The following is a 113,799-nucleotide window of genomic DNA, read 5'->3' as shown; positions in this document are numbered from 1 at the left end:
CCTCGGAGATGCCCCCGGCGTGCGACAGGTCCGGCTGGATCACCGCCACGCCCGTCGGGAGCACGTCGCGGAAGTCCCAGCGGGAGAACAGGCGCTCGCCGGTCGCGATGGGAATCGTTGTGGACTCCACCACTCGTCGCAGGTCGCGGGAGAACTCGGGAAGCACCGGTTCTTCGGCGAACAAGGGGGACAGCGGCTCAAGCAGCGGCAGCACCTTGCGCGCGGCCGCCGACGTGAAGCGGCCGTGCAGGTCGACGGCCAGGTCGACGCCGTCGCCCACCGCGTCGCGCACCGCCGCGAAGCGGGCCGCGATCCGGCTGGTGAGGGCCGGTGACGGGATCGGCGGCATCCGGCCCTCCCAGGCGGCGAACTTCAGCGTGTCGAAGCCCGCCTCCACCCGGGCCACGGCGTTCTCGGCCAGTTCCGCGTCCGTGTCGCCGTGCGCCCACGTGTAGACCTTGGCCTGATCGCGCACCGGGCCGCCGAGCAGGTCGTAGACCGGCACGCCGAGAGCCTTGCCCTTGATGTCCCACAACGCCTGGTCGATCCCGGCGACCGCGCTGGACAGCATCGGGCCGCCCCGGTAGAAACCGCCCTTCGACATCACCTGCCAGTGGTCCTCGATGCGGCCGGGGTCGGCGCCGACCAGCGCCTCCATCAGCGTGTTCACGCAGGCGGCGACCGTCTCGGCGCGGCCCTCGACGATGGGCTCGCCCCAGCCGCTGACGCCCTCGTCGGTGTCGACGCGCAGGAACATCCAGCGCGGGGTGACGGTGAAGAGCTCGAAGCCGATGATCTTCACTGGAACACCTCGGGGTTGTCGCCGTGCAGGTTCCGGTGGAACGGGTCGCCCGGACCGATCTCGCCGGAGCGCACCGGCTGCCCGGTGAGCGCCGCCTTGTACATCGCCGTGATCAGTTCCAGCGCCCTGCGGCCGTCCTGGCCGCTGCCGCGGGGCCTCCGCCCGGCCCGCAGGTCGGAGACCAGGCCCCGGAGCTGGGCCAGGTGGGAGCTGGGCACGTCGTCGGGCGGCGGCCAGTCGAGACCGGTCACGCCGGGGGCGGGGGTGATCGTCCAGTTCTCGTTGGCGTAGCCGTACAGGTGGGTGAGCTCCAGGGTGGCGGCGGCGAGGTCGACGCGCAGGTGGCTGACCTGGCGCGGCGCCAGCGACGTGCTGACGAGCGTGGCCAGCGCGCCGGAGTCGAAGCGGACCAGCGCGGTCGTCACGTCGTCGGTCCGCACGTCGCGGGCGAGCCTGGCGGCCATGCCGCGCACCTCGCTCCAGTCGCCGAGCAGTTCGAGCATGAGGTCGATCTGGTGGATGCCGAGACCCATGGCGGGGCCGCCGCCCTCGGTCTCCCACCGGCCGCGCCACGGGACCGCGTAGTAGCCGGGGTCGCGGAACCAGGTGGTCTGGCAGTGCGCGACGTACGGCCGGCCGAGTGCGCCGGCGGAGATCAGCGCGCGGGCGTGCTGCGCGGCCGAGCCGAAACGCTGTTGGTAGATGACCGCGGCGTACGGGCCGCCGTCCCGTTCGGCCGCGGTGATCTCGTCGTACTCCGCCAGCGACAGGCACGGCGGCTTCTCGCACCACGCCCACGCGCCCGCGCGCAGCGCGGCGACCACCTGGTCGCGGTGGAGCGCGGGCGGGCTGGCGATGTCGACGAGGTCGGGGCGCAGGTCCCGCAGCGTCGCGGCGAGGTCGTCCGAGGCGTGCGGCACGGCCCACCGGTCGGCGAACGACCTGGCCGCCTCGACGGTGGCGTCGACGACCGCCACAACCTCGATATCGGCCGACATTTCGCGAAAAGCCGGCATGTGGGTGGAGTCGGCGATCTGACCGCCGCCCACCAGGACGACGCGAAGAGGGGAAGGCATGGGGGGTACCTCGGGAGGTTCAGGCGGTTTGGGCGGAGACCACGCGCAGATAGGCGGAAGCCGACTCGCGGGTGCGGATCTCGATCGGCAGCACCACGTGCTCGACCTCCGACGCCGTCTCGGGATGGTCGATGCGCTCGGCCAGCAGCCGCATCGCCCGCTCGCCCATCTCCCGCGACGGCAGGCGGGCGGCGGCGACCGTCAGCGGCAGCAGGTCGAACGGCCCCGCGTCGTCCATGCCGGCCAGCTCGACCTGGCCGGGCACCTCGACGCCCATCGCGGTGAGGTCGGAGGCCGCGTGCGCCAGCACGAACCCGTTGGCGCACAGCAGCACCGTCGGCGGCTCGCGCCGGTCGAGCAGCCCGGCCAGCATCTCCCGCCGCCGGTCCTCCGGCAGCCGCAGGTAGGTCTTGAGCGCGGTCAGCTCCGGTGAGACCGGCAGCCCGTGCTCGCGCAACGACTGCACGTGCCCGGTGAGGCGCTCCTGCACCGAGGTGCACTCGGTGGCGTCCCACAACGCGGTGATGCGCCGGTGCCCCTGCCCGATGAGGTACTCGGTCAGCCGGTAGCCGATGGCGAAGTTGTCGAAGAGCACCGCGTCGGTCGGGGACTCGGGGTGGTAGCGGTCGACCATGACCAGCGGGACGCGCCGCCGTCTCAGCTCGGCCAGGGCGGGGGAGTCGTGGTGGGCGTCGACCGAGTACAGCGCGACGCCGCTGGCCTGGGTGTCGAGCGCCTGACGCAGCGCCTTCTCCTGGGCGGCCGGTGAGCCCTTGGTGTTGGACAGGAACATCCGGTAGCCGAGTTCGGCGCAGACCGACTCGATGCCGTCGATCACGTCGGAGTTGTGCGGCCCGTGCCCGTGCATGATGTAGGCGATGGAGCGCTCCCGCGTCGACTCGGCCGGGACGGGCCGGTCGGCCACGAACGTGCCGCGTCCGCGCCGGCGTACCAGGTAGCCCTCGGTGACCAGCTCGTTGAGCGCGCGCACCGCGGTGGTGGTGCTCACTCCGAACCGTTCGCAGACCTCGCGCTGGCTGATGAACGGCTCGTCCTGCACGTACTCACCGCGCGAGATCGCCGCGACCAGATCCCGCTTGACCTGCTGGTAGAGCGGCTCCTGGCTGTCGGACGATTCGTTCATCCTGCCCCCATCCGTCCCATTCGTGATCGTTGACACGTTAACACGCTAAGACTAACGTCGGGCCGCATTCGGCGAAAGGACACCCAGCGGTGACACCCGAGGAGTTCCTGAAGGTTCAGGACGAGCGCTACGACCCCGAACACCGGCTGCCGTGGCAGCTGTCACGCAGCAACGGATACCACACCACGATCCCGGCCGGCACCCGCGTGCACGACACCCGCGCCTCCACCGACTACGCGATCGCGTTGCTGCAGGCAGGCCGCCTCGACCGGGCCAAGGAGGTGCTCGGCGCGATCGTCGACCTGCAGGAGCGCGACCCGCTCGACGACCACTACGGCATCTGGGGCTACTTCATGGAGGAGCCGCCCCAGGCCATGGCGCCGGCCGACTGGAACTGGGCCGACTTCATCGGCATACGGCTGGCCCAGGTGCTGGCCGCGCACGGGGACGTCCTCGACGGCCGGATCGCCGAGGCGCTGCGCCACGCGGCCCTGTCCATCTTCCGGCGCAACGTCGGCCCGCGCTACACGAACATCGCCCTGCTCGGCTCCGTCACCTGCGCGAGCGCCGGCGAGCTGCTCGGCACGCCCGAGTTCCTCGCCTACGGCAGGCGCAAGCTCACCGCGATGCTGGAATGCGACGCCTTCGCCGAGTACAACTCGCCCGCCTACAGCCCGTTCCTGCTGGAGATCTGCGAACGCGCCCACGTGGTGGTCCGCGACCAGGGTTTCCTGGAGCAGATCGAGGTCATGCGGGAACGCGTGTGGGCGGCGCTCGCCGAGCGCTTCCACCCGGGCACCGGGCAGCTCGCCGGACCGCACGCCCGCGCGTACACCGACTGGCTCAGCGAGGAGTTGACATGTTATCTCGCCGCCCAGACGGGGGCGCCGATCGAGGCGCGCCCCGGCGTCGGGATCCGTGACGACACCCCGCGCATGGTGCCCACGCTGCCCTGCCCGCCGCGTCTGGCCGGGCGCTTCGCCCGGCTGCCCGAGCCCGAGGTGCAGGTCAGGACCGTCTTCGACGGCCAGACCACCGGCACCACCTGGCTCGGCGAGGACGCCACGCTGGGCACGGTCAACGAGGAGTTCGCCTGGGTGCAGCGCAGGCCGCTGCTCGGCTACTGGCGCACGCCCGAGGACCCGGCCGTGGTGCTGCGCGCCCGGATCATGCACAACGGCCACGACCTGACCGCCGCGTGGTGCCGTCAGGCGCAGGACGGGCCCAGGGCGCTGGCCGGATGGTGGCTCACCTACGACTCCGGCGACTTCCATCCGAACCTGGACAAGCCAGAAGGCAGCGTCTTCGACGTGGGCGACCTGCGGCTGCGCGTCACGCTGCGCGGCCGGGGCGTGCACGGCCGCGAGCTGGGCGACGGCGTCTTCGAGCTCGCCGCCGGAACGCGCCGGGCGGTCGTGCACACGGGCGCGGCCGCCTTCCTCGGCGAGCCCGCCACCTGGGCCGTGACGACCGGCGAGGACGAGGTCGCCGTCGAGGCGGTGCTGTACAGCGGGCCGCGCCGGCCGGTCGACTTCCACCACGCGATCCTGCGCGCCGGGTTCGCCGTGGAACTGCTCGCGGAAGGCGCGGAACCCACCGCGCAGGCGCTGCTCAGCGCCGTGGGGGAGGAGGAGGTCCGCTGGTCGTGGGGCGGCCTGGAGGTCGCCGTGCCCGCCCGTCCCACCCGCTTCTGAAAGGCGCGTCCCCGCATGCAGGAAACCCAGGCCCCCTGGCCGCCCAGGGACGGGCTGACGATCACGCGGGTGCGTGCCGTCGTCACGGCACCCGAGGGCATCCCGCTGGTCGTGGTGCGGATCGACACCTCCGACGACGGCCTGTACGGCCTCGGCTGCGCCACCTTCACCCAGCGCTTCCACGCCGTCGCCGCGGCCGTGGACGAGCACGTGGGCCCGATGCTGATCGGCCGCCATCCGGCCGACATCGAGGACATCACCCGCATGATCCACCTGTCGTCCTACTGGCGCGGCGGACCGGTGCTGAACAACGCGCTGTCCGGCGTCGACATGGCGCTGTGGGACATCGCGGGCAAGCGCGCCGGCATGCCCGTGTACGAGCTGCTCGGCGGCCGGATGCGCGCGGCGGCGCCCGTCTACCTGCACGCCGAGGGCGCCACCGTCGAGGGCACGCTGGAGCACGCCCAGCGGCTCATGGCCGCCGGATATCGCCACGTCAGGCTGCAGACCGGGCAACCGGGGCTGGGCGGCTACGGCGCGCCCGGCAGGGCCAACGCCTACCCGGACGCGCCGCATCCCGACGGCTGGGACGTCAGGCACTACCTGCGCACCACCCCCGCCCTGTTCGACCGGGCCCGCGAGGTCCTGGGCGAGGACGTCGAGCTGCTGCACGACGTGCACAGCCGGCTCACGCCGAAGGAGGCGATCCTGCTGGCCAGGTCGCTGGAGCCGTACCGGCTGTTCTTCCTGGAGGACGTGGTCGCGCCCGAGCACTACGACCGGCTGCCCGAGGTACGGGCGGCCTCGCCCGTGCCCATCGCGGTCGGCGAGCTGCTCGTCTCGGTGCCCGACGCGGCCAGACTGATCCTGGGCGGCGGCGTCGACCTGCTGCGCTGCCACGTCTCGGCCGTCGGCGGGCTGACCCCGGCGCGCAAGCTGGCCGCGCTCTGCGAGCTGACCGGGGTGCGCACGGCCTGGCACTCCCCGGGCGACGTCTCGCCCGTCGGCGTGGCGGCGAACCTGGCGCTGGACGTCACCACGCCCGCGTTCGGCATCCAGGAGGGGCACGTCTACCCCGACAGCGTGTGCGAGGTGTTCCCCGGCACGCTCAATCCCGTCCGAGGTCACCTGCGTCCCGCGGACCTGCCCGGCTGGGGCATCGAGCTGGACGAGAAGCTGGCCGCCGCGTACCCGCCGGTCACGCACCTGCACGAGCGGTGGGCCGCGCGGGTCCGCCGCCCCGACGGCGGCATAGAGCCACCATAGTTGACGCGTTAACCCGTTGCATTTCGTGCGCGTTACCATCCCGTGCTTTACACGTTAACGCGTCATATATAGCGTTCGACTCGACTCGCCCCCCGGCATGAACTTGGAGTCCCGATGAACACGTACATGGCTAGAGGAGCCGCGGGTCTGCTGCTCCTGGCCGCGGTCGCGGCGTGCGGCGGCGGGCAGGACGGCACGTCCGGCGGCAAGACCGAGATCACCGTCTCCGGCATGCCGCCCAGCACCCAGCCGGAGAGCCAGAAGAACTTCCTGGCCCAGGTCGCCGAGTTCGAGAAGGCCAACCCGACCATCAAGGTCAAGCCGACCGAGACGCAGTACGACGTCAAGACGTTCGCGGCGCGCCTGGCCGCGGGCCGGCTGGAGACGGTCTTCCGCGTCCCGCTGACCGACCCGCAGGCCATGATCAGGCGCGGCCAGGTCGCCGACCTCACCGCGGACCTGAAGCTGCTCGCCAAGTCCGACTTCGACAAGCGCATCCTGGCCCCGAGCAGCACCCCGGACGGCAAGATCTACGGCCTGCCCACCGAGGCGTACGCCGCCGGCCTCGTCTACAACCGTGAACTGTTCACCAAGGCCGGGCTCGATCCCGACAAGCCCCCCACCACCTGGGACGAGGTGCGGGCCGCCGCCAAGACGATCAGCGACAGGACCGGGGTGCCCGGCTTCGGCATGCACGCCACCGCCAACACCGGCGGCTGGATGCTCACGACCATGACCTACTCCTACGGCGGCCGGATGGAGAAGGAGGAGGGCGGCAAGGTCGTCCCCGCCTTCGACGACGCCCCCACCAGGCAGGCCCTCGGCCTGCTCAAGGCGATGCGCTGGGACGACCGCTCGATGGGCACCCAGCACCTGCGCAACCAGGACGACCTGCTGCGTGACTTCGCCGCCGGCAAGGTCGCGATGATGATGGGCGCGCCCAACCTCTACGGCAGTTACGTCGCCAAGTTCAACGGCAAGCCCGAGGTGTACGGCCAGACCACGCTGCCGTCCGGGTCGGGCAACGGCACGCTGCTGGGCGGCACGGTCGCCGTCGTCAGCCCGAAGGCCACGCCCGAGCAGCGCCAGGCGGCGGTCAAGTGGATCGACGCCGTCTACCTACGGCCCAAGTACGACCCGGCCCTGGCCACCGAGCGGGCCGAGAAGAAGAAGGCCGACGGTCTCGTGGCCGCCGTGCCGCAGCTGCCGTTCTTCGCCCCCGCGGTCTCCGACCCGGTGATGGCCGCGGAGAAGGCCGTCTCCAACGTCGACTGGGAGCACTTCGCCACCTACAACGAGGGCGTGAAGGCGCAGGAGTTCATCTCCGAGCCGCCCGTCGCCGGCCAGGAGCTCTACGCCGCGCTCGACACGGTCGTCCAGGCGGTGCTGACCCGCCAGGACGCCGACCCGGCGGCCGAGATCACCAAGGCCGTCGAGAAGGTGAAGCCGATCCTGGACAGGTCGCAGCAGTGACGGCGCTGGCCGAGCAGGCGGACGCGGCGGTCACCACGCCGCGGCCGCCCCGGCGGCGCCGGGCCCGGCACCCCTACGCGGTGGCCTCGGTGTTGTTCCTCGCGCCGCTGGTGCTCGTGTTCGCGGTGTTCTCCTGGTGGCCGATCCTGCAGAGCGCCATGCTCGCCTTCCAGCGCACCAACCTGGTCGAGGCGGCGAGCTGGGTCGGCTGGCAGAACTTCGCCAACCTGTTCGCCGATCCGCTGCTCGGCAAGGCCGCGCTGAACACGCTCTGGTTCACCGTCCTCGCCCTGATCCTCGGCTTCCCCGTGCCGGTCCTCCTCGCGGTGGTCATGTCGGAGCTGCGCAAGGGCGGCGGCCTGTTCCGCGTGCTGGTCTACCTGCCGGTGGCGGTGCCGCCGGTCGTGGCGATCATGATGTGGAAGTTCTTCTACAACAGCGACTACGGCCTGCTCAACGGCCTGCTCGGGCTCGTCGGCCTGGGCCCGTTCCCGTGGCTGCAGGACACGCAGTGGGCGATGCCCTCGCTGGTGCTGGAGGCCACCTGGGCGGGCGCGGGCGGCACCGTGCTGATCTACATCGCGGCGCTGACCAGCGTCCCCAGGGAGCTGTACGAGGCGGCCGAGAGTGACGGCGCGTCGATCCGGCGGCGCGTGTGGCACATCACGCTGCCCCAGCTCCGCGGCGTGCTGCTGCTCATGCTGCTGCTGCAGGTCATCGGCACCTTCCAGGTCTTCACCGAGCCGTTCGTCATGACCGACGGCGGCCCCGAGGACGCGACGGTGACCGTCCTGCTGCTCATCTACCGGTACGCCTTCGTCTACGGCGACTACGGCATGGCCGGCGCGCTGTCGGTGCTGCTGGCGGTCGTGCTCGGCCTGCTGTCGGCGGTGTACCTGCGCATGACGAAGGCTTGGAGCACAACATGAGCGGACTCATCTCCGATTCCGACCGCAAGAAGCGCGGCGTACGCGCGGTGCTCGGCTCGACCCAGTTCGCCGTCTTCCTCGGCGTGCTCGTCGCCGGGCTCGGCCCGATCCTGTGGACGGTCAAGGGGGCGATCTCCCCGACGCGGGAACTGCTCACCGACCCACTGCGCCTCTACCCGGCCGCCCCCGACTGGTCGCTGCTCGCCGAAGCCTGGAGCAGGCTGCGCATCGGCCACTTCATGCTCAACACGGTCGTCCTGGCCGGAGGGTCGTGGCTGGCGCAGATCGTCGTGTCGGTCATGGGCGCGTACGCGCTGTCGGTACTCCGCCCGCGCTACGGCAAGTACGTCTACGGCGCGATCCTGGCGACGCTGTTCCTGCCGGGCAGCGTGTCGCTCGTCGCGCTCTACCTGACGGTGCTCGACGTGGGCATCGCCGACACCACGTGGGCGGTGTGGCTGCCGCACGCCGCGCACGCCTTCACCGTCCTGCTGATGAAACGTTTCTTCGACGGGATCCCGCGCGAGCTGTTCGGCGCGGCCCAGGTCGACGGCGCCGGACCGTGGCGGATGTTCTGGTACATCGTGCTGCCCATGTCGAAGCCCATCCTGGCCGTGACGTCCCTGCTGACGATCATGGGCGCCTGGAAGGACTTCCTGTGGCCCATGGTGGCCATCTCCGACGGCGAGCTGCACCCGATCTCGGTGGCGCTGCCCAGGCTGGCGGAGTTCGCCGAGGAGAACATGGTCATCGCCGGCATGTTCATGGCGTTGATGCCGCCCGTGCTCGTCTTCATCGTCTTCCAGAAGTACATCGTGCGCGGCGTGGGGTTCACGGGGGTCAAGGGTTGATGCTCAGCAGAGTGCTCGTCACCGGCGCCGCCGGGCTGATCGGCCGGGCCGTCCTCGCGCGCTGCGCGGCCGAGGACGTGCCGGTGACCGCGCTGGTCCTGGAGGATCCGGGCGACCTCAAGGCCGACCGCGTCGTCGTGGGCGACGCGGGTGACCCCGAGGTCGTACGGCGGGCGCTGGAAGGCGTCGACGCCGTGATCCACCTGGCGGCCATCCCCAGCCCCAACGACAACCCCCCGCAGGAGGTCTACCTCAACAACACCGGCGCCACGTTCGCGGTGCTCGACGAGGCGGGCCGGGCCGGGGTGCGCCGGGCGGTCATCGCCAGCAGCCTCAGCGTGCTCGGCATGCCGTTCTCCCCGCACCGCCTGGAACCGGCCTACCTGCCCGTCGACGAGGCGCACCCGCTGCTGGCCGCCGACCCGTACGCGCTGTCGAAGGAGGCCGACGAGTCCACCGCGCGCATGATCCACCGGCTGCACGGCATGACGGTGGTGGCGCTACGCTTCCCGTTCGTCGGCGGCCCCGAGGACCGGCTGCCCGAGCGGGCCGCCGAGTTCGCCGCCGAGCCGGCCAGGGGAGTCGCCGACCTGTGGGCCTACCTCGACTCCCGGGACGCGGCCACCGCCTGCTGGCTCGGCGTCACCCGGCCGATCGACGGCTCCCACGTGCTGTTCGTGGCCGCCCCCGACACCATCGTCCCGCTGCCCACCGCGGAACTCGTCCGCCACTTCCTGCCCCGTTCCCCGCTGCGCGCCGCCCTGCCCGGCCGGGCCGTGCCGATCGACGTGACCCGGGCCCGCCGGGTTCTCGGCTTCGAGGCGGAGCACCTGTACCAGCTCTGACAACGGAGAGGATCCACCCCCCATGAGATCCCGCATCCATCTCTGGTTACGAACCGTCATCATCTCCCTGCTGTCCGTCCCGTTCCTGGCCGTGCCCTCCCACGCGACCACCGACATCGACCAGGTCGTCGGCGACTTCGAGTACGGCACGCAGGGCTGGACCCTGGGGCTCGGCCCGGAGTTCCCCGGCGCCAAGGGCACCCTCACCAGCGACGCGGCCGACGCGAGGACCGGAGCGCGCTCGGCCCTGCTGACCGCCGACCTCACCGCCGGCGGCAGGTACGTCGAGGCCGGGTACGCCACGGCCGCCGACCTCAAGGCGCTGTCGCTCTGGGCGCGCTCGCCCGCACTGCCCACGGTGACGCTCCGGCTGGTGGACAGCACCGGGCAGACCCACCAGCAGCGGCTGCCGCTGGCCGCGGGCGGGGACTGGCAACGGCTCACCGTCACCTCCTTCACCGCCGGGCAGTCCTACCAGCACTTCGGCGGGGCCGGCGACGGCGTCTGGCACGGGCCGGCCAAGCGGGTGGCGTTCCTCGTCGAGCGCACCGGGCAGCTCCGGCTCGACGGGGTCACGATCACCGCGCCCGCCCCCGACCTCGCCCTGGGGCAGCGGGCCGTGGGCAACGTGTTCGTGCAGCCCGCCCAGCCCTCGTTCGACGTGACGAGCCGGGGCGACGCGCTGACCTGGACCGTACGCGACCTGTCCGGCGTCCAGGTGGCCGCGGGCGGCGGAACTCCCGGGACGCTGGCCGTACCGGTCGCCAAGCCGGGGCACTACCGGCTCAGCGTGACCGCGACCTCGGCCGGGACGGCGATCGCCACCAAGGAGACCACGTTCGCCGTGCTCACGCCCTTCACCGCGACGGGTGACTCCCCGTTCGGCGTGGCCGGTCACTTCACCCGGGCCGACTGGGGCGCTCCCGGCGGCGACCTTCTCGAACTGGCCGCCAAGGCCGGGGTGCGCACCGTGCGCGACGACGCGTTCTGGGAGTCGATCGAGAAGACCGAGGGCGTCTACGAGTACGGGCGCTACGACCCGCTGCACGCCACGCTCGACGCCAAGGGCATGCGCTGGCTGCCGATCGCCGCCTACACCAACCCCCACCACGACGGGAACGCCACGCCGTACACCGACGCGGGCCGCGCCGCCTACGCCGCCTACGCCTCGGCGTTGGTCGGCACGTACGACCTGCCGTGGATCGAGGTCTACAACGAGTTCAACATCGGCTTCGGCGACCGCGGCAACGGCCCGGCCGACTCGCGCGCCGACTACTACTTCCCGCTGCTGAAGGCCACCTACGAGAAGGTCAAGGCCGACCACCCGCAGGTCACGGTCGTCGGCCCGGCCTCCGCCGGCGTGCCGCTCGCCTGGCTGGAGGAGCTGTTCAAGCTCGGCGCCCTGAAGTACCTCGACGCCGTCTCCATCCACCCCTACGTCTATCCGGGCACCCCCGAGTCGGCCGCCAAGAGCATCGACGACCTCGACGCGCTGGTCAGGAAGTACAACAACGGCCGGTCCAAGCCCATCTGGATCACCGAGCAGGGCTGGCCCACCCACACCGACGCGCGCGGCGTCACCGAGGCCGTCCAGGCCGCCTACGTGGTCCGCGCCCACGTGACGGCGCTGGCCAAGGGCGTGCAGCGGTTCTTCTGGTACGACTTCATGAACGACGGCACCGACCCGGCGCTCAACGAGGACAACTTCGGCCTGGTGCGCAACACCGCCGACGCCTCCGGCCGGTGGACGCCCAAGCCCGGCTACGTCGCCTACGCCGCCATGACCAGGCAGCTCACCGGGGCCGCCTACGTCAGGCAGGAGGCCGAGGGCCGTCAGCTCTTCCGCAAGGACGGCCACGACCTGCGCGTCCTGTGGTCGGCCCGGCCCGCGACCGTCTCGCTGCGCACCGACGCCCCGCTCACCGTCACCGATCTGACCGGCGCGAGCGAGGTGCTGCGCCCGCTCGGCGGCCGCGTCACGCTCTCGCTGTCCGGCGACCCGATCTACGTGCGCGGTGACGCCGTGCTGGCGGACGCCGCCCGCTACACGATCACCGGCGGCGGCGCCGTCGTCGGCGAGGGGATCGAGCTGAAGCTGGCCGTTGACGCCACGCGCGGCCCCGCCGTACGCGGCAGCTTCGCCGTCGGCGACGTCGACGTGCCGGTGTCGGTGCGCGGCGGGCGCAGGGCCGAGATCCCGGTGTCGCTGCCCGCCGTGACCCGCACCGGCCCGCTCGACCTCGTCGGCCGCCTGAAGATCCACGGGAGGCCGGTCGCCAGGCTCGGCTCGCGGGTCGAGGTGACGCAGCCGTTCGCGGTCACCGCCAGGCACGTGCTGCCCGACGACCTGGCGATCACCGTGCGCAACCTGTCGGCCAGGGAACTCGCCCCCGGCGACCTCGGCTGGACCTTCGGCGCTCGCACCGGCACGCTGCCGATCGCCGGGACCGTGCCCGCGGGCGGCTCGCGCACCGAGCGCCTTCCGCTGGCGGACCTGCCCGCCGGGCCGTACGAGCTGCGGCTGGACGCCGTCGCGGGCGTCGGCGTCACCGGCCGGGTGGCCCGCGTCGCCGACGGCGCGCTCAACCGGGCCGGCCGCGCCACGATCACCGTCGACGGCGTACCCGACGACCTGACCGGCCGCCCGGCCGTCGACCTCGCCGACGGCACCGTCAAGATCCCCTTGTACGGCGGGCCGGGCGACCTCAGCGGCACCCTCCACGTCACCTGGGACGCCGACCGCTTCTACCTCAGCGCCAGGATCCACGACGACGTCCACGCCCAGACCAGCACCGGAGCCGACATCTGGCAGGGCGACTCCCTGCAGTTCGCCGTCGCCGCCGGACTGCCCGGCGAGACGCGCACCTGGTCCGAGCTCGGCCTCGCGCTGACCGCCCAGGGCCCGCAGTTCCACCGCTGGCTCGGCGACGGACCGGAACCTGACGCCAAGGTCGCCGTCACCCGGGACGAGACAGCCGAGGAGACCGTCTACGAGCTGTCGCTGCCCTGGGCGGCACTGGCCCCGCTCACCCCGCAGGACGGCCTGTTCAGCCTGTCCGTCGTCGCCAACGACAACGACGGGACCGGCCGCGAGGGCTGGATCGAATGGGGTTCCGGCATCGCCGGGACGAAGAACCCCGCCCTCTTCCGCCCCGCCCGCTTCATCGGGCAGTAGACGAAACCCCCTGCCCCCACCTCACCCTGCCCGCCGGGACCCGCACCGGTCTCGCGCGGGGCCCGATCACGAGCGTCACCTAGGAGTGGCATGCATCGGCTGAAACGCTGGAACACCCCCACCGTCTACAACGGCTGGGAACAGATCACCCAGCGCGACATCGCCTTCCACCAGGAGGAATCGCGCGACTTCATGCCCCAGATGGGCCCCATGGTCGGCCGGGCGGTCACCGTCGTCATCGAGCCGGGCAACCCGGAGCACCCCGCTGACGTGTGGGACGACTACCGGCGCTACGTGGCCTCGGTCGACGGGCCGAAGATCGTCGTTGTGCAGGACCTCGACAAGCCCAGGACCGTCGGCTCGTTCTGGGGCGAGGTCAACAGCGGCGCGCACCGCGCGCTGGGCTGCGTCGGCACCATCACCGACGGCGCGATCCGTGACCTGGACGAGATGACCGGCGCCGGGTTCAAAGCCCTCGCCAGGCGGCTGTGCGTGGGGCACGCCCATGTCCGCCCGGTGCGCTGGGGCGTACCGGTCGAGGTGTTCGGGCAGGTCGTCGAGCCGGGGCAGCTCGTGCACGCCGACCAGCACGGGTTCCTGGCGATCCCGGCCGAGGACGAGGACGGGCTGCTGGAAGCGGCGGCCTTCATGGACGCCAACGAGTGCGGCACCGTCATCCCCGCCGCGCAGGCGGCGGGCCGCTCCCATGAGCAGGTGATCGCCGACCTCGGCGCGGCGGGCGAGGACTTCGCCCGCGCGGCCGCAGAGCGCTACGGACGGCAAGGAGAATCCCGCTGATGAAGATCATCTCAAGGAGGGCGGGCGCCGCCTGCGCGGCCATCCTGGCGGCCGGGCTGCTGACGGCCCTGCTGACGGCCCTGCCCGCGCAGAGCGCGAGTGCCGCGGCGGCGGCCACGGCCGTGCTCGGCGCCGACCCCGTCTACACCGGCGTCGTCAAGGCGTGGCCGGGCGACGGCGACAAGGACCCGGCCCACGCCGTCAGCGAGCGCGGCGGCGAGTCGTGCTGGCAGATGTCCGGCACGCCGTACAACCGCTACGTCTACGTGGACGTGGCCGACGCCGCGATCCCGGCCGGGGCGACCCGCGCCTGGGTCGTGGTCCGCTACTTCGACGCGGGACCGGTCGGTCTCGACGTGCACTACGACGGCAAGGCCGGCGCCTTCACCGGCAGCGCCAACGTGGCGCTGACCGGCACCGGCACGTGGAAGAGCTCGGTCATCGGGCTCAGCGACATCAACTTCAAGAACCGGGTCAACGGCGCCGACTTCCGGCTCAACGTCAAGGCCGACGCCGCCTCGATCCCCGCCGTGTGCTTCAGCAGGGTCGAGGTGCACTTCACCGACCCGTCGCAGCTCACGATCACCAACCCGTCGCTGGTCTTCACCCAGGGGACGAACACGATCGACGTCGCCGCGGCGGCCGACCAGGTGGAGTGGACGATCGGCGACCCGAACGGGGTCCCGCTGCGGTCGGGCACGCGGGCGGTGGCCGGCGGCACCACGAAGATCGACATCTCCGATCTCGGCCCGGGTTACTACCGGCTGACCGTCTCGACCGGGCTCACCACCCGCTCCACCTCGTTCGGGGTCGTCACCCCGCTCGCCACGAGGGATCCGTACTTCGCCGCCGCCATCCACTACGGCTGGCAGCCGGGCATCGAGGCACAGCTGCTCAGGACGGCCGCGCAGGTCGGATGGACCGAGGTGCGCTCCGACGCCAACTGGTCGGGCATCGAGAGGCAGGCGGGCGTCTACGACTTCACCGGCGCCCTCGACACCGGCCTGCGCAAGGCGCATGAGAACGGCATCACCACGATGCCCATCCTCGGCTACCGCAACCCGCTGTACGACGGCGGCAAGACGCCCAGCACCCCCGCCGGCCTGGCCGCGTTCGCCCGCTTCGGCGCGGCCGTGGCGGCCAATTACGCCTCCTTCACCAAGGACGTCTCGGTCTACAACGAGTACAACTCCACCGGCTTCAACGACGGCGCCTGCGGCATCACTCCGCAGTGCTACCTCGACGTCGTCAAGGCCCTCTACCCGGCCATCCACCAGGCCGTGCCCGCGGCCAACGTGGTCGGCCCGACCTCGGCCGGCACCCAGCTCGCCTGGCACGACCAGTTCTTCGCCCTCGGCGGCCTGGACTACCTCGACACGCTGAGCGTCAACTTCTACGGCTACGCCGACGCCGGGGCCGGCACGCCGCCCGAGCGGACCGTGATGACGACCGAGTTCCCGCAGCTCGTGGCGAAGGTCAAGGCCAGGAAGGACATGCCGATCTGGATCAGCGAGAACGGCTGGCCCACCCACACCGCCGGCTCCACCGAGGCCCAGCAGGCCGACTACCTGATCAGGGCGCAGACGCTGGCCAGGAGCGCGGGCGCGGACAAGTACTTCTGGTACGACCTCATCGACGACGGCGACAACGCCGGCGAGCGCGAGCACCGCTTCGGCCTGTTCCGCCGCCCGGCCTCCGGCGTCGCCGCCCCCTCGCCCAAGCCGGCCGCGATCTCCCAGGCCGTGCTGATCCGCAAGCTCGCCGGCCGCACGCTCGGCGCCCGCCAGGACACCGGCGACGCCGACGTCCACTCCTACCCGATCAGCGGCGGCACCCGGCTGCTGTGGGCCGTCCAGCCCCGCTCGGTCACGCTCAGCGCGCTCGGCGACGTCACGCTGACCGACCAGTTCGGCGCGGTCAGCACGCTCAGGCCGCAGGCCGGCAAGGTGCGGCTCGACCTGGACGGCAGCCCCGTCTTCGTCTCCGGCCCCGTCTCCTCGGTCAAGGCCGGCGCCTCGCCGCTGTCGGTCAGCGCCCCCGAGCAGTCGGTCACCGGCGAGAACCTGGCCGTGACCGTCACGGCCGACCGCACCGGCGGCGCGAAGCTGCCCGGCAGGCTGGCCGTGGCCGCCGGCGGCGTCAAGGCCGACCTGGTGACCCGCAAGGGCAGGAAGACGTCGGTCACGCTGGAGCTGCCCGCCACTCCGGTGACCGGCCGCAGGCCGGTCACCGCGACGGCCGCCGACGACCGCGGCCCCATCGCCCGGCTGCGCTCGGGAACCCAGGTGGTCAGGCCGTACACGGTCAACGGGCGGCCGGTCGTCGACGGGAGGAAGCTCCGGGTCACCGTGACCAACAACAGCCCGTCCACGCCGGTCAAGCTGAGCTCCGTCGGCTGGCAGGTGGGCTCGTGGCGCGGGGTGGTCGCCGATCCGGCCGAGGTGCCCGCGCTGGGCTCGGCCTCGGTGGAGGTGCCGGTGCCGGACGCCCTGCCGTACGTGAACTACAGCTACGCGGTCACGGCCGGGAACGCGAGCGACACCGGGTCGCTCAGCTTCAGCCCGATCGAGAAGGCCGGGGCGACCACCCTGGACCCGATCGACCTGGACGGCCTGGGCCGCTGGGTGGGCCTGCGCGGCGGCACGCGGACCGGCCCCGGCGACCTGTCCGGGATTATCCGGTTCACGCACAGCCCGGACGCGCTGATCCTGGACGCGGTCATCAAGGACGACGTGCACAACGCCGCCCGCACCGACCCGTCGCAGACCTGGCAGGTCGACTCCGTGCAGTTCAGCCTGTACTCGGCCTTCCCGGGCGAGCTCACCGGCGAACGCGTCGAGATCGGCGCGGCCCTGCTGCCGTCGGGGCCCGCCGCCTACACCTGGACCGGCACGGCCGGGCCGACCCCGGGCGCCGACGTCGCCATCACCAGGGACGAGACGGCCAAGACCACCACGTACCGGCTGGCCGTGCCGTGGGCGTCGCTCGGCTACGACAAGCCGCCGACCGGCGTGATCGGGATCTCGTTCCTCGTCAACGACGCCGACGGCGGAACGGGCGGCGACGCCCGCGACGGCTACCTTGAATGGGGGAGCGGCGTCGGCAGCGCGCCCAAGAACCCGGCGCTGTTCCGCTCCGCCCAGCTCGTCTGAGCGGTCCGGTCCAGGTCGTCGAAGCCCAGGACGGCGAGTCCGAGCTCGGCGGCCTGGGCCAGCACCGTCTCCAGCCGCGCCGGTGACACGTGGTTGCACTCGTGGGAGTCGGCGACCGCGTGCGCGTAGAACGTCACCGCCTCCTGCCGCCCGGCCGCGCGCACCAGGGCCGAACGCACCGAGGCGTCGTCGACCCCGGCGGGCTTGAACAGCTTGCCCGTGTCGATCCCGGCCCCGATCAGCACGCGGCGCCCGGCGAGCTCGGCGACCGGGGTGAAGATCTCGTCCACGGTGTCCAGGCCGCCCTCGGCCGGGTGTCGCGCGCCGCCGCGCAACCGGTGGAACACCCCGCCCAGCACCGCGTCCGACCGTTCGTCGCGGCGGCTCACGGGATAGGCGAAGCAGGCGGCCTCGAACCCGTGCGCGCGCAGCGCCGCCAGGCACGGGGTGACGTCCTCGGCCAGGTAGCCGTCGCCGCCGAGGGCCGCGATCCGGTCGGGCGCCCACAGGTGCCGGTAGCCGTGCGCCCCCACGGTGTGCCCGTCGTCCGCCAGCTCGCGCAGCCGTTTCCAGCCGTCGTCGTCGATCCTGTACGGCTCGCTGACGAAGAACGTCACCCGCGCGCCGTACTCCCTGAACAGGCCGCGCATCGCGCGCCACTCGGGGACGAAGAAGTCGTCGAAGGTCATCAGCAGGATGCCGCTCATGGCGGTGATCATAACGTGTTAACGCGTCAACTTGAAGGTGTATCCGTCGCTCGTCCGCGTCCGTTGACGGGAGGTGGTCCGGATCTCTAGTCTCCACTTAATCCGGGGGATGGATTTAGTCGCCGTTCGCGAAGGAGGACCCGTGACCGCAGCCGATCCGCCCGACGTTCCTCGTGCCCTCTCCCGCCGTGCCGTCCTCGCGGGCGCGGGTCTCGGCACGGCCGCCGCCGTACTCGGGCTCCCCGGGCGGGCGAACGCCGCCGCGACGCCCGTGCCGCTGGGGGCGCTGCTCGGCACCAACCACGCCGCCGGGGCCGGTCCCGGGATCGGCGCCCTGGCCGGGATGTCGTGGGATCGCGCCGACGTCCTCTGGGCCGCCGTCGAGCCGGCCCAGGGGACGTACGACGACACCGCCGTCCACGCCTTCGGCGCCCGGTTCGCCGCCGCCGCGCTGAACGGCGTGACCCTGCTCCCGGTCCTGGCCTACTCCGCCCCGTGGGCCGCCCGGACGACGGCGTACGGCTGGACGCACTGGGACGTGCGGTACGAGGTCGGCGCCGCCCAGGCGAACGCCGGCTCGGGCTGGTCACGCCAAGTGACCAGGACCCGGATCAGCACCGGCGAAATCCTCCAGGACGAGGTCGTCGTGCTGCCCAAGGACAGGACGCCGCCGGCGGACCCGGCGAGGTGGAGCGCGTTCGTCGACCACGTCGTGGGGATCCTGCGCGGCACCTACGGGGTCGAGTACTTCCAGGTGTGGAACGAGGCGTACTGGTCGGCGGGATTCTGGTACGGCAGCCCGTACGAGTACGTGGACCAGGTGCACAAGCCCGCGTCGGCGGTGATCCGCGGCCACGGCGGCAAGGTCGTCTACGGCGGCTGGCCCTCGGTGGCGGCGATCGCCCGCTTCACCGCCCTGCTGACCGAGACAGGCGCCTGGTCCAGCATCGACGTGCTCGACGTGCACTACTACAAGCCGTCCGACCTGGAGTCGCTGCGGGTCGCGTGCGTCGCCGCGCTGGGGACGTCGCTGCCGATCTGGCAGACCGAGATCGGCTACTCGACCAGCCCCGCGGCGGCCGCCCTGGTGTACCCGGGACTGCTGCACTGGGCGATCACGCGCGGCCTCGCGCAGCGGCCGGACGGCTTCAAGCTGCTCTGGTACGCCTGGCAGGCGCCCGCCTCGGCGTCCGCGGCCGACGCCGGCCGCTACCTGCGCAAAGCCGACGGGACGCCGACCTCCCACGGCGTCTGCCTCAGCACCGTCGCCGACCTCTTCGACGGCGTGGTGCCCGAGACCTACGACACCCACACCAACGACGCCGGGCTCACGACGGCCCGGGACTGGGCCTCCGGTTCCGTCGAAGGGTTCCTGGTCGGCGGCAGCAGGATCGTCATCGCCGTCCACACCCCGGCCGGCTGGGCGGGCACGCACGTGACCTTCACCCTGGCCTCGCCGCCGCCCACGGCCGTCGCGGCCCGCGTGGACGTGACCGGACAGCGCACGCCGCTGACCCTCACCGGCGACACGGTCACCGTGCCGCTGGCCGACGCGCCGGGGTCGGCCGCCGCCTCCTGCAACGCCGCTTCCAGCATCCGCACCTGCTATCTCGAGGTCTCCTTGTGACAATCTCCCGCCGTACCTTCCTGCGCGGCGTCGGCGTCTCCGCCACCGCCGCCGTGCTCCCCGCCGTCACCGCCCAGTGGGCGGCCGCCGACCCGCGCTCCGCCCTGCTGACCCGCGAACAGCTGACAGCGCTGCTCGGACGGGGCGCGCACCTCCCGCTCGTGAGACTCGCCGGGGCCGGGGACCTCGGCGGCACGTTCGGCGCCCGCCTGCCGAGCCGCGACGACCAGGTGTCCATCACGGGGTGGGCCGGCGCGGACGACCTGTCGGCCGACCTCGCGCTCGGCTACGACGCCGAACGGCTGTACGTCGCCGCGACGGTGACCGACGACGCCCACCGCCCGATCGGCGGCACCAACCAGTGGCAGGGCGACGGGCTCCAGATCGCCTTCGGCGACAGCGGCGGCGGATACGGCCCGGAGTACGGCCTCGCGCTGCTCGACGGCGGCCCCGAGGTCTACCGGTTCAGCGACGGCCCGGTCACCTCGCCGGTCGGCGACGTCACCCTGACCGCCCGGCGCGAGGGGACGAAGACGCACTACCTGGCGGCGTTCCCGTGGGCCTCGACCGGCGTCGACGCGCCGGCTCCCGGCGGCTCGGTGCTGTTCAACGCGATCGTCAACGACAACGACGGCGCGAACCGGCGGGGCTGGATCCAGTGGCGTCCCGGCATCGCCACCGGCAAGTCCGCGCAGGAGTTCGTACGGCTGGCGGCCCTGCCCGAGTCGGGCGCGTGCCAGGCCTGGATCACCCTCGACGAGGACGAGGTCGAGGCGGGGTCCACGATCGAGGCGGCGATCTACGTCCTGAACTGGGACGACGCCGAGCGCCGCGTCGAGGTGACCGGCCCGGACGGCGCCGCGACCACCGCGACGATCCCGGCTCGCACCACCCTGCGGCTCACGATCCCGATCACCGCGACGACCGCGGGCGAGCTCGCGATCACCGCCTCGGTGCAGGACCTGACCGGCGGCGCGACCACCGACCTGGCGGCGACCGGCCGGGTGACGATGTCGGCGGAGGCGATCGCGCGGGACCTCGCCGGGATCGCCGCATCCGTCAGGACGGCCGGGGACCTGCTGGCACAGTGCGAGGAGCGGGGGATCCCCACCCCCTACGAACGCGTCGACGCGACCACCTTGGAGAAGTTCACCGGCTACACCCGTGACGACGTCACGGCAGGTCAGAGGTGGCGCGCCACCTACAACACGGTCACCATGACGGCGATGGCCGACCACCTCCTCACCCGCCTGCGATCCCTGGCCGCCGGGAAGGCGCAGGGGACGCGGGTGCCGCGCTACGTCACCGGGCCGATCGGCCGCGACGACTGGATGTTCACCGGCACGGTCTCCGACGGCACGACGACCACGAAGGGCCGCCCGGTCGTGTTCAGCGGCCCGATGGGATGGGCCGAGGTGGTCGCCGACATCCCCAGGCTGGCCGATCTCGGCTTCAACGCCTGCGCCCTGGAGATGGGGCCGCAGAGCGCGATCGTCCCGCCGGACGCGATCCCGGGCTGGGGCACGACGGGCGTCGGCGACGCGGCGGTGACCTTCGCCCGCGACGCGTCGGTCGCGCACGGCTCCGCCGCGTCCCTGCGCGTGTCGTTCGCCGGTCCGAGGAGGCCGAACAACTACCGCCAGTTCTCCCAGCCGCTGACCGTGGAGCCGGGGGCCGCCTACCGGGTCCGCGCGTGGATCAAGGGGCAGGACGTCACCCTTCGCGCGGTGTCGATCCCCACCGCCACCTGGGCCACCCGCTACTACCCGCCGGAGGGCACCTACGACTGGCAGCAGGTCGAGTTCACCCTCAACCCCGGCAACGTGTCCTCCTACCGCTTCTCGATCATCTGCGAGGGCCAGGTCGGGGCGCTGTGGATCGACGACCTGACCATCACGCGCGCCGACGGGACGGGTCCGGAGAACATCGCGGGCAACGGCGGGTTCGACGAAGCGGTGACGGTCGCGGCGAGCGGCGAGTACGCGGTGTCGCCGTACGAGATCGACCGGGGCCCGGTCCGCTGGCTCGCGGCGGCGGCCGAGGCGAACGTCGCCCTGAGCCTGCTGCTGGCGCCGCAGTACTTCCCGGCCTTCCTGACGGCCAGGCACCCCGAGCTCAAGCTGGCCGAGGGGTACGACGTCCACCACCCGCTGGCGCGGGAGGTGATCGAGGCGTTCCTGCGTGCGATCATCCCCAGGATCGCGAAGTCGCCGGCGCTGCACAGCCTGATCCTCAGCAACGAGCCCCGCTACGTCGACACGGCGAGCCCGTCGACCAGGCGCGGCTGGGCGCGCTTCCTCGCCGCGGAGTACCGCGACATCGCCGAGCTCAACAAGGTGTACGGCACCGCGCACCGGACCTTCGACGAGGTGCCCGCCCCCGGCGTGCGGGCGGTCGAGCCGACCGTGCGGTGTCACGACTGGATCACCTTCAACACCAGGGCGTTCGCCGCGTGGCACGCGTGGATGGCCGAGGTGGTCCACGACATCGCCCCGGACGTCCCGGTGCACTCCAAGATGGTGGGCAGCACCCTGAAGGACCGCAACTACCTGCTGTGGGGCCCCGATCCCGAGCAGTGGGCCACCTTCTCCCAGCTGTCGGGCAACGACGCGTCCAACTACCCGGGACAGGGCGTCGACGGCTTCCTGGGCAAGTTCGCGTTCTACGACCTCCAGGCCGGCATCGCGCGGACCCCGGTGTTCGACTCCGAGGACCACGTGATCCCCGACCGGAGCACGTCGTACTCGAAGGTGGAGGCGGCCCACGTGGGGGCGGACCTGTGGCAGGGCGCCCTGCACGGCCGTTCCGCCACCGCCTTCTGGGTGTGGGCGCGGACCACCGAGGCGGCGTCCACGCTGGCGGGCAGCATGCTGCACCGGCCGGACGTGGTCGCCGCGGCCGGCCGGACCAGCCTGGACCTGAACCGGTTCGCCGCCGAGGTGGCCCTGCTGCAGGGCGCCGGGGCCGGCGTCGGAATCCTGTACTCGCGTACCTCGTCGGTGTACTCCGCGCAGCACCTGGCCGCGGTGCGCGAAGTGTACAAGGCCCTGACCATGAACGGCGTCCCCGTGCACTTCGTCACCGAGTCCGGCCTGTCCGGGCGGCAGGCCACCGAAGGGGTGAAGATGGTGATCGCACCAGGGGTGACGCATCTGCCGTTCGCCTGCCTGCGTGGGCTGCGCGACCTGGCCCGCGAGGTCCGGCTCGTCGTCGCGGGCGCCGACCCCCTGACGTCCGACGAGCGGAACCAGGCCCTTCCGGCCGGAGAGCGCACGGAGGTGCTCAGGAAGGCGACCGTCCTGCCGGCCGACGGTCCGGCCGGCATCGGGGCCGCCGTGCTCGGCCTGGCGCGGCGGAGCAGGCTCGACGCGGTGACGCTGGAGCGTACGTCCGGTGGCCCGCCCGCGGCCGTCGAGTGGCGGCCGGTGCACGACGGCAGGCGCTGGCTGGTCGGCGTGACGAACTACGGGACGCGGACGGAAGTGGTGACGATCAGGCTCCACGGCCGCGCGCCGCGCGAACTCCAGGACCTGCTCACCGGGGAACGACTCGACCGGTCGAGGGCGCAGCTGGCCCCGCTGACGCCACGCCTCCTGACCCTCCGGTAAGACCGTTTTTAATCCGCCCATCGGACTAAAGGAACCCAAACGTGTTGTGGACCGTGAAGTCGCCCGAGGGCGCGGTCGAGCTCGACGTCTCGCTGGACGACCGGGGCCGGCTCTTCTACGACGTACGGCGGCGTGGCGTCGTCCTCCTCCAGCGGTCCAGGCTCGGCGTCGAGCGGCAGGACGCGTCGTTCCACGACGGGCTCACGCTGGTGGCCGAACCCGTGGCCGAGGCGCGGGACGAGAGTCACGCCGCGGCGCACGGCAAGCGCGCCGTGCTGCGCGAGCGGTCCACGGCGGCGACGCTGTCGGTGCGCGGACGCAACGGCGCGCGCCTCGACCTCGACCTCCGCGTCCTGGACGACGCCGTCGCCTTCCGCTACCGCTTCCCCGAGGGCCCCGGCACTGCCACGGTCACCAGGGAGCTGACGACCTTCGCCTTCGCGGCGGAAGGGCGTGCCTGGGCGCAGCCGACCTCGCCCTCCGACGGCGGCGGCCCCGCGCACGAGAACCTCTACACCAACGGCGTGCCCATCGGCACCCCGACCGGCGCGCGCTCCTACGACCTGCCCGCGACGTTCGAGGTGAACGGGCAGTGGCTGCTCGTCTCCGAGGCCGGGCTGGACGAGACCTTCCACGGCACCCGGCTGGCCCCCGTGCCGGCCGGCCGGGAGTACGGCGTGCTGGGCCCCGATCCGGACGAGGGACTCGGGCACGGCGACGCCCTGGCCACCTCGACGTTGCCGTGGACGCTCCCGTGGCGGTTCGTCGCGATCGCGGACACCGCGGCCGGGCTGATCGGGTCCACGACCGTGTGGCACCTGGCCGAGCCCGCCGCGATCATCGACACCTCGTGGATCAGGCCGGGACGCGTGTCGTGGAGCTGGTGGTCGGAGAACGCCAGCCCGCGCGACCTGGCCGCGCTGCGGCGCTTCGTGGACCTGGCGGGCGAGATGGGCTGGGAGTACTCGCTCGTCGACGCGAACTGGACGGTCCACACCGAGCAGGAGATCCGCGATCTGGTCCGCTACGCCGCGGAACGGGACGTGCGCCTGTTCCTCTGGTACAACTCCGCCGGGCCGAACAACGACTCGACCGAGGGGCCGCGCGACCTCATGCACCTGCCCGAGACGCGGCGGGCGGAGCTGGCCAGGATCGCGGGCTGGGGGATCGCCGGGATCAAGGTCGACTTCTTCCACTCCGACAAGCAGGCCGGGATCGCGCACTACCTCGGCATCCTGCGGGACGCGGCCGAGGCCGGGCTGATGGTCAACTTCCACGGGAGCACCATCCCGCGCGGCTGGGAGCGGACGTGGCCCCACCTGATGACGCTGGAGGCCGTACGCGGGGCCGAGTGGTACCTGTTCGGGCCGGCTTTCGCGGAGGAGGCCGTGTGGCACAACACCGTGCTCCCGTTCACCCGCAACGTGATCGGCCCGATGGACTACACGCCGGTGACCTTCGGCGACGCGCTGCGGCCCCGAAGGACCACGGCGGCCCACGAGCTGGCGCTCGCGGTGGTCTACGAGTCGGGGCTGCTGCACTTCGCGGACTCGCCCGAGTCCTACCGGGCGCAGCCGGCGGAGGTGCGCGAGGTGCTGCGGGCCGTGCCGGCCGCCTGGGACGACACGGTCGGGCTGGCGGGGGAGCCGGGCGACCACGTCGTGCTGGCCCGCCGTACGGGAGGGACCTGGTGGCTGGCGGGCATCAACGGCCCGGTCGCGCGCCCGGCGGCCACCCTCGGCCTCGGGCGCCTCGGGCCGCTGGGCGGCACCTGGCGCCTGGTCGGCGACGGCGCGGACCGCGACGCGGTGGCGGTCTCCGACGTCGCGGCGGGCGAGGCGTTCCGGCTGCCCGCCATGCCCCCGGGCGGCGGCTTCGTCGCCCGCCTGCTCCCGCAGTAAGGGCCAGGGCGGCCGAGAAGCGCCCGCCTGCTCCCCGGGCGGAGCTAGGGGCGGGCCGAGAAGCGCCCGCCTGCTCCCCGGGCGGAGCTAGGGGCGGGCCGAGAAGCGTTCGTCGAGGATCAGGCAGGCGGCGCCGATCGCGGCCACGTCGGCGCCCAGCGCGGTCCCCATGACGCCGAGGTCGTGGATCTCCCGCATCACGAACCGCTCGGCCACCGCCGACCTGAGCAGCGGCAGGTAGTGGTGTGCGGCCGGCGCCCACGCGGGCCCGCCGCACACCACGAGCTCGGTGTCGAGCAGGTTGCCGATGGTGAGGATCGCGCGGGCGAGCCGCCGCCCGGACCGGCGCAGGATCTCCACCGCCCGCGCGTCGCCGTCGTCGGCCGCCCGGCACAGCGCGCCGAGCCGCCGGACCGCCTGGACGAGCTGACCGTCCTCCGGCGTGGCGGGCAGGACGCCCGCCGCGACGGCCTCCTGGATGAGGAACAGCGGCGAGCAGGCGGTGCCCAGGCAGCCGCGCTGCCCGCACTCGCAGGGCGGCCCGTCGGCGTCGACGATCAGGTGCCCGATGTCGCCGGCGTTGCTGGACCGGCCGCGTACGACGATGTCGCCGCTGACCAGCCCCACCCCGACGCCGGTGCCCAGGTAGAGGAAGACGAAGTCGCTGTTGCCCGTCGCGCCGCCGGCCCAGCGCTCGGCCACCGCGGCGGCGGTGACGTCCTTGTCGAGCACGATGGGCAGCCCGGTCGCCCGGTGCAGCCGGTCGACGAGCTCGACGCGGTGCCAGCCGGGCAGGTGCGGCGGGTCGACCATGGCCCCGCCCGCGATGTCGAGGGGGCCGGGCGCCGCGATGCCGAGGCCGAGCACCCGGGCGCGCTCGACGCCGGATCCGGCGAGCAGGACGTCGAGGGCCGCGGCCATGCCGGTCATGATGGCGTCGGCGTCCTGGGGGCTGGCGGTCTGCCTGCTGAAGTGGGCCACGAGGTTGCCGCCGAGGTCGAGCAGCACGTACGTGATCGTGGCCGGGTCGATGTGCACGCCGAGCGCGTAGCGGCTGGCAGGGACCAGCTCAAGGGTGCGGCGCGGCCGGCCGAACCCGGTCGTGGACGTGCCGGTCTCCGCGATGAGCCCCTGGTCGAGCAGCCGCTGGCAGACGTCCGACACGGTCTGCGCGGCGAGGCCCGTCTCGACGACCAGCTCCGCGCGCGAGCTCCCGGTCCGCGCCCGCCTGATCGCGTCGAGGACGACCGAGTCGTTGAAGTCCGCGACGTGTTCGAGATTGGAGCCGCGCCGGAGCCCGGAGGATCGGGCCGGCGGCCCGCCCTCGCGCCTGGCTGCCTTCCCGGCCGTGGTCGACTCCCGCCTGGCTGCTGCCACTGCTCCCCGTTCCCCTCGCCGTCGTCGCGCTCTGCGCCTACCTTAGCCAACCCGTCGTTGACTTATTCAAGACGTCGGAAATATTGTAGATCCGCGTTGCTCAATTCGACCAAGAAAGTCGGCAATCATGATGCAGATCGCACACACCGCCGATGTCACCGTGGTCGGCGGCGGCCTCGCCGGTGTCACGGCCGCCGTGAGCGCCGCCCGCAACGGCGCGAGAGTGGCCCTGATCAACAACAGGGGAGTGCTGGGCGGCAACTCCAGCAGCGAGATCCGGGTGTGGGTGGTGGGCGCCACCGCGCACGGCGCGCAGAAGTTCGCCCGCGAGACCGGCCTGATGGGCGAGCTGTTCGCGGAGAACCAGTGGCGCAACCCGGAGGGCAACCCGATCCTGTGGGACCACGTCGTGCTCGACCTGGTACGCGCCGAGCCCAACATCACCCTCTTTCTCAACACCGAGGTCCGCGAGGTCGAGGCGGGCGGCGAGGAGGAGGACCGGGTGATCCGCTCGGTCACCGGCTGGCAGTCCGGCTCGGAGAAGCTGATCACGTTCGAGTCGCCGATCTTCCTCGACTGCACGGGGGACGGCCTGGTCGGCCTGCTCGCCGGCGCCAGGTTCGCCACCGGCCGGGAGGACCGCAGCGTGTACGGCGAGGATTGGGCCCCCGACGTCGCCGACGACAACATGCTCGGCAGCACGATCCTCTTCTACACCAAGGACACCGGCCGCCCGGTCCGTTTCGTCCCGCCGGGCATCACCAAGGACGTCGAGGCGTTCGACCTGCCGCTGCGCCGCCACATCGACCCCGGCATGAACGGCTGCGACTACTGGTGGATCGAGTGGGGCGGCGAGCTCGACGCGGTCGCCGACAACGAGCGCATCCGCGACGAGCTGTGGGGCATCGTCTTCGGCATCTGGCACCACATCAAGAACTCCGGCCGCTTCGACGCCGACAACCTGACGCTGGAGTGGGTGGGCAGCCTGCCGGGCAAGCGCGAGTACCGCCGCTTCCTCGGTGACCACGTCCTGACCCAGCAGGACATCGTCGGCCAGACCCGCTTCCCCGACTCGGTCGCCTTCGGCGGCTGGTCCATCGACCTGCACCCGCCGGGCGGCATCTACGCCGCCGACAGCCCCTCCAAGCACCTGTTCGGCCCCGGCCTGTACGACATCCCGTTCCGCTGCCTGTACTCCGCCAACGTCCGCAACCTGATGCTGGCGGGCCGCGACATCTCGGCCAGCCACGTCGCCTTCGGCAGCACCCGCGTGATGGCCACCTGCGCCGTCGTGGGGGAGGCCGCGGGCGCGGGGGCCGCGCTCGCCGTGCGCAGGGGCGTGACGCCGCGCGAGATCGCGACCTCGCACCTGGGCGAGCTGCAGTCGATGCTCCTGCGGCAGGACGCCTCCCTGCTGGGCGTGCCCTGGCAGGACCCGTCCGACCTGGCGCTCAAGGCCGCGGTGACGGCGTCGTCCACGCTCACCCGCCTGGCGGGCGACGGAGGCGGCGAGCCGGAACCGCTCCCGATCGGCGAGGCCGACTTCGGGCTGCTGCTGCCCGCCGACCCGCGGATCGACGTCGTGCGGATCGGCGTCGACGCCGCCCGCGCCACCACCGCGACGGTCGAGCTGTGGGGCACGGGCGGCGGGCTGAACCACATCCCCGTGGAACCGCTCGCCCGGCGCGAGGTCCGGGTGGAGGCCGGGCGCGGCCGGCTGGAGGCCCGCTTCGACGACGTGCCCTTCGACGGGGGCGAGGTGGTCGTGGTCGTCCGGCGGAACGCCGACCTCGCCGTCCTGGTCGGCGTGGGCCGCCCGCCGTACGGCGTCCTCGGGCTGCTCAGCAGGGAACCGGCGCTCGACACCGGCAAGCCGCAGAGCAACGCGTGGTCGGCCTTCGAGCTGCGCAGGCGCACGCCGCGGTTCGAGGTCGAGCCCGCGACCGCGGCCTACCGGCCTGAGCAGGTCGCGGGCGGGCTCGCCAGGCCCTACGACGGGCCGAACCTATGGGTCTCCGAAGGCGGCGGCGAGCAGCACGTCGAGCTGCGCTGGAGCGAGGAGCGGGCGATCGGCCGGGTGGAGCTGATCTTCAACGACGACGTCGACGAGGACCTGGTCAACCTGCATCACCATCGCACGCCGTACCTCGTCATGCCGGAACTGGTGAAGGACTACCGGATCGAGGTGGCGCGTACGGGCGGCTGGGAGACGGCCGCGTCCGTCACCGGCAACCGCATGCGCCGCCGGGTCCATGTGCTTGACCCCGCCACGCGGGCGGGCGCCCTGCGGGTCGTCGTCACGGCGACCAACGGCGACGAGCGAGCCATGATCGTCGCCGTGCGGGTCTTCGAAACCTGACTTTGGAGAGAGTGCATCGTGCATGACAACCGTTCGATCGTCGAGGGACGGCTGGCGCGTTTCGTCCAGCAGTTCCTGCCCGGCGCCCTCTACCGGGAACGACGGCCCCTCACCGTGGAGGCGTGGAACGTGCCGGGCGAGCCGGTGCCCGCGCAGGCGGCGTTCGCGGCCGGCTACCAGCCGGTCACGCTGCCGCACCGGTGGGGCGACCCGTGGGGCACGACCTGGTTCCACGTGACCGGCCGGACGCCGGAGGAGATTCCCCCGGGCACCCGGCTGGAGATCGTCGTCGACCTGGGCTTCTCCGGGCCGCGTCCCGGGTTCCAGGCCGAAGGGCTCGGCTACCTGCCCGACGGCACGCTCATCAAAGCCGTGGCGCCGCGCAGCTCCCACCTGCCGTGGGACCCGGCCGAGCCGTACGTCGACCTGTACGTCGAGGCGGCGGCGAACCCGGAACTCGCCGGCGAGAACACCTACGAGCCGACGACGCTGGGCGACCGGGCGACGGCGGGCGGCGGGCCGCTGTACACCGCCAGAGCGTTCGACGTGGCGCTGCTGGACATCGGGGTGTGGGAACTGGCGCAGGACATCTGGACGCTGGACGGGCTGATGCGCGAGCTGAGCCCCGACTCGGCGCGCCGGTGGGAGATCCTGCGGGCGCTGGAGCGGATGCTCGACGCCGTCGACCCCGCCGCCGTGTCGGCGACCGCGGCGGCGGGACGCGCGGCGCTGGCCGGCGTGCTCGCCAGCCCGGCCGCGGCCAGCAGCCACCGGATCGTCGCCGTCGGGCACGCCCACATCGACACGGCCTGGCTGTGGCCGGTGCGCGAGACGATCCGCAAGTGCGCGCGCACGTTCGCCAGCGCGGTGACGCTCATGGACGAGCACCCCGAGTACCGCTTCGCCTGCTCCTCCGCCCAGCAGCTGGCCTGGGTGAAGCAGCACTACCCGGCGCTGTTCGAGCGCATCAGGAAGAAGGTGGCCGCCGGGCAGTTCATCCCGGTCGGCGGCATGTGGGTCGAACCCGACATCAACATGCCCGGCGGCGAGTCGCTGGCCCGCCAGTTCCTGTACGGCAAGCAGTTCTTCCTGCAGGAGTTCGGCGTGGACACGCTGGAGGCCTGGGTGCCGGACACCTTCGGCTACTCGGCCGCGCTGCCGCAGATCATCGCCGCCTCGGGCAGCCGCTGGTTCCTCACCCAGAAGATCTCCTGGAACCAGGTCAACCAGATCCCGCACAGCACCTTCCTGTGGGAGGGCATCGACGGCACCCGGATCTTCACCCACTTCCCGCCCGCCGACACCTACATCTCCGAGCTGTCCGGCGCCGAGCTCGCCCACGCCGCGCGCAGCTACAAGGAGAAGGGCGTGGCCGGGACCTCGCTCGTGCCGTTCGGCTGGGGCGACGGCGGCGGCGGCCCGACCCGCGAGATGCTCGCCGCCGCCGAGCGGCTCAGGTCACTGGAAGGCTCGCCGGCGGTGACGATCGACTCGCCCCAGGCCTTCTTCGAACGCGCCGAGGCCGAGTACGAGAACCCGCCGGTGTGGTCGGGCGAGCTCTATCTCGAACTGCACCGCGGGACCCTGACCAGCCAGCACCTGACCAAGCAGGGCAACCGACGCAACGAGCACCTGCTGCGCGAGGCCGAGCTGTGGGCCGCGACCGCCGCGGTCCGGGAGGGCGCCGCCTACCCCTACGCCGAGCTGACAGACAGCTGGCACACCGTGCTGCTGCAGCAGTTCCACGACGTGCTGCCGGGCACCTCGATCGCCTGGGTGCACGACGAGGTCGAGCAGAACAACGCCGACCTGCTGGAGCGGCTGGACCGGGTGATCGACGAGAGCGTACGCGTCCTCGTCGGCGACGGCGACCTGGAGCTCGCCACGGACGGGCTCGGCATCCGCGAGCGCGCCCCGCACCCGGCGGGCGTCTCCCTCACCGCGGAGGACGCCGGGTTCGTGCTCGACAACGGGCTCGTCCGGGCCGTGATCGACCGCCGGGGCCACCTGGTGTCGCTGCGCGACGCCGGGACCGGCCGCGAGGCGATCGCGCCGGGCGCGGCGGGCCACCGCTTGGTGCTGCACCGCGACATCCCCAACGAGTGGGACGCCTGGGACATCGACGAGCACTACCGGCGCGTCGCCCGCGACGTCGACGAGGTCGAGAGCCTGGAGACCGGCGACGGGGAGGTCGTCGTGACCCGCCGCTTCGGCGACTCGACGATCAGGCAGACGCTGCGGCTGCGCCCGGGATCGGCCGCGCTCGACCTGGTCGCCGAGGTCGACTGGCACGAGCGCCACGCCCTGCTCAAGCTCGTCTTCCCGCTGGACGTGCACGCCGACAGGTTCGCCGCCGAGACCCAGTTCGGCCACGTGTACCGGCCCACGCACACCAACACCTCCTGGGACGCCGCCCGCTTCGAGGTGTGCGCGCACCGCTGGATCCACGTCGGCGAACCCGGGTACGGCGTGGCCATCGCCAACGAGTCGACGTACGGGCACGACGTGGTGCGCGACACCCGCCAGGACGGCGGCACGACCACGACCGTCGGCCTGTCCATGCTGCGGGGCCCGATGTTCCCCGATCCCGGCTCCGACCTGGGCAGGCACACGATCGCCTACTCGATCAGGCCGAACGCCGGCATCCGCGAGGCCGTCGCCGAGGGGTACCGCGCGAACGTGCCGGCGCGTGCCGTGCGCGGCGGGCGGGAGGTCGAGCCGCTGGTGCGGGTCTCGCACCCGGCCGTGATCGTGGAGGCGGTCAAGCTCGCCGAGGACCGCAGCGGCGACGTGATCGTGCGCCTGTACGAGTCGGAGGGGACCAGGGCGGCCGTGCGCGTCGAGGGGGTCGGGGACGCCCGCTTCGTGGACCTGGTCGAACGCGACGTCGAGCCGCCCGCGGGCGCGGAGTTCGAGCCGGGGGCCGTGTCGCTGACGCTGCGCCCGTTCCAGCTGGTCACGCTGCGCTTCACAGCAGCTGGTCGATGAACTCCAGCAGGGTGGCGAGGTCGCCGGCGGCCTGACCGCCCGCGGTGGTGCGGCCGACGACGAGCTTCGGCGCGAAGTCGGCCGCCGTGCCCGGCGCGATGAGGTGCCGCGCCGCCGCGTCGCCGAGCGCGGGCAGGTTGGGGTCGATGGTCGTCAGGAACCCCGACCTGCGCTGCGGCGGGTCCATCGAGAAGTGGTCGTGGCCGACCAGCGCCACGTCCTCCGGGATCCGCAGGCCGTGGGCGCGCAGGCCGACGTAGGCGCCGTAGGCGATGAAGTCGTTGGCGCAGAAGATGGCGTCGACCTCGGTGCCCGCCTCGATCAGCCGGTTGACGGCCCGCAGGCCCCACGCCTTGGACCAGTCGCCGACGATGGGCTCCACCGCGTGCCCGGCGGCCGCCAGGGTCTCCACGAACCCGCGCGTGCGCAGTTCGGCGCCCCGCTCGCTGCCCTCGCCGATGTGCGCGATCTTCGTCCTGCCGAGCGACAGCAGGTGCTCGGCGGCGATCCGCCCCGCGCCGTGGTCGTCGGGCAGGAACGAGACGTCGGCCGGGTTGTCGGACTCGCAGAAGGCGTAGGCGACGGGGCACGACAGCCGGTCGGAGACGGACGGGTAGAGGCCCGACGGCCCCGACCCGATGACCAGCACGGCGTCGACGTGACGGGCTTCGAGCGCCCGGACGAACTGGGCACGCCGCTGGTCGCTCTCGGCGGCGTCGCACACGAGCGTGGCCAGCCCGGCCGCGGCCAGCCTGCGTTCCGCGCCGCGCAGCACCATGCTGCTGAAGATCTCCGAGGCGTCCTCGATGATGATCCCGACCAGCTCGCTCCGCCCTCTGGCGAAGGACTTGGCCAGAGCGTTGGGCCGGAAGTCGAGGCGTTCCACGGCCTCGTGGATGCGCCTGCGGGTCTCCTCGGAGGCGCGTCCGGTGTTGTTGAGCACCTTCGACACCAGCGACACCGAGACGCCGGCGGCCGCGGCGACGTCCGCGAGGGTAGCGGCCTTGCGCGCCATCAGTTCCTGTCCTCCCGGTGACAACAGGTGACGTCCACGTTTCTCCGGACTCTTGACAAAGTACCAGGGTCAGCACGACCATGGCGATGGTCAACCGGTTGACCATCGCCACGAAATCCGCCGGCACGCCACTGCTGCCCGCGTGAGCCCCCAGCGGTCACGACACCGCCCGAGCTCGATCGCCACCATGCCCGCAAAGAGGGATTCGTCATGCTTTATCACAAAAACTGGCGGCTCGCCGGTATCGCGATGACCGGAATCATAGCTCTCACCGCGTGTTCGTCCGGACGTCCCGAGGCCGGGACGGACCCGGACGCCAAGGTGACGATCCACGTCGGCAACATGCCCACCAAGGACAACGCCGACAATCTCGCTCTGTTCAACAAGCAGGTCACGGCCTTCCAGAAGCTCCACCCGAACGTCACCGTGGTGGGCGAGGAGACCAAGTTCGACCCGCAGACGTTCGCCGCCCTCGTCGCCGGCGGCTCGATGCCCACCACGATGCAGGTGCCGTACACCAACATCCAGCAGCTCGCCCTCAACGGCCAGGTACGCGACATCACCGACCTGGTCAAGGGCGACGCGGTGCTCTCCAAGCTCAACCCGGCCGTCGCCAAGCAGACGCAGAACGCGGAGGGCCACACCTTCGGCGTCGTCTCGGCCGCGTACACGATGGCCTTCATCTACAACAGGGCGCTGTACGAGAAGGCGGGCCTCGACCCCGACACCCCGCCGAAGACCTGGGACGAGGTGCGCGCCAACGCCAAGGCGATCAGCAGGTCGAGCGACGCGGCCGGCTTCACGATCGCGACGACGACCAACTCCGGCGGCTGGATCCTCACCACGATGGCCTACGCCAACGGCAGCACGATCCAGCAGCGCCAGGGCGACACCGTCACGTCCACGATCGACGCGGCCGGCGTGAAGGACGCGCTGACGCTGCTGCACGACGTCCGGTGGACCGACCAGGCCGCGGGCAAGAACTTCCTGCTGAGCCAGGACGACATGCGCAACTCCATCGCCGCCGGGCGGATCGGGCAGACCGTCCTCGGCGCCGACCTCTACCGCGACCTCGTCGGAAACCGCGACATGCCCGGCGACGACCTGGGCATCGCGCCGCTCCCGCAGTCGGCCGCCGGCATCGGCACGCTGGGCGGCGGCGACATCGCCGTCGTCAGCCCCAAGGCCGCCCCGAGCGAGGCGGCCGCCGCGCTGGAGTGGGTGAAGTTCCGGTACCTGAACCGCTTCCTCGACCAGCAGGCCGCCGTCGAGTGGGCCGAGACGTCCAAGGCGGGCGGCCTGCCCGTGGGCGCGCCCGAGGTGCCGCTGTTCTCACCGGAGATCTACGACCGCTACCTGACCTGGGTCTCCGGCTACGTCAACGTCAAGCGGGACAACTACCGGGCCTACTTCGACAGCCTGGGCAGACTGCCCATCCTCGGCGAGCCGCCCGTGGCCGCGCAGGAGACCTACGCGCTCCTCGACGCCGTCACCCAGCAGGTCCTCACCAAGCAGGACGCCGACATCCCGGCGGCGCTCACCCAGGCCCGGACGGACGCGCAGGCGCTGATCGATGCCGCCGCTCAGTAGGTGGACCCAGCGCGGCGGCCTCGGGAAACTCCTGTTCACCGCGCCCATGCTCATCGTGTTCGGGCTGTTCTCGTGGTGGCCGATCCTGCGCAGCCTGGTCCTCAGCTTCCAGCGCACCAACCTGGTCACCGACCCCACCTGGGTCGGGCTGCGCAACTTCAGCAGGGTGCTCGCCGACCCGCTGCTCGCCACCGCCGCCTGGAACACCGTCTGGTTCACCGCGCTGGCCCTGGTCGTCGGCTTTCCCGTGCCGGTGCTGCTCGCCGTGTTCATCGGGGAGCTGCGCCGTACGCGGACGATCGCCAGCGTGCTCGTCTACGTGCCGATCATCATCCCGCCGGTCGTGGCGGTGCTGCTGTGGAAGCAGCTGTACGACCCGAGCGAGCACGGCCTGCTCAACACTGTGGCCGGCTGGGCCGGTGTGGGACCGTTCCCCTGGCTGCAGAGCGCCGAGACGGCGATGCCCAGCATCGTCGTCCAGGCGACCTGGGCGGGCTTCGGCACGACGACGATCATCTACGTCGCCGCGCTGATGTCGGTGCCGCCCGAGCTCTACGAGGCGGCCGAGCTCGACGGCGCGGGGGTGCTGCGCCGGGTGTGGCACATCACGCTGCCCCAGCTGCGCCCGGTCATCCTGCTCATGCTGATCCTCCAGGTGATCGGCACGTTCCAGGTGTTCACCGAGCCCTACGTCATGACCGGCGGCGGGCCGGACAACAGCACGGTCACGCTGCTCATGCTGATCTTCAAGTACGCCTTCGTCGCCGGCGACTTCGGCAAGGCGACGGCCCTGAGTCTGATGCTCGCCGTCTTCCTCACCGCCCTGTCCGCGGTGTACCTGCGCGCGACCAGGGGGTGGAAGCACTCATGAACGAGCGCGGCATCCTGTCCAGCGGCGAGCGGCGCAGGCCGGCGACCCGCGTGGTGTTCACCGGGCTGATCGTGGCCGTGCTCGCCTGCCTCGCGATCGTCGCGGCCGGGCCGATCCTCTGGCTGGCCAAGTCGGCGGTGTCGACCTCGCAGGACATCCTGCGCGACCCGTTCGGCTGGTGGCCGAGCGGCATCCGGTGGGACAACCTGGCCAGGGCGTGGAACGGCATGGACATCGGCCGGGCCCTGGCCAACACGGTCTGGATCGCGGCCGGCAACTGGTTCTTCGGCCTGCTGGTCGCCCTGACCGGCGGCTACTCCCTCGCCATCCTGCGGCCGCGGTACGCCGGGGTCGTCTCGGCCGCGGTGATGGCCACCCTGTTCATCCCGGGGGTCGTCTCCCTGGTGTCGCTGTACCTGACCGTGATCGACGTGCCGGGCGTCGGGGCCAACCTGATCGACAGCTACTGGGCCGTGTGGCTGCCCGCCGCCGCGCACGCCTTCAACGTGCTGCTGGTGAAGAACTTCTTCGCCGAGCTGCCGAAGGAGGTCTTCGAGGCGGCCAAGGTCGACGGCGCCAACTCCTTCGAGGTGTTCCGGCGCATCGTGCTGCCGATGTCGCGGCCGATCATCGCCGTCGTCTCCCTGCTCACGCTGGTGTCGGCCTGGAAGGAGTTCCTGTGGCCGCTCCTTGTGCTGCCCTCGCCCGACCTGCAGCCGCTGTCCGTCGTCCTCTACAAGATCTCGGCCACCGCGGAGACCAGCACGCTCATCGCCGCCATGTTCATCGCCGTGATCCTGCCGCTGGTCTTCTTCCTGCTGTTCCAGAAGCAGTTCCTACGAAGCGCCGGCCGCGCCGGCGCCGTCAAGGGGTGACCCGATGAAAACACTGTCAGCGCTCCTCCTCGTCACCACCGCGTTAGCCGCCCCGAAACTCCCGTACTCCAACACCTTCGAGCCGTGGGCCATCAGCAGGAGCGGCTCGGCCGAGGTCGCCTTCACCGCCACCGCGCAGGGCCACACCGGGTCGGCGGTGCGCATCGTCAACCAGACGCCGAGCAGCCCGAACACCTACGGGCAGCTCGCCCAGACCGTGCCGGTCAAGCCCGGCACGCTCTACCGGTTCACCGCCTGGGTGGCCTCGGAAGGGCTGTCGAAGGCGGCCGCGCTGCAGGCGGTGCTGAGCCCGGACAGCACCCAGCGCTTCAACTTCCCGATGGGCGCCTACGACTGGCGCCAGGTCTCCTGGACCTACACCACCCCGGCCACCCAGACCAGCTTCTCCCTGCGCATCGTCTCCCAGGACGTGACCCCCGGCGTACGGCTGGACGACCTGACCATGACCGAGGACGGCAGCGGCCGGAACCTGCTGGCCAACCCGGGCTTCGAGGAACACTCCACCTACTTCGGGGTCATGAACGACTCCCTGCTCTTCGACCCCGGCAAGGCCGCCCTGGAACTGTTCACCGACGCCCAGAACCCGGCCCCCGCCCCCTGGGCCGTACAGGACGCCCGGGGGACGCAGGTCGCGAGCGGCACGGCCGCCTTCACCGGCGGGAACAGCGTCGTGAACCTGGCCTCGCTGCCCAACGGCTTCTACACCTTCACCTCCGGGACGCTGAGCACGAGCTTCGGCATCGTGCCGCCGATGCCCGCCGAAGCGGCCGGCTCGCCGTTCGGCGTCGGCCTGCACGGGTACGAGCAGGAGCTCATCGACGGCATCGCGCGCATCGGCTACACCCACTCACGCAACGACGTGGGCTGGTCGGCGGTCGAGAAGCAGGCGGGTGTCTACACCTTCGACCGCTACGACGCCGGATTCGCCGCCCTGCACGCCGCCGGGATCGAGCCGCTGCCGATCTCGGCCTACCGCAACCCGCTCTACGACGGCAACCGCACGCCCAGCTCGCCCGAGGGCCTGGCCGCCTACGGACGCTTCACCGCCGCCGTCAACCAGCACTTCGCGAGCTACACCCGGTCGACCGAGGTCTACAACGAGTTCAACATCAACTTCAACGACGGCCTGTGCGGCCGGACCCCCGCCTGCTACGCGCAGCTCCTCCAGGCCGCCGCCGACGCCAAGCCGCAAGGAGCCCGGCTCGTGGGCCCGGCGATCTCCGGCGCCTCGGCCGACTACGTGCGCCAGGTGCTCGAACAGGGCGGTGCGCAGGCGCTAGACGCGGTGTCCGTCCACCCCTACCGCCACCCCACGCCGCCCGAAGGCATGGACACGCAGATGGCGTCGCTGAGCCAGACCATCGACGCCGCCGCCGGCCGCCCGCTCCCGCTGTGGCTGACCGAGTACGGCTGGCCGACCCACACCGCGGGCAGCACGACCGACGCCATGCAGGCCGACTACCTGGTCCGCTCGGCGGTGCTCTCCCTGGCCGGCGGCGCCGACCGCCTCTACTGGTACGACGCCCGCGACGACGGCACCGATCCGAACAACCAGGAGCACAACTTCGGAGTCTTCGAGGTCCGGCGCGCGACGGCCCGCTACGCCGCCGAGCCCAAGCCGGCCGCGGTCGCGCAGGCGGTGATGGCGGCCGAACTCGCCGGACGCACGATCACCCAGCGGGACACACTGGACGCGACGACGTACTCCTTCCCCTTCAGGAGCGCCGCGGGCGACCTCGTCCGCGTCATGTGGGCGTCGGACGGCACGAGGACCGTGACGCTGCGCACCGGCCAGCCGCTCACCCTCACCGACCAGTACGGCGTGCCCGCCACGCTGAGCCCGCACGCCGGGGCGGTCCAGGTGACCCTGACCGAGCACCCGGTCTACGTCAGGGGCCAGGTCGACTCCCTCGTCCTCGACCCCGCGCCCGCGATCACGCTGAAGACGTCGCCGACCGTCGCCGACGGCGAGGGCATCGAGGTGCGCGCGGTCGTCGACCGCACCGGCCGCAACTGCCGCGCCGTCCCCGCCAAGGTGACGGTCACCCTGGACGGGCGGCGCCACGACGTCAAGGTCAAGGGCTGCGGCACCGCCGAGACCGTCTTCGACCTCCCCGCCCCCGCGGGCGGCAAGGCGAGCTGGGTCACCGGCTGGGCCGCGAACGGGAACGAGAAGGTGGCACGGCTGGCGACGCCGACGATCAGGGTCACCACCCCCGTGGTCGCCGCCGTGGGGGTCGACCTCGTCCGCGACGGCGGCTACCGGGCGCAGGCGTCCGTCTCCCTGTCCAACACCTCCCGCAAGACCCCCGTGACGCTCGACGGCATCACCTGGACGCTCGGCAAGGAGTCGGGCACGATCGCCGACACCACCACGCTGCAGCCCGGCAAGCAGGTCTCCCACGCCGTCCCCCTCCCGTCGCTGCGCGTGTGGGAGCAGGGCTACCTCGACGTGTCCGTCAGGCTGCGCGGCCGTCCCGCGCTCCAGCTGCGGCAGTCCGTCGGCGCGGGCCCCGTCGAGCCCGACACGGCCACCACGGTCGCGCCGATCGACCTGGCGGCCGACGCGACCTGGTTCCGCTACACCGCCGACTGGGGCGGTGCCGCCGACCTCGGCGGTCCCGTCCGGATCACGCAGACGGCGACGGGGCTGCGCCTCCAGGCCACGGTCCAGGACGACGTGTTCACCCAGAAGAACCCGGCGGGCAACCTGTACAACGGCGACTCCATCCAGCTCTCCCTGTCGCCCGCGCTCCCCGGCGCCTCCACCGAACGCACCGAGATCGGCCTGGCGCTGACGCCCGACGGGCCGGCCGCCTACACCTTCGCCGCCTTCGGCATCGCGATCACTGGCCCGACCCCGACGGAACGGCTCGCGGTGACCAGGACCGGCGCCACCACCGCCTACGACGTCGTCCTGCCCTGGCAGAGCCTGGGGCTCAACGGACCGCCGGCCGGGGTGTTCGCGCTGTCCCTGCTGGTCAACGACGACGACGGCCCCGGCAGGAAGGGCTATCTGGAGTGGTCGTCCGGCATCGGCCACAGCAAGGACACCGGCCGGCACTTCCCCGTACGACTCACCAGCGGGCTCCAGGGGCCGTCCGGCTCCTGAGGGCTCCACGAAGGCCGGGGGCGACGGCGAGGTGATCGATCACTTCGTCGTCGTGCGGCGCGCGGGCGACCGGCTAGGCTGTGACGCGCAGCGCGAGGAGAGGGGGCCCTTGGACGAGGCTGAGACGCCGCGCCTCACGATCCACGAGGTGGCCCGGCGCGCGGGCGTGTCGCACCAGACGGTCTCCCGGTACTTCAGGAAGAACGAGACCCTGAGACCGGCGACCCGCGCCAAGATCGACCTGGTCGTCCAGGAGCTCAACTACCGGCCGAACCTCGTCGCGCGTTCCATGCGCACGCGGCACACGAACCGGCTGGCGGTCACCCTGCCCGCCTCCGACTACCTGTGGCCGGCGCGCATGCTCCGCGCCGCCGCGGCCGCGGCGCACGCCGAGGGCTTCCAGCTGGAGGTGCTCAGTGTCGAGGGAGATCCGCGGGCCAGGGCGGAGCGGGTGCTGGAGCTGGCCGGTTCCGGGCAGGTCGAGGGCGTTCTGTCGCTGACGCCTCTGGAGACCGATCCCGCCGCCTCGCCGGTGCCCATCGTCGTCACGGGCGACTACGACGACCGACTGCGCGGGACGAACGAGCTGGCGGACGCCTCCCCGGTCGAGGAGATCATCGACTATCTCGCCTCGCTCGGCCACCGGGTCTTCTTCCACATCGCGGGCGCGCAGAGCTGGGCCTCGGCCCGCAACCGCAGGCTCGTCTTCGAGCAGACGATCGCGCGCCGCGGGCTCATCTCGTACGGCGTCGCGCTCGGCGACTGGAGCTCCCGGTCCGGCTACGACGCCGTTCGCGGTCTGCCCGACGGCTGTGACGTGACCGCCATCGTGGCCGTGAACGACCACGTGGCGATGGGGGCCGTACGCGCGGCCCTGTCACGGGGCTGGCGGATCCCGGGCGACGTCAGCGTGTTCGGCTGGGACGACGAGGAACTGGGACGGTTCGCCACCCCCTCACTGTCCACCGTGGCGGTGGACCGGGAGGTGCAGGGGCGGGAGGCGATGGCCCGGCTCATCGCGGCGGTGCGCGGCGAGCCCGCGCCGCCGCCGTCCGACCGGTCGATCAACCGGGTCATCGTCCGCGAGACGGCCGGTCCGGCGCCCGCCTGAGGACCGGCCCGCACGCCGGCGCCGATCCAGCCACAGGACCCGCCGGCGGCTCGATCGGGGGCGCGGCACCCACGTACGCAGCCGGCCGCCCGATCAGTGGCGTGGCGCCCACGTGCGCAGCCGGCCGCACATGCCGAAGGCGCGAGGGCCCGGCCCGGGAGTGGTCCGCACCACGGCGGCCTGCCCGAGATGGGCGGGATCACCACCCGCGATCGCGTCGAGCTGTGACCCCGTGCGCTCGGTCTCGGCGGCGACGGTCTCGTCCCACAACTCCTGCCAGGACGCCACCCGGGGACGCACGATCGCCGCCGCCAGCCGATGGAAGTCCGCCAGCGCCTGCCCGCCGCGCTCCTGGGCGTCCGCCACCAGCCGCCGGAACCCGGCGACCGCCAGGTCCCTGCGAGCCCGCGCGGCCGCCGCCCGTTCATCCTCCGAACCCCCCACCGGCAGCGTCGCCGCGGCGAGATAGGCGTCGCGGTCGCGCAGGACGTCGGCGGGGAAGGTGAGCACGGCGTCCCCGGCCTCGGGCAGGCCCGCGTTCTGCATGATCACCAGCAGCCGGAGCCCGTCCTCGTTGACCAGGCGGTGAACCGTCCCGGGCGAGAACCACAGGACCGTGCCCGCTTCGAGCCGGTCGCGGGCGAAGCCGGCGGCGCTGAGGGTGTGCACCTCCCCGCGGCCCGCGGTCACGACGTACGCCTCGGTCGAGACCGTGTGCAGGTGCGGCGTGCCGCCGTGCACACCGTCGGCGCACTCCCAGTCGTAGACCGCCAGATCGCTGACCGAGGTGCCGCCGGGGAACAGCGGGGTCACAGCGCGAACTCCGGGCCGAGTTCGTCGAGCTCGGCCCGGTCGCACATGTGGTCGATGAAGACGTAACGGTGCGCGAGTTCGAGGGTGTCGCCGTCGGCCAGAGCGATCTCCTCGTCGAAGGAGGGGGAGGGGCTGATCACGGCGAACGCCTCGTTGCGGACGAACCACTTGATCGGCGCCGGCGCGCTGGAGTGCCCGGCGACGGCCAGCACGGTTCCGCCGCCGTCGATCCCGTCGTGCTGCCCGACCACGGCCAGCCACGGCGCCTCGACGCCCATCATCTCCTCGCCGCCCAGACCGCCGGCGCCGATGATCGTGCCACCGGTCCAGGACCTGGGGCCGCGCCAGAAGTAGCCCGCGTACCCGGCCATCGGCCGGCCGTGCGTGGTGGGGCTGCCGAAGTCGAGCGTGGCGCCGCGGACGTTGTGCAGCGACGTGGTGAAGTCCAGGGCCCAGATGCCGCGCGCGCGGTCCACGCCGTGGAAGACCTGGCGGCGCTGCTCGGTGATCCAGTGCTCGCCCCGGGCCGAGAGCCAGTGCAGGCTCTCCTCGACCACGACCCGCTTGCCGTCGGAGGTGACGTCGGTGAAGGCGAGGTGGTTGATGTGGCCGTGGTTGTCCTCCCAGTGGTAGTCCCGCTCCGCCGAGAAGGTCGGGCCGCCCCAGAAGTTCTGCCCCGACAGGTGCGCCCAGGTCATCTGCAGGCCCTTGTGCCAGCGGTGGTCGTGCGGCCGGTAGACCGACATGGGCGCGCCGGACAGGCTGCGGATGGGGTGGAGGTAGGGCTTGGGTGACTCGGCGTCGGGAGCGTCCGGCTGGTGGACGTACCGGGCGATCCGCACGTCGCCGGCGATGATGGCCAGGGCGTCGTCCTCTTCGCGGACGGCGAGCGTGGTGTCAGGCATGGTGTCGGGGGCGGTGTCGAGGGTGGTGTCGGGCATGGTGCGGGTCCTTCTGCTGGGAACGGGGGGGGCGGCGGCAGCTGGCGCGTGGCCGCCGCCGGGGAGTGCATGGCCGGTGGGCGGCCGGACCGCCGCTCCCGGTCTCCCGCCGGACGCGCCACGACGTCTCGCGGGGAGGAGCCAAGAGTGATCGATCACTTTTGCTTGATCAAGCTATGCCGACCACCTCTCGGCGGTCAACCCCGTGCCCAGGGCTCATGGCGCCGGGTTCCGGCCGGCGGAAGCGCCGGCTCGGACGTCACGAGATCAGGGCAGGAACTAGCGGGCGATCACCTGCACCTCGGGGAACCGTGAGGACGGCTTGCCGAGCAGGGTGCCTTCGCGTCGTAGCTGCAGATCGAAGAAGGCCCTGGTGTAGGCGCGGGTGACGGCCACGGAACGCGCCGCCGACAGCGTCCCGTTCACCGCCCGCAACTGCTCCTTCGACAGGCCCATCACCGCGGCCGCCTGCTCGTACACCACCGGCAGGTCGGTATAGGAATTGTGCTTGGCGCCGTTGGTCCGCACGTGCAGCCGCCAGCCCTTCAGCCGGGACCAGAAGGCTTTCTGCCCCCGGATGGGCTTGTCGAAGATCTCGGCCTCCATGAGCATGTACGGCTTGGTCAACCCCTTGGCGGCCACCTTGCCGAGGGCGGGTCCGTCCAGGTTCAGCACCGCCTTGATCCGCCGGTCCGCCAGCATCGTCGCGGCGGCCGTCGCTCCTCCGGCGGAATGGCCGAACATCCCGATCCTGCCCAGGTCGAACGCGCCACGCAGCCCCTCCGGCAGCGTCCGGCGTTCGGCGTCGGGGTTCTGCCCCTTGTTCAGCTCCTTGAGCCGGTCCAGCACGAAGCGCGCGTCGGCCACCCGCACCTTGATCTCTTCGGCCTTCTCCGCCAGCCGGCTCACCGGGACCGGCTTCAGCACGCGGCCGGTGACCGTGCCGTCGGGGAACTCCACCTCGCCGGCGTCGCCCGGATGGTCGATGGTGACCACCATGTAGCCCCAGCTGGCCAGTTCCTCGACCGTGGTGGTGTTCATGGAACGGTCGGCGCCGTTGCCGGGCGAGAACAGGACGACGGGCAGCCCCCGGCCGGCTACGCGGGCCCCTTCGCGGCCATGGGTCAGGGGCAGGCCGACGGCCGCGGGTGACAGGCCGTTGCTGCGGTAGAAGGCCTCGGCGGCGCGAGGCGGCAGCCAGGGCGCGGCGGGGTGGCCGTCCGGACGGCGCGTGGGGTACCACAGGCTGACCATCAGCTCACGCCGGTCGTGCGCCTTGATCCACGGGTCGGCCCTGGAGCCGTCACGCAGGTGCAGTGTGACAGTGCCGATCTCGCGTGGGCCCGTCGGCTGCGGCAGGGTCACGGTGACGGGCTTCGACCTGGCCTGTACGGCGGGTCCGGTGAGCAGGAGGCCGACCGTCACCGCGGCGGCCAGACCTCGTCGGAGGAGTGCGCGATTCATGACCGCCACGCTAGGGAGGCGCAGCCTGCAAAAACTCCGTACCGGAGATGATTTCGGCACTCATGCGCATGAACGAAGCCGCCGTCCACCTGGAGGGGAGGTCACGGCCGGCTGGGTCTGGACACCGCGTGCACTTCCTGCTAGCGACGGCGAATGTCGTCGAACAGGTGGTGGGGCAGCACCCGGTCGTCGGCGGCCGTCGATGACGACCGGCGGCCGCGCGACGGTCAGACGGCCTCGGAAGGCTCGGCGGGCTCGTCCGGCTCGCCGGGCCGGGCGTCCCGGAGCGCCTCCACCGCGGTGACGGCCTGGGAGACGCGGTCGTGGATCGTCACGAGCTCGACGGTGCCGGTGATCTCCAGCAGCCGGGCCACCGTGGGCTGGAGACCGGCCAGGTGCACGTCGACGCCGTGCGCGCGGGCCAGCGTGGCGGCGGCGAGCAGGACGGACAGGCCGGAGCTGTCGAGGAACGTCAGCCGGTGCGCGTCGATGATCAGGTGCTCGTCCAGGCTGCGGCGCACCTGGTCGAGGTAGGTCTCCAGGTGGCCGGAGGCGGTGGCGTCGACCTCGCCGGCCACCGTGATCACGGTGATCCCCGGCAGGTAGCTGCTGGCCAGGTGCATCACAACCGCTCCACGTCATCCGGCAGCCGATCGAGCAGGGCGTCCGCGGCCGCGCCGACGGCCTCCTCCACGCAGGCGTGGATGTGCAGCGTGTCCCACACCCCGGTGATCTGCAGGATGCGGGCCGGGATGTCCCGCACGGCGGCCAGGCGCAGGCTCCCGCCCGCGTCGTGGACGTCGTCGTGCGCCCGCAGCAGCACGTGCAGACCGCTGCTGTCCATGAAGGTCAGCTCGCCCAGGTCGAGGATCAGGGACCGGCCGGGGCGATGGGCGTCGCGGATGGCGGACTCCAGGCGATCGGCGTTGGTGGCGTCGAGCTCACCGGAAACCGTGACCAGCGCGCCGGCCGGAACCGGCCGGCAGCTCATGCTGAGCACGGACATGGCGGCCTGGTGGCGGCGCTCGGCGCGACGGCAAGGTACGTCTGGGATACGGACATCTTTTGTTCCCCAAGTGGGCCTGGCCGGTAGGGGCGACGTCGGGGCCGCCCCACGACCCAAGGCTAGGGGCGAAGAGGGTTGCAGGAAAGAGCTTTCGTCATAAGATCTTCAGGTAAGCATTTTCGTCCGCCCCGCGGATCCGGGACGTCCAGGTAGAAAGCGTCAGAGGCTGTGCCCGACCCTGAAGACCATCCGGCGACGTGGACGTTCCTGACCCATCACGCCCGCGTGCTGGTGGAGATCGCCCGCGACCCCGACGTGCGGCTGCGCGACATCGCCGCCCGCATCGGCGTCACCGAACGCACCGTGCAGAACATCGTCTCTGACCTCTTCCAGGCCGGCTACCTGACCCGCGAGCGGATCGGCCGCCGCAACCGCTACAGCCTCGACCTCGACCGGCAGTTCCGCTACCCGACCGAGGCGGGGCTGCCCGTTCGCCTGCTGATCGACATGTTCACCGCCCACGACCTGCCCGCCGGGGACGGCGGACCCGCCGCCGCCGGGCCGGGCGCACCCGTCCAGGGCCGCTAAGCTGCGCGTATGGCGCGGATTCTCCTCCTGCACTCGATGTACGGCCTGCGGCCCGCCGTCCACCAGGCCGCCGACAGGCTCCGGGGGGCGGGGCACGAGGTGCACGTCCCCGACCTCTACGACGGCCGCGTCGTCGACACGCCCGAGGAGGGCATCGCGATCAAGGAGGAGATCGGCAGCGAGGAACTGCTGAAGCGGGCCATCACGGCGGCGGCCCCGCTGTCCGGCGACGGCCTGGTCTACGCCGGCTTCTCCCTCGGCGCGGCCATCGCCCAGAACCTCGCGCTGGGCGACGAGCGTTCCCAGGGGCTGCTGCTCATGCACGGCACCTCCGACATGGCCGAGGGCGCCGTCGCCGACGACCTGCCGGTGCAGCTGCACGTCGCCGACCCCGACTTCTACGAGCCGGTCGACTGGCTCAACGCCTGGTACCTGCGGATGCGCCGGGCGCGGGCCGACGTCGAGGTCTTCCGCTATCCGGGGGTCGGCCACCTGTTCACCGACCCCGGCCTGCCCGACTACGACGCTCCGGCCGCCGAACGCGCCTGGGCGGTCGCCCTCGACTTCGTCGCCGGGCTCTGACCTCCGCCCCGGCCCGGGTACGACCCCGGCCGCCCCGGGTAGGGGCCGGGGATGAGGTTCGGGAACTGCAACGTGCGACCGCTGGGCGGCTGGCCGGGCTGCCTGGCGATGATCCTCGTCTCGCTGCTGCTGTCGGCCGTGCTCACGGTCGTCGTCAACTGGCTGCTGCGCTGATCGCCCCGCGTTCGGACGTCAGGCCAGCGGGGTGACGTCGAGCCGTCCGCCGTCGCACACCTGGCCGGCGTCGAAGGGCACGTCCAGGTACGAGCGCTCGTCCGGCGGGATGACCAGCAGGCGGGCAGGGCTCGGGCAGGAGGTCTCGTCGCCGGTCTCGATGACCGTCCAGTGCAGTGTGGTGCGGGCGCTGCCGCCCGGTTTGACCGTCACCCGGTGCTTGGGGCCGGCGGTGCGGCGGACGCGGGTGCGCAGGGTGTCGCCCTGCTTGTCGATCATGATCAGGCCGGGGTGGCCGTACAGGGTGCAGGCGGTTCGTGAGCTGTTGGTGAACACCAGCGGCGCGTTCCTGTTGCCCGCGCCGGCGTCGATCGGGCCCAGGCGCGCCTGGAGCTGGGCGGCCGAGCAGCGGCGGACGGGGGCGGACTCGCCGGCCAGCGCCGGCGCCGCCCCGCCCGCCAGGAGCAGCCCGGCCACGAGGGTGGCGGTGGTGAAGCGTCTCATGTGGTGTTTGACGCAGGGAACGCGGTGAAAGTTATGGCCGGACGTCAACTCGTCCGGGAAGCAGCGTCAGGACGACGGCGGAGACGAGGAGGGCGGCGCCGAACCACAGCCCGTGCCGGAGCGTCCGGAAACCAGAGCGGAGGGGGTCCGGTGGGACCCCCTCCGCTCCGGCCCTCAGTCACCCCCCGGGTACGTGGGGCACCGGGCGGACCGTCATCCGATCCGCTGCCACAGAGCCGGTACGACGTCGGGCGTCCAGTCCGGCTGCGAGGTGTGGGCGATCACGCAGCGGTAGCGGACACCCTGGTAGTTGACCTCGTCGCCGGCGTTGTAGGCGTGCCATTCCTGCCAGGTGTCACCGGTGCCGCCACCGTTCACCGTCAGCGAGAACGACGTGCCGTGGCTGGCCGAGCCGTTCGCGTTGAGGGTGATCGTGTACGTCTGCGCCGGCGTGCTCGACGACGTGGTCACCGTCACCGTGGACGACTCGCCCGAGTTGATGGACGACGGGCTGAAGGTCACGGTCGCGCCCGGCGGCACGCCGTCGGCCGCCAGCGTGAGCGGGATCGGCCGGCCGGTGGTGACCTGCGTGCTCAGCGTGGTGGTCGCCGTCGCGCCCGCCGTGACGGTGGCCGACGACGGGTCGGCGGCGACGGTGAAGTCGCCCGCCGGCGTGCCGCCGGTGACCGTGAGCGCGTAGCTCGCCGTCTGCGTCTGGGCCGTGCCGGTGGCCGTCACCGTGATCGGGTACGTGCCGTTCTTCGCCGTCGCGGCCACCGTGAAGGTCAGCCTGGACGACTGGCCCGACTGGATCGTGGCCGGGTCGAAGGCCACGGTGACGCCGTTCGGCAGCTTGGCCGCCGACAGCGTGACCTGCTGGGGCTGTCCGCCGGTCGTCGCCGTGTTCACCGTGGTGGCCACGGTGCCGCCGGCCGTCGCGGTGCCCGCCTCCGGGTCGAGCCGGACGGAGAAAGCGTCCGGGTCACCGGGCCGGGAGACGGTCAGGGTGTAGTTCTGCGTCTGCGTCTGGGCCGTGCCCTGGGCGATCACCTGGACGGTGTACGTCCCGGCCGGCACGGAGGACGCCGTCGCGAGCGTCAGCGCCGACGACTGGCCCGACTGGATGGTGGCCGGGTTGAACTGGGCGGTCACGCCCGCCGGGAGCGTGCCCGTCCTGAGCTGGATCTGCTGGGCGTTGCCGCTCGTGGTCGTGGTGGTCAGCGTCGAGGCGGTGCTGCCGCCCGCGTCCACGGACCCCGACGTGGGGCTCAGCGCCAGCGAGAACTGGTCGGGGATCGGCCGGTTGACGGCCAGGGTGTAGTTCTGCGTCTGCGTCTGGGCCGTGCCCTGCGCGGTCACCTGGACGGTGTACGTCCCGGGGGCCGCGTTCGCCGCCACGTTGAGGGTCAGCGTGGACGACTGGCCCGACTGGATGGTGGCCGGGTTGAACTGGGCGGTCACGCCCGCCGGCAGGGTGCCCGTCCTGAGCTGGATCTGCTGGGCGTTGCCGCCGGTCGTCACCGTGCTCAGGGTCGTGGCGGCCGAGCCCCCCGGGTCGGCCGCGCCGGAGCCGGGGCTGACCTGCAGCGAGAAGGTGTCCGGGTTGGCCACGCAGGTCGGGTCGCTGGTGCCCCGGACGCTCACGGCGTCCCAGGCCGACTTGACCGCGTTGAACTCCACGCAGCTGTTCGGGAACAGCGCCTTGGCGGCGTTGAGCGAGGCCACCCGCGCCTTGGCGTGGGTCCACGGCTGCGTCTTGGCCTGCAGCGTGCCCATGAAGATCTTGCCGGCCTTCTGGATGCCGATGCCGGTCACCGAGGACGGTCCGCCGGAGCAGATCGGGCTGGAGGGCTTGCCGCCGCCGGGGTTGTTGCCCTCGGCCAGCAGGTAGAACCAGTGGTTCTGGGGCCCGGCCGCCGCGTGCACCTCGGTGGTGGGGATCGCGGTGCTGTAGCAGTTGGGGTCGCCGACCTGGGACGGGTTGTACATGTACCGGATCGGGCCGTTCCCGACGAGGTTGACCTCTTCGCCCACCTGGTAGTCCGGCGGGTCGTTCGGGTTGTTGGCGTAGGCCTCGGTCAGCGCGCCGAAGATGTCGCCCGTGGACTCGTTCAGGCCGCCGACCTCGTTGTTGCCGTTGTCGCCGCCGGGGGTGTTGGTGAAGACGGAGTGGCCGAACTCGTGGCCGACGACGTCCATCGGGGTGGCCTGCTGGTTGCCGGCCTGGTTGTGGCCGAAGGTGGTGTACGAGCCGTTCCAGAACGCGTTGACGTCGTTCAGCCCGACCCGGATGGGGAACGAGCGGCCCGTCCCGCTGTGGCCGTTGCGGCCCAGCCAGTCGCGCAGCATGTTCCATTCCATCTGGGCGGCGTACAGCGCGTCCACGCAGGCCGTCTCCAGGTCGGTGCCCGAGCCGTTGCCCCACGAGTCGCTGCTCTTGGTGTAGGCCGACCCGTTCTGGCCGCCGCACTGGAGGCCCGGCCTGGTGGTGTCCACCATCCGGTACGAGCCGGCGGAGCCGCTGGTGTCGATCGTCACCGTGCCGTCGTAGAAGCCGCGGCCGGTGCCCTCGTGCACCTTGTCGAACTTGTCGATCAGCGAGCCGGAGCGCGCGTCCACGAACACGTCGAGGATGCTGGGCCTGCCGGTGGACGTCCACCCGGTGACCTGGACCCGCCAGGCCAGCTTGGGGGTGGCGCCGGTGGCGTGCACGACCAGCTTCGCCGTGGTCACCTCGTCCACCTGCGGCAGGAGGTCTCTGGCGGTGGCCGCCGCCTGCCTGGCCGGGACCGAGGGCTCGGTGCCGACCTTGATCTTCGCGGTCTGGCCGGTGACCACCTGCTGGATCACCTGGCCGGCCCGGTCGGTGCCCACGACGACCTCGCCGCCGTAGACGGGCAGGCCCTTGTACGTGCGTTCGTAGGTCAGATATTGCAGGCCGTAGGTTCCGGCGACGTTGGACGAGAGAGTGAAGGCGTCGCCGGAGCCCTTGTGCAGGCGTTCGGCTCCGGCGGCGAGTGCCGCGTCGGCGTTCACTTTCGCGCGGTCGCGCGATTCGGCGTCCGCCGGCGCGAACGCCGGAGGGTCGGTCCTGGCGACGGTGGTCGCCGCGGTGGATAAGTGCGCCTTCGAGGTGGCGCCGGCGGCGCCTGTCATCGAGGCGGTAAGGGCCGCCGCCGCCAATACGGCGATCGTGCCCGACTTGAACGTGCTGTTCACTCTGGGTGACTCCTCTCACATGTCCCCGGGGGTGTGGGGATCGAAGGAGCCCTTTGGCTGGGGCTTGATTAAAGTTGTCACCCAGGGTGGTCAGGCGAACAGCTCACAAATTTCCATAACGCCACGGTATGCCGGGGGCACCGGCAGATCCGGCTCCGCAAATCCTTGATCTTCAGCAAATGGACGCTGATATCCTCCGAAAAAGGGCGGGCTCGAAGGGCGGGGACCACACGTGCGGCACGCACCGGAGCAGGCAGACCGGATCCGCGCCTGGGAGCGCGTCGTGCTCGACGCGCCCGACCTGGAGACCGAGCCACCGCGCCCGGGGCCCGAGCCGACACCCGGCGCGGGCGTGCGGTCGCGCCCGGGGTTGCGGACGGCGCGGTCGCGCCCGGGGTCCGAGCCGGCCCTGTGGCCGAGGGACGCGGCCCGATGAGCGACTCGGGCCTCGGCGACGCGGGCACCGGCCCGACGAGCGGCCCCGCGAGCGGCACCGACCGGGCGGACCTCGTCCTCGGACGGCGTCTCGGGCAGGGCGGCCGGGGCACGGTCCACGAGGTGCCCGGCCGCCGGATCAACGGCCAGTTCGAGGTCGTCTACAAGGAGTACGACCCCGCCGTCCTGCCGGGCCTCGACTCGGGCGTCCTCACCGAGATGGCCGGGCTGATCGGTCGGCTACCCGGATGGGACGCGGCCTGGTTGTGCGACAAGGCCGCCTGGCCCGCCGAGATCGTCATGTCCGGCGGCGCGGTCCGTGGCTTCCTCATGCGGTCGGCGCCCCACCGGTTCTCCTTCGACCTGCGAACGCCGTCAGGAACCGAGCGCCGCCCGGCCACGATGGAGCTCCTGCTCGACGACGACGCCCACGACCCTGCCCATGACCCTGCCCACGTCGGCACCGACGACCCCGCCCACGCCGGCGCCCATGGCGGTGCTCACGGCGGTGCCCGTGGCGGCGGCATCGGTCGGCGGGTCGGCGATCGCGACCGTCTGCTGCTGCTGGCCGACCTGGCCGACACGCTCGCTCGCCTGCACGCGATGGACATCGTCGTCGGCGGCCTGTCGCCCGAGCACCTGCTGTTCGCCACGGAGGGCTCCCCGGAGTGCTTCCTGATCGGCTGCGACGCGATGCGGCTCGCCGGGGCGGCGGCGTTACCCCAGGTGGAGACGTCGGGGTGGGAGATCCCCGCCGACGAGCCCGAGGGCACGCCGCAGAGCGACGCCTACAGGTTCGCGCTGCTGGCCGTACGGCTCCTGGCCCGCGACCGGACCCCCACGGATCCCGGACGGCTGGCCGCGGTCGCCCCCGCGGCGGCCGACCTCGCGGCGGCGGCGCTCCACGGGCCTGCGGACGAGCGGCCGCGTCCGGAGTGGTGGGCGCAGGAACTGCGGCAGGCCGCCTCGTCGGCCACGCCCGCACCCACCCACGCACCGCCCCCACCACCCCAGCTCCTGCCACCACCTCCGCCGTCACCTTCGCTGGCGTCATCGCCATCACCCCCGCCGCCGTCACCTTCCCTGCTGTCACCGGCACCGCCGCAGGGGCCCCCGCTCCTGCCGCTGCCGTCACCCTCACTCCTGTCACCGCCGCCACCGCAGGGGCCGCCGCCACCGCAGGGGCCGCCGCTGCAGGGGCCGCCCTCACCACCGGCATCCTCTGTGCAGCCACCGGCACCTTCACTGCAGCCACCGGCACCATCGCAGGGGCCGCCGCTGCTGCCGCCGTCACCTTCGCTGCCGCCGCAGGGGCCTTCGGGGCCGCCATTTCCCGGGGCCGGGGGGCCGCCGCCGTCCGGCGGCGGGCTCAGTACGGGGATGAAGGTCGGTCTGGGGGCCGGTGTCGGAGTGGTCGGTGTGGTGCTCGCCGTGGCGGCCGCGGTGTTCGTGGTCTCGGTGGTGAAGGATCTCGGCCCCGAGCGCGGGGACAGCAGGCTGACCGCGGCGTCCTCCGGCTCGCCGGACGCGGTCGTCCCCACACCGTCGCCGTCCTCGGCCACCCCGTGGCCCAGCGAACAGCCCACCGAGACGCCTACTGAGACGCCCACCGAGACGCCCACGCTCGAACCGCCCACCGAGGAGCCGTTCGACCCGGGTGACCTCGACCGCCAGGACACCGACCCGATCCCGCTCACGCCGAGCGCCCTGCTTCCCAGCTCCTTCACTACGGCCAAGGGCGTGCGCTACACCCTCCGGTCGAGCGGCGTGGACAAGTGCCCGGACGCCTACCACGCGGCCAACGTCCGCTCGGTCCTGCGCAAGGCGCGCTGCTCCAAGATGGTCAAGGGCTCGTACGTGAACCCGGGAGCCCCCGGGAACAAGCGCATCATGGTCTCGGTGTGGGTCGTGCCGCTGAAGAACGACGGGCGGGCCGACACCGCGTACGCGCGCCTCGACGACGCCTACGCCGACGCCTGGGGGATCGTCTGCCCCAGGAAGGGCCCCGGCTCCGGGCTGTGCCACTCGACGAGCTGGAGCAGGGCCCAGACCTGGGGATGGGTCGGGTACAGCCACCGCTACCTGCTGCACACCATGGCCCTCTACACCAACCGCGCCAACTCCACCAGCACCCGGCCGTGGCTCAAGGACGCCTCCAAGGCCGCGTACAAGGCGATCGGCCCCAAGGTCTACCAGGACACGAACTGACCCCGCCGCCGGACGTCAGTCGCGGCGGTTCAGCGCCGAGTGGCGGCGCCCGTAGGCGAAGTAGATCACCAGCCCGATCAGGAACCACACGACGAACCTGAGCCAGGTCAGCGGCTCCAGGAACGTGATCAGCCAGAGGGAGAAGAGCACCCCGATCGCCGGCACCACCGGCATGCCCGGCATGCGGAAGCCGCGCGGCAGGTCGGGACGCCGGTAGCGGAGCACGATCACCGCCGCGCAGACCACCACGAAGGCCAGCAGGATGCCGATGTTGGTCAGCTCCGCCGCCTCCCTGATCGGCAGGAACCCGGCGATGAGCGCGGAGCCGGCGCCGACGATCCAGGTCACCCTGGACGGCACGTGCCGTACGGGGTGGAGCTTGGCGAACCAGGAGGGCAGCAGCCCGTCCCGGCTCATCGCGAACCAGACGCGGGTGACGCCCAGCATGAACGTGAACATGACGGTCAGGATGCCGACGATGGCGCCGACCGCGATGACGCTGGCCAGCCCGGACAGCCCCACGGAGGCGAACGCCGAGGAGAAGCCGCTCTCGGGGTCGATGTCCTGGTAGTTCTGCATGCCGGTGAGCACGAGGCAGGCCAGCACGTACAGGACCATCGAGATGGCCAGGGAGTAGAGGATGGCCTTGGGCATGTGCCGCTGGGCGTCCTTCGACTCCTCGGCCGCCGTGCTCATGGCGTCGTAGCCGAAGACCGCGAAGAACACGGTGGCCGCGCCGGTCACCGCCCCGCCGAACCCGAAGGGGAAGAACGGCGTGTAGTTGGCGGTCTCGATGTAGAAGAAGCCGACCACGATCACCAGCAGCACCACCGCGACCTTGATCGCGACGACGAACGTCTCGAACCGGGCGGCCGACCGCATCCCGAGGTTGAGCAGGAACGCGATGAACAGGCACAGGATCGCCGCGAACAGGTCCACGACGTGTCCGGGCCCGGTGCCCGGCGCGCCGAGCATCCAGGCGGGCAGGTCGATGCCGAACTGGCCGAGGAGGAAGCCGAAGTAGCCGGAGATGCCGATCGCCACGACCGCGACGATGGCGGTGTACTCCAGCAGCAGGTCCCAGCCGATGAACCAGCCGACGATCTCGCCGAGCACCGCGTAGCCGTACGTGTACGCCGATCCGGCCTTCGGGATCATGCCGGTGAACTCCGCGTAGGAGAACGCGGCGGCGGCGCTGGCGATGCCGGCGATCAGGAAGGAGATCACGACGGCGGGCCCGGCGGTCTGGTTGGCGACGGCGCCGGCCAGCGCGAAGATGCCGGCGCCGATGATGCCGCCCACCCCGATCGCGGTGAGCTGCCAGAGCCCGAGCACGCGGTTGAGCTCGCCCTCGTGCTCGGTGGCGATCTGTTCTACCGGTTTGCGGCGGAATATCCCGGACCCGCCGCCGAAGCCTCGCGCAGACGTCATGGCGGGGTCCTGCCCTGACAGGAAGCCCGCCATGCGCATGACGGCGGAAGTCGGACGAACCGGCTCGAAGGAGCCGGTCCGTCCGCTTTTCCTAGCCGGCGCGTCCCACCGTGACCTGGGCGCGGGCCTCGGTGGCGTTGCCCGCGCGGTCCACCGCCCGGTACGTGATCGTGTAGACCCGGTCCTGGCTGCCGTCCCGCTCGGCACGCAGGGCGAAGGACGTGTCGGCGGTGCCGGTGGCGGCCTCGCGCACGTCGTCCCGGGCATTGCCCTGGGAACTGGTGATCGAGACCAGGGTGACGGTGACGGGCCCGGCGTCGGACGCCTTCAGCGCCACCTCCACCGGCACCAGCCTGCGGTTCGGCGGCCACAGCCGGGCGGGGTCCGGCGTGACGGTCAGGGTGGGGGCCGTCGCGTCGATCCGGACGGTGACCGACTTCGGCTCCTCGACATTGCCGACCTGGTCGGCGCTGCGGAAGGCCAGCACGCTCTCCCCTTCGCGGTCCACCCGGACGGGGGCCGTGTAGGGCTGCCAGGAGCCGTCCCCGAGCCGGTACTCGGTGCGCGCCACGCCGGAGCCCGCGTCGGCGGCGGTCAGGACCACGTCCACGGGCCCGTCCGACCAGCCGGCGGGCACCCCGGACGCGGTCGTCACCGGAGGCTCGCCGTCCTCGTTCGCGGGGGCGGAGTGGATCTTGAAGCCGTCCACGATGAAGTACGAGCCGTCCTTCTTGACGCCCTTGAGCGTGTGCGGGCCGGGCGCCAGCCCGGTCCTGGTGTAGACGACCTTCTGGTACTCGCGGGTCGGGTTGCTGTTGTCGACGGTGGCGTCGAGCTTGCCGTCCAGGTAGAGGTCGACCTTGCCCTCGTCGGAGTTGACCTGGGCGATGTACTCCACGCCGGTGCCGTGGAAGGCCAGCTCGAAGGAGTCGCCGTCGGTCTGGGTGGCGTGCAGGTCGTCGAGGGTCGAGCCGCCGCCGCCGCGCCGGTCGTTCTTCCAGTCCCAGCCCTCGCCGGTGTAGGTGACGCCGGAGACGTTGTCGATGGTCTCCACGCCGTACGCCTTGGTCAGGCTCAGCTCGGTCAGCGCCTGCGCGCGCCAGACCTTCAGCGGCACCGGACGCCCGGCGGGCGTGCGGTTGTAGACCTTCCAGAAGCTGTCGCGGCCGGTGACCTTGGTCCCCGCGATCTCCCTGATCACGTCGCCGGTGCGCAGCCCCTGCCCGTGGGCGTGGGACCCGGCCGGGACGGCGGCCAGGAACAGGCCGTCGTAGTCGGTGAGCCCGACCGAGGACTTCACCTCGTCGCTGTGGACCTCGGTGGCCGTCGCGCCCATGAGCGGCTCGGCCAGGTTGCCGATCGTCATGCCGGTCTCGGGCTCACGCCAAGTGAGCGGCGGCGGCGTGGGCGAGCCGGGCTTGCCGAACCCGGTCATCGGGAACGGCTGGAAGCCCAGCGCGAGGGCGGGAGAGCCGGCCTTGAGCGTGTAGTCGAGCTTGGCCGGGTCGGCGTACGGGCTCGGCCCCTCGAACAGCGGGTCGGCGACCACCGAGCGGGTGTCCAGCCCGCGGGCCCGCCAGGCGGCGGTGATGTCGGCGACCGGCTTGCCGTTGTTCCAGAACAGGTTGTCGTCGTAGACGGTCCCGGAGGTGGACGGGTCGCTCTGGATGAAGTCGTAGGGGTCGTCGGTGACGAAGATGTTCTTCTCGACGACGTCGCCGTTGCTCGCGTAGGAGACGTGGAAGTGGCCGCCGCCGTTGACGAAGATGTTGCCGCGCACGGTCCTGAAGAAGCCCTCGCGCAGCTTCACCCCGCCGTTGAGCAGCAGGTTCCCGGTGACCTCGTAGTTGGAGGAGCCGTCGTCGAGGTCGACGTCCCAGTGGGAGGAGTGCCGGATTCGATTGTGCCGGATCTTCGTCGTCTCCATCGCGTCGAGCTTGGCGTACGCCTTCTTCTGGGCGTCCCCGGCGGTCAGCGGCCAGAAGCGGTCGCGGCCCCAGCTGTTGATCGGCCCGTGGTCGGAGGTCTCCTTCACGCAGTCGAAGATGTCGTTGTCCTCGATGACGTGGCCGCCCCAGGTGCCGTCGTTGATGTCGACGCAGGCGCGCGGGCCGTCGTGCACGGTGTTGCCGGACACCGTCACCCGGCGGCTCATCGAGATCTGCACGCCCGAGCTCTGCTTCTCGAACCGGCCGTTGCGGGTCATGTGGTTGCCGCTGATGGTGATGTCGCGCGGGTAGTCCTCGGTCTTGGGACCCGGCGTGGTGTCGGTGATCGTGCGCCGCATGTCGTCCCAGGTGGACGGCTCGCGGACGGCCGCCGGCGAGCCGATGACCGCGACGTCGCTGGCCCCTGACTCGCGGAACTCGCCGCCGGAGACGACGTTGCCTTCGGCGTACCCGTCCATGAAGACGGCGTTGCCGCCGACCTGGTCGAACCGGGCGTCGCGGATGGCGACCCGCTGGGTGTTGCGCAGGTAGACCGCGCCGGCGCGGACGATGGCCCAGTCGCCGAGCTGCAGTTTCTCGTACGGGCGGCTGAACAGCGTGCGGTGGGTCTGGGTGAAGGTGAACCCGGTGAAGGTGAGGTCGCGCACCGGCGCGGTGGGCGAGTCGCCGACCACCCGCACGAGCTCCTCGCGTTCGGCGGTCTCGACGCGGGCCTTGGCCGGGTCGAGGCCCGCGGGCGGCTGGAGGTAGAGGCGGCCGGCGTCCTTGTCGTAGAACCACTCGCCGGGGGCGTCCAGCTCCTCCAGGACGTTCTCGACCATGCGCTTCTGCGGATGCAGGCCGTCGCCCCGGTTGTTGTCGCCGACCCACTTCAGGATCGGGACGCCGCCGTCGCCGACGCCGGTCACCCTGAAGGAGTTCCCGCCCCATTCGCCCTGGTGCAGTCCGCGGACCAGCGCGGTCGTGGGGTTCTTCCAGCGGGCCACCCGTTCGGGCGAGATCGCGTCGGCGGCGTATCCGTCGAGCACGGGCTCCTTGGGATCGACGTTGGGGTAGCGGGCCAGGACCTGCCGGGTGCCGTCGAGGAAGAGCTCGTCGAAGTCGAGGCCCGCGCCGATGTCGGCCACCAGGGTCGCGCCCTGGTACGGGGTCCAGGAGGGGGTCAGCCGGCGTCCGCCGCTGAGCACGACCTGCTCGCCGGCGGCCGCCTCGTAGACGGCCCCGGAGTCGGCGGGGGTGAAGGTGAGGGGCTCGGCGAGGTGGTAGACGCCGCCGCGGACCCGTACCCGGGGCGGCTCGGGCGCGGCGGGCAGGACCGCGCGCACCGCGCGCTGGGCACGCTCGATCGTGCGGAACGGCGCCGCCTCGGTGCCGGCGGCGCTGTCGTCGCCGTCGGGGGAGACGTGGAAGACGGTGCCGGCCGCCTGGGCGGAGGCGGGGGAGAGAGCGGTCAGTCCGGTCGCGGCGAGAGTCGCCGCGAGGAGCAGCCGCCAGGGCTTGCCATGGCGCACAAGGGCCTCCAGTCGGGGGATGGCCCTCATTGTGGCCAACCCCTCAGACGAAGGCGATCACGCCAAGGTCACGTTTCATCCGACCAATCGGCCCCCAGAAGCTCGCTGTGCGCCAAATATCACGTTTTGTCCGCCATGTGATCGGATCTCTCCGGTCATGCCTGAGCAGGTTGCCGGCGGCGTCCGAGGCGCTGACCGCGCGAGCGCCCGCGACGGCCGACGCCCACCACGTACGCGCGGCCAGGCGCTGCTTCACGGCCTGGGCGCTCAGCCGCTCGTCGCTGCGCGCGGTGCAGGGTTCGGTGACCCGGTCCACCCCGGTGCGGGCCGGTCGGGACGGCTCGCCGCCACCGCGGGTTCCCCCGGCCGGGCGTCAGACGCGTGTCGAGGTGGAGGCGTACCCGCCGCCGCCGGGGTAGACCCACTCGCCGGTGAGCGTGGTGCCGTCGGCGTCGAAGGTGCCCGCGTAGTAGGCCGGGCCGCCCTTGGCTCCGGCCCAGATGGTCAGCCGGTCGCCGTCCAGCTCGTAGACGTAGTCGAAGGTGTTGCCCGCCGAGTCGTAGTAGCGGGACACCACGTCCGCCCCGGTCGGCTCGCCGAACGGACGCAGGTTGCCGATGACCTCGATGCCGGTGACCGGCTCGCCGAACTGGGTGAGCTCGACGTGCTGGACGAGGAAGAACCGTCCGGGCAGCCACTCGTAGCGCACGGTCCCCTCGGCGCCGCCGGTGACCTTCCAGGTGCCGACCAGCCGGTCCCGGGCCTTCAGGTCGGGGCTGGGCTGCTGGGTCTCGATCATGTCGTCCTCCTCTGTGGGTTGTTTCACCGGTACCTCGGAGCCCCCTGCCGGGCTTTGACACGAGATCGCTGTGACGTGAATCACCTTCGACCGGCGTCAAGAAGGCCGGCCCGGGTCCGAGGTACCGAGCGGGAAACCCACCGACAAAGGAGGACGTTCATGACCACAACCACCGCCACCGGCGTCCCCGTCCGCAGGAGCGCCCGGACGTCCGGACGCCTGCTGCTGGCCGGGGCGCTGGCCGGGCCGATCTTCTTCGCCTCGGCCACCACGCAGATGCTCACCCGTGAGGGCTTCGACATCACCCGGCACCCCATCAGCCAGCTGTCCACCGGCGACCTGGGGTGGATCCAGATCCTCACCTTCGTCCTCGCCGGGACGGGGGCGCTGGCGCTGGCCGTCGGCGTCAGGCGCACGCTCACCGAAGGGATCGGGCGGCGGGCGCTGCCGGTCCTGGTGGGCGTCTTCGGCGCGGGGCTGGTGGCGGCCGGGGTCTTCACCATGGACCCCGAGAAGGGCTTCCCGGCGGGGACCCCTGAAGGGCCGGTCGCGCAGATGTCCTGGCACGGCATCGCGCACTCGGCCGCCGCCGCCGTGGCCTTCACCGCGCTGGCCGTCGCGGCCGTCGTGATGAGCGTCCGGTGCGCCCGCCGCCGGCCGGCGCCGCCCGCCGTGCCGGGCGCCGTGCTGAGCGCCGTCGCCGCGCTGGTGCTGCTGGTGCCGATGTCGCCCGACCGCATGAGCGTCCAGATCGCCGTGAACGGCCTGGTCGCCTTCACCTGGACGACCGTCCTCGCGGTGTCGCTGCGGCGCGCCGCCTGAGGCGAACATAGAATCGGCTGCCACGACCAAGGGATTCACCATGAAATACCTGCTCCTCGGCTACACCCCGGCCGCCGCGTGGGACGCCGCCACCGCCGACGTCCCCTCCGAGGAGGCGCTGGCCGCCTTCGCGACCTACCAGAAGCTGGAGCAGGAGCTGATCGCCTCCGGCGAGTTCGTCGGCAGCGAGGGCCTGGGACACCCGGCGGTCAGCACCACCGTCCACCGCGACGGTGACGAGGTGGTCGCCGTCGACGGTCCCTTCGCCGAGCTCAAGGAGGTCCTGGCCAGCTTCGCCGTGATCGACGTGACCGGCAAGGAGCGGGCCGTCGAGATCGCCGCGCGCATCGTCGAGGTGCTCGGCGAACCGATCGAGATCCGCCCGATCATGGGTGCGGACTTCGGGGCGTGAACCGCGAGCTGGAGCACCTGCTGCGCACAGAGGCGCCGCAGGTGCTCGGCGCGCTGGTCCGCCGCTTCGGCCGGTTCGACATCGCCGAGGACGCGGTGCAGGAGGCGCTGCTGACCGCCGGGCGTACCTGGCCGATCGAGGGCGTCCCGGAGAACCCGCGCAGCTGGCTGATCCGCGTCGGATACCGGCGCATGGTGGACCTGCTCCGCTCCGCCCAGGCCCGCCACCGCCGCGAGCTGCGGGCCGGAGTGGCCGACCTGGCCATGCAGGAACCCGGGCGCCTGGCGAACCCCGCGGCCGAGAGCGACGACAGCCTGACCCTGCTGCTGCTGTGCTGCCATCCCGCGCTCGACCCCACCTCCCAGGTGGCGCTCACGCTGCGCGCGGTCGGCGGCCTCACCACCGCCGAGATCGCACACGCCCACGGCACGACCGAGCCCACCATGGGCGCCCGGATCAGCCGCGCCAAACAACGGCTGGCCCGCGCCGGAGCCCGCTTCACACCGCCTGCCGACGCCGACCGCGACAGCCGCATGACCGCCGTGATGCGGGTGCTCTACCTGATCTTCAACGAGGGCTACACCGCCACCGCCGGCGACCGGCTCGCCCGGGTCGACCTGACCCGCGAGGCCATCCGGCTGACCCGCATGCTCCACGCCACGCTCGGCGACGACGCCGAGGTGACCGGCCTGCTGGCGCTGATGCTGCTCACCGAGTCCAGGCGCGCCGCCCGTACGGACGGCGGCGACCTGGTCCCCCTGGACGAGCAGGACCGCACCCGGTGGGACCGCGACCTGATCGACGAGGGCACCGCCCTCATCGACGGCGTCTGGAACCGCGGCCGGACGGGCCCCTACCAGCTCCAGGCCGCGATCGCCGCCGTGCACTCCGCGGCCGCCGCGCCCGACCGGACCGACTGGGCCCAGATCGCCATGCTGTACGTGTGGCTCGAACGGCTCACCCCCACCGCGCCGGTCCAGCTCAGCCGGGTGGTGGCGGTGGCCCACGCCTACGGACCGGCCCGCGGCCTGGCGCTCCTGGACGACCTCAACCGCCGCCACCACCTGGACCGGCACCCGCTCACCAGGCAACGGGAGCACGCGGTCCGCGCCCACCTGCTCCAGATGACCGGCGACACCGCGCGGGCCGCCGCGCTCTACCGCCAGGCCGCCGGCCTGACCGCGAACCAGGTCGAGCAGCGCTATCTGCTCGGCAAGGCCGGCGATCTCAGCTCACCGGCACCGGCACGGACGACACCGTGGGCGGATCGCCGTAGCGGAACGAACCTTTCCGCCTGTCCTTCTACGGTGAAGGTGAACGCACCGAGGAGGAATTCGTGATCGAACTGTCGTGGCCGCAGGTCAGCGCGCGCCGTATGGAGCGGGCGCACCTGGCCGCCCCCGCCGCCGACAAGGGCCAGGCCGCCGTCGTGGCCGCCATGTGCGGGGCGCACGCCCAGGTCATGTCGGCGGCCGAGCTCTCGATCGGCCTGCGGCTCGACGGCGTCACCCGCGCCCACGTACGCGAGGCGTTGTGGGAGGAGGGGAGCCTGGTCAAGACGCACGGGCCGCGCGGAACCGTGCACCTGCTGCCCGCGGGGGACCTGCCCATGTGGCTGGGCGCCCTGTCGTCGCTGCCCGCGGGGCCCGGCGGGGCCGAGGGCATCCGGCTGACGGCGGAGCAGACCGACCAGGTCGTCCAGGCCGTCCGCGACGTGCTGGCCGGGGCCGACATGACGATCGACGAGCTGAGCGACGCGGTCGTCGCGGCCACCGGGCCGTGGGCGGGAGACCTGGTCATGCCCGCGTTCCAGGGCATGTGGCCGCGCTGGCGGCAGGCGATGCACACCGCGGCGCACCGCGGGGCGTTCGTGTTCGGGCCGGTCAGAGGGCGCAAGGTCACCTACCGCGCCGCGCCGGACGCGCCCGTGCCGCCGGACGCTCGGGCCGGCCTGGTCAGGGCCTACCTGACCGCGTACGGGCCGGCCACCCCGGCGCAGTTCGCCCAGTGGGTCGGCGCGACGGTGCGGTGGGCGGCCGAGGCGTTCGCGACGGTGGAGACCGAGGAGGTGTCGTTCGACGGGCGTCCGGCCCGGGTGCTGGCGGGGGACACGGCGGTGCCGGACGGGCCGCCGCGCGGCGTGCGCCTGCTGCCGTACTTCGACGCCTACCTGATCGCGGGCCGGCCGCGCGAGCTGCTCTACCCCGGCCCGGCCTGGCAGCGGGCGTTGTCCGGCGGGCAGGCGGGCACCTTCCCCGTGCTGCTGGTGGACGGCGAGGTGCGCGGGGTCTGGCACCCGCGGCGCTCCGGCAGCCGGATCGACGTCACGGTCGAACTGCTGTCCGCCCTGACCGCCGCCCAGCGCGGCGAGCTCGACGAGCAGGTGGAACGGGTGGGGGAGATCCTGGAGGGCAGGCCGCGCCTGACCCTCGGCCCAGTCACGGTGGGCGCGCACGCCTGAGCTCGGGGAACGCGCACCGGGCCTGATTGGACAAAGTGTCCGAACTGGACATACCATCCGGGCGTGACGAACACGGATGAGCGCGTGCGGCTGTGGTCGCCGGTGTGCGAGGCGGTGGCCGCGCTGCTGGCCCCGTACGCCGAGGTGGTCCTGCACGACGTCCGCGGCGACCGGGTCCTGGGCGTGTGGAACCCGATGTCCGGGCGCGGCCCGGGCGCCCCGTCGCTGCTCGGCGAGCTCGACCGGCTCGACCCCTCGCCCAGCGGCGTCTACGGGCCCTACGAGAAGCTGCTGGCCGACGGGCGGCGGCTGTCGTCGGTGAGCGCCGTGCTGCGCGACCCCGGCGGCGAGCCGTCCGCCGTGCTCTGCGTGAACCTCGACCGCACCCCGCTGGAGCAGGCCGCGGCGCTGCTGGCCGCGTTCGCCGCGCCGTCGGCGCCCCGTCCGGAGGCGCTGTTCGAGCAGGACTGGACCGAGCGCGTGCAGCAGATCGTCGGCGCCTACGTCCGCGAGCACGGCCGGCCGGTGGAGCGGCTGACCCGCGAGGACCGCCTCGCCGTGCTGGCCGAGCTGGACCAGGCCGGGGTCTTCACCGTCCGGCGGGCGCCGTCCGTCGTCGCGGGGGCGTTGCGGACGTCCCGCTCCACCCTCTACGCCCTGCTCGCCGAGCTCAGGAGGAGCCGACCGTGACCCCGCTTCCCGACTTCCGGCTGGAGGTCTACTTCTCCCGCTGGGAGTTCACCGCCCGCCACCACCTGGCCGCCTCCGACGCGCAGACCATGACCATGGCCGAGCTGCTCGCCCTGGCCGGCGACGACGACAGGCACGCCTGGGAGACGCTGTCCCTCGGCTACACCGAGACCTTCGGCGACCCGGGGCTGCGCCAGGCCGTCGCGGACACCTACGACCGCGTCGGCGCGGACGACGTGGTCGTCTTCGCGGGCGCCCAGGAAGCCCTGTACCTGGCCATGCAGGTGCTGCTCGGCCCCGGCGACCACGCCGTGGTGGTCACGCCCTGCTACCAGTCCGCCGAGACGGTGCCGATGGCGTTGTGCGAGGTCACCGGCGTCGCGCTCGATCCGGCCCGCGACTGGGCGCTCGACCTCGACGCCGTGGAGGCCGCGATCCGGCCGAACACCCGCGTGGTGTCGGTCAACTTCCCCAACAACCCGACGGGCAAGGTCATCGGCGCGGCCGACCTCGCCCGGCTGGCCGCGCTGTGCGAGGAGCGCGGCATCCACCTGTTCAGCGACGAGGTCTACCGCGGCCTGGAACTCGACCCCGCCCGTACGCTGCCGCAGGCCGCCGACCTGTCACCGGCGGCGCTCTCGCTGAACGTCACCTCCAAGTCCCTCGGCCTGCCCGGCCTGCGCATCGGCTGGATCGCCTGCCGCGACCGCGAGCTGCGCACCCGCCTCGAACGCGCCAAGCACTACACGACCATCTGCAACTCCGCGCCCAGCGAGCTCCTCGCCCGCATCGCGATCAGGGCACGGGACCGCATCCTGGAGCGCAACCGCGGGATCATCGCCGCCAACCTGCCGCGCTTCGAGGCGTTCTTCGGCGAGTTCGGCGACCTGTTCGAGTGGCGGGCGCCGGACGGCGGCTGCGTCACCTTCCCCCGCTACCTGGGGCCGGACGGCGTCGAGGCGTTCTGCGCCGAGCTGGTCGAACAGGCCGGCGTGCTGCTGCTGCCGGCGGGCGTCTACCGCTCGGAGCTCACGTCCACGCCGGACGACCGGTTCCGCCTCGGCGTGGGCCGCGCCGACCCCGAGCCGGGCCTGGCAGCCTGGGCGTCCTTCCTCAAGGGGCGCTGACCGGCCCGGCGTGCGGGCCGGTCCGCTCGACGGCGGCCTGCACGCCGTCGAGCAGCACGGTGAGCCCGACCGTGAACGCCTCGTTCACCTGGTGTTCCAGGTACGGCTCGCCCTCGCCGGGGACGCCGGCCTCGCTCTCGATCCAGGCCACCATGGGGAAGCGGGCCGGGAAGCCCGGCGCGACCTCCTCCAGCAGCTGGGAACGGGTGTGCCACCACTCCTCGTCCGACACGCCGGTGGCCGACGGGGCCTGCCGGGACTCGGCGACCGTCCGGGCCGCGCCGCGGACGAAGTCGAACAGCAGCGACACCACGCCGCGCAGCGCGGGCGGGCGCAGGCCGGTCTCACGCAGGATCGCGACCAGGCTCTCCAGCAGCGCGAACTCGTTCGGGCCCAGCACCGGACGGGCCTGCGACACCTGGAGCACCCAGGGATGGCGCTGGTAGAAGCGCCACAGGTGCCCGGCCCACGCGGTGACCGCCGGCCGCCAGCCCCCGGCCAGGTCGTGGGCGGTGGGCAGCTCGCCCAGGGCCTTGTCGTACATGAGGTCCACCAGCTCGCCCTTGCTGGGGACGTAGGTGTACAGGGCCATGCCGGTGCGGCCCAGCCGTTCGCCGACCTTGCGCATGGACAGCGCGGCCATGCCCTCGGCGTCGGCGACGGCGATGGCGGCGTCGACGATCAGGTCCACGCTCAGGCCCGGCTTGGGGCCGGGACGCGACTCGCCCGGCTCCTCGGTCCGCCACAACAACGCCATCGAACGGCGCGCGTCCCCCTGCCCGGCGAAGACGACCACAGTACGACTCTCCTCTGCCCCGATCTCTTTACGGCAGAAGATATCAGCGCTCTGAGTGGTGGGGCGGGGACGCGCGTCGATCCCGGCGCCCCGCGGGGGTGCCGGGATCGAGGTGGGTGAGGGCGTCAGCCCCCGACGCCGACCCCCGCGCCGGGGCCGTAGCCGTGGCCGATCCAGTTGCCGTTGCCGCTGCCCGGCCAGTTGTGGCGGCCGTGGTCGTGCTTCCAGCCCCATTCGTCGTCGTCGGAGTCGTGCCCGTGCTCGCCGCCCTTGCAGGCGTCGGCGTCACGGGTGCCGGCGAACCGGCCGTACTTCGTGACGTGGTGGTACGTGGAGTCGTCGTTCGTTCCGAGGCTGCAGTTGTCCGGGTGCCAGTGCCTCTCGTCGGACCAGGCGTCCGCGGCGGCCACGCCGGCCATGCTGAACACCGCGGCCGCGACGAGCAGTGCACCGCCGGCGGCGATGAGGTTACCTCTCATGAGCTCCCCCTGTAATCACGAAGTGACATCGGCCATCACTATACGTAGCGATCTTGGACGCCCTCCGCAGCGCCACACCCGGTTTCCCCCAACAGCGGGCCCCCTACCAGCAAACTCCCGGACACCGGCAACCCCGGCCTGGCAAGGGCGCACGGGCCTTCCGCACGACGTTCCGGCACGAGCGCGCGCCGGGCACAGGACGCCTCCGAGTCAGCCGTTCTCCGGGACGAGCAGCACCTCGGCCCCCATCGGCAGATAGCCCGCGGCCAGGAAGGCCCGTACGCTCGCGGCGTTGCCCGGCGCGATCTGCGCCCACAGCGGGCCGGGCGTCAGGTGCCTGGCCGCCGCGGCCAGCGACCTGCCGAGCCCACGCCCGCGGTGCTCGGGCTCCACCTCGACGGCCGCCTCCCAGCGGCCCGCCACGCCGCGGCCCAGCGTGACCAGGCCGGCGCCGTCGCCGGTGACCCACACGCGCACGGCGTCCCGGTAGCGGCGGGCCCGGACGACGCGCGGATGGTCGCCGGCGGTGAGTTCCTCCAGCGGGAGCGGGGGCGGCCCGGGGGCGGGGGCGGCCAGCGCGAGCAGGTCGAGGTTGCCGGTCCGCCTGCCGGTCGCGGCCTCCATCGCCGTCAGGAACGCCGGCATGAGCGGCGCCGACAGGTCGCCGGCGGGCAGCAGGGCGTGCAGCCGCGCCGGATCGACGTCGGCGAAGATCACCGTGTGGGCGGTGAAGGCGATGATCCCCGCGTCGCGCTCCGACGGCTGGGGGAGGACGGTCACGCTGCCGTCGGGGGCGGGCGGGCGGCCCGCCGCCGCGTCCGAGAGAAGGTCGGCCAAGGTCTCCATGCCCACATTCCAGCAGACCGGATTCGCAGCGGAACGATCAGCCCGAGGCCGCGCCCCGGTCAGCCGCGGACCGTACGGCGGCCAGGTAGGCGTGGATGGCGTCCCGGTTGCGGGACAGGCAGTCGATGCGCTGCTGGATGCGGCCCGCCTCCGCCCGCAGCAGCTCGGCCAGTTCGGGCGTCAGGCACTCCGGATGCAGGTGGATCTCGTCCGGCCTGTTCAGGAACGGCAGGATGCGGCGGATGATCTCCGTGGTGAGCCCGGAGTCGAGCAGGCCGCGGATCTGCTGGACCCGGTACACCGCCGACTCGGGATAGTCCCGGTAGCCGTTGACGGCGCGGTCGGGATGCAGCAGATCCTGCTCCTCGTAGTATCGCAGCATGCGCGTCGGCACGCCCGTACGCTGGGACAACTGTCCGATCTTCATGCTTCCCTCGGAGGATTTGCCTTCACACTGATGTGAAGGTTTCAGCATAGGCGGCATGTCTCCTGCGAAACTCCCGTGGGCGGGGCTGCTCGCGCTGTTCACGGCGGCGTTCACGGCCGTCATGACCGAACTCCTCCCGGCGGGCCTGCTGCCGCAGCTCTCCGCCGCCCTCGGCGTGCCGGAGGGGACGGCCGGGTTCCTCGTGACCGCCTACGCGGTCGCCTCCTTCCTCGCCGCGATCCCGCTCACCGCGTTGCTGCGCGGGCTGCCCAGGCGGCGGGTGCTGGTGGCCGCGCTGCTCGGGTTCGCGCTGCTCAACGCGGTCACGGCGGTGTCGTCGTCGTACGCGGTGACGTTCGCGGCGCGGGTGGGCGCGGGGGCGATGGGCGGCATCCTGTGGGCCATGCTCGTCGGGTACGCCGCCCGCATGGTCCCCGCCGAGCGCCGCGGGCGTGCCATCGCGATCGTCTCGGCCGGGATCACGGTGGCACTGTGCGCGGGCATCCCGGCCGGGACGCAGCTCGCGGCGGCCGTCGGATGGCGGGCGGCGTTCGGGGCGCTGTCGGCGGTGGCGGTGGTCCTGGTGGGCTGGGTCCTGTGGAAGGTGCCGCCCTTCCCCGGCGAGCCGGCGGCGCGGCGGGTGCCGTTGCGGCGGGTCGCGGTCGTGCCCGGCGTCAGGACCGTGTTGTCGGTGACGGCGCTGGTGCTGCTGGGGCATCAGGCGATGTACACGTACCTGGCGCTGTTCGCGGAGCAGGCGGGGTTCGGCCGGCCGGGGACCGTGCTGCTGGTGTTCGGCGTGGCCACGGTGGCGGGCATCTGGGTGGTCGGCGCGGTGATCGACAGGCGCCCGCGGGCGGCCCTGCTCGCGGTGCTGGTCGCGGTGGCCGCGTCCATGACGGCCCTCGGTCTGTACGCCGGGTCCGCCGGGGTGCTGCTGGGCGCGGTCGCGTTGTGGGGCGCGGCGTTCGGGGGAGCGCCGACGCTGCTGCAGACCGCGCTGGTCATCGCCTCGGGGCCGGAGAACGCCGACGTGGCCACGTCGATGCAGACCACCGTCTACAACGCGGGCATCGCGGCCGGGTCGCTCGCCGGCGGGCTGGTGCTGGAGGGCGCGGGGGCGGGCGCGCTGCCGTGGACCGCGCTCCCGGTGGCGCTCGCCGCCCTCGCGGTCGTGGCCGCCGCCCGCCGGCACGCCTTCCCGGCCCCTGGGGACCTGGCCCCCGGCGGCCCTGTCGCCGGAAGCCGGGCCGCCGGAACGGGCGCCGCTAGAAGCCGTGCCTCGACAGCGGCGGCACCAGCTCCCGCTCCTCGTACGACAGGTGGGACAGCAGCGCGTCGCTGAGCAGGTCGACGGCGGCGCGCAGGTCGCCCAGGCCGCCGGGCTCGCCGACGAAGGCGACCAGCGTCCGGTCCACCCGTTCGATGATCTTGTGGATCGCCTCGTGCTCCTCCTGCAGCCGGTCCAGGACGGGCGCGAGCCCCGGCTCGGCGCGGCGCAGCTTCGGGAAGACCATGCTGTCCTCGCCGGTGTGGTGCATGGTGACGAGCCTGCAGTACGACTCGCAGTACGCCCCCAGCGTCCAGTTGTTCTGCCGCATCGTCATGGTCGCGATCTGCGAACGGGCCGCGCCCGCGTCGATCGTGCCCGCGGCCACCTGCTCGACGAGGTCGCGCAGCTGGGCCAGCTCTGCGCGCAGGTGGTCGTGCACGTCCACGAGGTGCTGCCCGGTGGCCTGCTCCGCCGGGGTGTACCGGCGGCCGGGGTCGGGGTCGGGCGCGGTGGGCCTGGTGGCCTCGTCCCAGACCTGGATCGCGGCGCGGGTCCCGGCGTGGTGGTCCGGTTCCGGGGAGTGGCCGCGTCCGGCGGCGACCAGCTCCCGAACGGCCGGGGCGGTCTCGGCGGCGAAGCGCTCGATCTCGCGCGGATCGCCGGACATGAGGATGAAGACGCTCACCCCGTGGACGAGCGCGAGCTCGGCGAGCTGCGCGGCGGGCAGCGGACCGCCCAGGTTGAGCAGCCGCCGCACGTCGGACGGCGACCGCCCGGCCTCCAGCGCGGCCTCGTCGATGACGGCGTTGCCCTCGCCCAGGGCGGCGACGTCCTGGAAGCGGGGGAGCGAGGGCAGCCAGCCGTCGGCCAGCCGCCCGGTGAGCCGGAGCATGCGCGGTTTGTACGCCCCGAGCCAGATCCCGATGTCGTGGGCCGGTCGCGGGCCGCGCTTGAGCCCGTCCACCCGGTAGTGCTCGCCACGGTGGTGGACGCCGCCGCGCGTGCCGGCGTCCCAGATCGCGCGGATGATGTCGATGCCCTCCTCCAGCGCGGCCACGGCCTCGGACGGGGTGCGCCGGGGGCCGCCCATGGCCTCGATGGCGTCCCAGTAGCCGCCCGCGCCGAGCGCCAGCTCGAACCGCCCGTGGCTGAGCAGGTCGAGGCTGGCCGCCGCCTGGGCGAGCACGGCCGGCGGGCGCAGCGGCAGCGGGTGCACGTTGCCGGCCAGCCGGATGCGCTCGGTGCGCGCGGCGACGAAGCTGAGCAGCGTCCAGGTGTCGAGGAGGGCGGGCTGGTAGGGGTGGTCCTGGAAGGTCACCAGGTCCAGGCCGGCGCGCTCGGCGAGCTGGGCGAGGGCCACGACCTCGTCCGCCTGCCCGGCGGCCGGGACGAGGTTGGCGCTGAACTGCAGGTCGTGACCGTAGTCGGGCATGAGGGGCTCACCCATTGGTTGGTTGTACGAACTGTTGGTGTCGCGAAGTAAATTTAGTTCGTGCCGCCAACTACTGTCAATTACACTGGTTGCATGGTCGCCACCGAAGCCCCGGGTCTGAGCCTCACCGAGGCGCTCGTCCGCCTGGCGCACCTGGTCGAGCAGGTCTACGGCGAGGTCAGCAGGGAGCACGACCTGACCCCGCAGCAGGCCCAGCTCCTGTGCCTGCTGGTCGGCGGGCCCATCGGGATGACCGGCCTGACCCGGGCGCTGCACCTGGAGAAGTCCAGCCTCACCGGGCTCGTCGACCGCGCCGAGAAACGCGGGCTGGTGGCCCGGGTGCGCGACGCGCGCGACCGCCGCGCCTGCCTGATCGAGCTGACCCCGGCGGGCGCGGAGATCGCGGTGCGCGCCCACGACGGGGTGGCGGCCCGCCTGGAGACGCTGGCCGCCGGCCTGCCCGCGCGCCACCGCGACCTGCTGGCCACGGCCATCGGGGAGATCCTGACCGAGGACACCGCCCGCACCGGCCGCACGTGGGGCCGCCTGGAGCCCGGCCGCTGATCGGCCGCTGGTCAGGGGAGCGTCAGCGGGTCGGGAAGACCTCCGCCAGGAACGACGTCAATGCCGCCGTCACTTCTTCGGGGCGTTCGAGGGGCGCCAGGTGGCCGGTCTCGGGCAGGTCGAGGCGGCGCGCGCCCGGAATGCCCGCCGCCAGGATGTCCGACACCTCCTGGATGCCCGGCACGTCCGACAAGCCGTTGATCACCAGCGTGGGCGCGGCGACCTCGCGCAGCCGCCCCGCGGCCGGCGGGGACAGGAACCGCTCCGACGACCTGGGCCCGGTCCAGGACCGCTGGAACACCAGGGCGCACATCTCCACCGCCGCCTCCCACACCGCGCCGGGCAGCGCGTCGCGGCTGCGGCCGGGCCCGGCGACCTGCCAGGTCGTGTGCGCCTCGGCCATCGCCCGCACGTCACGCGGATCGACGCCGGTCGCCCCGCCCTCGCGGTAGCGGGCCAGCCGGTCGGCGGGCACCGAGGTGTGCACGCGTTCGCGGGCCTGCGCCAGCATCTCCGGCGGCCACTGATGTCCGGCCAGGCCGGAGCCGATCAACGTCAGGGCCGCCACCCGGCCGGGCGCGGCCAGGGCGGCCTCCACGGCGTACGCGCCGCCCATCGAGCAGCCGACCAGCGCCGCCCGCCCGACCTCCAGCGTGTCCATCAGCTCCAGCAGGTCTTCGTGGTGGCACACCTCGCCCTCGGCGTCGCCGGACCCGCCGTGGCCGCGCCGGTCGTAGCGGATCACCCGATGACGCCGCGACAGCGCCGCGAACTGGTGCTCCCACATGCGCCGATCGGCCACCCCGGCATGGACCAGCACGACGGCGTCGCCCGACGCGGGCCCGGCCTGGTCATAGGCGATCTTCATCCCCGCAACCTACTCCCGCAGGGGTGCGGGAGCGGGTCGCGTTCGCCACGGGCTCAGCGTCAGGCGTAGTCGGGGGTCATGACGGCGGCCAGGGTCAGGTGCGGGGCGGCCTCCTCCGGGTGACCCTGGCGGTGCAGGGTACGGCCGAGGAGGTGGCGGGCGTAGGAGTCGTCGGGCGCCTCGGCGACCAGGCTCTCCAGGGCCGTACGCGCCCGGCCGAGCTGGGCCGAGGCGAAGTACGCGCGGGCCGCCAGCAGCCGCACCCCGCGATCCGTGCCGTGCTCGTCGAGCAGCGGGCGCAGCAGCGTGAGCGCGCCGAGCGGGTCGCGCTGGTCGAGCAGCGACTCGGCGTGGCGCAGGCGCTCCACCTCGGCGGGCAGCCGCCGGACCGGGTGAGCGGCGGCGTCGGCCAGGAAGTCCCTGATCACGTCCGGCGGCTGGGCCCCGGCCAGGGCGCGGCCGCCCGCCACGATGGTCGGCGACGTGCGCACGCCCTTGGCCTTGCCCGTGAGCAGCAGCTCACGCACCAGGCCGGCGCCCCGGCCGTCCCACGGCACGCCGGTCTCGGCGGCGATCGCCGACAACACGGCCGGGTCGCCGATGTCGAGGGTCTCGACGAAGTGGGCCGACAGGACCCGCCCGACCACGGCCGACTGGAGCGCCGCGCCGCCCGTCTCGTAGGCCACGGCGATCAGCCGGTGCGCCTCCAGCGTGTTGGGCCGCCAGGCCGCGCCCCACTGCTGCCCGAGCCCCTCGTCGCCGGCGATGCCGGCCACCCGCGCCCGGTTGTCGGCCGGGGACAGGCCGGGCGAGCAGACCTGCAGCGCCTCCTCGACCATGGGGTCGCTCAGCACCTCGGCCAGCGGCTCGGCCTTCGCCGGCGCCGACGGATCGATCTGGAACGGCCGCCAGACCACCTCGACCGGCTCGCCCTCCCAGGAGGCGAGGGCCTTCTCCAGCCGCCGCTTCCCGATGTGGGCCCATCCGCAGACCATGTCCGCCCAGACTTCGATTCGCATGACGGGCAATCTACGCGACAACTGTCTATTAGTCAACATGTGTCGTATAGTGGCGGCGTGAACCCGGATGATCCGCGGGCGCGGCGTACCCGCGCCCGTCTCAAGGCCGCCGTGCTGGACCTGGCCGCCCGGCAGGAACTGGGCAGCATCACCATGTCGGCGCTGGCCCAGCACGCCGAGGTCAACCGCGCCACGATCTACCTGCACTATCCGGACGTCGACGCGCTGGTCACCGACGCCATGGAGGACGCCGTCACCGCCGTGGCGCGGGCGGCCGCCCTGTGCCCGCTCGACGCCCCCCGCGACCGGCCGCCGGCCCCGCTGGCGGAGCTGTTCGACCACGTGGCCGCCAACGCCACCCTGTACGAGCGCATGCTGGGCGGCCAGGGCAGCGCCCGCTTCGCCGCCCGGATGCGCGAGCGGCTCACCGAGGAGCTGACCGGCCGCTTCGCCACCGGCAGCCGCCCCGCGGGGTTCGAGGACGTGCCCGCCGACGTGCACGCCGCCTTCCTGGCCGGGGCGCTCATCGGCGTGATCACGCACTGGGTGTGCGGCGGACGCCACGACGCCGCCGCGGCCCAGTCGTTCTGGCGCCTGTTCCGGCCCCCGGTGCCCGGCTGAGCTCCGCCGCCGCCGCGCGCCGCCCTCTGGAAACCGGTGCAGGGGCTCTGCGTCCTGAGCTCCGCCGCCGTCGCGCGCCGCCCGCTTGGTACGCTGCGTCGCGACATCGCCGGACAGGTCAGAGGCGTCGTTCCTCCCCTGGCAGCGGTCGCCCGCCCCGTCCCCGACCCGACCGCCAGGACCACACGATGACCATGCTTCCCGACGAGCTCAGGACCGCCCTGGACTCGGCCCTGGCCCGCTTCGCGCCGCACGACCTGTCCCGCGCGACGGAACAGCTCACCGAGCGCTACCGCACCGGTCCGTCCGCCGCCGCGCCGCACCTGCGCACCCCGGCCGACATCGCGGCCTACGCCGCCTACCGCATGCCCGCCACGTACGCCGCCGCGGGCACGGCCATGCGCATGGCCGCCGCGATGACCCCCGGCTTCGCGCCGCGGACGCAGCTCGACGTGGGCGGCGGCACCGGCGCGGCGGTCTGGGCGGCCGGGCCGGTCTGGCCCTCGCTGGAGCGGGTCACCGTCGTCGAGCACGACCCCCAGATCATCGAGCTCGGCCGGCGGCTGGCCAGGACCGCGCCCGTCCGCGACGTCACCTGGCGGCGCGCCTCGATCGACCCGGGGCTCGACCGGCCCGCCGCCGACCTGGTCACCATGTCGTACGCCCTCAACGAGCTGCCCGCGCAGCGGCACGCCGACGTCGTGCGCTGGCTGGCCGCGGACGCGACGATGGTGATCGTCATCGAGCCCGGCACCCCCGCCGGGTACGCCAACATCGTCACCGCCCGGGAGACGCTGACCGGGTGCGGCCTGACCGTCGTCGCCCCCTGCCCGCACGACGGCCCCTGCCCGATCCGGCCGGGCCGCGACTGGTGCCACTTCTCCGTCCGCCTGCCGCGCACCACCCTGCACCGTCGCGTCAAGTCGGGCACGCTCGGCTTCGAGGACGAGAAGTTCTCCTACGTGGCCGCCGTGTGCGGGGAGTGGCCGCGGGCGGCGGCACGCGTCCTGCGCCACCCGCAGAAGCGCAAGGGCCTGGTGTCGCTGCGCCTGTGCACCGCCGAGGAGGGCGTGCGCGACGTGGTCGTCTCCAAGCGGCAGGGCGAGCTGTACCGGCTGGCCCGCGACGTCGACTGGGGCGACGACTGGCCGGCCGCCGAGTGACCCGGTCCGGCGGTAGGGTCGGCGGAATGGATCATGATGAGGTGCTGGCGCTGTTCGACCGGCAGATGCGGCGGGAGGCGCGCCCCGACGGGCCGGACGTCAGGGTCGAGCGGGACGCCGGCGTCGTCCGCCAGGTCGGCCCGCCGCACGCGTGGAACGGCGTCCTGTGGTCCGGCCTCGACGAGGGGAGCGCCGACGCGGCCGTCGCCCGTCAGGTGCGCTTCTTCGGCGACCTCGGCCTGGGCTTCGAGTGGAAGCTGTACGCCCACGACCGGCCCGCCGACCTGGCCGACCGGCTCCTGGCCGCCGGGTTCGCCGCCGAACCGGCCGAGACCGTGATGGTGGCCCGGGTCGCCGACCTCGACACCGAGGTGCAGCCGCCCGACGGCGTGAGCCTGGTGCCGGTCACCGACGCGGCGGGCGTGCAGGCGCTGGTCGAGGTGCACGAGCTGGCCTTCGGCGCCGACGGCAGCCGGCTGCGCGACCACCTGCTGGCCCGCCTGTCCGACGACACCGTCGTCCCCGTCCTCGCGGTGGCGGACGGGCGGGCGGTCAGCGCGGCCCGGCTCGACCTGTCCCCGGGCACGAGCTTCGCCGGGTTGTGGGGCGGCGGCACCGTGCCGGGCCGGCGGGGACGCGGGCTCTACCGGGCGCTGGTCGCCTGGCGGGCCCGGCGGGCCGCCGCGCGCGGCTACGACTACCTCCAGGTCGACGCCTCCGACCAGAGCCGGCCGATCCTGCTCGGGCTCGGGTTCGTCCCGCTGACCACGACCACGCCGTACGTGCGGGACTGACCCCGCCGGTACCCTGGGCACACCCCGTCGTGACAAGGAGAGCGTTGCCCGAGAGGACCCCGCGCGAGCTCGGCCTGCTGGCCGACTGCGAGAGCTGTTTCGGCCTGTGCTGCGTGGCCCTGCCGTTCGCCGCCTCCGCCGACTTCGCCGTCGCCAAGGACGCCGGCCGTCCCTGCGTCAACCTGCGCGACGACTTCCGCTGCGGCATCCACGCCCAGCTCCGGGAGCGCGGCTTCCCCGGCTGCACCGTCTTCGACTGCTTCGGCGCCGGGCAGAAGGTCTCCCAGGTCACCTTCGAGGGCCGCGACTGGCGTGCCGCGCCTGAGACGTCCGGGCAGATGTTCGCCGTGTTCCCGGTCATGCGGCAGCTCCACGAGCTGTTGTGGTACCTCGCCGAGGCGTTGACCCTCGACGCCGCCGCGGAGATCGGCCCCGAGCTGCGGGCGGCGTACGAGGAGACCGAGCGCCTGACCCGCGAGAGCCCCGGCGTCCTGGAGCGGCTCGACGTGGCCGCCCACCGGGGTGAGGTCAACACGCTGCTGCTGCGTACGAGCGAGCTGGTCAGGGCCGGTCGGCGGGGCAGGGAGCACCGCGGCGCCGACCTGATCGGCGCCAACCTCAAGGGCGCCGACCTGCGCGCGGCCAACCTGCGCGGCGCCTACCTCATCGGCGCGAACCTGCGCGGGGCCGACCTGCGCCTGGCCGACCTGATCGGCGCCGACCTGCGGGGCGCCGACCTGTCCGGAGCCGACCTCACCGGCTCCGTCTTCCTCACCCAGGCCCAGGTCAACGCCGCCAAGGGCACCCCCGCCACGAAACTGCCCGCCGCCCTGACCCGCCCCGCCCACTGGACGGCCGCCGCCGGGCCGGAGCCGCGCGCCCCGCGCGGCAGGGCCGGATCCCGCGGCAGGCAGGGCCGCCGCGGCCGACCTTAAAGGGACATGTAGTATCCCCTTTCATGCGCATGGGTGAAGGCGTCGAGTGGGGGCTCCACTGCTGCCTGGTGCTGGCGTGGCTGGAGGACGAGGCCCCGCTGTCCACCGGGCGGCTGGCGGCGCTGTTCGAGCTGCCGCCCGTCTACCTCAAGAAGCGGCTCCAGGCGCTGGTCCGCGCGGGCATCCTGACCTCGGTGCCGGGCGCGCAGGGCGGTTTCAGGCTGGCCAGGCCGCCCGCCCGGATCACGCTCATGGACGTCGTCGCCGCGGTCGAGGGCCCCGACGAGGCGTTCAGGTGCACCGAGATCCGGCAGCGCGGCGCCGGGGCCGAGGCGCCCGCCCGCGAGTTCGCGCACCCGTGCGGGGTCGCGGCGGCCATGCGCCGGGCCGAGCTCGCCTGGCGTCGCGAGCTGGCCGCCCAGACGGTCGCCGACCTCATGGACGCGGCTCCGGCGAACGCCCCCGACCGCGCGCGCCGCCACTACGAACGCCTTCGCGGCTGAATTCGACCCCGCCCGTGGGGCGCACACTCGGAAGGAGAATCGGGATGCTGAATGTCCCGAATAAGACGGGGTCCCGGGGCCTCGCCCCGACGCTGGTGCTGGCGCTCGGGACGTTCGCCGTGGGCACGGACGCGTTCGTGGTGGCCGGGTTCCTGCCGGACCTGGCCGCGTCGCTGGACGTCACCGAGGGGACGGCCGGGCAGTCGGTCACGGTGTTCGCCGTCGCGTACGCGCTGTCGTCGCCCGTCCTGGCCACCGTCGCCGCGCGGGTCCCGCGGCGGGCGCTGCTGGTGACGGCGCTGGTCGTGCTCGGGCTGGCCAACCTGGGGTCGGCGCTGGCGCCGTCGTTCCCCGTGCTGGTGGTCAGCCGGGTGCTGGCGGCGGCCGGGGCGGCGGCGTACACGCCGGGCGCGGGCGCGGTGGCGGCCGTCCTGGTGCGGCCCGAGCTGCGGGCGCGGGCGCTGGCCGTGGTGGTGGGCGGGCTGACGGTCGCGACGGCGCTCGGCGTGCCGCTCGGCGACCTGGCCGGCGAACGGCTCGGCTGGCGGTACGCGCTGGGGGCGGTGGCCGTGGCCTGCCTGGCGGTCGCCGCCGGGGTGTACGCGATCATGCCGGTGCTGCCGGGCGCGCCGCGGGTGCCGCTGCGCGCCAGGCTGGACGTGCTGAGGCGGCCGGCGGTGACGGCCATCCTGCCGCTCACCGTGCTCGGGATGGCGGGCAGCTACACGGTGTACGCCTACAGCGTGCCCGCCCTGCGCGCGGTGGGCGTGGAGGGGACGGCGGGCATGCTCTTCCTGTACGGGCTCGGCGCCGTCCTCGGCAACCTGGCCGCCGGGTACGCCACCGACCGGTGGGGCGCGCACCGGGTGCTGCCGGTCGCGTACCTGGTCATGGCCGTCAGCCTGGGGCTCCTCGCCTGGATGGCGGCGGCCGGCACAGCGGTCGGCACTGGGGTCGGCACTGTGGCGCTGGTCGGTGTGCTGGTGCTGGCGTGGGGTGCGAGCAGCTGGTGTCAGACGCCGCCGCAGCAGCACCGGCTCATCGCCGCCTCCCCCGGGGAGGCGCCGCTGGTGGTCTCGCTCAACTCCTCGGCGATCTACGCGGGGATCGGCGCGGGCACGCTGCTCGGCGGGCTCACGCTGCCGTCGGGCGCGGCCCTCACGTACGCGACCGGCGCGGCGCTGGCGGCCGCCGCCCTCCTGTTCGCCCTGGCCACCAGATCCGCGGGCGGCGCCCCCGAGTGACCGGCGCGCCTCGCCTCGCCCGGCGGCGCGACCCGCGGCCGGCAGGGCGGCCCGCGCCGGGCGGTGGCGCGGGTCGCGTCAGGACGTGTGGTCGCCGAGGGACTCGAGCAGGTCGCGCAGGGTGGCGGCCAGCTCGTCGCGCCGCTGCCCGGTGAGCGCCGACAACATCCGCTGCTCGGTCGCCAGATGGTCGGGCAGCGCGCGGTCGATCAGCGCGAGCCCCTCGGCGGTGAGCGTCACGTGCACGCCGCGCCCGTCGGAGTCGCTGGGCGTGCGCCGCACCAGCCCCCGCGACTCCAGCCGGTCGAGCCGCTGGGTGACGGCCCCGGAGGTGACCATGGAGGCGCGCATCAGGGCGGCGGGGGTCAGGCGGTGGGGCGGTTCGCTGCGTCGCAACGTGGCCAGCACGTCGAACGAGGCCCGGTCGAGCCCGTGCCCGGCGAACGTACGGCTCAGCTCGGCCTCGATCAGCCGGGACAGCCGCGACAGCCGCCCGATCACCGCCATGGGGGAGACGTCCAGGTCAGGGCGCTGCGCATGCCACTGCCTGAGGATGTAGTCGACCTGGTCAGCCACCCTCGCAGCCTACAAGTGTCTTAGCGGTGAGGAAAATCACCTGGCCGGAACGTCGGCGTTCGGTTAATTTGTCTTAGTGCTAAGTAATCGAACGGGAACCGTTCTGCTGACCGCCCTCACCCCCGCCATCTGGGGGACCACCTACCTGATCACGACCGAACTGCTGCCGCCCGGCCGCCCCCTGCTGGCCGCGTTGATCCGCGCCCTGCCGGCGGGGCTGATCCTGATCGCGATCACCCGTCGGCTGCCCCGGGGGAACTGGTGGTGGCGTGCCCTGGTGCTCGGCGCGCTCAACATCGGGTTGTTCTTCGCGTTGTTGTTCGTGGGCGCTTACCGGTTGCCCGGAGGGGTGGCCGCCACCGTCGGGGCCATCCAGCCGCTGCTGGTCGCGTTGTTGTCGGCGGGGCTGCTGGGGGAGCGGCTGACCTGGCGCGTCGCGCTCGCCGCGGCGGCGGGCGTGGCCGGGGTGAGCCTGCTGGTGCTGCGCGCCGACGCCCGGCTCGACCTGCTGGGCGTGGCCGCCGCGCTGGGCGGCGCGGTGGTGATGGCCGTCGGGGTCGTGCTCAGCAAGCGCTGGAAGTCGCCCGCGCCGCTGCTGGCCACCACCGGATGGCAGCTCACGGCCGGCGGCCTGCTGCTGGCCCCGGTGACGTTCCTCGTCGAGGGGCCGCCGCCCGCCCACCTGACCGGCGAGAACCTCGCCGGGTACGCCTACCTCGCGATCATCGGCTCGGCCCTGGCCTACACCCTGTGGTTCCGTGGCATCCGCGAGCTGTCGGCCACCAAGGTCACCTTCCTCGGGCTGCTCAGCCCGGTCGTCGCCACCGCGCTCGGCTGGCTGGTGCTCGGGCAGCGGCTCACGCTCGCGCAGGTGGCCGGCGCCGTCATCGTGCTCGCCGCGCTCCTCGTGGCGCAGCTGCAGCCCGTACGGCACCGCGCCGCGCCGGAGCCGCTGGAGGCCCCCGTGCCCGCGGGCGGGAAACGATGATCGCGTCCGCCGCTAGGATCGGGCCGAGGAGGGCGGTATGAGCGTGCAGGCGTACCCCGTGACCGGGCCGGTGGCCGAGCACGGCGAGGGGCCCGTGTGGTGCGCCCGCTGGGGCGGGCTGCGGTGGGTGGACATGCTGGCCGGCGACGTGCTCGCCCTCGACGACTCCGGCGGCGTGCGGCGGCGGCACGTCGGCCCGGTCGCCGCGGCCCTGCGCCCGCGCGTGACCGGCGGTTACGTGGTCGCCGGCGAACGCGAGCTGCTGCTGGCCGACTCCGACGACCTCGACGCGCCGCTGCGCCCGCTCGGCCAGGCGTGGAGCGACCCCGGCGTGCGCATGAACGACGGCGGCTGCGACCCCGAGGGCCGCTTCTACATCGGCAGCATGCCCTACGACGAGACCCCCGGAGCCGGCTCCCTCTACGTGGCCGGGCCGGACGGCGCGCTCAGCCCGGTGCTCAGCGGCGTCACCGTCTCCAACGGCCTCGACTTCAGCCCCGACGGCGGCCTGGCCTACTACGCCGACACCGCCACCGGCCGGGTGGACGTCCTCGACCACGACCCGGCGGGCGGGCTCACCGGGCGCAGGCCGTTCGTGACGATCGACCCCGCTCAGGGCGCGCCCGACGGGCTGACGGTCGACGCCGAGGGCGGGGTGTGGGTGGCGCTCTGGCAGGGGTTCGCCGTGCACCGGTACACCCCCGGCGGGCGGCTCGACGCCGTGGTGGAGCTGCCGGTCGGCAAGGTCACCGCGGTCACGTTCGGCGGCCCCGGCCTCGACCGGCTGTACGTCACCACGTCGAGGCTCGGGGTGGACGCCCGGGAGCAGCCCGAGGCGGGCGCCCTGTTCGCGGCCGACCCCGGCGTGCGCGGCCGCCCGGTGCTGCCCACCACCCTCTGACGGGAGCGGAAGGCGATCAGCGGGGGTGGTCGCCGGTGGCGCCGTCGATCAGCTCGCGCAGGATGTCCATGTGGCCCGCGTGCCGCACGGTGTCCTCGATCATGTGGATGAGCACCCAGCGCAGGGTCACCCGGCGGCCCGCCCACGAGGTGCCGGGCTCGTCGAGGGGGAGGTCGGAGATCGCCTTGTCGGCGGCGGCGCGGGCCCGGCCGTAGAAGGCGACGATCTGCTCGGCGGTCTCCTGCTCGCCGATCGCGAAGTCGTCCTCAGGGGCGAACCACAGCGGCTCGGCCTCGCGGCCGAACGTGGAGCAGAACCAGCCGTACTCGACGGCGGCCAGGTGTTTGACGATGCCGAGCAGCGACGTGCCGGACGGTGTCATCGGCCGCCTGACCTGCTCCTCGCCCAGCCCCTGGAGCTTCCACACGATGACGTCGCGGTGCCGGTCGAGGCTGGCGTGCAGGCTCTCCTTCTCGCCACCGGACGGCGGCACTCCTCTTCCCATGCCCGCGACCGTAACAGCCGCGACCGACACGTTGCCGTCGCCCGCCGGGGGCCGCGATACTCCCTGCATGATCGGTCATATCGGCATCAACGTCCCCGACATGCGGGCGGCCAAGGAATACTACGACGCCCTGCTGCCGTACCTCGGTTTCAAGGAGTTCTTCAGCAGCGAGGAGGAGATCGGCTACATGCCGGCGAACGACAAGCCGGGCACGTACCTGTTCCTCTACCCCGCGCAGGAGGCCGGGGACTACTCGCGGCACCGCACCGGGCTCCAGCACCTGGCGTTCTCGCTGCGCAGCCGGTCCGCGGTCGCCGAGGCGCACGCGCGGGCGGTGGAGCTCGGCTCGGAGGTGCTGCACGAGCCCAGGGAGTTCCCCGAGTACCCGCCGCCCTACCACGCCGCGTTCTGGCTCGACCCGCACGGCGTCATGCTGGAGGCCGTCTGCCACTACGACCGCGACTGACCTGCGGCGATCCCGGTCTCGCGCGGCTGGACGGCCTCCGTCGGGGAAGGTTCCCCATCGGTGCCGCCGTACGACGTGCGGGCGTGGACCGGTGTGCGATCTTCAGGTGCGAGGGGGCGAGGGCTAGCCTGGAGCATGACGTCCCGCACGGGCCCGGCGGCAGGCCGGGCGTGGACGACGCGCGGCCCGATGTCATGATGTCCCCGACGCTCGACCGGGAGGAAACGATCGTGGGGCCTTTCGCGGGCGGTGGGCTGCCCCCGGACGACGTCGTCGTCGCGGCGCTGCGGGCCGGGGACGAGTCGATGTTCGCCGCGCTCCTCGACACCTGGTCGCGGGGGATGTTGCGGGCGGCCAGGTCCTACGTGTCCACCGACGACTCGGCCGAGGAGGTCGTGCAGGACACGTGGCTGGCGGTGATCGGCGCCATCGACGCCTTCGAGGGACGCTCCTCGGTCAAGACGTGGGTCTACCGCATCCTGGTCAACACCGCCAAGAAACGCGGCCTGCGCGAGAGCCGCACGCTGCCGTGGAGCGCGTTCGAGCCGCCCGCCGAGCCGGCACAGAAGGTGGACGGCCCGACGCCGGAGGGCGCGGTGCTCGCCTCGGAGGCGCGCGGTCTCATCGGTGCGGCGCTGGCCGGGCTGCCGCCCCGGCAGCGGATCGTCATCACCCTGCGTGACCTGGAGGGATGCACGTCCGAGGAGGTTTGCGAGATCCTGGAGATCTCGGCCGCCAACCAACGGGTGCTCCTGCACCGGGCAAGGGCCACGGTCCGCGACCGGCTCGAAGGCTACTACCAGTCCGTGAAGCGGTCAGAATAGGTTAAACGGTTCAACGTTCAGAGGTGAGGCGGTCAACGTCGTGAAGCGGTTCACGTGCGACGAGCTGGTAGAACTCATCACCGCCTACCTTGACGGCGCTCTTGACCGGCCCGAACGCGAGGGGTTCGAGGCGCACGCGGCGGCCTGCGCCGACTGTGCGCGGCAGCTCGACCAGTTCCGCGAGACCGTCCGGGCCCTGCGCGAGCTCCCGCCGGAGCGCACGTTGTCCGACGGCACGCGCGACCGCCTGATGTCCGCCTTCAGAGCCCGCCGCCACCGGGGCTGACGGCCCCTTTTTAGCACCAAGAGCTGCAAAAAGGGCAAATCTCGGCAGATCATCAGATTTCCGTGTAACGCTGGCGGGTCTCGCGGGTCTGTAAGCACATGCGCCACGCGATGACCGGCCCGGCGGCCGGCGGGTCCGGCGCCTCGGGAGCGGCCGGCGAGCCGCTCCGGGGCGTGCCGGAGGTGGAGGAGTTCGCACGCCGGTGTTTCGCCCCCGCCCCGGGCGACCGGGTGGGGGCCGAGCTGGAGTTCCTGATCTTCGACCGGGCGGACCCGGCGCGGCAGGTGCCGATGGACCGGGTGAAGCGGGTCGTCCCGGTGCTGGCCGGCGGGAGCCGGGTGACGTACGAGCCGGGCGGCCAGATCGAGCTGTCGGGCCCGGCCGGGCCGCCCGCCGAGGCCATCGGACGGCTGGCCGCCGACGTGGCCGCCGTACGCGCGGCGCTCGGGCGGGCCGGGCTGGTGCTGGGCGGCGTGGGGCTCGACCCGCTGCGCCCGGCCCGGCGGCAGCTCCGCCAGCCGCGCTACGACGCCATGGCCGAGTTCCTGGGCCGCCCGTACGGGCCGCTGATGATGTGCTCGACCGCGTCCGTCCAGGTCAACGTGGACCTGGGGGAGCGGCCGGCGGTCCGGTGGGAGCGCGCCAGGCTGCTCGGGCCCGTCCTGATCGCGGCCTTCAGCAACTCGCCGCTGAGCCGCGGACGTCCCTGCGGCTGGATGTCGGGCCGCCAGGCCGTCTGGGAGAACCTCGACCCGACCCGCACCGCGCCCGTCGACGGCTCCGGCGACCCGGCGGCGGCCTGGGCGGCGTACCTGCTCGACGCCCGGCTCATGCTCGTCCGCGAGGACGAGCGCCGCTACCGCGCGGTCGGCGACGGCTCGACCTTCCGCGACTGGCTCGACGGCGCGGGCGAGCGCCCGCCGACCCCCGACGACCTGGCCTACCACGCCACCACGCTGTTCCCGCCGGTCCGGCCGCGCGGCTGGCTGGAGATCCGCTACCTCGACGCCCAGCACCCGGACGAGTGGCCGGTGTGCGTCGCCGTCACCCACGCGCTGATCACCGACGACCGCGCCGCCGACGCCGCCCTGTCGGCCGCCGAGTCCGTCGCGGGCCTGGCCGAGGTGGCCGCCAGGTGCGGCCTGACCGACCCGCGGCTCGCCCGCGCCGCCGAGGCGGCCTTCCGCGCCGCCGTCGAGGCGCTGCCCCGGCTCGGCGCGCCCGCCGATCTGGTCGACGGCGTGTCCGGCTTCGCCGCCCGGTACGTGAGCGCGGGCCGCTCCCCGGCGGCCGACCTGATGGACCTGATGACGGACCCGGTACGGCGCCTGCCGGCCTGGCTGAGCGGAGAAGGACGGGCATGAACGACATCAAGGAACGCATCGCCGCCGAGCTGACCGCGGTGCGCGACCGTTCGCTGACCTACACCGAGGCCGAGGACGACCTCCTGCTGCGCCAGCACTCCCCGCTGATGTCGCCGCTGGTGTGGGACCTCGCGCACGTCGGCAACTACGAGGAGCTGTGGGTGCTGCGCGAGGCCGCCGGCATCACGCCGCTGCGCCCCGAGATCGACGACATCTACGACGCCTTCAAGCACCCCCGCAAGGACCGTCCCACCCTGCCGATCCTCGGCCCGGCCGAGGCCAGGAAGTACATCGGCGGCGTGCGCGGCCGGGTGCTCGACGTGCTGGACGCGATCGACCTGGAGGCCGCCGCGCCGCTGCACCGCGACGGGTTCGTGTTCGGCCTGGTCATCCAGCACGAGCACCAGCACGACGAGACGATGCTGGCCACCTGGCAGCTGTCCCGGCAGCCCGGCCTGGTCCGCGACGGCGACCTGCCGCCGGGCCGTGCCACCGGCCCCGCCGAGGTGTACGTCCCCGCCGGTCCCTTCCAGATGGGCACCGGCACCCTGCCCTGGGCCTACGACAACGAGCGCCCCGCCCACCGGGTGGACCTGCCCGCCTACTGGATCGACCGGCTGCCCGTCGGCAACGCCGCCTACGCCGCGTTCGTCGAGTCCGGCGGCTACGACGACCCGCGCTGGTGGCATCCGGACGGCTGGCGCTGGCGGCAGGAGAGCGGCGCCACCGCGCCGCTGTTCTGGACCCGCGAGGGCGACGCGTGGTGGCGCACCCGCTTCGGCCGCGCCGAGCCCGTCCCGATGGACGAGCCGGTCCAGCACGTGAGCTGGTACGAGGCCGACGCCTACGCCCGCTGGGCGGGCCGGCGGCTGCCCACCGAGGCCGAGTGGGAGAAGGCGTGCGGCTGGGACCCGGACGCTGGACGGGCCCGCAAGTACCCGTGGGGCGACGAGGACCCCCGTCCCGACCTGGCCAACCTCGGTCACCGGGCGGCCCGGCCGGCCCCGCTGGGCGCCTACCCCGCCGGGGCGAGCGCGTACGGGGCCGAGCAGATGGTCGGCGACGTGTGGGAGTGGACCGGGTCGTGGTTCCAGCCTTATCCCGGGTTCCGCAGCTTCCCGTACAAGGAGTACAGCGAGGTCTTCTTCGGGCAGGAGTACCGGGTGCTGCGCGGCGGCTCGTGGGCGGCCGACCCGGCGGCGGTGCGCACCACGTTCCGCAACTGGGACTACCCGGTCCGGCGGCAGATCTTCACCGGCTTCCGCTGCGCCCGCGACGCCGAGCGGGCCTAGATGTGCCGGCACGCCGCCTGGCTGGGCGCCCCGCGCCCGCTGACCACGCTGATCCACGAGCCGGCGCACGGCCTGCTCGCCCAGTCGTACGCGCCCCGGCGGCAGCGCCACGGCACGGTCAACGCCGACGGCTACGGCATGGCCTGGTACGACCCGGCCAGGCCGGAGCCGGTGCGCTACCGCCGCGCCATCCCCATCTGGGCCGACGCCAACCTGCCCGCGCTCGCCGAGATCGCCCGCTCCGGCTGCCTGATCGCGGCCGTGCGGTGCGCCACGACCGGGATGCCGGTGGAGGAGAGCGCCACCGCGCCGTTCGCCGGGGGCGGCTGGCTGCTCAGCCACAACGGCCGGGTCGAGCGCGACGCGGTCATGGACCTGGCCGACGACCTGCCCGAGAGCCCCTGCGACTCGGCCTGGCTGGCCGCCGCCGTGTTCGCCCGCGGCAGCGCCGGTCTCGGCCTGGCCGCGGCGCTGGCCGACGTCGTCGTGCGCGCGGGGGAGAAGGACCCCGCCGCCCGCCTGAACCTGCTCGCCTGCGACGGCACGGCGCTCGCCGCGACCGTCTGGGGCGACACCCTCTTCTTCCGCGCCGACCGGGACGGCGTGTACGTGGCCAGCGAGCCGCTCGACGACCGGCCCGGCTGGCAGGCGGCGCCCGACCGCAGCCTGCTCACCGCCACGCCGGACGACGTACGCGTCCAGCCGTTGTGACATTTTCAGGAGGATCTCGTGCCCGTCACCCAGCCGACCGTCCATGTGATCAACCATCTTGACCCCGGCTACCTGCGCCAGGCGCTCGAACACGACGTCAGGACCGGGTTGACGGCCACGCCCAAGTGGCTGCCGCCCAAGTGGTTCTACGACGAGGCGGGCAGCGACCTGTTCTCGCGCATCACCCGGTTGCCCGAGTACTACCCGACCCGCCGCGAGCTGACGATCCTGCGCGCGCGGGCGGCCGAGATCGCCGCCGCGAGCGGCGCCGACACGCTGGTCGAGCTGGGCTCGGGCACGAGCGAGAAGACCGTGATCCTGCTGGACGCGCTCACCGCGGCGGGCACGCTGCGCGCCTACACGCCGGTGGACGTGGACGCCGTCACCCTGGAGGCGGCCGCGCGCCGGCTGGGCGGCCGCCACCCCGGGCTGGAGGTGCGGCCGGTGTGCGCCGACTTCGAGCGGCACCTGCGGCTGCTGCCGCGCTCGGGCAGGCGCATGGTGGCCTTCCTCGGCGGCACGATCGGCAACCTCGAACCGGCCGGCCGCGAGCTGTTCCTGAAGGAGGTGCGCGCCACCCTGCGGCCCGGCGACACGTTCCTGCTCGGCGCCGACCTGGTGAAGGACACCGGGCGGCTGGTCGCGGCCTACGACGACGCCGCCGGGGTGACGGCCGCGTTCAACCGGAACGTCCTGCGCGTGGTGAACCGGGAGCTGGCGGCCGGGTTCGAGCCGGCGGCGTTCGAGCACGTCGCCCTGTACGACCAGCGCAACGAGTGGATCGAGATGCGGCTGCGGGCCACCCGGGACATGCGGGTGCGGGTCGGCGCGCTCGGCCTGACCGTGGACTTCGCCGCGGGCGAGGAGATGCGGACGGAGATCAGCGCCAAGTTCCGGCTGGAGCCGCTGGGGGAGGAGCTGGCCGCGGCGGGGTTCACCGTCCTGCGGTCGTGGACCGACCCCGCCGGCGACTTCGGGCTGCTGCTGGCCGGGGCGTGATCGCCGCACGCTGGCGGGCCGCCCGCTCGGCCGCGCCGCCCGGCCACCTGGACGCGGCCGGCTGCAACGTGCCCAGCGACCGGACGCTGGCCGCGACGGTCGAGCACCTGCGGCGCGAACGCGAGCTCGGCGGGTACGCCGCCGTGCCGGGACTGACCGCGCCCAGGGCCGCGCTGGCCGCCCTGACCGGCGCGGACGCGGCCGACGTCGCCTTCCTGGAGAGCGGCACGGCCGCGATGGCGGCGCTGCTCGGCGGCTGGCGGCTGCCGCCGGGCGCCCGGGTCGGCTTCACCCGCTCGGAGTACGGCAGCACGCTCATGCTGCTGCGCCGCCTGGCCGCCGAACGCGGCTGGACCCTCGCCGAGCTGCCCGCCGCCGACGACGCCCGCCTCGACCTCGACGCCCTGTCCGCCGCCCTGCGCCGCGGCCTGGACCTGGTCACCCTGCCGCACCTGCCCTCCCACCGGGGCACCGCGCAGCCGGTCGCGGAGATCGGCCGCCTGTGCCGGGAGGCCGGCGTGCCCCTGGTCCTGGACGTGTGCCAGTCGCTCGGCCACCTGGACGTCACCGGCGCGCGGGCCACCGCCTACGTCGGCACCTCCCGCAAGTGGCTGGCCGGGCCGCGCGGCGTCGGCTTCCTGATCGTGCCCGGCCTCACCGAGGACATGGACGCGGCGGCCCCCGCGCTCGGCGGCCACGTCTGGCTGGAGGACCCGGCGCGCAGCGGGCCGCTGCCCGGCGCCGCGCGTTACGAGAGCGCCGAGTCGGCGGTCGCGGCGCGGATCGGCCTCGGCGTCGCCGTCCTGGAGCACCACGCGCTGGGGCCGGACGCGGTCCGCGCCCACCTCGCCGAGCTGGGCGCGGCGGCCCGGCGCACGCTCGACGGCAGGGGCGGCTGGCGGGTGGTGGAGCCGTACGACGAGCCGACGGCCATCGTCACCCTGCGCCCGCCCGACGGCGCGGACCCCGCCAGGACGGCCGCCGCGGCGGCCGGGGCGGGCCTGCTGGTGGGCGTCGCGCCGGTCGCCCGCGCCCCGCTCGACCTGCGGGAGCCGGTGCTACGCGTCTCGCCGCCCCCGGGAACCCGGCAGGACACCCTGGACGCCCTGGCCCGCATCCTCGACGGCCATTAGAGCGGGCGGGCGCTGGAGCGGGCGGGCGTCAGAACGAGCCGGGTGTCAGAGCAGGCGGTCGAAGCCGACCACCAGGTGCGCGGGCCCGCGCAGCGACGCGCTGTGCCGGTACGGCGGCCGGCCGGCGGCCAGTTCCGGCCCGACCAGCCTGCTCACCAGCGCGCCCAGCGCGACCCGCGCCTCGATCCGGGCCAGCGGCGCCCCCACGCAGTAGTGCACGCCCCCGCCGAACCCCAGATGCTGGTTGTCCCGCCGCGCCGGGTCGAAGCGGTCGGCGCCGGGGAAGCGGGCCGGGTCACGGCTGCCCGAGGCCAGCAGCAGCGCCACGTCGGCGCCCTGCGGGACGGTGACCCCGGCGATCTCGATGTCGGCCAGCGTCGTGCGGGTGCGGAACTGCACCGGCGGGTCGTAGCGCAGCACCTCCTCGACGGCCGGCACGATCAGCCCGGGGTCGGCGCGCAGCCGCGCCAGCGCCTCCGGGTTGCGCAGGAACGTCAGCATGCCGTTGGTGATCAGGTTGACGGTGGTCTCGTGGCCGGCGATGAGCAGCAGGGCCATCGTCGCGATGATCTCCGGGGCGTCCATGCGCTCGGCCTCGCCGTCGGTGCGCTCGGCCTCGCCGTCGGTGAGCAGCGCCGACAGCAGGTCGTCCGACGGGCGGGCGTGCCGCTCGCCGGCCAGTTGCACCAGGTACGCGCGCAGCTCCGGCGCGGCGGTCTCGGCCTGCCGCACCTCCTCGGCCGACAGCCCCTCGGGCGGGTCCAGCGTGCGGGCCAGCGCCGAGGCCCAGCCGTGGAAGCGCGGCTCGTCCTCCTTGGGCACGCCGAGCAGGTCGCAGATCACCGTGACCGGCAGCGGGTAGGCCAGGTCGTCCACCACGTCCATGGAGTCGTGGCCGGCGCGCCGGTCGAGCAGTTCGGCCACCAGTGACACCACGTGCTCGCCGAGCCGGTTGACGCGCTCCGGGGTGAAGTGCCGCATGACGATCCGCCGCAGCCGGTCGTGGTCGGGCGGGTCGAGGAAGATGAACGCCGGTTTGCGGGACTCCTGGCCGTCCTGGGCGTTCTGTGCGGCCATCAGCCTGCCGGAGGCGCCGAACGAGCCGGAGCCGCTCCTGCTCTTGCGCTCGTCGGAGCTGATCCGCGGGTCGTGCAGCAGCGAGACGATCTCGGCGTACGTGCTCACCGCGTACAGGTCGTCCCCCTGGCGGGAGACGGGCGTCTCGCGCAGCCGGGCGTACAGCGGGTACGGGTCCGGGCGGCTCGCCTCGTCCAGGACCTGCGCGAACAGGCTTTGCGTCACCTGGTGGGCCATGGTCGTCCTCCGGCTCTCATTCCAGCGGCGGCGCGGTCAGCGGCGAGCGGGGGTCGCGCTCGCGCGGCACCTCGCGCGCGGTCGGGCCCTGCCCGGTCACCGCGGCCGTCGGGCTGTGCGTGGACTGGCCGTCCACGGCCAGGCCGGCGGGCACCGGGAGCAGCGTGCGCGGCCCGTCGGCGGCCCGAAGGTCGGGCGGGAAGGGCGCGGCCGCCTCGATGAGGCCGGCGTAGGCGGACAGCGAGCGCGGGGCGTCCACCGCGACCGCCGCCACGCACCGGCCCTGGCGGCCGAAACAGGCCACGAAGCGGCGCTCGGCCACCGAGCCCTGCGTGACCACCACCTCGTCGGCGATCGTCGGCAGCCCGACGGACTTGATGCTGACGCCGAACTGGTAGGACCAGAACGCCGGCAGCCCCCGGTGCGGGCGCGGCCGGTCGGCGACCATGTTGTGCGCGGCGGTGGCCGCCTGGCGCACCGCGTTGTCCCAGTGCTCCACGGCCAGCAGCAGGCCGTCGTAGTGCGGGTGCGGCCAGCGCGCCACGTCGCCGGCCACGAACACGTCGGAGGTGACGATCGCGTCGGCGTCGAAGGCCCGGCAGGCGGCGTCGCACACCACCCCGCGCGCGTCGGCCGCCAGGCCCGCCCCGTCCAGCCATTCGGTGTTGCGGACGGCCCCGAGCGCCACCACCGCGACCTCGACCGGCAGGACGTCGCCGTCGGACAGGTGCGCCGCGCGCAACCGGCCCTCCGCGTCGCCCTCCAGCGCCATCACCGTGGTGTTCACCCGCAGGTCCACGCCGTGCTCGCGGTGCAGCCGGGCGGCCACGCTGCCGGCCGCCGTGCCCAGGGCGCCGGCCAGCGGAGCCGGGCCGCGTTCGGCGACCGTCACGGGCAGGCCCATCTCACGGCACACGGAGGCGATCTCCGAGCCGGTGAACCCGCCGCCGATGACCAGCACCCGGCCCGGCCCGGCGGCGAGCGCGGCCCTCAGGCTCGCCGCGTCGTCGCGTCCGCGCAGGGTGAACACGCCGGTCAGGGCCGCCTCGGCGGGCTCTGGCCAGGGGCGCGCCCGGGTGCCGGTGGCGATCAGCACCCGGTCGAAGCCGATCTCGCGCCCGCCGGCCAGGCGTACCTGGCGGGTGCGCAGGTCCAGTCCGGTGGCGGGCTCGCCGAGCAGCCAGCGCGCCCGCAGGTCCCGCGCCGTGACGAGCGCGGTGTGCGCGGGCGAGGCGCGTCCGGCCAGCACCTGCTTGGACAGCGGCGGCCGGTCGTAGGGCTCGTACGGCTCGTCGCCGATCAGGGTCAGCTCCCCGGTGAAGCCCTCGGCGCGCAGCGTCTCGGCGGCCCGCAGGCCGGCCAGCGAGGCGCCGACGATCACCGCGCTACGCATGGTCGTCCGGCGAGCAGGTGATCGCCTGCACCGGGCAGGCCGCGGCGGCCTCGCGCACCTGCTCGCGCAGCGCGTCGGCCGGGGCGTAGTCGTACTCGAGGGACTCGGCGCCGTGGAACCGGAAGACCGCCGGCGCCGCGAACACGCACTGGCCGTAGCTCAGGCAGCGGTTCAGATCGACGAGCACTCTCATGTCCGCCACGTTACGAACGGCTGCTCCAGCCACGTTCCAACCTGATCCCAAGTTTTCCTGATTTGCGAAACCTAGGACTCCTAGGATAAAACCTAGGAAGGTTAGGTTTCCTGCTGCGGAGGTGGATCATGATGGCTCGGGCCGGTCTGACGGCGGACCGCGTGACGGAGGCGGCCGGGGAGCTGGCCGACGAGGCCGGGTTCGACAATCTGACGGTCTCGGCCCTGGCGCGCCGCTTCGGCGTCGCGGACGCCAGCCTCTACTCCCACGTCAGGAACCTCCAGGACCTGCGCGTCCGGGTGGCGCTGCGTGCCGCCCGCATCCAGGCCGACGCCCTGACCGCGGCGGTGGCCGGCAAGGCGGGCAAGGACGCGCTGGCGGCCTTCGCCGCCGCCTACCGCGACTTCGCGCTCGCCCACCCGGGCCTGTACGAGGCCACCCAGCTCCGGCTCGACCCCGAGATCGTCGCCGGGTGCGCCGACGTCCAGCGCATCTTCACCACCACCAACGCGGTCGTGGCCGCGTACGGGCTGCCCGAGCCGGCCCACACCGACGCCATCCGGCTGCTGCGCAGCACCTTCCACGGCTTCACCAACCTGGAGGCCCGCGGCGGCTTCCAGGCGTCCCGCGACGTCCGCAGCTCGTGGGACGCGATCATCGACGCGCTCGACAGCGCACTGAGACATTGGCAGGTTTCCCCATGACCGGAACGACCGCGACGCGGCCCGGCCTCGACCGGCGGCTGCTGACGGTCGCCGGGGTGCTCACCCTCGGCGCCTTCACCGCCCTGCTCGACGGCACGGTGGTCGGCGTCGCCACGCACACCCTGGCCCGCGCCTTCTCCGCCGACCTGGCGGCCACCCAATGGGTGACGACGGCCTACCTGCTCGCCCTGGCCGCGGTCATCCCCGCAACGGGGTGGGCGGCCCAGCGGTTCGGCGCCGGGACGGCCTGGACCGTCTCGCTCGCCGTGTTCCTGGCCGGCTCGATCCTGTGCGGGTCGGCCTGGTCGCTCGGCAGCCTCATCGCCTTCCGCGTCGTGCAGGGGGCCGGGGCGGGCATGCTCTTCCCGCTCAGCCGGATCATCGTCGTCGAGGTGGCCGGGCGCGAGCGGCTCGGCCGGATGATGGCGCTGATGGCCGTGCCCGCCGTGTTCGCGCCCGTCCTCGGGCCGGTCGTCGGCGGCGTGCTGCTGGAGACGCTGTCGTGGCGGTGGGTGTTCCTGGTCAACGTCCCGTTCGTGGCGGCCGGGGTCGTCCTGTCGGCTCTGTACGTGCGCACCGCCCGGTCCGAAGGCCCGGGCGAACGCCTCGACGTGGCCGGCCTGCTCGGCGTGAGCGGCGGCCTGACCCTGCTGCTGCACGGGCTGAGCGGGGCCGGTGAGCCCGTAGCCGCGCTGACCGCGGCCGCCGGCGCGCTGCTGCTGGCCGCCTGCCTGTGGCGGGCCGCCCGCACCTCCGGGCCGCGGATCGTCGAGCCCGGCCTGTTCCGCGACCGGGCCTTCGCCGCCTCCGCCGCGCTGGCCTTCCTGGCCAACTTCTCCCTGTTCGCCGCGGTGTTCCTGGTCCCGCTGTTCGTCCAGACGGCCGAGGGGTCGGGAGCGCTCGGCGCCGGGCTGGTGCTCGCGCCGCAGGGGCTCGGCATGCTCGTCGCGGTGCTGGCGGCCGGCCGGCTGATCGACCTGAACGGCAACCCGCGCCGGATCGTCGTCACGGGCCTGGTCCTGCTGGCGGCCGGGACGCTGCCGTTCGCGCTGGCCGATCCCGGCGCGGGCACGGCGCTGCTGCCGGTGGCGCTGTTCGTCCGCGGGGTGGGGGCCGCGCTCGCGGTCTCACCCACCATGATCACCCTCTACCACTCGCTGCCGCCGGCCAAGGTGCCCGCCGCGACCACCGCCAACGCCATCGGCCAGCAGGTCGGCGCGGCGGCCGGCACCGCCTGCGTGGCCGTGCTGCTCCAGCACGGCGGCTACCGGCCCGCCTTCTGGGTCACGCTGGCCGCCGTCGCGCTCTGCCTCCTGCCCGCCCTGTTCCTCCCGTCCTCGAAAGCAGGCACGTCATGAACCCCGTCACCGAGAACGAGATCCGCTCGTCCTTCGTCAACTGCTCCAAGGGTGAGGCCCGCCGGCTCGCCGTCCCGCGCGGGCTGACCGAGCTGCCCTGGCCCGACCTCGACTTCCTGGGCTGGCGCGATCCGGGGCGCCCGAGCGGGCGTACCTGGTGGCCGAACGCGGCGGCGCGCCGGTCGGCGTCGCGCTGCGGCTCGGCCAGGAGGTGCGCAGGAGCTTCACCAAGAGCACGCTCTGCTCGGTCTGCGTGACCCCGCACGCCGGGACCGGCGTCGCGCTGTTCACCGCGGCCCGGGTCGGCGCGGCGGGGCGGCAGGGCAACACGGTGGGCGCCTACATGTGCGCCGACCTGGCCTGCTCCCTGTACGTCCGGGGACGCAAGGAGACCGAGCTGGGCGTCCGGTTCGAGTCGCTGAGCGTGGCCGAACGCGTCGCCAGGACCACGGTCAACCTGGACGCCTTCCTCGACAAGATCCTGCACGACACCCTGGCGTGATCGGGGTGTGGAGGGGTGGCTTCCAGCGCGCGCCGCAGGGCGGGAAGGGCCCACCAGCGGTGCCGGCCGGCCCGTGAAATGTCGGGCCCGCCTGCGACACTCCCCGGATGCTGATATTGGAACTGTTGCGGCCGACGTTGCGCGCCGCCTGGGGGCCCGACACCTGCGACACCGCCGCGCGGGAGGAGTGGCGGGCCGACAACCCGGCCAGGGGGCAGTGCGGGATCACCTCGCTGGTGGTCCAGGACCTGCTCGGCGGAGACCTGATCCTGGCCGAGGTGCACGCCGACGGCGTCAAGGTCGGCCACCACTACTGGAACGTGCTGCCCGGCGGCACCGAGGTCGACTTCACCTCCGACCAGTTCCACCCGGGTGAGGTCATCGTGAATCCCCAGCTCCAGCACCGTCCCCCGGACGCGCCGCGCCGGTGCCGCGAGCAGTACGAGCTGCTGCGCCACCGCGTCGTCACCGCGCTGTCCGGGCCGCCGCCCGCCTGAGGTGTCATGTGACGCCATAGTGACGCCATTGCGCATTTGCGATGGCGTCATTTCTCGTGTCATGATGGCGTCATGGACCTTGCCCCGTATGTCGATCAACTCCGGCGCGAGCTCATGCTCGCCGCCGGGACGGGCGGCGAGGAGGCCCGTGCGCTGGCCGAACGCTTCGCCGCCACGTTGGCGTCTGCCGCCCGGCTCGCCCTGCTGGAGGCCCTGTCGGCTGCCGCGGACGAGATCACCCAGGACCTCGCGCCCGGCTCGGTCGAGGTGCGCCTGCGCGGGCGCGACCCCGCCTTCGTCGTGACGTCACCGCCCGCCGCCCACCCGTTCCCGGACCAGGACGAACCGCCCGTCAGCGCCGAGCCGGGCGAGCGGCCGCCCACACCGCCGCCGCCCCCCGAGGCGGACGAGGGCGGCACGTCCCGGATCTCCCTCCGGGTGCCCGAGGCGCTCAAGCCACGCATCGAGGAGGCGGCCGCGCGCGACGGGCTGTCCGTCAACGCCTGGCTGGTCCGCGCCGTCTCCGCGGCGCTCGACCCCGGCGACGCCACCCGCGACGCCACCCGCCGCGCCACCCGGCGCCCGGCCCCGCAGACCGGCAACCGCTACAGCGGCTGGGTGCGCTGATGACCACGCCGACCGATGACAGGGAGATCGGAATGCCGGCCTTCGACACGCCCCGCCCCATCGTCGCCGTCCTCGACCTGGCGACCGCCGCCGTCCGCGTCGTCGCGGGCGACCGCGGCGAGACCGTGGTCGAGGTCCGTCCGAGCGACGAGCACAACGACGCCGACGTGCAGGCCGCCCGGCACGTCCAGGTCCATTACGCCGACGGCAGGCTCACGGTGGCCGCCGACAAGGAGCAGGGCGGGCCGGCGCTCGGCTGGGGGCTCTCGCTCGGCAGGCTCGTCGAGTCACCCGCCGACTGGGCGCGTTCGCTGCTGCTCGGCACGGGCTCGGTGGAGGTGACGGTCGAGCTGCCGGCCGGCTCCCGCCTCGACGCCAGGACGTCCGGCGGCCTGTCGTGCCGCGGGCGGCTCGGCGACGTCACGGCGACCACCACGTACGGCGACATCCGCGTCGAGGAGGCCGGCCGGCTGCGCCTGAAGAGCACCCACGGCACCGTCTCCGTCACCCGCGCCCGCGGGCACGCCGAGATCACCACGAACCACGGCGACATCCGCGTCGGCGAGATCGACGGCACCGCTGCCGTCAAGACCGCCCACGGCGACGTGCGGCTCGGCGAGGTCACCGGCGAGCTGCGGCTCAACAGCGCCCACGGCGACATCACCGTGGAGCGCCCGCTGGCCGGCGTCGTCGCCAAGACCGCCTACGCCGGCGTGGAGATCCGCGAGGTGGCGTCCGGCACGGTCGTCATGGAGACCACCGGCGGCGGCCTGGACGTCGGCGTCCCCGAGGGCACCTCCGCCTGGCTCGACGTCAGCTCCCGGTACGGCACCGTGAACGTCGCCCTCGACCCCGGCGACGACCCCGGCGACACGGCGCGGACCGTCGAGATCCACGCCCACACCACGCACGGCGACATCGACATCCACCGTTCCTGACGACCGAGGAGACCGACATGCCAGACGCGATCGTGGTCGAGGGGCTGACCAAGAGGTTCGGCGACGTGGCCGCCCTCGACGGCGTCGACCTGACCGTCCCGGAGGGGACCGTCTCAGGACTGCTGGGCCCCAACGGCGCCGGCAAGACCACCACGGTGAGGATCCTCACCACGCTCCTGCGACCGGACGCCGGCCACGCCACGGTGGCCGGGTTCGACGTCGTCCGCGACGCCCGCCGGCTGCGCGCCCGCATCGGTGCGTCCGGCCAGTACGCCGCCGTGGACGACCACCTCACCGGCGCCGAGAACCTGGAGATGGTCGGCCGTCTCTACCACCTGGGCGCGCGGCGCAGCCGCGAGCGCGCCCGCGAGCTGCTGGACCGCTTCGACCTCGCCGACGCCGCGGACCGCCCGGTGCGCGGCTGGTCCGGCGGCATGCGCCGCCGCCTCGACCTGGCCGGCGCGCTGGTCGCCGACCCGCCCGTGCTGTTCCTGGACGAGCCCACCACCGGCCTCGACCCCCGCGCCAGGATCGCCCTGTGGGACGTCATCGCCGAGCTCGTCCGGGAGGGCACCACCGTCCTGCTCACCACCCAGTACCTGGAGGAGGCCGACCGGCTCGCCGACCGCATCGTGGTGGTCGACCACGGGCGGGTGATCGCCCGCGGCACGGCCGAGGAGCTGAAGGACCAGGTCGGCGGCGACCGCATCCAGCTCTCGGTGACCAGCGCGGCGAGCCTGGACCACGCCGCCCGCGCCCTGGCGCCGCTGGCCCTGGGCGAGATGCAGGTCGACGCCGCCGCCCTGCGCATGACGATCCCGGTGACCGGCGGCGCGGCCGCGCTGACCCGGGCGCTCGGCCACCTGGCCGCCGAGCGGATCGCCGTACGCGACGCCGGGCTGCGCCGGCCCACTCTCGACGACGTGTTCCTCACCCTCACCGGACGCCAGGCCGCCGACAAGACCGAGGAGACCGTTCGATGACCGCCTTCCAGCTGGCCGCCGCCGACGGCCTGACCATCGCCAGGCGCAACGCGCTCAAGATCCGCAGAGCCCCCGACCTGCTGGGCGGCGTGATCATGCTGCCCATCGTGTTCGTGGTGCTGTTCACCTACGTCTTCGGCAGCATGATCGAGCTGCCCGGCATGTCCTACGGCGAGTACCTGCTGCCCGGGATCTTCGTCATGACGATCGTCACCAGCGCCCAGATCACCGGCTACACGCTCACCCAGGACCTGCAGAAGGGCATCTTCGACCGGTTCCGCACCCTGCCGATGTCCCCCACGGCGGTGCTCACCGGCCAGACCGTCAGCGACGTGATCATGAACGTCACCAGCATCGCCACCATGGCGCTCGTCGGCCTGCTGGTCGGCTGGCGCGTCCACAGCTCGCCGCCGGAGGCGGTGCTCGGGTTCGCGATGCTGCTGCTGTTCGCCTACGCCTTCTCCTGGGTGACGGCCACCGTCGCGCTGGCCCTGCGCACGCCCGAGGTGTTCAACAACCTCGCCACCCTCACCTCGTTGCCGCTGGTGTTCCTGTCCAACGCGTTCGCCGACAGCACGCGCCTGCCCGGCCCGCTGCGGCCGATCGCCGAGTGGAACCCGGTCTCCACGCTCGTCCAGGCCGCGCGTGAGCTGTTCGGCAACACCAGCGCCGCCCTGCCCCAGCCCGCCGCCTGGCCGCTGCGGCACGCCGTGCCGGTGTCGCTGCTGTGGTCCGTGCTGCTCCTGGCCGTGTTCGTGCCGCTGGCCACGCGGCTGTACAACAGGGCCGTCAGCCGATGAACACCGTCTCGGGCGCGGACCGCGAGCGGGCGGTCGAGCTGGTCCAGCAGGCGTACGCGGACGGCCGGCTCGACCCCGGCGAGCTGGAGCGGCGGCTCGAACTGGCGCTCACCGCCACCTCCGCCCGCGAGCTGGCGCCGATCGTCGCCGACCTGCCGGACGAGGTGGTCCGGCTGGGCTCCACCGGCGGCGCCGTCACCCGGACCGGCGACTGGGAGGTCCCGCGCCGCCTGTGCGTCGACTCCAAGTACGGCCGGGTGCGGCTCGACCTGTCGCGGGCCCACGTGCCGTACGCGCGCATCGACATCGAGCTGCTGCTGGCGTACGGCAGCGCCACGATCGTCCTGCCCGCGGGCGCCACCGCGAACGCCGACGGGGTGCGGTCGGAGTGGGGGCGGGTGACCTGCAAGGTCCCCGGGCGGCCCCGCCCCGGCCACCCGCACGTCCAGGTGACCGGCGATCTCCCCTACGGCCGCCTGCTCATCCGCCCGGCCCGCCGCTGACCCGGCCCCCGGCGAGCCGCCCCGCCCGTGCCCGTCACGGGCGCGGCGGCCGGTCTGCTCAGGACCGGACAACCGTCCTGACGCCCCCGGCGGCTACCCGTTCAGGTGGCGGCGGAGGAAGTCGAGCTGGAGGAGGAGCAGGCCCTCGAAGACGTCCTCGTCCGAGGTGGGGGCGTGGGAGGCGCCGGACAGCGGCAGCACCTCGTGGGGGCGTCCCGCGGCCAGCAGCGCGGACGACAGGCGCAGCGTGCCCGCCGGGAACACGTTGTCGTCGGACAGGCCGTGGACGAGCTGCAGGGGGCGGGCCAGGGTGTGCGCCTCGACCAGGGTGGAGCAGGCTTCGTAGCGGTCGGGGTGGCGGTCCGGATGGCCGAGGAAACGTTCCCGCCAGTGGGTGTCGTACAGGCGCTGCTCGCTGGTGCCGGCGCCGGCGACGGCGGCGTGGAAGACGTCCGGACGCCGCAGCACCGCCATGACGGCCAGCGTGCCCGCGAACGACCAGCCGCGCATCGCGACCCGGCGCAGGTCCAGCTCCGGGTGACGGGCGGCGACCGCGTGCAGGGCGGCCACCTGGTCCGCCAGCACGGGGCCGAACATGTCACCGTGCACCTCGCGCTCCCAGCCGGGGCCGCGGCCCGGCGTGCCGGCCCCGTCGGTGACCAGGACGGCGAACCCCTGCTCGGCGAACCACTGCGAGACGAACATCATCGGCGCCTGCTCGTCGGTGACCCGGCGCCCGGCCGGCCCCGCGTACGGGTCCAGCAGGACCGGCAGCGCCGGGTCGCCGGGGCGGTGCCAGGAGGGCAGGTGCAGATGGCTGCGCAGTTCGCGCGCGGTGGTGACGAGCGACAGCCGGCGCAGCGCCAGCACCGGCCGCTGCGCCGCCGACGCCACCTCGACCCCGCTCCGCCCCGGGGACGCCGTCCCGGCCGCAGGGCGTTCCACGCGGACGCGCTCGCCCGGGTGCTCGGCGGTGCGGGTGACGTGGACGAGGGTGCCCGCGCGCCGGGTGCCGCCGTGCACCCCGGGTGCGACGCTGAGCCGGTGGGCGCCCGCCGCCGGGGTGTGCAGCCACAGGTGGGTCTGCGCGGGGTCGTCGGAGGCGGTGAAGAGCACGTCCTCGCCGTCCACGCCGAGCACCGCCTCCAGGTGCAGGCCGGGCGGCGTGACCGGGACGCCGCCGACGGTGAGCCGCCGCGTGCCGTCCAGGTCGGCGTGGGCGACCAGCCGGCCGGAGCCGGTACGGGCGGGCGTGCCCGGGACGAGCTGCACCCAGTACGGATCGTGCTGCTCGGCCAGCAGCCGCGTCCGGCCGGAGTCCGGGTCGGCGGCCAGCACCCGGACCGTCCGCTGGTCCCTGCTCTGCACCGACAGGTACGGGCCGTGGGCGTCCCAGCCGGCGGCCGTCACGTACTCGAAGGCGGTCCGGTCCCAGGCGACCTCGACGCGCCCGCCGTCCACCCCGGCGATCCAGAGGGTGACGTCGGCGTTGGCGGTGCCGGCCGCCGGGTACCGCACGGCCCGGGGCGGGCGCGCGGGCTCGGCGGGGTCGCCCACGTGCCAGAGCGCGACGCGGGCCTCGTCCACCCGGGCCGTCAGCAGGCGGGTGCCGTCGGGGGACCACCAGTAGCCGCGGGAGCGGCCCATCGAGGCGGAGGCGGCGTACTCGGCGACGCCGAACCGCACGTCCGGCCCGTCGGGCTCGGCCACGGCACGGTCGCCGGCGCCGTCCGCGCCGATCACCCGCAGCGCGCCGCCGGAGACGTAGGCCACCAGCCGCCCGGCCGGGTCGGGCCGTGGGTCGCGAGCGGTGCCGTGCACCGGCAGCGTACGGGCCGCGCCGGTCGGGACGTCCACCGCCCACAGCGCGCCCGCCAGGATGAACACCGCCAGGCCGGCCGCGTCGTCCGTGGCGTAGGAGCCGATCCCCTGGGCGCCGCCGGTCAGCGCGGCGGGGTCGGCGAGCAGCCGCTCCTCGCCGGAGCCGGCGTCCAGGGCCCAGAGGCAGGTGACCGGGTCGTCGCCGGCGCGGCTGCGCAGGAACAGCACGACGGAGCCGTCCGCCGAGACGGTGAAGGCCGAGGGGGCGCCCAGGGTGAACCGCCGGGTGCGGGCGAACTGCCGGGGCAGGCTGATCTTGGTGTCGTCGTCGTGGTGCGGCATATGTGCCTGGTTCCTCTCACTGTGGTCCGGTTTTCGGGCACGACAAAAAGCGCACACCGTAGTGGTGTGCGCTTCGTTCGTGTCAGGTGATCGGCGGGACTTCTCGCGCGGCTCCCGCGGCCGCATCGTGCTCGCCGGGACGATCTCCGCGGCCGAGCTCCCGGACATTTTACTACATGATCATCCGCGTGGCGGCGTGCGCGTGACCGGGGGAGATCCCCGGCGGCCGCCCGCGTCGGGCCGGATCGGCTCTGGTACTGTGACGGTCTCTGGCCGAGAACGTCCGTAGGAGGTGAGACCCATTACCGCTTCGTCAGGCTGGGGCTCCCTTCCGGCACACGTCCGGCCCGCCAGGGCCAGGTGACCGCGGGGAGCGCCCATCGGCATCCCGAAAGGCTCCCCATGTCCCCCTCCCCGATCCCCATGTCCGCCGTCGTCACCCGGCTGCGCGCCGCCGGCTGCGTCTTCGCCGAGGACGAGGCCGAGCTGCTGGTCTCCACCGCCCGTACCCCCGCCGAGCTGGCCGGGATGGTCGAGCGCCGGGCCGGCGGGCTGCCGCTTGAGCACGTCCTGGGCTGGGCGCGGTTCTGCGGCCTGCGCGTCGCCGTCGAGCCCGGCGTGTTCGTGCCGCGTCCGCGCACCGAGTTCCTCATCCGTCAGGCCGTCGCGCTGGCCCGCCGGGCCGGCCGCCCGCCCGTCGTCCTCGACCTGTGCTGCGGCACGGGCGCGATGGGGGCCGCGGTCGCGGCGGCGCTGGGGGAGGGGGCCGAGGTGCACGCGGCCGACCTCGACCCCGCCGCCGTGCGCTGCGCCCGGCTCAACCTGCCCGGCGGTCACGTCCACCAGGGCGACCTGTACGACGCCCTGCCGGCCTCGTTGCGCGGCCGCGTCGGCATCCTGATCGCCAGCCCGCCCTACGTGCCCACCGAGTCGGTCGGCCTGCTGCCGCCCGAGGCGCGCCTGCACGAGCCGCTGATGGCGCTCGACGGCGGCGGCGACGGGCTCGACGTGGTGCGCCGGGTGATCGCGGGGGCGTCCGGCTGGCTCGCGCCGGGCGGGCACCTGCTGGTGGAGACCAGCGAACGGCAGGCCGCGGCCACCGTCCGGGCCGCCGTGGCCGCGGGGCTCCCGGCGCGGGCCACGGTCTCGGAGGAACTGGACGCCACCGCCGTGATCGCCACCCGCCCCGCCTGAGGCCCGTACCCACGCGAACCGGACCGCGGCGGGCCGGGCTGCGGGGGGCGGGCAGCGCGGTGCCCGGCGCGCCGGAGCGTGCCGGGCACCGCCCGCGTCCTCCTTACGGACGCTGCGGGCGGGTGGGGTTGGCGGTGGTCCCCGTCGTGGTCCCGGTGGTACCCGTGGTACCGGTGGTTCCCGTGGGACGGGTGGTCATGTGCTCAGCCGTCCCCACCGGGTTGCGGCCCTTGCGCAGGCCCGCCAGCCCCAGCAGTCCGAGCAGCCCCAGCAGGCCCCACAGACCGCCGTTGCCGCCGCCCTCGTCGTGTCTGGTCTCGGTCGGTTGCGGGCTCGGCGTCGCCTGGCTCTGGACGACGGGCGTGTCCGCCACAGCGGTGGCGGCCGGGGCCAGCGCCAAGCAGAATGCCATCCCCAGGCCGGTGAGCGTCTTGCGCATGTGGGTTCCCCCGGATCCGGCGGCCCTCAAGGCGGAGAGCCGCCTGTCGCGCCTTCCGGGCGACGGCCCGGAAGGTTCCCCCGAAATGGAGCGAGAACTCCATACTCGCTGGTAGACCTACCCCCGCCCGCGAAAACAATCCCCACAAACCAGGACATACCGCCATAGTTGGTACGGCAGGCGTTCAGGCGATGGCCGCCAGGAGGCCGGTCAGCGCGTCGGCCTGGGCCAGCCCGCTGGCCGCGGCGATCTCGTCCAGGGTCTGCGCGGGGCGCACCTCGCTCAGCCGGACGTCGCCGTCCGCCGTGACGGTGAAGCCGTGCACCGCCGGATAGGGCAGGCTGTTGTAGGCCCACGGGGTGGAGAAGTAGTAGGCGCCGGTGTCGTGCAGCACGACGATGTCGCCCTCGGCCAGCTCCGGCAGCTCCCTGGCGTGCGCGACCACGTCGCCGGCGAAGCAGCACGGGCCCGCGACGTCCTGGGCGAGCAGGGGGCCGTCCTTGGGGTCGCCCGACGGGCCGTACGCGCCGACCCGCAGCGGCCAGGCGTCCGGCATGAGCACCGTGCGGGTGGCGACCTGCGCGCCCGCGTGGGTGATCGCCACCCGCCGCCCGCCCGCGTCCTTGGTGTACTCCACCAGGGCCGCGACGAAGCCGTTCTTGGCCAGCAGCGACCGGCCGAACTCGGTGACCAGCGCGTACCGGCCGTCGAACAGCCCGGGGACTGCCGCGCGCAGCGTGGCGACGTAGTCGGCGTAGGTGGGGGCCACCTCGTCGCCGTCGAAGTTCACCGGCAGGCCGCCGCCGATGTCGATGCTGGTGATCTGCCGGACCCCGAGCGTCGCGTTGATCTCCTCGGCCAGCCGGTAGGTCTCGGCGATGCCCGCCGCGATCAGCTCCAGCGGGCAGCCCTGGGAGCCGACGTGCGCGTGCAGGCGGGTCAGCCACGGCCGTTCGGCGAAGGCGCGGACGACGGCCTCGCGGGCCCCCGGGTCGCGCAGCGCGACGCCGAACTTGGAGGTGGCGGTCGCGGTGCTCATCGCGCCGATCGTGCCGGTGCCGACCTGCGGGTTCACCCGCAGCCCCAGCACCGAGGAGGAGTCCGGCGCGCGCAGCTCGTCGATGCGGCGCAGTTCGGCCAGGCTGTCGGCGTTGACCGCGACGCCCAGGGACAGGGCCTGGCGCAGCTCCTCGCGGGTCTTGGCGGGGGAGTCGAAGACGATCGTGCCCGGCGCGAAGCCGGCGTCCAGTGCGATCCGCAGCTCGCCGGGGCTGGCCACCTCGCACCCCATCCCCGAGGCGGCCAGCAGCCGCAGGACGGGGATCAGCGACGCGGCCTTGGCGGCGAAGGTGTGCAGCACGTCCGGGACCTCGCCGAACGCCTCGTGCAACGCCCTGACCGAGTCCCGCACGCCGGCGGTGTCGACGAAGCCGGCGACCGGCTCGCCCGGGCCGAGCGCACCGGCGCGCACGGCATGGCGCAGCACGTGGGCGGCGCGTTCGGCGGTGGTGCCGCGGGCCGGGGCGGGCGCGAGCGTGGCACTGCTCTGGATCACGTCCAAGGCTCCTGGATGCATCGGGAAAGAGGGAGTTTCGGAGGGGGGCCAGACGAGATTCGGCCATGACCGCAGGCCAAGTCTTCAGCCGGGCGGACAAAGCCCGCATACGGCTTTGTCCACTCGGCCAAGGAAAATCCGGAGCCCCAGGTCAGGCGGCCAGGCGGACGGCGAGGGTGAGCAGCAGCCGGGTGTCGGGGTCGTCGAGGTCGACGCCGAAGCGCTCGCGGACGCGGCGCAGCCGGTAGCGCAGGGTGTTCGGGTGCAGGACCAGCCGGCGGGCGGCGCGGCCGACGTCCCCGGCGGCGTCGAGGTAGGCGGCGATCGAGCGGACCAGCTCGCCGCCCGCCGCCAGGTCGGCGTGGACCAGGTCGTACACCGGGCCGCTGCCGCGTTCCCACACCGGGCGGACGGCGTCCAGGACGCGCAGCACGTCCAGGGCGGGGCCGAGGTCGGCCGCCAGGGCGTGGCGGGGTCCGGCGTCGCGGGCGCGCAGGACCCGTACGACCAGGTCGGCCTCCTCCCGCGAGCCCGCCGCGACCAGCGGCGAGGCGGCCACCGACCCCGCGCCCACCAGCACCGCGGCGGCGCCCGGCGTCGAGGCGGCCAGCCCGTCCAGCTCGCGGGCCAGCCCGAGCACGTCCCGCTCGTCGCCGCCGCGCACCGGCACCAGGGCCAGCACCCGGCCGGTCTCCCGCAGCACCCGCACCCCCGTCCGGTAGGAGGCGGCGTGCAGTGCGAGCACCTCCAGCACCCGCTCCCCGGCCGGGCCCCGGGCCGCCGCGCCCTCGCCCGCGTCGGGGCCGGTCTCGGCGATCACTACGGCGCAGCGCAGGTCGGGCGGCAGGCCCAGCGTCCAGGCGTGGGTGCTCATGTCGCCCTCGCCGCCCAGCAGCCCGCGCAGCGCGTGCTCCTCGCGCAGCCGCGCGCCGCTCTCCCGCAGCCGGTGCTGCACCAGGTACGGCACCGCCACCTCCGCGGCCCGGCTCAGCGCGCTGGCCGCGTTGGGCGACAGGCTGCGGCCGTCGGCGGCGGCCCAGATCGAGCCCAGCATCTCCCGCCCGCTCCGGATGGCGATGATCAGCCGCTCGGGGGTGTCGCCGTCGGCGGGCCGGTGGATCACCTCGCCGGAGGACCACAGGGTGCGCAGCAGGCCGCTGCGGCGCAGTTCGTCCACCCGCCAGTCGGGCACCCGGCCGCCCAGGATGGTGGAGCGTCGCAGCTCGTCGGCCTCCGGCCCGGTGGCCGAGTGCGCCAGCACGCGGAACTGGGTGTCCTCGATGGTGATCGAGCCGCCGGTGAACTCGGCGACCACCGACGCCAGCGCGGCCAGCCCGCCGCCCGCCGTGGCCTCGGCCATCCGGTCGCCGCGTCCCGCCTCGCCGTAGGCGGCGGCCGAGCGCAGCAGGGTCGCCACGTCGTCCCAGTCGGCCCACTCGGCGCGCGCCAGCAGGGCGATGCCGACCTGCTCGGCCGCGTCGAGCGCGTCGTCGGCCAGGTCCTCGCCGGCCCGCACGACCACCGCCGCGGCGCCGCGCCGCGCCGCCTCGCGGATGGAGGCGGTGGCCGCGCCGGTGGAGTGGAACAGCCCGGCCGCGAGCACGATCCGGCCCGCGTACGAGCGGGCGGGCCCCTCGTCACCGATGATCATCCCGGACACGTGCACGTCCTGGCCCGACGGCGCGAGCAGCAGCCGCAGGACGCCGCCCTCGTCGAAGGCGAGCAGCTCGCGGAGGGTGATCTGCCCCCGTTTGTTCATGACGGGGAGCATACGCAGGTCACGACGCCTGGCAGGCTGGGGGCCATGCGATTCGGCGTACGCCAGTTCGAGCTGGCCCTGATGCACCGCATGCGCGACCTCAACCCGCCACGCGTGGAGCAGGCGCTGGCCGACCTGGACGCCTCCCGCGCCGAGCTGCGCGCCGCCCACGCCCACTGGACCCGGCTGGCCCACGCCCCTCGGGCGCCCAAGGGCCGGGCCGCGCTGCGGATGGCGCTCGGCCCGCCCGCGTACGCCGGCGAGGCCCCGTTCGGCAGCCTGACCTGCGACGTGGCCCGCTGGCGGCTGCCGTCCTGGCCGGAGCTGGAGTTCGAGGCGCTGACCGGCCCCGGCGGCGAGGTGTGGAACCTGTGGTTCGTGCGGCCCGGCGGCGACCGGCGGCTGTCGGCCGCCGATCTGACCCCGTGGGGATGCGTCGTGGCCGACGTGGCCGCGAGCTTCCCGGTGAGCTTCCAGGGCGAGGGGGCGGCCCCGCACCACTGGGCGGTCGACTTCGCCTGCGAGGGCACGCCCCGCCGCGCCCTGTTCGTGTACGGCCTCCTCCAGCGCCTGGCCTGACGCCCCGGCGTGCCACCCGGCCCCCGCCTTCGCGTCGGGTGGCACGTTCCACAGGCGGCCGGAGGTCAGGCGGTGACGAAGTCGGCGACGACCATCGTGGCGTCGTCCTTGGGCGCCGCGGCGGCCACCTCGTCGTACAGCCGGTCCAGGCAGGCGGCCGGGGACGGGCCGACGGCCAGCAGCTCGGTCAGCCGGTGCTCGCCCAGCGCCTTCAGCACGCCGTCGGTGACGACGGCCACGCGGTCGCCCGGCCGCAGCGGCACGGTGCCGACCTCGGGGTTCAGCGTGGAGGCCAGCCCGATCCCGCGCAGCAGCGGTCCGTCGTCGAAGGAGTGCGACGTGGTGAGCCGGCGCGGCTTGCCGCCCTTGGTGCAATGCCAGATCGCGCCGTTGCCCACGTGGGCGAAGCGCAGGCACGGCGTCTCCCCGGGGACGAGCACCAGCAGGTCCATCGTCGTGACCAGGGCCGGCTTGGACGGCGTGCGCAACGCGGCCCGCCGGACGGCCCGGTGGGCGGCCTGGGCGCACTCGTCCATGTCCTCCTCCCGACGGGCGGAGTGCTGCGGGCGGGCGGCGACCACGGCGCCCAGGGCCAGCGCGGCCGCCGTGTGCGCGACCTCCGTGCCGCCCTGCCCGTCGGCCAGCGCGATCAGCCGCTCCTGGACGACGTAGGCGTCGGAGGGGTGGCCGTGCGAGCCGTCGTACGTGCCGCCCGCGGTCACCAGCCGGGGCCGCGCCGCCGGCATGCCGGGCGGCCAGTCCCCCCGGCGGCCCCGGACCGCCATCACCGAGAGGCAGCCGAGCAGAATCGAGATCGAGAAAACAGTCATGATCGTCCCTCCCGTCGCGCGCGACGACACCTGTCCAGCACATCCCTCTTGCGTGGGATGCGACTGACGGCCGATCAGCCGTCGTGGCGGCACGACGGCCGATCAGCCGTCATGCCGCCCCGGGCCCGCGCGACCCACAGTGAGGCAGGGCGGCGCACGCGCACCGGAGCGCCGCCGGCCCCCCGAGGAAGAGCCATGGAAACAGCCGACCGTCATGACAGGAACAAGCCTGTTCAAAGTCGATATTGTGAGACCCGTCCTGTGCTCTCTTCGCGGGCGGATCGCACATGGCTCTCCCCGGCTCCACGCGTCTCGGCAAGAGGCTCGACCCGAGACACGACACGCGGCACGACACGAGGTACGACTCCGCGACCCGGCAGCTCGACAAGGCCGTCGCGCGTACCGCCGCGGGCGCGCGCGGGGCCGTCGGCCTGGTGTCGGTGGTCGCGGCCGGTCTCGGCGCGGTCCCGCCGGTCTCGGCCGCGTGGCTGGCGCCCGCGCTGGCGGCCGGCCTGGTGTGGACCGGGCTCTACCTGCGCCGGCTGCGCGGCGAGGAGCCGCTGCCGCACTGGCTGGTGGCCGGTGACGCGGCGACCACCGTGGCGGCCTGCCTGGCCCAGCGCCACCTGGTGCCCGTCCGGGCGTTCGACGCCGGGTCGAGCTGGATCGCGGGGCTGGTCACCATGACGATCGTCGTCATCGGGGTGACCTGGCGGCCCCGGATCGCCGTGCCGGCCGGGCTGGCCGTGGCGGGGGCGTACCTGGCGGGGGTGCGGCTCGCCGCGCCGTCCCAGGACGTGGCCGGCACACTGGGCATCCACCTCGTCCAGCTCCTGGCGATCGTGATCCTGATGACGCTGCTGCGCCGCTCGGCCGCCTCCGCCGACGCCTTCCTGCGCGAGAGCGCGCGGGCCGAGATCGCCCTCATGGTCGAACGCCTGCGCCGCGAGGACGAGCTGCGCCAGGTCGCCAGCATCCACGAGACCGCCCTGCACACCCTGACCATGGTCGGCCTCGGCACCTACGACGAGCCGTCGCCCACCCTGCGCTCCCAGGTGGGCACCGACCTGGCCGCGCTGGAGAAGCTGCGCGACCGGCCACGCCCCGAGACCGCCCCCATCGCCCTCGACGCCCTGCTCGACGAGGTGGCCGGCCGCGTGCCCGGCCTGGACGTGCGCCGCCGCCTGATCCCGCAGACCGTCCCCGGCGACGTCGCCGAGCACTTCGCCCGCGCCGTCACCGAGGCACTGGCCAACGTCGCGCTGCACGCCGGCGTGGCCGAGGCCGTCCTGGTCTCCAGCGGGCACGACGGCGAGATCCGGGTGGAGGTCGCCGACGCCGGCCACGGCTTCGACCAGGACCGCCTGCCGCCCGACCGGTTCGGCGTGCGCGGCTCGATCCTCGACACGATGAACGCGCTGCGCGGCGGCGGCGCCCGGATCTCCTCCGGCGACACCGGCACGCGGGTGAGCATGTGGTGGCGGCCGTGACCGACGACATCGAGCAGGTCGCCCAGCGCTACGCCCGCTACACCGCGCTCGGCGCGGCCGTCATCGCCGGGTTCTGGCACACCGGCTACGACCTCACCGTCACCGTCACCGGCTGGGGCTCCTTCCGCTGGCCGCTGCTCGCCGCGGCCGCCTGGGTCGTCTACACGGCGGTCGGCGTGATCGCTGGCCTGTCGCTCGCGCGCGCCTCGCGCGGCCCGGACCGCGTCCTCGGCCTGGCGGTCGCGGCGCTGGCCGCCGACGTCGCGGTGATCGTGGCCTGCCGCCCGCAGGACCTGCTCGGCATCAGCGACTGGGGATGGGGGTCGGTCGGCTGGCTGGGCGTCATGCTGGCCTGGAACCGGCCGCGCTGGCGGGCGGAGCTGGGCGCGTTCCTGGCCGTCAACGCCGCCGTCATGCTGGCCGCGATGGCCGTGGCCGGGGCGTTCGACCGGGTGTCGGTCGCCAAGTACCTGGTGGTCATCGTCGGCGGCGTCACCATGCAGCTCGGCTACACGGCGGGCTGCGCCCTGCTGCGCGCCCGCGCCGAGGACGCCGTGCTGCTGGCCCGCCGGCTCGCCGCCGACGACGCCTGGCGGGAGTCGGCCAGGAGCATCCACGCCGACCGCATCCGCAGGTACGCCGCCATCAGGGACGTGGCCGAGTCGCTGCTCCAGCAGCTCGCCGACGGCGCCGACCCCGGCGATCCGCGCGTCCGCGAGGACTGCACGGCCGGCGCCATGCGGCTGCGCCGCCTGATCACCGAGCGTGAGGACGTCCCGGACGCGCTGGTGGCCGCGCTGCGCGAGCGCATCGACGCGGCCGAGCGGCGTCAGGTGCTGGTGACCGCGCCGCCGTTCGGCGAGAACCTGCCCGCGCTGCCCGAGGGCGTGCGGGAGGACCTGCTCAGGGCGCCCGTGCTGGCGCTGGACGGCGCCCGCTCGCGGGCCAGGGTCACCGTGTCGGCGATGTCGGCCATGGTGAGCGTGGCCGTCGTCGCCGACAACGACGACCTGCCGGTCAGCCCCACGCCGGTGCGCGAGCCCAGCGGGGTCGTGGTCACCTACCAGCGCCAGGGAGGGGAGGTATGGGTCAACAGCATCTGGCAGCGCCCGTGACGGTCGCCCTGGTCGAGGACCACCAGGTGGTGGTGGACGGCGTGCGCTCCTGGTTCGGGCCGGGCAGCGGCGTCGAGCTGGTCGCCCAGGGGCCCACGATCGAGTCGGTCCGCGGCGTGGCCGCCGACGTGCTGCTGCTCGACCTCAACCTCAACGGCACGATGGTCGCCGACCGGGTGGGCGGCCTGTGCGCGGACGGCCAGCGGGTGATCGTCTTCTCCGAGCACGAGGAGCCCGAGATCGTCCGGGCGGTGCTCGACGCGGGCGCGTCGGCGTTCATCGGCAAGGGACGCGCCACCCGGGAGTCCTGCCTGGAGACGATCATGGAGGTGGCCGCCGACCGGCCGTCCGTGACGCTGCCCATGGCCCAGGCCATCGCCACGGACGAGGGCCCCCACCGCCCCCAGCTGTCGGACAAGGAGCGGGCGGCGCTGCTGTTCTGGTTCCAGTCGATGTCGAAGGCGTCGGTCGCGGCCCGCATGGGCATCAAGGAACGCACCGTGCGCCAGTACATCGACCGGGCCAGGGTCAAGTACGCGGCGGCCGGCCGGCCCGCGCCGACCAAGGAGAAACTGCTCATCTGCGCCATCCAGGACGGCCTGATCCGCCCCGACGAGGTCGGGATCTACACCTCGCACGCCCGCCAGGGCCCGCCCTCCTGAGCCTCCCCCGGCGGGCCGGATACGATGACGCTCGCCCTGAACCCTTGAGGAGGATCGTGGACCTGGCCGAGCTGGGCGAGGAGTTCGCCGCGTTCTGGCGGGAGCGGCACCTGTGCACGCTCGCCACCGCCCGCGACGGCGGCCCCCCGCACGTCGTGCCCGTCGGCGCGACCCTTGACCTGGACACCGCGACCGCCCGCGTGATCACCTCGGGCTCCTCCCGCAAGGCCCGGCTGATCGGCGCGGACGGCGCGGCGGTGTCGCTGTGCCAGGTCGACGGCCGCCGCTGGTCCACCCTGGAGGGACGGGCCGTGGTGCGCACCGAGCCCGAGCAGGTCGCCGACGCCGAACGCCGGTACACCGCCCGTTACAAGCCGCCCCGGCCCAACCCGTCCAGGGTGGTGCTGGAGATCCAGGTGACGCGCGTGATGGGCAACGTCTGATCACTGGCGGTTCGTCATGACTTCCGCACGCCCGAGCCGGATGCTAGCTTTCGCCCGTGGAGTCTGAGTACGACCGGCCGCCCGCGGCGTTACCCGAGGGCCCAGGCTGACGTGCTCCTCGACGCCGTCCACCTGCTCGCGGCCCTGGCCCTGATCCTGGCCAACGGCATCTTCGTCGCGGCCGAGTTCTCCCTCGTCACCGTCGAACGCGGCCAGGTCCGCCAGCTCGCCGAGGACGGCGACCGGGGCGCCCAGGGCGTCGAGGCCGCGGTGCAACGGCTGTCGTTCCACCTGTCGGGCGCCCAGCTCGGCATCACCGTCACCTCGCTGCTGCTCGGCGTCGTGGCCGAGCCCGCCATCGCCGACCTGCTCGACCCGCTGCTGGGCGGCGTCCCGGCGCTGCCGGTCGTGCTGGCGATCGCGCTGTCCACCGTGGCGCAGATGGTGCTGGGCGAGCTGGTGCCCAAGAACGCCGCGCTGTCCAGGCCGCTCGCGGTGGCCCGGCTGGCGACGCCGCCGCAGCGGGCGTTCTCGGCGGCGTGCGGGCCGCTGATCCGGCTGTGCAACGCGGTGGCCGACGCGATCGTCCGACGGCTCGGCGCCGAGCCGCAGGAGGAGCTGGCCTCCGCCCGCTCGCCCGAGGAGCTGGGCCTCCTGGTACGCCTGTCGGCCGAGGCCGGGGTGCTCCAGCCCGGCACCGCCGCCATGCTCCAGCGGGCCCTGCGCTTCGGCGGCAAGACCGCGGCCGAGGCCATGACCCCGCGTACGGACTGCGTGACCGTCCCCGGCACGACCAGCGTCGCCGACTTCCTCAAGCTGGCCAGGAGCCGCCGCCACCTGCGCATCCCGGTCTGCGGCGCGGAACGCGACGACATCCTCGGCATCGCCAGCGTCCCCGGCGCCTGCGCGGTGCCCCCGTCCGCCCGCGACGCGACCCCGGTGGCCGCGATCGCCCGGCCCGCCCTCCAGGTGCCCGAGACGCTGCGGCTGGAGGTCGTGCAGGAGCGCCTGGCCTCCGCCCGCGCCGAGATGGCGGTCGTGATCGACGAGTACGGCGGCCTGGCCGGCGTCGTCACCGTCGAGGACCTGGTGGAGGAGCTGATCGGCGACATCGCCGACGAGTACGACCTGCCCGAGGAGCAGTCCGACGAGCCCTCGCCCGTGCTGCTCGCGCCGGGCGCCTCCGTGGGCCTGCCGGCCCTTTTGCGCGCTGACGAGGTCGAGGAGCGCACCGGCTTCCGCATGCCGCAGGGCCCGTACGAGACGCTCGCCGGGCTGGTGCTGGCCGCGCTCGGCCGCATCCCGGACCCGGGCGACGAGGTCGCGGTGCGCGAATGGGTCCTGCGGGTGGAGACCATGCGCGGACGCCGGATCGAGCAGGTCACGCTGACCGCGCCGGGCCGGGCGGGGGAGCGCCGGTGAGCCTCGCCCAAGGGCTGGTCATCGTGCTGCTGCTGGCCGTCAACGGCTTCTTCGTGGGCGCGGAGTTCGCGCTCATCTCCGCCCGCCGGACCCTGATCGAGCCGCGGGCGCGCGAGGGGTCGCGGCGGGCGCAGGCCGTGCTCGCCGCCATGAACGCCGTCCCCACCATGCTGGCGGCGGCGCAGCTCGGTGTGACGCTGGCCTCGCTGGTGCTCGGCGCGGCCGGGGAGCCGGTGGTGGCCGGGGCGGTCGGGCCGCTGCTGGCCGCCGTGGGGCTGCCCGAGCGGCTGGTCCATCCGGTCGCCTTCGCGCTGGCCCTGCTGCTGGTGGTGGCCGCGCACGTGATCATCGGCGAGATGGTGCCGAAGAACCTGGCGCTGTCGGCGCCCGACGTGGCCGCGCTGTGGCTGGTGCCGCCGCTGTTCGTGCTGGCCAGGGCGACCCGGCCGGTGCTGACGCTGGTCAAGGCCATGGCGGGGGTGGTGCTGCGGCTGCTGCGCGTCCCGTCCGCCGAGGAGGTCCGTACGGTCTACACCTCCGGCGAGCTGCCCGTGCTCATCGAGGAGTCGCGCCGCCACCGCCTGCTCCGCCAGGACGAACGCGACCGCCTGATCGCCACCCTCGCCCTGCACGCCCGCCCGGTCGGCTCGGTGATGGTGCCGATGAGCGAGGTCGTCAGCGTGCCCGAGACCATCGACAGCGCCGGCCTGCAACGGTACGCCGGCCGCCACGGCCACTCCCGCTTCCCCGTGCACGGCGCCGACCCCGCCGAACTGCGCGGCTACCTGCACGTCCTGGACGCGCTGAACGGCCACGGCGCCGCCGAGCCGCTGCCCGTGCGCGCCCTGCCGCAGGTGCCCGCCACCGCCACCCTGGCCCAGGTGCTGGCCGTCATGCGCGCCCGCCGCGCCCAGCTCGCCGCCGTCGCCGACGAGTCGGGACAGGTGCTCGGCGTCGTCACCCTGGACGACGTGCTCGGCGGGATCCTGACTGGCTGAGACGGGGGTCTGTGCGAGATCATGGAGCAGGGCCGCGGGCCGTGGTGACCGCGACCGGGGAACTCGCCGGAGGGCAACGCTCGTGACGACGGTCTCGCTGATCGTGCCGTGCTACAACGCGGCCAGGACCCTGCGCCTGTGCCTGGAGTCGGTGCTGGCCCAGACCCGCCTGCCCGACGAGATCGTGGTCGTCGACGACGCCGGCTCCGACGGCTCGGCGGCCATCGCCGAGGAGCTGGGCTGCCGGGTCGTGCGCCTGCCCGCCAACCGCGGCGTGTCGGCGGCCAGGAACGCCGGCGTCGAGCACACGACCGGCGAGGTGATCTTCTTCCTGGACAGCGACGTGGCGCTGCGGCCCGACGCGGTCGCCAATGCCGTCGCGATCCTGGAGGCCGATCCGGGCGTCGGCTGCGTGCACGGCGTCTACGACACCGAGCCGCTGATCGACGACGGCCCGGTCGAGTGGTACCGGCTGCTGCACCAGGTCCACTGGCGGCGCCGGCACCTGGGCGAGGTCAACAGCGTCGTGTTCGCCCTGGCCGCCATCCGCCGCGAGGCGCTGACCCGGGCCGGCCGGCTCGACGAGAGCCTGCGCGACTGCGAGGACGTCGAGTACAGCAGCCGCCTGGCCGTCCACACCCGGATCGTGCTGACCGACGCCGTGTCCGGCCGGCACGACGAGGGCCACCGGTTCCTGCCCGTGCTGTCGGAGCAGTGGCGGCGGGCGCTGCCGCTGATCCCGCTCGCGCTGGCCACGGCCAGGCGGGGCGCGGCCAAGCCGGAGAACGCCAACAGCCGGGCCGGGATCCTCGCCTGCGCGCTGGCGCTGGCCTGCCTGCCGCTCGGCCTGTTCGCGCCCGCGCTGTTCGCGGTGCCCGTCGTGCTGGTCGGGTGGTTCGTGGTGGCCGATCCGGAGCTGCTGCGGTTCGTCCACCGGGAGCGCGGCCCGGCCTTCACCGCCTACTTCATGGCCGTGCACCTGGCCGTGCACGTGGTGCTGGTCACCGGGCTGGCCGTCGGCTCCCTGCGCGTCCTGCGGGGCGGCCCGGCCTGACCCTTCAGGAGCCGGGCGGCTTGAGCGCCGCCCGGTAGACCGCGGTCGTCGCCGCCGCCGCGCGCTCCCAGCTCAGGCTCTCGCGGACGAACCGCTCGCCGCGCTCGCCCAGCGACCGCCGCAGCGCCTCGTCCGACATGACGTCGATGATCCCGCGCGCGATGTCGGCCGGCTCCGCGGCCCGGACGAACCGCGCCGCGGGCCGCGCCGGGTCGTCCCCGAGGAAGATCCGGGAGAAGCCGTCGCCGAGGACCGTCGCCCGTCCCAGCGCCATCGCCTCGGTCGCGACCAGCCCGAACGGCTCGAACAGCGAGGGGAACACGCACGCGTCGGCCAGCTCGTAGTACTCCAGCAGCTCGCGGCCGGTGACGAACCGGCCCGAGGTGAGCACCCGCCCGCGCAGCCCGGCCGCGGCCACGATGCGCCGGACGCCCACCTCGTCCCCCTCGCCGACGATCAGCAGCCGCAGCCCCGGCACGGCGGCCGACGCCGTCCGCATCGCCTCCAGCAGCTGGTAGACGCCCTTCTGGCGTTCGATCCGGCCGACGAACAGCAGCACCCTGTCCCGCTCAGACAACCCCAGCCGCCGCCGCAGCGCCGCCGCGCCCCGCCGCAGCGCCTCCCGGTCGAAGGCCGGATCGGCGACGACCCGCTCGTACGTGCCGCCGAGCGGCACCACGTCGACGGGCGTACGCCGCCACCCCGCGGCGAGAAGCTGCTCGCGCACCTCGGGCGTGGCCACCACCACCCGCCGCGAGATCCGGGCCAGGTGGCGTTCCAGCGCCGCGAACAGGTTCAGCGGGTCGCGGATGCTGCGCTGCGCCGCCACCCCGTACTCGGTGGTGTGCACGTGCAGGACCACCGGCAGCCGCAGCAGGTGGTGGCAGAGCAGGGCGGCCAGGAAGTTCGTCGAGTCGTGCACGGCGACCAGGTCCGGCCGCCCGCCGCGGCGCAGCCGCCGCACGTACCGCCAGTCGCTGACCATGACCTGCGCGGCCAGCAGCAGGAACTCGGCGCGGCGGGTGCGGTTGAGCCGCCGCCCGCGCGCGCCGGGCAGCCGGACGCGCGGCCGGTGCACGGTGACGCCGTCCACGCGCTCGTCCACGGGCAGGCCGCCGACGTTGAGCGTGTGGACGGTGAGCTCGTGGTCGCGGGCGAGCCAGGGGGTGATCAGCTCGACGTAGCGGCCGAGCCCCGCCGTGACGTTGGGCGGGAACTGGTTGACGACGCAGGCGATTCTCATGACAGGTCCTTGAGGTAGACGCGCGCGGCCGTCACGGCCACGACGGCCAGCAGGAGGAGGTTGACCAGCGCGAACCCGGCCAGTCCGCCGGCCACCCCGTGCCACCGGACGCACCAGGCCGGCACGGCCAGCGCGACCGGCGCGCTCACCATCAGGCAGCCGATCAGCACGCGGGCGCCGCGCACCCCGTCCATGGACAGCGCCACCGAGTACAGGTTGAACGCCGTGTGCGCCCCGATGCCCAGCGCCGACAGCGTCATCAGCCCGGTCGCGTACGGGTAGTCGCCGCCCATCAGCAGGAAGAACACCGTGCTCGCGGCGAAGGAGAAGACCGCCGTCGCCACCGCCACGGCCGGGACCAGCCGGGCGATCCGCCGCATCAGCACCGGTTTGTCGGCGGTCGCCATCGCGGGCAGCAGCACCAGCAGCACGCCGTCGGTGAACACCACGCCGAGCAGCCGCTTGGGGAAGCCGTTGTAGACCGCGTACACGCCGACGTCGGCCGGGGCCGCCCAGTGGTTGAGGTAGA

Annotated in this window: 101 protein-coding genes and 1 pseudogene (2 of these 102 cut by a window edge); 66 read left to right on the top strand and 36 right to left on the bottom strand. The window is 73.5% G+C overall.

Annotated features, from left to right (window positions below):
* The 3 genes in view from dgoD to AB0J46_RS36795 are tightly spaced (at most 19 nt apart) and all read right to left on the bottom strand, a layout consistent with a single transcriptional unit that may run on beyond the window.
* On the bottom strand, positions 1-802 hold the 5' portion of the coding sequence (dgoD, locus tag AB0J46_RS36805) for a galactonate dehydratase (RefSeq protein ID WP_364338773.1). 341 nt of this gene lie to the left of the window's left edge; the window shows 802 of its 1,143 coding nt (coding positions 1-802); its start codon is at positions 800-802; the stop codon falls past the left edge of the window.
* Positions 799-1,878, bottom strand: coding sequence for a Gfo/Idh/MocA family oxidoreductase (locus AB0J46_RS36800; protein ID WP_364338771.1), 1,080 nt, complete (start codon positions 1,876-1,878; stop codon positions 799-801). The genes dgoD and AB0J46_RS36800 overlap by 4 nt, the downstream gene beginning before the upstream one ends.
* Before the next feature lie 19 nt (positions 1,879-1,897).
* Positions 1,898-3,022: a GntR family transcriptional regulator gene (locus tag AB0J46_RS36795; protein ID WP_358299374.1), complete on the bottom strand. Its 1,125-nt coding sequence runs from the start codon at positions 3,020-3,022 to the stop codon at positions 1,898-1,900.
* An 89-nt stretch (positions 3,023-3,111) separates the two neighbouring features.
* Between AB0J46_RS36795 and AB0J46_RS36790 the strand changes: the two genes are divergently transcribed.
* The 9 genes from AB0J46_RS36790 (at position 3,112) to AB0J46_RS36750 (ending at position 17,205) form a co-directional block, all read left to right on the top strand.
* A complete protein-coding gene (locus AB0J46_RS36790) occupies positions 3,112-4,716 on the top strand; it encodes a hypothetical protein (protein ID WP_364338769.1) in 1,605 nt (534 codons plus the stop codon).
* Positions 4,717-4,731: 15 nt separating this feature from the next.
* Positions 4,732-5,982, top strand: coding sequence for an enolase C-terminal domain-like protein (locus AB0J46_RS36785; RefSeq protein WP_364338767.1), 1,251 nt, complete (start codon positions 4,732-4,734; stop codon positions 5,980-5,982).
* Positions 5,983-6,108: 126 nt separating this feature from the next.
* Positions 6,109-7,455, top strand: a complete 1,347-nt coding sequence (locus AB0J46_RS36780; protein WP_364338765.1) for an extracellular solute-binding protein — start codon at positions 6,109-6,111, stop codon at positions 7,453-7,455.
* A complete protein-coding gene (locus AB0J46_RS36775) occupies positions 7,452-8,384 on the top strand; it encodes a sugar ABC transporter permease (protein ID WP_364338763.1) in 933 nt (310 codons plus the stop codon). Before AB0J46_RS36780 ends, AB0J46_RS36775 begins: the two co-directional genes overlap by 4 nt.
* Positions 8,381-9,235 carry a carbohydrate ABC transporter permease gene (locus AB0J46_RS36770; RefSeq protein WP_364338760.1) on the top strand — a complete coding sequence of 285 codons (855 nt, stop codon included), beginning with the start codon at positions 8,381-8,383 and terminating at the stop codon, positions 9,233-9,235. Before AB0J46_RS36775 ends, AB0J46_RS36770 begins: the two co-directional genes overlap by 4 nt.
* Entirely contained in the window at positions 9,235-10,080 is an 846-nt protein-coding gene (locus AB0J46_RS36765) for an NAD(P)-dependent oxidoreductase (RefSeq protein ID WP_364338758.1), read from the top strand. Before AB0J46_RS36770 ends, AB0J46_RS36765 begins: the two co-directional genes overlap by 1 nt.
* Positions 10,081-10,102: 22 nt before the next feature.
* Entirely contained in the window at positions 10,103-13,255 is a 3,153-nt protein-coding gene (locus AB0J46_RS36760) for a sugar-binding protein (protein WP_364338756.1), read from the top strand.
* A gap of 90 nt (positions 13,256-13,345) precedes the next feature.
* Positions 13,346-14,053, top strand: coding sequence for an RraA family protein (locus AB0J46_RS36755; protein ID WP_358299398.1), 708 nt, complete (start codon positions 13,346-13,348; stop codon positions 14,051-14,053).
* Complete coding sequence (locus AB0J46_RS36750; protein ID WP_364338754.1) at positions 14,053-17,205, top strand: hypothetical protein; 3,153 nt, start codon at positions 14,053-14,055, stop codon at positions 17,203-17,205. Before AB0J46_RS36755 ends, AB0J46_RS36750 begins: the two co-directional genes overlap by 1 nt.
* Here the strand turns inward: AB0J46_RS36750 and AB0J46_RS36745 are convergent.
* Entirely contained in the window at positions 17,130-17,912 is a 783-nt protein-coding gene (locus AB0J46_RS36745; protein ID WP_364338752.1) for a polysaccharide deacetylase family protein, read from the bottom strand. The two genes, AB0J46_RS36750 and AB0J46_RS36745, sit on opposite strands and share 76 nt — an antisense overlap.
* A gap of 142 nt (positions 17,913-18,054) precedes the next feature.
* Between AB0J46_RS36745 and AB0J46_RS36740 the strand changes: the two genes are divergently transcribed.
* From AB0J46_RS36740 to AB0J46_RS36730, 3 genes are read left to right on the top strand one after another with little or no spacing between them, the layout of a single operon-like run.
* Positions 18,055-19,539, top strand: a complete 1,485-nt coding sequence (locus AB0J46_RS36740) for a hypothetical protein (RefSeq protein ID WP_364338750.1) — start codon at positions 18,055-18,057, stop codon at positions 19,537-19,539.
* Positions 19,536-23,147, top strand: a complete 3,612-nt coding sequence (locus tag AB0J46_RS36735) for a beta-galactosidase (protein WP_364338748.1) — start codon at positions 19,536-19,538, stop codon at positions 23,145-23,147. The genes AB0J46_RS36740 and AB0J46_RS36735 overlap by 4 nt, the downstream gene beginning before the upstream one ends.
* Positions 23,148-23,188: 41 nt before the next feature.
* On the top strand, positions 23,189-25,048 hold the full coding sequence (locus AB0J46_RS36730) for a glycoside hydrolase family 97 catalytic domain-containing protein (RefSeq protein WP_364338746.1): 1,860 nt from the start codon (positions 23,189-23,191) through the stop codon (positions 25,046-25,048).
* 87 nt (positions 25,049-25,135) lie between these two features.
* Here AB0J46_RS36730 and AB0J46_RS36725 read toward each other — a convergent pair whose 3' ends face one another.
* A complete protein-coding gene (locus AB0J46_RS36725) occupies positions 25,136-26,425 on the bottom strand; it encodes an ROK family transcriptional regulator (RefSeq protein WP_364338744.1) in 1,290 nt (429 codons plus the stop codon).
* A 127-nt stretch (positions 26,426-26,552) separates the two neighbouring features.
* On the opposite strand from AB0J46_RS36725, the gene AB0J46_RS36720 reads away from it, so the two are divergent.
* Complete coding sequence (locus tag AB0J46_RS36720; protein WP_364338742.1) at positions 26,553-28,784, top strand: FAD-dependent oxidoreductase; 2,232 nt, start codon at positions 26,553-26,555, stop codon at positions 28,782-28,784.
* Positions 28,785-28,802: 18 nt separating this feature from the next.
* Positions 28,803-31,772: a glycoside hydrolase family 38 C-terminal domain-containing protein gene (locus AB0J46_RS36715; RefSeq protein WP_364338740.1), complete on the top strand. Its 2,970-nt coding sequence runs from the start codon at positions 28,803-28,805 to the stop codon at positions 31,770-31,772.
* Here the strand turns inward: AB0J46_RS36715 and AB0J46_RS36710 are convergent.
* Positions 31,753-32,787, bottom strand: coding sequence for a LacI family DNA-binding transcriptional regulator (locus tag AB0J46_RS36710; protein ID WP_364338738.1), 1,035 nt, complete (start codon positions 32,785-32,787; stop codon positions 31,753-31,755). The genes AB0J46_RS36715 and AB0J46_RS36710 overlap by 20 nt on opposite strands.
* A 249-nt stretch (positions 32,788-33,036) precedes the next feature.
* Between AB0J46_RS36710 and AB0J46_RS36705 the strand changes: the two genes are divergently transcribed.
* From AB0J46_RS36705 to AB0J46_RS36685, 5 genes are all read left to right on the top strand, one after another.
* Positions 33,037-34,377: an extracellular solute-binding protein gene (locus tag AB0J46_RS36705; RefSeq protein ID WP_364338736.1), complete on the top strand. Its 1,341-nt coding sequence runs from the start codon at positions 33,037-33,039 to the stop codon at positions 34,375-34,377.
* Positions 34,361-35,248, top strand: coding sequence for a sugar ABC transporter permease (locus tag AB0J46_RS36700; protein ID WP_364338735.1), 888 nt, complete (start codon positions 34,361-34,363; stop codon positions 35,246-35,248). The genes AB0J46_RS36705 and AB0J46_RS36700 overlap by 17 nt, the downstream gene beginning before the upstream one ends.
* Positions 35,245-36,123 (top strand): carbohydrate ABC transporter permease, encoded by an 879-nt coding sequence (locus AB0J46_RS36695; protein ID WP_358299433.1) that lies wholly within the window; start codon positions 35,245-35,247, stop codon positions 36,121-36,123. The genes AB0J46_RS36700 and AB0J46_RS36695 overlap by 4 nt, the downstream gene beginning before the upstream one ends.
* A 4-nt stretch (positions 36,124-36,127) precedes the next feature.
* Entirely contained in the window at positions 36,128-39,256 is a 3,129-nt protein-coding gene (locus AB0J46_RS36690) for a glycosyl hydrolase (protein WP_364338732.1), read from the top strand.
* A gap of 109 nt (positions 39,257-39,365) precedes the next feature.
* The gene (locus AB0J46_RS36685; protein WP_364338730.1) at positions 39,366-40,367 is read left to right on the top strand and encodes a LacI family DNA-binding transcriptional regulator; all 1,002 of its coding nucleotides are present in this window, start codon (positions 39,366-39,368) and stop codon (positions 40,365-40,367) included.
* 93 nt (positions 40,368-40,460) lie between these two features.
* On the opposite strand, the gene AB0J46_RS36680 is transcribed toward AB0J46_RS36685, so the two are convergent.
* The 5 genes from AB0J46_RS36680 to AB0J46_RS36660 form a co-directional block, all read right to left on the bottom strand.
* Positions 40,461-41,180, bottom strand: a complete 720-nt coding sequence (locus AB0J46_RS36680) for a cupin domain-containing protein (protein WP_364338729.1) — start codon at positions 41,178-41,180, stop codon at positions 40,461-40,463.
* Positions 41,177-42,121, bottom strand: a complete 945-nt coding sequence (locus tag AB0J46_RS36675) for a PmoA family protein (RefSeq protein WP_364338727.1) — start codon at positions 42,119-42,121, stop codon at positions 41,177-41,179. The genes AB0J46_RS36680 and AB0J46_RS36675 overlap by 4 nt, the downstream gene beginning before the upstream one ends.
* A 279-nt stretch (positions 42,122-42,400) precedes the next feature.
* Entirely contained in the window at positions 42,401-43,585 is a 1,185-nt protein-coding gene (locus tag AB0J46_RS36670; RefSeq protein WP_364338725.1) for a lipase, read from the bottom strand.
* A 227-nt stretch (positions 43,586-43,812) separates the two neighbouring features.
* Complete coding sequence (locus AB0J46_RS36665; protein WP_364338723.1) at positions 43,813-44,208, bottom strand: STAS domain-containing protein; 396 nt, start codon at positions 44,206-44,208, stop codon at positions 43,813-43,815.
* Positions 44,208-44,591 (bottom strand): STAS domain-containing protein, encoded by a 384-nt coding sequence (locus AB0J46_RS36660; protein WP_364338721.1) that lies wholly within the window; start codon positions 44,589-44,591, stop codon positions 44,208-44,210. Before AB0J46_RS36660 ends, AB0J46_RS36665 begins: the two co-directional genes overlap by 1 nt.
* Before the next feature lie 228 nt (positions 44,592-44,819).
* Between AB0J46_RS36660 and AB0J46_RS36655 the strand changes: the two genes are divergently transcribed.
* Genes AB0J46_RS36655 through AB0J46_RS36645 form a run of 3 tightly spaced genes read left to right on the top strand, consistent with a single transcriptional unit; the run spans position 44,820 to position 45,935 of the window.
* Positions 44,820-45,179, top strand: coding sequence for a helix-turn-helix domain-containing protein (locus AB0J46_RS36655; protein WP_364338719.1), 360 nt, complete (start codon positions 44,820-44,822; stop codon positions 45,177-45,179).
* A 9-nt stretch (positions 45,180-45,188) separates the two neighbouring features.
* Positions 45,189-45,761 carry a dienelactone hydrolase family protein gene (locus AB0J46_RS36650; RefSeq protein WP_358299460.1) on the top strand — a complete coding sequence of 191 codons (573 nt, stop codon included), beginning with the start codon at positions 45,189-45,191 and terminating at the stop codon, positions 45,759-45,761.
* 51 nt (positions 45,762-45,812) lie between these two features.
* Positions 45,813-45,935, top strand: coding sequence for a hypothetical protein (locus tag AB0J46_RS36645; RefSeq protein WP_364338717.1), 123 nt, complete (start codon positions 45,813-45,815; stop codon positions 45,933-45,935).
* A gap of 18 nt (positions 45,936-45,953) precedes the next feature.
* Here the strand turns inward: AB0J46_RS36645 and AB0J46_RS36640 are convergent, their stop codons facing one another.
* Both AB0J46_RS36640 and AB0J46_RS36635 read right to left on the bottom strand, forming a co-directional pair.
* Positions 45,954-46,439: a DUF4232 domain-containing protein gene (locus AB0J46_RS36640; protein WP_364338715.1), complete on the bottom strand. Its 486-nt coding sequence runs from the start codon at positions 46,437-46,439 to the stop codon at positions 45,954-45,956.
* A 213-nt stretch (positions 46,440-46,652) separates the two neighbouring features.
* Entirely contained in the window at positions 46,653-49,658 is a 3,006-nt protein-coding gene (locus tag AB0J46_RS36635; protein WP_364338713.1) for a M4 family metallopeptidase, read from the bottom strand.
* A 232-nt stretch (positions 49,659-49,890) separates the two neighbouring features.
* On the opposite strand from AB0J46_RS36635, the gene AB0J46_RS36630 reads away from it, so the two are divergent.
* Together AB0J46_RS36630 and AB0J46_RS36625 are read left to right on the top strand one after the other, a co-directional pair.
* Positions 49,891-50,094 carry a hypothetical protein gene (locus AB0J46_RS36630; RefSeq protein WP_364338711.1) on the top strand — a complete coding sequence of 68 codons (204 nt, stop codon included), beginning with the start codon at positions 49,891-49,893 and terminating at the stop codon, positions 50,092-50,094.
* On the top strand, positions 50,091-52,301 hold the full coding sequence (locus AB0J46_RS36625) for a hypothetical protein (RefSeq protein WP_364338709.1): 2,211 nt from the start codon (positions 50,091-50,093) through the stop codon (positions 52,299-52,301). The genes AB0J46_RS36630 and AB0J46_RS36625 overlap by 4 nt, the downstream gene beginning before the upstream one ends.
* A gap of 15 nt (positions 52,302-52,316) precedes the next feature.
* On the opposite strand, the gene AB0J46_RS36620 is transcribed toward AB0J46_RS36625, so the two are convergent.
* From AB0J46_RS36620 to AB0J46_RS36605, 4 genes are all read right to left on the bottom strand, one after another.
* On the bottom strand, positions 52,317-53,732 hold the full coding sequence (locus tag AB0J46_RS36620) for an amino acid permease (protein ID WP_364338707.1): 1,416 nt from the start codon (positions 53,730-53,732) through the stop codon (positions 52,317-52,319).
* 91 nt (positions 53,733-53,823) lie between these two features.
* On the bottom strand, positions 53,824-57,192 hold the full coding sequence (locus tag AB0J46_RS36615) for a PDZ domain-containing protein (RefSeq protein WP_364338705.1): 3,369 nt from the start codon (positions 57,190-57,192) through the stop codon (positions 53,824-53,826).
* A 43-nt stretch (positions 57,193-57,235) separates the two neighbouring features.
* Entirely contained in the window at positions 57,236-57,508 is a 273-nt protein-coding gene (locus tag AB0J46_RS36610; RefSeq protein ID WP_364338703.1) for a hypothetical protein, read from the bottom strand.
* 57 nt (positions 57,509-57,565) lie between these two features.
* Complete coding sequence (locus AB0J46_RS36605) at positions 57,566-57,991, bottom strand: hypothetical protein (protein ID WP_364338701.1); 426 nt, start codon at positions 57,989-57,991, stop codon at positions 57,566-57,568.
* A 159-nt stretch (positions 57,992-58,150) separates the two neighbouring features.
* On the opposite strand from AB0J46_RS36605, the gene AB0J46_RS36600 reads away from it, so the two are divergent.
* From AB0J46_RS36600 to AB0J46_RS36575, 6 genes are all read left to right on the top strand, one after another.
* Positions 58,151-58,813, top strand: coding sequence for a DUF998 domain-containing protein (locus AB0J46_RS36600; RefSeq protein ID WP_364338699.1), 663 nt, complete (start codon positions 58,151-58,153; stop codon positions 58,811-58,813).
* A gap of 40 nt (positions 58,814-58,853) precedes the next feature.
* Positions 58,854-59,225, top strand: a complete 372-nt coding sequence (locus AB0J46_RS36595) for a YciI family protein (protein WP_364338696.1) — start codon at positions 58,854-58,856, stop codon at positions 59,223-59,225.
* Positions 59,222-60,565: a DUF6596 domain-containing protein gene (locus tag AB0J46_RS36590; RefSeq protein WP_364338694.1), complete on the top strand. Its 1,344-nt coding sequence runs from the start codon at positions 59,222-59,224 to the stop codon at positions 60,563-60,565. The genes AB0J46_RS36595 and AB0J46_RS36590 overlap by 4 nt, the downstream gene beginning before the upstream one ends.
* A complete protein-coding gene (locus AB0J46_RS36585; RefSeq protein WP_364338692.1) occupies positions 60,562-61,686 on the top strand; it encodes a winged helix DNA-binding domain-containing protein in 1,125 nt (374 codons plus the stop codon). The genes AB0J46_RS36590 and AB0J46_RS36585 overlap by 4 nt, the downstream gene beginning before the upstream one ends.
* A 63-nt stretch (positions 61,687-61,749) precedes the next feature.
* Entirely contained in the window at positions 61,750-62,376 is a 627-nt protein-coding gene (locus tag AB0J46_RS36580) for a PAS domain-containing protein (protein ID WP_364338690.1), read from the top strand.
* The gene (locus tag AB0J46_RS36575; protein WP_364338687.1) at positions 62,373-63,503 is read left to right on the top strand and encodes a pyridoxal phosphate-dependent aminotransferase; all 1,131 of its coding nucleotides are present in this window, start codon (positions 62,373-62,375) and stop codon (positions 63,501-63,503) included. Before AB0J46_RS36580 ends, AB0J46_RS36575 begins: the two co-directional genes overlap by 4 nt.
* Here the strand turns inward: AB0J46_RS36575 and AB0J46_RS36570 are convergent.
* The 4 genes from AB0J46_RS36570 to AB0J46_RS36555 all read right to left on the bottom strand — a co-directional run bounded on the left by AB0J46_RS36570 (position 63,490) and on the right by AB0J46_RS36555 (position 66,051).
* Complete coding sequence (locus AB0J46_RS36570) at positions 63,490-64,299, bottom strand: TetR/AcrR family transcriptional regulator C-terminal domain-containing protein (RefSeq protein ID WP_364338685.1); 810 nt, start codon at positions 64,297-64,299, stop codon at positions 63,490-63,492. The genes AB0J46_RS36575 and AB0J46_RS36570 overlap by 14 nt on opposite strands.
* A 125-nt stretch (positions 64,300-64,424) precedes the next feature.
* Positions 64,425-64,778, bottom strand: a complete 354-nt coding sequence (locus AB0J46_RS36565; RefSeq protein ID WP_358299506.1) for a hypothetical protein — start codon at positions 64,776-64,778, stop codon at positions 64,425-64,427.
* A 210-nt stretch (positions 64,779-64,988) separates the two neighbouring features.
* Positions 64,989-65,624 carry a GNAT family N-acetyltransferase gene (locus AB0J46_RS36560; protein WP_364338683.1) on the bottom strand — a complete coding sequence of 212 codons (636 nt, stop codon included), beginning with the start codon at positions 65,622-65,624 and terminating at the stop codon, positions 64,989-64,991.
* 37 nt (positions 65,625-65,661) lie between these two features.
* Positions 65,662-66,051: a MerR family transcriptional regulator gene (locus tag AB0J46_RS36555; RefSeq protein WP_364338681.1), complete on the bottom strand. Its 390-nt coding sequence runs from the start codon at positions 66,049-66,051 to the stop codon at positions 65,662-65,664.
* Between the two features lie 55 nt (positions 66,052-66,106).
* Between AB0J46_RS36555 and AB0J46_RS36550 the strand changes: the two genes are divergently transcribed.
* Entirely contained in the window at positions 66,107-67,396 is a 1,290-nt protein-coding gene (locus AB0J46_RS36550; protein WP_364338679.1) for an MFS transporter, read from the top strand.
* Here the strand turns inward: AB0J46_RS36550 and AB0J46_RS36545 are convergent.
* Complete coding sequence (locus AB0J46_RS36545; RefSeq protein ID WP_364338677.1) at positions 67,320-68,771, bottom strand: LLM class flavin-dependent oxidoreductase; 1,452 nt, start codon at positions 68,769-68,771, stop codon at positions 67,320-67,322. The two genes, AB0J46_RS36550 and AB0J46_RS36545, sit on opposite strands and share 77 nt — an antisense overlap.
* 78 nt (positions 68,772-68,849) lie before the next feature.
* Here AB0J46_RS36545 and AB0J46_RS36540 point away from each other — a divergent pair, with 78 nt between their 5' ends.
* On the top strand, positions 68,850-69,320 hold the full coding sequence (locus AB0J46_RS36540; RefSeq protein WP_364338674.1) for a MarR family transcriptional regulator: 471 nt from the start codon (positions 68,850-68,852) through the stop codon (positions 69,318-69,320).
* Between the two features lie 22 nt (positions 69,321-69,342).
* Here AB0J46_RS36540 and AB0J46_RS36535 read toward each other — a convergent pair whose 3' ends face one another.
* Positions 69,343-70,188 carry an alpha/beta fold hydrolase gene (locus AB0J46_RS36535; RefSeq protein ID WP_364338672.1) on the bottom strand — a complete coding sequence of 282 codons (846 nt, stop codon included), beginning with the start codon at positions 70,186-70,188 and terminating at the stop codon, positions 69,343-69,345.
* A gap of 59 nt (positions 70,189-70,247) precedes the next feature.
* Complete coding sequence (locus AB0J46_RS36530) at positions 70,248-71,207, bottom strand: DsbA family protein (RefSeq protein ID WP_364338670.1); 960 nt, start codon at positions 71,205-71,207, stop codon at positions 70,248-70,250.
* Between the two features lie 57 nt (positions 71,208-71,264).
* Between AB0J46_RS36530 and AB0J46_RS36525 the strand changes: the two genes are divergently transcribed.
* The 6 genes from AB0J46_RS36525 (at position 71,265) to AB0J46_RS36500 (ending at position 76,467) form a co-directional block, all read left to right on the top strand.
* Positions 71,265-71,828 carry a TetR/AcrR family transcriptional regulator gene (locus AB0J46_RS36525; RefSeq protein ID WP_364338668.1) on the top strand — a complete coding sequence of 188 codons (564 nt, stop codon included), beginning with the start codon at positions 71,265-71,267 and terminating at the stop codon, positions 71,826-71,828.
* 188 nt (positions 71,829-72,016) lie between these two features.
* The gene (locus AB0J46_RS36520; protein ID WP_364338667.1) at positions 72,017-72,991 is read left to right on the top strand and encodes a small ribosomal subunit Rsm22 family protein; all 975 of its coding nucleotides are present in this window, start codon (positions 72,017-72,019) and stop codon (positions 72,989-72,991) included.
* Between the two features lie 26 nt (positions 72,992-73,017).
* Positions 73,018-73,785 carry a GNAT family N-acetyltransferase gene (locus AB0J46_RS36515; RefSeq protein WP_364338666.1) on the top strand — a complete coding sequence of 256 codons (768 nt, stop codon included), beginning with the start codon at positions 73,018-73,020 and terminating at the stop codon, positions 73,783-73,785.
* Between the two features lie 44 nt (positions 73,786-73,829).
* On the top strand, positions 73,830-74,720 hold the full coding sequence (locus AB0J46_RS36510) for a pentapeptide repeat-containing protein (protein ID WP_364338665.1): 891 nt from the start codon (positions 73,830-73,832) through the stop codon (positions 74,718-74,720).
* 23 nt (positions 74,721-74,743) lie between these two features.
* Complete coding sequence (locus AB0J46_RS36505) at positions 74,744-75,223, top strand: Rrf2 family transcriptional regulator (protein WP_364338664.1); 480 nt, start codon at positions 74,744-74,746, stop codon at positions 75,221-75,223.
* A gap of 44 nt (positions 75,224-75,267) precedes the next feature.
* Positions 75,268-76,467, top strand: a complete 1,200-nt coding sequence (locus tag AB0J46_RS36500) for an MFS transporter (RefSeq protein WP_364338663.1) — start codon at positions 75,268-75,270, stop codon at positions 76,465-76,467.
* 78 nt (positions 76,468-76,545) lie between these two features.
* Here AB0J46_RS36500 and AB0J46_RS36495 read toward each other — a convergent pair whose 3' ends face one another.
* Positions 76,546-77,043: a MarR family transcriptional regulator gene (locus tag AB0J46_RS36495; RefSeq protein ID WP_352355031.1), complete on the bottom strand. Its 498-nt coding sequence runs from the start codon at positions 77,041-77,043 to the stop codon at positions 76,546-76,548.
* Between the two features lie 76 nt (positions 77,044-77,119).
* Between AB0J46_RS36495 and AB0J46_RS36490 the strand changes: the two genes are divergently transcribed.
* Together AB0J46_RS36490 and AB0J46_RS36485 are read left to right on the top strand one after the other, a co-directional pair.
* Positions 77,120-78,031, top strand: coding sequence for an EamA family transporter (locus AB0J46_RS36490; protein WP_364338662.1), 912 nt, complete (start codon positions 77,120-77,122; stop codon positions 78,029-78,031).
* Positions 78,032-78,068: 37 nt separating this feature from the next.
* A complete protein-coding gene (locus AB0J46_RS36485; RefSeq protein WP_364338661.1) occupies positions 78,069-78,932 on the top strand; it encodes an SMP-30/gluconolactonase/LRE family protein in 864 nt (287 codons plus the stop codon).
* A gap of 16 nt (positions 78,933-78,948) precedes the next feature.
* On the opposite strand, the gene AB0J46_RS36480 is transcribed toward AB0J46_RS36485, so the two are convergent.
* Positions 78,949-79,437 (bottom strand): DinB family protein, encoded by a 489-nt coding sequence (locus AB0J46_RS36480; protein ID WP_364338660.1) that lies wholly within the window; start codon positions 79,435-79,437, stop codon positions 78,949-78,951.
* Positions 79,438-79,504: 67 nt separating this feature from the next.
* Between AB0J46_RS36480 and AB0J46_RS36475 the strand changes: the two genes are divergently transcribed.
* The 8 genes from AB0J46_RS36475 to egtE all read left to right on the top strand — a co-directional run bounded on the left by AB0J46_RS36475 (position 79,505) and on the right by egtE (position 86,512).
* Positions 79,505-79,903 (top strand): VOC family protein, encoded by a 399-nt coding sequence (locus tag AB0J46_RS36475; RefSeq protein ID WP_364338659.1) that lies wholly within the window; start codon positions 79,505-79,507, stop codon positions 79,901-79,903.
* 230 nt (positions 79,904-80,133) lie between these two features.
* Entirely contained in the window at positions 80,134-80,727 is a 594-nt protein-coding gene (locus AB0J46_RS36470; RefSeq protein WP_364338658.1) for a sigma-70 family RNA polymerase sigma factor, read from the top strand.
* Between the two features lie 40 nt (positions 80,728-80,767).
* Positions 80,768-81,013, top strand: coding sequence for a zf-HC2 domain-containing protein (locus tag AB0J46_RS36465; protein ID WP_364338657.1), 246 nt, complete (start codon positions 80,768-80,770; stop codon positions 81,011-81,013).
* 98 nt (positions 81,014-81,111) lie between these two features.
* Entirely contained in the window at positions 81,112-82,377 is a 1,266-nt protein-coding gene (gene egtA, locus AB0J46_RS36460; RefSeq protein WP_364338656.1) for an ergothioneine biosynthesis glutamate--cysteine ligase EgtA, read from the top strand.
* On the top strand, positions 82,374-83,669 hold the full coding sequence (gene egtB, locus AB0J46_RS36455; protein ID WP_364338655.1) for an ergothioneine biosynthesis protein EgtB: 1,296 nt from the start codon (positions 82,374-82,376) through the stop codon (positions 83,667-83,669). The genes egtA and egtB overlap by 4 nt, the downstream gene beginning before the upstream one ends.
* The gene (gene egtC / locus AB0J46_RS36450) at positions 83,670-84,380 is read left to right on the top strand and encodes an ergothioneine biosynthesis protein EgtC (RefSeq protein ID WP_364338654.1); all 711 of its coding nucleotides are present in this window, start codon (positions 83,670-83,672) and stop codon (positions 84,378-84,380) included.
* Between the two features lie 18 nt (positions 84,381-84,398).
* A complete protein-coding gene (gene egtD, locus AB0J46_RS36445; protein WP_364338653.1) occupies positions 84,399-85,379 on the top strand; it encodes an L-histidine N(alpha)-methyltransferase in 981 nt (326 codons plus the stop codon).
* Positions 85,376-86,512, top strand: coding sequence for an ergothioneine biosynthesis PLP-dependent enzyme EgtE (egtE, locus tag AB0J46_RS36440; protein WP_364338652.1), 1,137 nt, complete (start codon positions 85,376-85,378; stop codon positions 86,510-86,512). The genes egtD and egtE overlap by 4 nt, the downstream gene beginning before the upstream one ends.
* A 45-nt stretch (positions 86,513-86,557) precedes the next feature.
* Here the strand turns inward: egtE and AB0J46_RS36435 are convergent, their stop codons facing one another.
* The 3 genes from AB0J46_RS36435 to AB0J46_RS36425 are packed head-to-tail and all read right to left on the bottom strand — an operon-like array spanning position 86,558 to position 89,412.
* Positions 86,558-87,826 (bottom strand): cytochrome P450, encoded by a 1,269-nt coding sequence (locus AB0J46_RS36435; RefSeq protein ID WP_364338651.1) that lies wholly within the window; start codon positions 87,824-87,826, stop codon positions 86,558-86,560.
* A 16-nt stretch (positions 87,827-87,842) separates the two neighbouring features.
* A complete protein-coding gene (locus AB0J46_RS36430) occupies positions 87,843-89,219 on the bottom strand; it encodes an FAD-dependent oxidoreductase (protein ID WP_364338650.1) in 1,377 nt (458 codons plus the stop codon).
* Entirely contained in the window at positions 89,212-89,412 is a 201-nt protein-coding gene (locus AB0J46_RS36425) for a ferredoxin (RefSeq protein WP_352355003.1), read from the bottom strand. The genes AB0J46_RS36430 and AB0J46_RS36425 overlap by 8 nt, the downstream gene beginning before the upstream one ends.
* Before the next feature lie 131 nt (positions 89,413-89,543).
* Between AB0J46_RS36425 and AB0J46_RS36420 the strand changes: the two genes are divergently transcribed.
* The 9 genes and pseudogenes from AB0J46_RS36420 (at position 89,544) to AB0J46_RS36380 (ending at position 96,324) form a co-directional block, all read left to right on the top strand.
* Complete coding sequence (locus AB0J46_RS36420) at positions 89,544-90,116, top strand: TetR/AcrR family transcriptional regulator (protein WP_352327684.1); 573 nt, start codon at positions 89,544-89,546, stop codon at positions 90,114-90,116.
* On the top strand, positions 90,113-91,474 hold the full coding sequence (locus tag AB0J46_RS36415) for a DHA2 family efflux MFS transporter permease subunit (RefSeq protein WP_364338649.1): 1,362 nt from the start codon (positions 90,113-90,115) through the stop codon (positions 91,472-91,474). The genes AB0J46_RS36420 and AB0J46_RS36415 overlap by 4 nt, the downstream gene beginning before the upstream one ends.
* Positions 91,471-91,976 (top strand): annotated as a pseudogene (locus AB0J46_RS36410) (FBP domain-containing protein). The gene AB0J46_RS36415 and the pseudogene AB0J46_RS36410 overlap by 4 nt, the downstream one beginning before the upstream one ends.
* 107 nt (positions 91,977-92,083) lie before the next feature.
* Positions 92,084-92,473, top strand: coding sequence for a hypothetical protein (locus AB0J46_RS36405; RefSeq protein ID WP_364338648.1), 390 nt, complete (start codon positions 92,084-92,086; stop codon positions 92,471-92,473).
* A gap of 72 nt (positions 92,474-92,545) precedes the next feature.
* Entirely contained in the window at positions 92,546-93,100 is a 555-nt protein-coding gene (locus AB0J46_RS36400) for a toxin-antitoxin system HicB family antitoxin (protein ID WP_364338647.1), read from the top strand.
* A gap of 32 nt (positions 93,101-93,132) precedes the next feature.
* Positions 93,133-94,038 (top strand): DUF4097 family beta strand repeat-containing protein, encoded by a 906-nt coding sequence (locus AB0J46_RS36395; protein WP_364338646.1) that lies wholly within the window; start codon positions 93,133-93,135, stop codon positions 94,036-94,038.
* A 17-nt stretch (positions 94,039-94,055) separates the two neighbouring features.
* Positions 94,056-95,021 (top strand): ATP-binding cassette domain-containing protein, encoded by a 966-nt coding sequence (locus tag AB0J46_RS36390; RefSeq protein ID WP_364338645.1) that lies wholly within the window; start codon positions 94,056-94,058, stop codon positions 95,019-95,021.
* The gene (locus AB0J46_RS36385) at positions 95,018-95,821 is read left to right on the top strand and encodes an ABC transporter permease (protein ID WP_364338644.1); all 804 of its coding nucleotides are present in this window, start codon (positions 95,018-95,020) and stop codon (positions 95,819-95,821) included. The genes AB0J46_RS36390 and AB0J46_RS36385 overlap by 4 nt, the downstream gene beginning before the upstream one ends.
* On the top strand, positions 95,818-96,324 hold the full coding sequence (locus AB0J46_RS36380) for a DUF1707 domain-containing protein (protein ID WP_358299604.1): 507 nt from the start codon (positions 95,818-95,820) through the stop codon (positions 96,322-96,324). The genes AB0J46_RS36385 and AB0J46_RS36380 overlap by 4 nt, the downstream gene beginning before the upstream one ends.
* A gap of 93 nt (positions 96,325-96,417) precedes the next feature.
* Here AB0J46_RS36380 and AB0J46_RS36375 read toward each other — a convergent pair whose 3' ends face one another.
* Complete coding sequence (locus tag AB0J46_RS36375) at positions 96,418-98,487, bottom strand: prolyl oligopeptidase family serine peptidase (protein WP_364338643.1); 2,070 nt, start codon at positions 98,485-98,487, stop codon at positions 96,418-96,420.
* A gap of 402 nt (positions 98,488-98,889) precedes the next feature.
* On the opposite strand from AB0J46_RS36375, the gene AB0J46_RS36370 reads away from it, so the two are divergent.
* On the top strand, positions 98,890-99,681 hold the full coding sequence (locus AB0J46_RS36370; RefSeq protein ID WP_364338641.1) for a putative protein N(5)-glutamine methyltransferase: 792 nt from the start codon (positions 98,890-98,892) through the stop codon (positions 99,679-99,681).
* A 103-nt stretch (positions 99,682-99,784) separates the two neighbouring features.
* Here the strand turns inward: AB0J46_RS36370 and AB0J46_RS36365 are convergent, their stop codons facing one another.
* The 3 genes from AB0J46_RS36365 to AB0J46_RS36355 all read right to left on the bottom strand — a co-directional run bounded on the left by AB0J46_RS36365 (position 99,785) and on the right by AB0J46_RS36355 (position 103,434).
* Positions 99,785-100,120 carry a WGxxGxxG family protein gene (locus AB0J46_RS36365; RefSeq protein WP_364338640.1) on the bottom strand — a complete coding sequence of 112 codons (336 nt, stop codon included), beginning with the start codon at positions 100,118-100,120 and terminating at the stop codon, positions 99,785-99,787.
* Between the two features lie 184 nt (positions 100,121-100,304).
* Positions 100,305-101,675, bottom strand: coding sequence for a diaminopimelate decarboxylase (locus AB0J46_RS36360; RefSeq protein ID WP_358299616.1), 1,371 nt, complete (start codon positions 101,673-101,675; stop codon positions 100,305-100,307).
* 151 nt (positions 101,676-101,826) lie between these two features.
* A complete protein-coding gene (locus AB0J46_RS36355; protein WP_364338639.1) occupies positions 101,827-103,434 on the bottom strand; it encodes a helix-turn-helix domain-containing protein in 1,608 nt (535 codons plus the stop codon).
* Positions 103,435-103,479: 45 nt separating this feature from the next.
* Between AB0J46_RS36355 and AB0J46_RS36350 the strand changes: the two genes are divergently transcribed.
* Positions 103,480-104,013 carry a hypothetical protein gene (locus tag AB0J46_RS36350; protein ID WP_364338638.1) on the top strand — a complete coding sequence of 178 codons (534 nt, stop codon included), beginning with the start codon at positions 103,480-103,482 and terminating at the stop codon, positions 104,011-104,013.
* 65 nt (positions 104,014-104,078) lie between these two features.
* Here AB0J46_RS36350 and AB0J46_RS36345 read toward each other — a convergent pair whose 3' ends face one another.
* Entirely contained in the window at positions 104,079-104,843 is a 765-nt protein-coding gene (locus tag AB0J46_RS36345; protein ID WP_364338637.1) for a SpoIIE family protein phosphatase, read from the bottom strand.
* Positions 104,844-105,130: 287 nt separating this feature from the next.
* Between AB0J46_RS36345 and AB0J46_RS36340 the strand changes: the two genes are divergently transcribed.
* From AB0J46_RS36340 to AB0J46_RS36310, 7 genes are all read left to right on the top strand, one after another.
* Positions 105,131-106,333, top strand: coding sequence for a hypothetical protein (locus AB0J46_RS36340; RefSeq protein WP_364338636.1), 1,203 nt, complete (start codon positions 105,131-105,133; stop codon positions 106,331-106,333).
* Positions 106,330-107,448 (top strand): hypothetical protein, encoded by a 1,119-nt coding sequence (locus AB0J46_RS36335; RefSeq protein WP_364338634.1) that lies wholly within the window; start codon positions 106,330-106,332, stop codon positions 107,446-107,448. The genes AB0J46_RS36340 and AB0J46_RS36335 overlap by 4 nt, the downstream gene beginning before the upstream one ends.
* Entirely contained in the window at positions 107,418-108,110 is a 693-nt protein-coding gene (locus AB0J46_RS36330; RefSeq protein ID WP_364338633.1) for a sigma factor-like helix-turn-helix DNA-binding protein, read from the top strand. The genes AB0J46_RS36335 and AB0J46_RS36330 overlap by 31 nt, the downstream gene beginning before the upstream one ends.
* A gap of 44 nt (positions 108,111-108,154) precedes the next feature.
* Positions 108,155-108,553: a pyridoxamine 5'-phosphate oxidase family protein gene (locus AB0J46_RS36325; protein WP_364338632.1), complete on the top strand. Its 399-nt coding sequence runs from the start codon at positions 108,155-108,157 to the stop codon at positions 108,551-108,553.
* Between the two features lie 111 nt (positions 108,554-108,664).
* Positions 108,665-109,975, top strand: a complete 1,311-nt coding sequence (locus AB0J46_RS36320; RefSeq protein ID WP_364338631.1) for a hemolysin family protein — start codon at positions 108,665-108,667, stop codon at positions 109,973-109,975.
* Positions 109,972-110,973 (top strand): hemolysin family protein, encoded by a 1,002-nt coding sequence (locus tag AB0J46_RS36315; protein ID WP_364338630.1) that lies wholly within the window; start codon positions 109,972-109,974, stop codon positions 110,971-110,973. Before AB0J46_RS36320 ends, AB0J46_RS36315 begins: the two co-directional genes overlap by 4 nt.
* Positions 110,974-111,055: 82 nt before the next feature.
* Complete coding sequence (locus AB0J46_RS36310) at positions 111,056-112,027, top strand: glycosyltransferase family 2 protein (protein ID WP_364338629.1); 972 nt, start codon at positions 111,056-111,058, stop codon at positions 112,025-112,027.
* A gap of 4 nt (positions 112,028-112,031) precedes the next feature.
* Here the strand turns inward: AB0J46_RS36310 and AB0J46_RS36305 are convergent, their stop codons facing one another.
* Together AB0J46_RS36305 and AB0J46_RS36300 are read right to left on the bottom strand one after the other, a co-directional pair.
* The gene (locus tag AB0J46_RS36305; RefSeq protein ID WP_364338628.1) at positions 112,032-113,270 is read right to left on the bottom strand and encodes a glycosyltransferase family 4 protein; all 1,239 of its coding nucleotides are present in this window, start codon (positions 113,268-113,270) and stop codon (positions 112,032-112,034) included.
* On the bottom strand, positions 113,267-113,799 hold the 3' portion of the coding sequence (locus AB0J46_RS36300) for a hypothetical protein (RefSeq protein WP_364338627.1). Its footprint extends 721 nt past the window's final position; the window shows 533 of its 1,254 coding nt (coding positions 722-1,254); the start codon falls outside the window, past its right edge; it ends in the stop codon at positions 113,267-113,269. The genes AB0J46_RS36305 and AB0J46_RS36300 overlap by 4 nt, the downstream gene beginning before the upstream one ends.

Origin of the sequence: Nonomuraea sp. NPDC049758, assembly GCF_040674635.1 — a bacterium.
Lineage (GTDB): Bacteria > Actinomycetota > Actinomycetes > Streptosporangiales > Streptosporangiaceae > Nonomuraea.
Note: the sequence above shows the minus strand (reverse complement) of the source record. Positions and strands in the feature narration are given on the sequence as shown.

What these genes read in the sequence shown, in the direction of transcription:
- AB0J46_RS36800 (WP_364338771.1), bottom strand. Translation starts at nt 1,878, where the DNA reads ATGCCTTCCCCTCTTCGCGTCGTCCTGGTGGGCGGCGGTCAGATCGCC.
- AB0J46_RS36795 (WP_358299374.1), bottom strand. Translation starts at nt 3,022, where the DNA reads ATGAACGAATCGTCCGACAGCCAGGAGCCGCTCTACCAGCAGGTCAAG.
- AB0J46_RS36785 (WP_364338767.1), top strand. Translation starts at nt 4,732, where the DNA reads ATGCAGGAAACCCAGGCCCCCTGGCCGCCCAGGGACGGGCTGACGATC.
- AB0J46_RS36780 (WP_364338765.1), top strand. Translation starts at nt 6,109, where the DNA reads ATGGCTAGAGGAGCCGCGGGTCTGCTGCTCCTGGCCGCGGTCGCGGCG.
- AB0J46_RS36770 (WP_364338760.1), top strand. Translation starts at nt 8,381, where the DNA reads ATGAGCGGACTCATCTCCGATTCCGACCGCAAGAAGCGCGGCGTACGC.
- AB0J46_RS36765 (WP_364338758.1), top strand. Translation starts at nt 9,235, where the DNA reads ATGCTCAGCAGAGTGCTCGTCACCGGCGCCGCCGGGCTGATCGGCCGG.
- AB0J46_RS36760 (WP_364338756.1), top strand. Translation starts at nt 10,103, where the DNA reads ATGAGATCCCGCATCCATCTCTGGTTACGAACCGTCATCATCTCCCTG.
- AB0J46_RS36755 (WP_358299398.1), top strand. Translation starts at nt 13,346, where the DNA reads ATGCATCGGCTGAAACGCTGGAACACCCCCACCGTCTACAACGGCTGG.
- AB0J46_RS36750 (WP_364338754.1), top strand. Translation starts at nt 14,053, where the DNA reads ATGAAGATCATCTCAAGGAGGGCGGGCGCCGCCTGCGCGGCCATCCTG.
- AB0J46_RS36745 (WP_364338752.1), bottom strand. Translation starts at nt 17,912, where the DNA reads ATGAGCGGCATCCTGCTGATGACCTTCGACGACTTCTTCGTCCCCGAG.
- AB0J46_RS36720 (WP_364338742.1), top strand. Translation starts at nt 26,553, where the DNA reads ATGATGCAGATCGCACACACCGCCGATGTCACCGTGGTCGGCGGCGGC.
- AB0J46_RS36710 (WP_364338738.1), bottom strand. Translation starts at nt 32,787, where the DNA reads ATGGCGCGCAAGGCCGCTACCCTCGCGGACGTCGCCGCGGCCGCCGGC.
- AB0J46_RS36705 (WP_364338736.1), top strand. Translation starts at nt 33,037, where the DNA reads ATGACCGGAATCATAGCTCTCACCGCGTGTTCGTCCGGACGTCCCGAG.
- AB0J46_RS36700 (WP_364338735.1), top strand. Translation starts at nt 34,361, where the DNA reads ATGCCGCCGCTCAGTAGGTGGACCCAGCGCGGCGGCCTCGGGAAACTC.
- AB0J46_RS36695 (WP_358299433.1), top strand. Translation starts at nt 35,245, where the DNA reads ATGAACGAGCGCGGCATCCTGTCCAGCGGCGAGCGGCGCAGGCCGGCG.
- AB0J46_RS36690 (WP_364338732.1), top strand. Translation starts at nt 36,128, where the DNA reads ATGAAAACACTGTCAGCGCTCCTCCTCGTCACCACCGCGTTAGCCGCC.
- AB0J46_RS36675 (WP_364338727.1), bottom strand. Translation starts at nt 42,121, where the DNA reads ATGCCCGACACCACCCTCGACACCGCCCCCGACACCATGCCTGACACC.
- AB0J46_RS36670 (WP_364338725.1), bottom strand. Translation starts at nt 43,585, where the DNA reads ATGAATCGCGCACTCCTCCGACGAGGTCTGGCCGCCGCGGTGACGGTC.
- AB0J46_RS36665 (WP_364338723.1), bottom strand. Translation starts at nt 44,208, where the DNA reads ATGCACCTGGCCAGCAGCTACCTGCCGGGGATCACCGTGATCACGGTG.
- AB0J46_RS36660 (WP_364338721.1), bottom strand. Translation starts at nt 44,591, where the DNA reads ATGTCCGTGCTCAGCATGAGCTGCCGGCCGGTTCCGGCCGGCGCGCTG.
- AB0J46_RS36650 (WP_358299460.1), top strand. Translation starts at nt 45,189, where the DNA reads ATGGCGCGGATTCTCCTCCTGCACTCGATGTACGGCCTGCGGCCCGCC.
- AB0J46_RS36645 (WP_364338717.1), top strand. Translation starts at nt 45,813, where the DNA reads ATGAGGTTCGGGAACTGCAACGTGCGACCGCTGGGCGGCTGGCCGGGC.
- AB0J46_RS36640 (WP_364338715.1), bottom strand. Translation starts at nt 46,439, where the DNA reads ATGAGACGCTTCACCACCGCCACCCTCGTGGCCGGGCTGCTCCTGGCG.
- AB0J46_RS36625 (WP_364338709.1), top strand. Translation starts at nt 50,091, where the DNA reads ATGAGCGACTCGGGCCTCGGCGACGCGGGCACCGGCCCGACGAGCGGC.
- AB0J46_RS36620 (WP_364338707.1), bottom strand. Translation starts at nt 53,732, where the DNA reads ATGACGTCTGCGCGAGGCTTCGGCGGCGGGTCCGGGATATTCCGCCGC.
- AB0J46_RS36605 (WP_364338701.1), bottom strand. Translation starts at nt 57,991, where the DNA reads ATGATCGAGACCCAGCAGCCCAGCCCCGACCTGAAGGCCCGGGACCGG.
- AB0J46_RS36600 (WP_364338699.1), top strand. Translation starts at nt 58,151, where the DNA reads ATGACCACAACCACCGCCACCGGCGTCCCCGTCCGCAGGAGCGCCCGG.
- AB0J46_RS36595 (WP_364338696.1), top strand. Translation starts at nt 58,854, where the DNA reads ATGAAATACCTGCTCCTCGGCTACACCCCGGCCGCCGCGTGGGACGCC.
- AB0J46_RS36565 (WP_358299506.1), bottom strand. Translation starts at nt 64,778, where the DNA reads ATGAGAGGTAACCTCATCGCCGCCGGCGGTGCACTGCTCGTCGCGGCC.
- AB0J46_RS36560 (WP_364338683.1), bottom strand. Translation starts at nt 65,624, where the DNA reads ATGGAGACCTTGGCCGACCTTCTCTCGGACGCGGCGGCGGGCCGCCCG.
- AB0J46_RS36555 (WP_364338681.1), bottom strand. Translation starts at nt 66,051, where the DNA reads ATGAAGATCGGACAGTTGTCCCAGCGTACGGGCGTGCCGACGCGCATG.
- AB0J46_RS36550 (WP_364338679.1), top strand. Translation starts at nt 66,107, where the DNA reads ATGTCTCCTGCGAAACTCCCGTGGGCGGGGCTGCTCGCGCTGTTCACG.
- AB0J46_RS36545 (WP_364338677.1), bottom strand. Translation starts at nt 68,771, where the DNA reads ATGGGTGAGCCCCTCATGCCCGACTACGGTCACGACCTGCAGTTCAGC.
- AB0J46_RS36540 (WP_364338674.1), top strand. Translation starts at nt 68,850, where the DNA reads ATGGTCGCCACCGAAGCCCCGGGTCTGAGCCTCACCGAGGCGCTCGTC.
- AB0J46_RS36535 (WP_364338672.1), bottom strand. Translation starts at nt 70,188, where the DNA reads ATGAAGATCGCCTATGACCAGGCCGGGCCCGCGTCGGGCGACGCCGTC.
- AB0J46_RS36530 (WP_364338670.1), bottom strand. Translation starts at nt 71,207, where the DNA reads ATGCGAATCGAAGTCTGGGCGGACATGGTCTGCGGATGGGCCCACATC.
- AB0J46_RS36520 (WP_364338667.1), top strand. Translation starts at nt 72,017, where the DNA reads ATGACCATGCTTCCCGACGAGCTCAGGACCGCCCTGGACTCGGCCCTG.
- AB0J46_RS36515 (WP_364338666.1), top strand. Translation starts at nt 73,018, where the DNA reads ATGGATCATGATGAGGTGCTGGCGCTGTTCGACCGGCAGATGCGGCGG.
- AB0J46_RS36505 (WP_364338664.1), top strand. Translation starts at nt 74,744, where the DNA reads ATGCGCATGGGTGAAGGCGTCGAGTGGGGGCTCCACTGCTGCCTGGTG.
- AB0J46_RS36500 (WP_364338663.1), top strand. Translation starts at nt 75,268, where the DNA reads ATGCTGAATGTCCCGAATAAGACGGGGTCCCGGGGCCTCGCCCCGACG.
- AB0J46_RS36485 (WP_364338661.1), top strand. Translation starts at nt 78,069, where the DNA reads ATGAGCGTGCAGGCGTACCCCGTGACCGGGCCGGTGGCCGAGCACGGC.
- AB0J46_RS36480 (WP_364338660.1), bottom strand. Translation starts at nt 79,437, where the DNA reads ATGGGAAGAGGAGTGCCGCCGTCCGGTGGCGAGAAGGAGAGCCTGCAC.
- AB0J46_RS36475 (WP_364338659.1), top strand. Translation starts at nt 79,505, where the DNA reads ATGATCGGTCATATCGGCATCAACGTCCCCGACATGCGGGCGGCCAAG.
- egtA (WP_364338656.1), top strand. Translation starts at nt 81,112, where the DNA reads ATGCGCCACGCGATGACCGGCCCGGCGGCCGGCGGGTCCGGCGCCTCG.
- egtB (WP_364338655.1), top strand. Translation starts at nt 82,374, where the DNA reads ATGAACGACATCAAGGAACGCATCGCCGCCGAGCTGACCGCGGTGCGC.
- egtC (WP_364338654.1), top strand. Translation starts at nt 83,670, where the DNA reads ATGTGCCGGCACGCCGCCTGGCTGGGCGCCCCGCGCCCGCTGACCACG.
- AB0J46_RS36435 (WP_364338651.1), bottom strand. Translation starts at nt 87,826, where the DNA reads ATGGCCCACCAGGTGACGCAAAGCCTGTTCGCGCAGGTCCTGGACGAG.
- AB0J46_RS36430 (WP_364338650.1), bottom strand. Translation starts at nt 89,219, where the DNA reads ATGCGTAGCGCGGTGATCGTCGGCGCCTCGCTGGCCGGCCTGCGGGCC.
- AB0J46_RS36425 (WP_352355003.1), bottom strand. Translation starts at nt 89,412, where the DNA reads ATGAGAGTGCTCGTCGATCTGAACCGCTGCCTGAGCTACGGCCAGTGC.
- AB0J46_RS36420 (WP_352327684.1), top strand. Translation starts at nt 89,544, where the DNA reads ATGGCTCGGGCCGGTCTGACGGCGGACCGCGTGACGGAGGCGGCCGGG.
- AB0J46_RS36415 (WP_364338649.1), top strand. Translation starts at nt 90,113, where the DNA reads ATGACCGGAACGACCGCGACGCGGCCCGGCCTCGACCGGCGGCTGCTG.
- AB0J46_RS36405 (WP_364338648.1), top strand. Translation starts at nt 92,084, where the DNA reads ATGCTGATATTGGAACTGTTGCGGCCGACGTTGCGCGCCGCCTGGGGG.
- AB0J46_RS36400 (WP_364338647.1), top strand. Translation starts at nt 92,546, where the DNA reads ATGGACCTTGCCCCGTATGTCGATCAACTCCGGCGCGAGCTCATGCTC.
- AB0J46_RS36395 (WP_364338646.1), top strand. Translation starts at nt 93,133, where the DNA reads ATGCCGGCCTTCGACACGCCCCGCCCCATCGTCGCCGTCCTCGACCTG.
- AB0J46_RS36390 (WP_364338645.1), top strand. Translation starts at nt 94,056, where the DNA reads ATGCCAGACGCGATCGTGGTCGAGGGGCTGACCAAGAGGTTCGGCGAC.
- AB0J46_RS36385 (WP_364338644.1), top strand. Translation starts at nt 95,018, where the DNA reads ATGACCGCCTTCCAGCTGGCCGCCGCCGACGGCCTGACCATCGCCAGG.
- AB0J46_RS36380 (WP_358299604.1), top strand. Translation starts at nt 95,818, where the DNA reads ATGAACACCGTCTCGGGCGCGGACCGCGAGCGGGCGGTCGAGCTGGTC.
- AB0J46_RS36375 (WP_364338643.1), bottom strand. Translation starts at nt 98,487, where the DNA reads ATGCCGCACCACGACGACGACACCAAGATCAGCCTGCCCCGGCAGTTC.
- AB0J46_RS36370 (WP_364338641.1), top strand. Translation starts at nt 98,890, where the DNA reads ATGTCCCCCTCCCCGATCCCCATGTCCGCCGTCGTCACCCGGCTGCGC.
- AB0J46_RS36365 (WP_364338640.1), bottom strand. Translation starts at nt 100,120, where the DNA reads ATGCGCAAGACGCTCACCGGCCTGGGGATGGCATTCTGCTTGGCGCTG.
- AB0J46_RS36355 (WP_364338639.1), bottom strand. Translation starts at nt 103,434, where the DNA reads ATGAACAAACGGGGGCAGATCACCCTCCGCGAGCTGCTCGCCTTCGAC.
- AB0J46_RS36350 (WP_364338638.1), top strand. Translation starts at nt 103,480, where the DNA reads ATGCGATTCGGCGTACGCCAGTTCGAGCTGGCCCTGATGCACCGCATG.
- AB0J46_RS36345 (WP_364338637.1), bottom strand. Translation starts at nt 104,843, where the DNA reads ATGACTGTTTTCTCGATCTCGATTCTGCTCGGCTGCCTCTCGGTGATG.
- AB0J46_RS36340 (WP_364338636.1), top strand. Translation starts at nt 105,131, where the DNA reads ATGGCTCTCCCCGGCTCCACGCGTCTCGGCAAGAGGCTCGACCCGAGA.
- AB0J46_RS36330 (WP_364338633.1), top strand. Translation starts at nt 107,418, where the DNA reads ATGGGTCAACAGCATCTGGCAGCGCCCGTGACGGTCGCCCTGGTCGAG.
- AB0J46_RS36305 (WP_364338628.1), bottom strand. Translation starts at nt 113,270, where the DNA reads ATGAGAATCGCCTGCGTCGTCAACCAGTTCCCGCCCAACGTCACGGCG.